Annotated in this window: 117 protein-coding genes, 2 pseudogenes and 1 riboswitch (2 of these 120 running past the window's edge); of the genes and pseudogenes, 56 read left to right on the top strand and 63 right to left on the bottom strand. The window is 65.8% G+C overall.

The annotated features are described in order from the left end of the window. Positions 1–702, bottom strand: the 5' end (the start) of a protein-coding gene (locus tag ACFC4D_RS17260; protein ID WP_376064390.1) for an FAD-dependent oxidoreductase. The gene continues 876 nt to the left of window position 1, outside the view; 702 of the gene's 1,578 nt are visible here — the first part of the coding sequence; its start codon is at positions 700–702; its stop codon lies beyond the left edge, outside the window. A gap of 158 nt (positions 703–860) precedes the next feature. Between ACFC4D_RS17260 and ACFC4D_RS17255 the strand changes: the two genes are divergently transcribed. Continuing rightward, positions 861–1,526, top strand: coding sequence for a TetR/AcrR family transcriptional regulator (locus ACFC4D_RS17255; protein ID WP_376064388.1), 666 nt, complete (start codon positions 861–863; stop codon positions 1,524–1,526). Here ACFC4D_RS17255 and ACFC4D_RS17250 read toward each other — a convergent pair. The 4 genes from ACFC4D_RS17250 to ACFC4D_RS17235 all read right to left on the bottom strand — a co-directional run bounded on the left by ACFC4D_RS17250 (position 1,449) and on the right by ACFC4D_RS17235 (position 5,044). Beyond that, complete coding sequence (locus tag ACFC4D_RS17250) at positions 1,449–1,997, bottom strand: hypothetical protein (RefSeq protein WP_376064386.1); 549 nt, start codon at positions 1,995–1,997, stop codon at positions 1,449–1,451. The genes ACFC4D_RS17255 and ACFC4D_RS17250 overlap by 78 nt on opposite strands. After that, a complete protein-coding gene (locus ACFC4D_RS17245; protein WP_376064384.1) occupies positions 1,994–3,115 on the bottom strand; it encodes a hypothetical protein in 1,122 nt (373 codons plus the stop codon). The genes ACFC4D_RS17250 and ACFC4D_RS17245 overlap by 4 nt, the downstream gene beginning before the upstream one ends. 67 nt (positions 3,116–3,182) lie before the next feature. Continuing rightward, entirely contained in the window at positions 3,183–3,593 is a 411-nt protein-coding gene (locus ACFC4D_RS17240; RefSeq protein ID WP_376064382.1) for a FixH family protein, read from the bottom strand. Beyond that, the gene (locus ACFC4D_RS17235) at positions 3,590–5,044 is read right to left on the bottom strand and encodes a hypothetical protein (protein ID WP_376064380.1); all 1,455 of its coding nucleotides are present in this window, start codon (positions 5,042–5,044) and stop codon (positions 3,590–3,592) included. The genes ACFC4D_RS17240 and ACFC4D_RS17235 overlap by 4 nt, the downstream gene beginning before the upstream one ends. A 334-nt stretch (positions 5,045–5,378) precedes the next feature. Here ACFC4D_RS17235 and ACFC4D_RS17230 point away from each other — a divergent pair, with 334 nt between their 5' ends. After that, positions 5,379–5,564 (top strand): hypothetical protein, encoded by a 186-nt coding sequence (locus ACFC4D_RS17230; RefSeq protein ID WP_364650722.1) that lies wholly within the window; start codon positions 5,379–5,381, stop codon positions 5,562–5,564. A 157-nt stretch (positions 5,565–5,721) separates the two neighbouring features. Here ACFC4D_RS17230 and ACFC4D_RS17225 read toward each other — a convergent pair whose 3' ends face one another. After that, entirely contained in the window at positions 5,722–6,048 is a 327-nt protein-coding gene (locus tag ACFC4D_RS17225; RefSeq protein WP_376064378.1) for a hypothetical protein, read from the bottom strand. Between the two features lie 177 nt (positions 6,049–6,225). Here ACFC4D_RS17225 and ACFC4D_RS17220 point away from each other — a divergent pair, with 177 nt between their 5' ends. Beyond that, positions 6,226–7,569 (top strand): hypothetical protein, encoded by a 1,344-nt coding sequence (locus tag ACFC4D_RS17220; protein ID WP_376064376.1) that lies wholly within the window; start codon positions 6,226–6,228, stop codon positions 7,567–7,569. A gap of 121 nt (positions 7,570–7,690) precedes the next feature. Then, on the top strand, positions 7,691–8,026 hold the full coding sequence (locus ACFC4D_RS17215; RefSeq protein WP_364650713.1) for a hypothetical protein: 336 nt from the start codon (positions 7,691–7,693) through the stop codon (positions 8,024–8,026). Positions 8,027–8,072: 46 nt separating this feature from the next. Here the strand turns inward: ACFC4D_RS17215 and ACFC4D_RS17210 are convergent, their stop codons facing one another. Together ACFC4D_RS17210 and ACFC4D_RS17205 are read right to left on the bottom strand one after the other, a co-directional pair. Then, on the bottom strand, positions 8,073–8,345 hold the full coding sequence (locus tag ACFC4D_RS17210; RefSeq protein WP_376064373.1) for a hypothetical protein: 273 nt from the start codon (positions 8,343–8,345) through the stop codon (positions 8,073–8,075). Further along, on the bottom strand, positions 8,342–8,893 hold the full coding sequence (locus tag ACFC4D_RS17205) for an RNA polymerase sigma factor (RefSeq protein WP_364650707.1): 552 nt from the start codon (positions 8,891–8,893) through the stop codon (positions 8,342–8,344). The genes ACFC4D_RS17210 and ACFC4D_RS17205 overlap by 4 nt, the downstream gene beginning before the upstream one ends. A 207-nt stretch (positions 8,894–9,100) precedes the next feature. Between ACFC4D_RS17205 and ACFC4D_RS17200 the strand changes: the two genes are divergently transcribed. Further along, positions 9,101–9,421: a hypothetical protein gene (locus ACFC4D_RS17200; RefSeq protein ID WP_376064370.1), complete on the top strand. Its 321-nt coding sequence runs from the start codon at positions 9,101–9,103 to the stop codon at positions 9,419–9,421. 73 nt (positions 9,422–9,494) lie between these two features. On the opposite strand, the gene ACFC4D_RS17195 is transcribed toward ACFC4D_RS17200, so the two are convergent. Together ACFC4D_RS17195 and ACFC4D_RS17190 are read right to left on the bottom strand one after the other, a co-directional pair. Continuing rightward, positions 9,495–10,904, bottom strand: a complete 1,410-nt coding sequence (locus ACFC4D_RS17195) for a lipase family protein (protein WP_376064368.1) — start codon at positions 10,902–10,904, stop codon at positions 9,495–9,497. Positions 10,905–10,995: 91 nt separating this feature from the next. Beyond that, positions 10,996–13,068, bottom strand: coding sequence for a CocE/NonD family hydrolase (locus ACFC4D_RS17190; RefSeq protein ID WP_376064365.1), 2,073 nt, complete (start codon positions 13,066–13,068; stop codon positions 10,996–10,998). Between the two features lie 336 nt (positions 13,069–13,404). Between ACFC4D_RS17190 and ACFC4D_RS17185 the strand changes: the two genes are divergently transcribed. Continuing rightward, the gene (locus ACFC4D_RS17185) at positions 13,405–14,463 is read left to right on the top strand and encodes an AraC family transcriptional regulator (RefSeq protein ID WP_376064363.1); all 1,059 of its coding nucleotides are present in this window, start codon (positions 13,405–13,407) and stop codon (positions 14,461–14,463) included. Here ACFC4D_RS17185 and ACFC4D_RS17180 read toward each other — a convergent pair. Further along, positions 14,422–15,429, bottom strand: a complete 1,008-nt coding sequence (locus ACFC4D_RS17180; protein WP_376064361.1) for an AraC family transcriptional regulator — start codon at positions 15,427–15,429, stop codon at positions 14,422–14,424. The two genes, ACFC4D_RS17185 and ACFC4D_RS17180, sit on opposite strands and share 42 nt — an antisense overlap. Positions 15,430–15,935: 506 nt before the next feature. Between ACFC4D_RS17180 and ACFC4D_RS17175 the strand changes: the two genes are divergently transcribed. The 7 genes from ACFC4D_RS17175 to ACFC4D_RS17145 all read left to right on the top strand — a co-directional run bounded on the left by ACFC4D_RS17175 (position 15,936) and on the right by ACFC4D_RS17145 (position 22,726). Further along, the gene (locus ACFC4D_RS17175) at positions 15,936–16,877 is read left to right on the top strand and encodes a LysR family transcriptional regulator (RefSeq protein ID WP_376064360.1); all 942 of its coding nucleotides are present in this window, start codon (positions 15,936–15,938) and stop codon (positions 16,875–16,877) included. Between the two features lie 147 nt (positions 16,878–17,024). Beyond that, entirely contained in the window at positions 17,025–17,912 is an 888-nt protein-coding gene (locus ACFC4D_RS17170) for a hypothetical protein (protein ID WP_376064358.1), read from the top strand. A gap of 115 nt (positions 17,913–18,027) precedes the next feature. After that, on the top strand, positions 18,028–18,513 hold the full coding sequence (locus ACFC4D_RS17165; RefSeq protein WP_376064851.1) for a nuclear transport factor 2 family protein: 486 nt from the start codon (positions 18,028–18,030) through the stop codon (positions 18,511–18,513). Positions 18,514–18,598: 85 nt separating this feature from the next. Further along, positions 18,599–20,005 (top strand): hypothetical protein, encoded by a 1,407-nt coding sequence (locus ACFC4D_RS17160; RefSeq protein WP_376064356.1) that lies wholly within the window; start codon positions 18,599–18,601, stop codon positions 20,003–20,005. A gap of 176 nt (positions 20,006–20,181) precedes the next feature. Beyond that, a complete protein-coding gene (locus ACFC4D_RS17155) occupies positions 20,182–20,967 on the top strand; it encodes a CPBP family intramembrane glutamic endopeptidase (RefSeq protein ID WP_376064353.1) in 786 nt (261 codons plus the stop codon). Between the two features lie 117 nt (positions 20,968–21,084). Continuing rightward, complete coding sequence (locus tag ACFC4D_RS17150; RefSeq protein ID WP_376064351.1) at positions 21,085–22,071, top strand: acyl-CoA thioesterase; 987 nt, start codon at positions 21,085–21,087, stop codon at positions 22,069–22,071. 49 nt (positions 22,072–22,120) lie between these two features. After that, positions 22,121–22,726, top strand: coding sequence for a DNA-binding response regulator (locus ACFC4D_RS17145; protein WP_375958985.1), 606 nt, complete (start codon positions 22,121–22,123; stop codon positions 22,724–22,726). Here ACFC4D_RS17145 and ACFC4D_RS17140 read toward each other — a convergent pair. Continuing rightward, entirely contained in the window at positions 22,695–24,518 is a 1,824-nt protein-coding gene (locus ACFC4D_RS17140; protein ID WP_376064348.1) for a sensor histidine kinase, read from the bottom strand. The genes ACFC4D_RS17145 and ACFC4D_RS17140 overlap by 32 nt on opposite strands. 109 nt (positions 24,519–24,627) lie before the next feature. Between ACFC4D_RS17140 and ACFC4D_RS17135 the strand changes: the two genes are divergently transcribed. Next, positions 24,628–25,755, top strand: coding sequence for an epoxide hydrolase family protein (locus ACFC4D_RS17135; RefSeq protein WP_376064346.1), 1,128 nt, complete (start codon positions 24,628–24,630; stop codon positions 25,753–25,755). Between the two features lie 19 nt (positions 25,756–25,774). On the opposite strand, the gene ACFC4D_RS17130 is transcribed toward ACFC4D_RS17135, so the two are convergent. After that, the gene (locus ACFC4D_RS17130) at positions 25,775–26,404 is read right to left on the bottom strand and encodes a TetR/AcrR family transcriptional regulator (protein ID WP_376064343.1); all 630 of its coding nucleotides are present in this window, start codon (positions 26,402–26,404) and stop codon (positions 25,775–25,777) included. A 174-nt stretch (positions 26,405–26,578) separates the two neighbouring features. On the opposite strand from ACFC4D_RS17130, the gene ACFC4D_RS17125 reads away from it, so the two are divergent. Next, positions 26,579–27,115 (top strand): DUF308 domain-containing protein, encoded by a 537-nt coding sequence (locus tag ACFC4D_RS17125; RefSeq protein WP_376064340.1) that lies wholly within the window; start codon positions 26,579–26,581, stop codon positions 27,113–27,115. Between the two features lie 32 nt (positions 27,116–27,147). Beyond that, positions 27,148–28,014 (top strand): SDR family NAD(P)-dependent oxidoreductase, encoded by an 867-nt coding sequence (locus tag ACFC4D_RS17120; protein WP_376064337.1) that lies wholly within the window; start codon positions 27,148–27,150, stop codon positions 28,012–28,014. 76 nt (positions 28,015–28,090) lie between these two features. Here the strand turns inward: ACFC4D_RS17120 and ACFC4D_RS17115 are convergent, their stop codons facing one another. Continuing rightward, positions 28,091–28,543 (bottom strand): VOC family protein, encoded by a 453-nt coding sequence (locus ACFC4D_RS17115; protein ID WP_375958999.1) that lies wholly within the window; start codon positions 28,541–28,543, stop codon positions 28,091–28,093. A 342-nt stretch (positions 28,544–28,885) separates the two neighbouring features. On the opposite strand from ACFC4D_RS17115, the gene ACFC4D_RS17110 reads away from it, so the two are divergent. Beyond that, positions 28,886–34,969: an amino acid adenylation domain-containing protein gene (locus tag ACFC4D_RS17110; RefSeq protein WP_376064334.1), complete on the top strand. Its 6,084-nt coding sequence runs from the start codon at positions 28,886–28,888 to the stop codon at positions 34,967–34,969. Between the two features lie 59 nt (positions 34,970–35,028). Here the strand turns inward: ACFC4D_RS17110 and ACFC4D_RS17105 are convergent, their stop codons facing one another. Beyond that, on the bottom strand, positions 35,029–35,784 hold the full coding sequence (locus tag ACFC4D_RS17105) for a hypothetical protein (protein ID WP_376064332.1): 756 nt from the start codon (positions 35,782–35,784) through the stop codon (positions 35,029–35,031). Further along, positions 35,781–37,190, bottom strand: a complete 1,410-nt coding sequence (locus ACFC4D_RS17100) for a PQQ-binding-like beta-propeller repeat protein (protein ID WP_376064331.1) — start codon at positions 37,188–37,190, stop codon at positions 35,781–35,783. The genes ACFC4D_RS17105 and ACFC4D_RS17100 overlap by 4 nt, the downstream gene beginning before the upstream one ends. Before the next feature lie 147 nt (positions 37,191–37,337). On the opposite strand from ACFC4D_RS17100, the gene ACFC4D_RS17095 reads away from it, so the two are divergent. Beyond that, positions 37,338–38,474, top strand: a complete 1,137-nt coding sequence (locus ACFC4D_RS17095) for a lipase family protein (RefSeq protein ID WP_376064330.1) — start codon at positions 37,338–37,340, stop codon at positions 38,472–38,474. 42 nt (positions 38,475–38,516) lie between these two features. Here ACFC4D_RS17095 and ACFC4D_RS17090 read toward each other — a convergent pair whose 3' ends face one another. Genes ACFC4D_RS17090 through ACFC4D_RS17080 form a run of 3 tightly spaced genes read right to left on the bottom strand, consistent with a single transcriptional unit; the run spans position 38,517 to position 39,885 of the window. Further along, positions 38,517–38,957, bottom strand: coding sequence for an SRPBCC domain-containing protein (locus ACFC4D_RS17090; protein WP_376064327.1), 441 nt, complete (start codon positions 38,955–38,957; stop codon positions 38,517–38,519). Positions 38,958–38,982: 25 nt separating this feature from the next. Then, positions 38,983–39,402, bottom strand: a complete 420-nt coding sequence (locus ACFC4D_RS17085) for a DUF2871 domain-containing protein (protein ID WP_376064325.1) — start codon at positions 39,400–39,402, stop codon at positions 38,983–38,985. A gap of 48 nt (positions 39,403–39,450) precedes the next feature. Beyond that, on the bottom strand, positions 39,451–39,885 hold the full coding sequence (locus ACFC4D_RS17080; protein WP_376064322.1) for a DUF4267 domain-containing protein: 435 nt from the start codon (positions 39,883–39,885) through the stop codon (positions 39,451–39,453). Positions 39,886–40,047: 162 nt separating this feature from the next. Here ACFC4D_RS17080 and ACFC4D_RS17075 point away from each other — a divergent pair, with 162 nt between their 5' ends. Next, complete coding sequence (locus ACFC4D_RS17075; protein WP_376064321.1) at positions 40,048–40,536, top strand: MarR family winged helix-turn-helix transcriptional regulator; 489 nt, start codon at positions 40,048–40,050, stop codon at positions 40,534–40,536. Between the two features lie 14 nt (positions 40,537–40,550). Beyond that, on the top strand, positions 40,551–40,964 hold the full coding sequence (locus ACFC4D_RS17070) for a DUF4440 domain-containing protein (RefSeq protein WP_376064319.1): 414 nt from the start codon (positions 40,551–40,553) through the stop codon (positions 40,962–40,964). 12 nt (positions 40,965–40,976) lie between these two features. Here ACFC4D_RS17070 and ACFC4D_RS17065 read toward each other — a convergent pair whose 3' ends face one another. From ACFC4D_RS17065 to ACFC4D_RS17050, 4 genes are read right to left on the bottom strand one after another with little or no spacing between them, the layout of a single operon-like run. Continuing rightward, positions 40,977–42,761 (bottom strand): enoyl-CoA hydratase-related protein, encoded by a 1,785-nt coding sequence (locus ACFC4D_RS17065; RefSeq protein ID WP_376064318.1) that lies wholly within the window; start codon positions 42,759–42,761, stop codon positions 40,977–40,979. Next, on the bottom strand, positions 42,758–43,663 hold the full coding sequence (locus ACFC4D_RS17060) for an enoyl-CoA hydratase (RefSeq protein ID WP_376064317.1): 906 nt from the start codon (positions 43,661–43,663) through the stop codon (positions 42,758–42,760). Before ACFC4D_RS17060 ends, ACFC4D_RS17065 begins: the two co-directional genes overlap by 4 nt. Next, positions 43,660–45,138, bottom strand: coding sequence for an AMP-binding protein (locus ACFC4D_RS17055; protein ID WP_376064314.1), 1,479 nt, complete (start codon positions 45,136–45,138; stop codon positions 43,660–43,662). Before ACFC4D_RS17055 ends, ACFC4D_RS17060 begins: the two co-directional genes overlap by 4 nt. Before the next feature lie 9 nt (positions 45,139–45,147). Further along, positions 45,148–46,683 (bottom strand): carboxylesterase/lipase family protein, encoded by a 1,536-nt coding sequence (locus tag ACFC4D_RS17050; RefSeq protein ID WP_376064311.1) that lies wholly within the window; start codon positions 46,681–46,683, stop codon positions 45,148–45,150. 154 nt (positions 46,684–46,837) lie between these two features. On the opposite strand from ACFC4D_RS17050, the gene ACFC4D_RS17045 reads away from it, so the two are divergent. Then, positions 46,838–49,600, top strand: a complete 2,763-nt coding sequence (locus ACFC4D_RS17045) for an AAA family ATPase (protein WP_376064308.1) — start codon at positions 46,838–46,840, stop codon at positions 49,598–49,600. Positions 49,601–49,626: 26 nt separating this feature from the next. Here the strand turns inward: ACFC4D_RS17045 and ACFC4D_RS17040 are convergent, their stop codons facing one another. Further along, a complete protein-coding gene (locus ACFC4D_RS17040; protein ID WP_376064305.1) occupies positions 49,627–50,004 on the bottom strand; it encodes an ArsR/SmtB family transcription factor in 378 nt (125 codons plus the stop codon). 113 nt (positions 50,005–50,117) lie between these two features. Here ACFC4D_RS17040 and ACFC4D_RS17035 point away from each other — a divergent pair, with 113 nt between their 5' ends. Next, positions 50,118–51,362 (top strand): MFS transporter, encoded by a 1,245-nt coding sequence (locus ACFC4D_RS17035; protein ID WP_376064302.1) that lies wholly within the window; start codon positions 50,118–50,120, stop codon positions 51,360–51,362. Between the two features lie 120 nt (positions 51,363–51,482). Here the strand turns inward: ACFC4D_RS17035 and ACFC4D_RS17030 are convergent, their stop codons facing one another. Then, entirely contained in the window at positions 51,483–52,349 is an 867-nt protein-coding gene (locus tag ACFC4D_RS17030; protein WP_376064299.1) for a helix-turn-helix transcriptional regulator, read from the bottom strand. 137 nt (positions 52,350–52,486) lie between these two features. Between ACFC4D_RS17030 and ACFC4D_RS17025 the strand changes: the two genes are divergently transcribed. Next, positions 52,487–53,266 (top strand): NAD(P)H-dependent oxidoreductase, encoded by a 780-nt coding sequence (locus ACFC4D_RS17025; protein WP_376064297.1) that lies wholly within the window; start codon positions 52,487–52,489, stop codon positions 53,264–53,266. 111 nt (positions 53,267–53,377) lie between these two features. Then, the gene (locus tag ACFC4D_RS17020) at positions 53,378–55,762 is read left to right on the top strand and encodes an ATP-binding cassette domain-containing protein (protein WP_376064294.1); all 2,385 of its coding nucleotides are present in this window, start codon (positions 53,378–53,380) and stop codon (positions 55,760–55,762) included. Here ACFC4D_RS17020 and ACFC4D_RS17015 read toward each other — a convergent pair. Then, complete coding sequence (locus tag ACFC4D_RS17015) at positions 55,740–56,015, bottom strand: hypothetical protein (RefSeq protein WP_376064292.1); 276 nt, start codon at positions 56,013–56,015, stop codon at positions 55,740–55,742. The two genes, ACFC4D_RS17020 and ACFC4D_RS17015, sit on opposite strands and share 23 nt — an antisense overlap. 175 nt (positions 56,016–56,190) lie before the next feature. Here ACFC4D_RS17015 and ACFC4D_RS17010 point away from each other — a divergent pair, with 175 nt between their 5' ends. Further along, the gene (locus ACFC4D_RS17010; protein ID WP_376064289.1) at positions 56,191–56,448 is read left to right on the top strand and encodes a hypothetical protein; all 258 of its coding nucleotides are present in this window, start codon (positions 56,191–56,193) and stop codon (positions 56,446–56,448) included. A gap of 12 nt (positions 56,449–56,460) precedes the next feature. Here the strand turns inward: ACFC4D_RS17010 and ACFC4D_RS17005 are convergent, their stop codons facing one another. Together ACFC4D_RS17005 and ACFC4D_RS17000 are read right to left on the bottom strand one after the other, a co-directional pair. Further along, positions 56,461–57,003 carry a hypothetical protein gene (locus tag ACFC4D_RS17005; protein WP_376064286.1) on the bottom strand — a complete coding sequence of 181 codons (543 nt, stop codon included), beginning with the start codon at positions 57,001–57,003 and terminating at the stop codon, positions 56,461–56,463. A gap of 34 nt (positions 57,004–57,037) precedes the next feature. After that, a complete protein-coding gene (locus tag ACFC4D_RS17000) occupies positions 57,038–57,574 on the bottom strand; it encodes a helix-turn-helix domain-containing protein (protein WP_376064283.1) in 537 nt (178 codons plus the stop codon). 62 nt (positions 57,575–57,636) lie between these two features. On the opposite strand from ACFC4D_RS17000, the gene ACFC4D_RS16995 reads away from it, so the two are divergent. Beyond that, entirely contained in the window at positions 57,637–58,467 is an 831-nt protein-coding gene (locus ACFC4D_RS16995; RefSeq protein WP_376064280.1) for an alpha/beta fold hydrolase, read from the top strand. A gap of 2 nt (positions 58,468–58,469) precedes the next feature. Here ACFC4D_RS16995 and ACFC4D_RS16990 read toward each other — a convergent pair whose 3' ends face one another. Further along, positions 58,470–59,435: a helix-turn-helix transcriptional regulator gene (locus ACFC4D_RS16990; protein ID WP_376064278.1), complete on the bottom strand. Its 966-nt coding sequence runs from the start codon at positions 59,433–59,435 to the stop codon at positions 58,470–58,472. A gap of 132 nt (positions 59,436–59,567) precedes the next feature. Between ACFC4D_RS16990 and ACFC4D_RS16985 the strand changes: the two genes are divergently transcribed. Both ACFC4D_RS16985 and ACFC4D_RS16980 read left to right on the top strand, forming a co-directional pair. Continuing rightward, complete coding sequence (locus ACFC4D_RS16985; protein WP_376064276.1) at positions 59,568–59,963, top strand: RidA family protein; 396 nt, start codon at positions 59,568–59,570, stop codon at positions 59,961–59,963. An 86-nt stretch (positions 59,964–60,049) separates the two neighbouring features. Further along, positions 60,050–60,463, top strand: coding sequence for a secondary thiamine-phosphate synthase enzyme YjbQ (locus tag ACFC4D_RS16980; RefSeq protein ID WP_376064274.1), 414 nt, complete (start codon positions 60,050–60,052; stop codon positions 60,461–60,463). 8 nt (positions 60,464–60,471) lie between these two features. On the opposite strand, the gene ACFC4D_RS16975 is transcribed toward ACFC4D_RS16980, so the two are convergent. Next, on the bottom strand, positions 60,472–61,983 hold the full coding sequence (locus tag ACFC4D_RS16975; protein ID WP_376064272.1) for an FAD-dependent monooxygenase: 1,512 nt from the start codon (positions 61,981–61,983) through the stop codon (positions 60,472–60,474). A 176-nt stretch (positions 61,984–62,159) separates the two neighbouring features. Between ACFC4D_RS16975 and ACFC4D_RS16970 the strand changes: the two genes are divergently transcribed. The 5 genes from ACFC4D_RS16970 to ACFC4D_RS16950 all read left to right on the top strand — a co-directional run bounded on the left by ACFC4D_RS16970 (position 62,160) and on the right by ACFC4D_RS16950 (position 64,734). Continuing rightward, on the top strand, positions 62,160–62,792 hold the full coding sequence (locus ACFC4D_RS16970; protein ID WP_376064270.1) for a hypothetical protein: 633 nt from the start codon (positions 62,160–62,162) through the stop codon (positions 62,790–62,792). Between the two features lie 4 nt (positions 62,793–62,796). After that, complete coding sequence (locus tag ACFC4D_RS16965) at positions 62,797–63,363, top strand: TetR/AcrR family transcriptional regulator (protein ID WP_376064269.1); 567 nt, start codon at positions 62,797–62,799, stop codon at positions 63,361–63,363. Between the two features lie 17 nt (positions 63,364–63,380). Beyond that, on the top strand, positions 63,381–63,809 hold the full coding sequence (locus ACFC4D_RS16960) for a nuclear transport factor 2 family protein (protein WP_375959105.1): 429 nt from the start codon (positions 63,381–63,383) through the stop codon (positions 63,807–63,809). 48 nt (positions 63,810–63,857) lie between these two features. Beyond that, positions 63,858–64,166: a hypothetical protein gene (locus tag ACFC4D_RS16955; protein ID WP_376064267.1), complete on the top strand. Its 309-nt coding sequence runs from the start codon at positions 63,858–63,860 to the stop codon at positions 64,164–64,166. A gap of 82 nt (positions 64,167–64,248) precedes the next feature. Continuing rightward, positions 64,249–64,734: a hypothetical protein gene (locus ACFC4D_RS16950; protein ID WP_376064265.1), complete on the top strand. Its 486-nt coding sequence runs from the start codon at positions 64,249–64,251 to the stop codon at positions 64,732–64,734. A gap of 17 nt (positions 64,735–64,751) precedes the next feature. On the opposite strand, the gene ACFC4D_RS16945 is transcribed toward ACFC4D_RS16950, so the two are convergent. The 3 genes from ACFC4D_RS16945 to ACFC4D_RS16935 all read right to left on the bottom strand — a co-directional run bounded on the left by ACFC4D_RS16945 (position 64,752) and on the right by ACFC4D_RS16935 (position 66,325). Further along, complete coding sequence (locus ACFC4D_RS16945; RefSeq protein ID WP_376064262.1) at positions 64,752–65,192, bottom strand: hypothetical protein; 441 nt, start codon at positions 65,190–65,192, stop codon at positions 64,752–64,754. A 97-nt stretch (positions 65,193–65,289) separates the two neighbouring features. Further along, positions 65,290–65,598 carry a hypothetical protein gene (locus ACFC4D_RS16940; protein ID WP_376064261.1) on the bottom strand — a complete coding sequence of 103 codons (309 nt, stop codon included), beginning with the start codon at positions 65,596–65,598 and terminating at the stop codon, positions 65,290–65,292. 37 nt (positions 65,599–65,635) lie between these two features. Continuing rightward, positions 65,636–66,325 carry a DJ-1/PfpI family protein gene (locus tag ACFC4D_RS16935; RefSeq protein WP_376064258.1) on the bottom strand — a complete coding sequence of 230 codons (690 nt, stop codon included), beginning with the start codon at positions 66,323–66,325 and terminating at the stop codon, positions 65,636–65,638. Between the two features lie 206 nt (positions 66,326–66,531). Between ACFC4D_RS16935 and ACFC4D_RS16930 the strand changes: the two genes are divergently transcribed. Together ACFC4D_RS16930 and ACFC4D_RS16925 are read left to right on the top strand one after the other, a co-directional pair. Next, positions 66,532–67,470: a GlxA family transcriptional regulator gene (locus tag ACFC4D_RS16930; protein ID WP_376064256.1), complete on the top strand. Its 939-nt coding sequence runs from the start codon at positions 66,532–66,534 to the stop codon at positions 67,468–67,470. Between the two features lie 158 nt (positions 67,471–67,628). Continuing rightward, positions 67,629–68,096 carry a MarR family winged helix-turn-helix transcriptional regulator gene (locus ACFC4D_RS16925; protein WP_376064253.1) on the top strand — a complete coding sequence of 156 codons (468 nt, stop codon included), beginning with the start codon at positions 67,629–67,631 and terminating at the stop codon, positions 68,094–68,096. Positions 68,097–68,204: 108 nt separating this feature from the next. Here ACFC4D_RS16925 and ACFC4D_RS16920 read toward each other — a convergent pair whose 3' ends face one another. From ACFC4D_RS16920 to prpD, 4 genes are all read right to left on the bottom strand, one after another. Beyond that, a complete protein-coding gene (locus ACFC4D_RS16920; RefSeq protein ID WP_376064250.1) occupies positions 68,205–68,516 on the bottom strand; it encodes a hypothetical protein in 312 nt (103 codons plus the stop codon). Positions 68,517–68,577: 61 nt separating this feature from the next. Next, complete coding sequence (locus tag ACFC4D_RS16915; RefSeq protein ID WP_376064247.1) at positions 68,578–69,702, bottom strand: bifunctional 2-methylcitrate synthase/citrate synthase; 1,125 nt, start codon at positions 69,700–69,702, stop codon at positions 68,578–68,580. After that, complete coding sequence (gene prpB / locus ACFC4D_RS16910; protein ID WP_376064245.1) at positions 69,702–70,616, bottom strand: methylisocitrate lyase; 915 nt, start codon at positions 70,614–70,616, stop codon at positions 69,702–69,704. Before prpB ends, ACFC4D_RS16915 begins: the two co-directional genes overlap by 1 nt. Beyond that, the gene (prpD, locus tag ACFC4D_RS16905) at positions 70,617–72,119 is read right to left on the bottom strand and encodes a 2-methylcitrate dehydratase PrpD (protein WP_376064242.1); all 1,503 of its coding nucleotides are present in this window, start codon (positions 72,117–72,119) and stop codon (positions 70,617–70,619) included. A 317-nt stretch (positions 72,120–72,436) separates the two neighbouring features. Here prpD and ACFC4D_RS16900 point away from each other — a divergent pair, with 317 nt between their 5' ends. After that, complete coding sequence (locus tag ACFC4D_RS16900; RefSeq protein ID WP_376064241.1) at positions 72,437–72,793, top strand: transposase; 357 nt, start codon at positions 72,437–72,439, stop codon at positions 72,791–72,793. A 154-nt stretch (positions 72,794–72,947) separates the two neighbouring features. Here ACFC4D_RS16900 and ACFC4D_RS16895 read toward each other — a convergent pair whose 3' ends face one another. Then, a complete protein-coding gene (locus ACFC4D_RS16895) occupies positions 72,948–73,265 on the bottom strand; it encodes a hypothetical protein (RefSeq protein WP_376064238.1) in 318 nt (105 codons plus the stop codon). Positions 73,266–73,678: 413 nt separating this feature from the next. Here ACFC4D_RS16895 and ACFC4D_RS16890 point away from each other — a divergent pair, with 413 nt between their 5' ends. The 3 genes from ACFC4D_RS16890 (at position 73,679) to ACFC4D_RS16880 (ending at position 75,820) form a co-directional block, all read left to right on the top strand. Then, positions 73,679–73,885 carry a hypothetical protein gene (locus tag ACFC4D_RS16890; RefSeq protein WP_376064237.1) on the top strand — a complete coding sequence of 69 codons (207 nt, stop codon included), beginning with the start codon at positions 73,679–73,681 and terminating at the stop codon, positions 73,883–73,885. Positions 73,886–73,956: 71 nt separating this feature from the next. Then, entirely contained in the window at positions 73,957–74,529 is a 573-nt protein-coding gene (locus ACFC4D_RS16885; RefSeq protein WP_376064235.1) for a TetR/AcrR family transcriptional regulator, read from the top strand. Positions 74,530–74,611: 82 nt separating this feature from the next. After that, positions 74,612–75,820, top strand: coding sequence for a Cmx/CmrA family chloramphenicol efflux MFS transporter (locus tag ACFC4D_RS16880; RefSeq protein ID WP_376064232.1), 1,209 nt, complete (start codon positions 74,612–74,614; stop codon positions 75,818–75,820). On the opposite strand, the gene ACFC4D_RS16875 is transcribed toward ACFC4D_RS16880, so the two are convergent. Continuing rightward, positions 75,821–76,138 (bottom strand): EthD family reductase, encoded by a 318-nt coding sequence (locus ACFC4D_RS16875; RefSeq protein WP_376064229.1) that lies wholly within the window; start codon positions 76,136–76,138, stop codon positions 75,821–75,823. It lies immediately after the preceding gene. Between the two features lie 128 nt (positions 76,139–76,266). On the opposite strand from ACFC4D_RS16875, the gene ACFC4D_RS16870 reads away from it, so the two are divergent. Further along, on the top strand, positions 76,267–77,163 hold the full coding sequence (locus tag ACFC4D_RS16870; protein WP_376064226.1) for a LysR family transcriptional regulator: 897 nt from the start codon (positions 76,267–76,269) through the stop codon (positions 77,161–77,163). A 74-nt stretch (positions 77,164–77,237) separates the two neighbouring features. On the opposite strand, the gene ACFC4D_RS16865 is transcribed toward ACFC4D_RS16870, so the two are convergent. Further along, positions 77,238–77,501: a hypothetical protein gene (locus tag ACFC4D_RS16865; protein ID WP_376064224.1), complete on the bottom strand. Its 264-nt coding sequence runs from the start codon at positions 77,499–77,501 to the stop codon at positions 77,238–77,240. Between the two features lie 119 nt (positions 77,502–77,620). On the opposite strand from ACFC4D_RS16865, the gene ACFC4D_RS16860 reads away from it, so the two are divergent. After that, positions 77,621–78,031 carry a nuclear transport factor 2 family protein gene (locus ACFC4D_RS16860; RefSeq protein WP_376064223.1) on the top strand — a complete coding sequence of 137 codons (411 nt, stop codon included), beginning with the start codon at positions 77,621–77,623 and terminating at the stop codon, positions 78,029–78,031. Between the two features lie 132 nt (positions 78,032–78,163). Here the strand turns inward: ACFC4D_RS16860 and ACFC4D_RS16855 are convergent, their stop codons facing one another. Beyond that, on the bottom strand, positions 78,164–78,781 hold the full coding sequence (locus tag ACFC4D_RS16855) for a TetR/AcrR family transcriptional regulator (RefSeq protein WP_376064221.1): 618 nt from the start codon (positions 78,779–78,781) through the stop codon (positions 78,164–78,166). A gap of 151 nt (positions 78,782–78,932) precedes the next feature. On the opposite strand from ACFC4D_RS16855, the gene ACFC4D_RS16850 reads away from it, so the two are divergent. Further along, a complete protein-coding gene (locus tag ACFC4D_RS16850; protein ID WP_376064218.1) occupies positions 78,933–79,667 on the top strand; it encodes an SDR family NAD(P)-dependent oxidoreductase in 735 nt (244 codons plus the stop codon). 9 nt (positions 79,668–79,676) lie between these two features. Here the strand turns inward: ACFC4D_RS16850 and ACFC4D_RS16845 are convergent, their stop codons facing one another. Together ACFC4D_RS16845 and ACFC4D_RS16840 are read right to left on the bottom strand one after the other, a co-directional pair. Continuing rightward, positions 79,677–80,180 carry a hypothetical protein gene (locus tag ACFC4D_RS16845; protein ID WP_376064875.1) on the bottom strand — a complete coding sequence of 168 codons (504 nt, stop codon included), beginning with the start codon at positions 80,178–80,180 and terminating at the stop codon, positions 79,677–79,679. Continuing rightward, positions 80,111–80,488 (bottom strand): lipase family protein, encoded by a 378-nt coding sequence (locus ACFC4D_RS16840; protein WP_376064215.1) that lies wholly within the window; start codon positions 80,486–80,488, stop codon positions 80,111–80,113. Before ACFC4D_RS16840 ends, ACFC4D_RS16845 begins: the two co-directional genes overlap by 70 nt. Here ACFC4D_RS16840 and ACFC4D_RS16835 point away from each other — a divergent pair. Beyond that, complete coding sequence (locus tag ACFC4D_RS16835; RefSeq protein WP_376064873.1) at positions 80,384–80,779, top strand: hypothetical protein; 396 nt, start codon at positions 80,384–80,386, stop codon at positions 80,777–80,779. The genes ACFC4D_RS16840 and ACFC4D_RS16835 overlap by 105 nt on opposite strands. An 84-nt stretch (positions 80,780–80,863) precedes the next feature. Here ACFC4D_RS16835 and ACFC4D_RS16830 read toward each other — a convergent pair whose 3' ends face one another. Beyond that, positions 80,864–81,334 carry a DUF6301 family protein gene (locus tag ACFC4D_RS16830; RefSeq protein WP_376064214.1) on the bottom strand — a complete coding sequence of 157 codons (471 nt, stop codon included), beginning with the start codon at positions 81,332–81,334 and terminating at the stop codon, positions 80,864–80,866. A gap of 266 nt (positions 81,335–81,600) precedes the next feature. On the opposite strand from ACFC4D_RS16830, the pseudogene ACFC4D_RS16825 reads away from it, so the two are divergent. Then, positions 81,601–81,795: pseudogene (locus ACFC4D_RS16825) on the top strand (transposase); the annotation flags it as partial. A 59-nt stretch (positions 81,796–81,854) separates the two neighbouring features. Here ACFC4D_RS16825 and ACFC4D_RS16820 read toward each other — a convergent pair. The 5 genes from ACFC4D_RS16820 to ACFC4D_RS16800 all read right to left on the bottom strand — a co-directional run bounded on the left by ACFC4D_RS16820 (position 81,855) and on the right by ACFC4D_RS16800 (position 84,937). Continuing rightward, positions 81,855–83,048: an RNA polymerase sigma factor gene (locus ACFC4D_RS16820; protein ID WP_376064211.1), complete on the bottom strand. Its 1,194-nt coding sequence runs from the start codon at positions 83,046–83,048 to the stop codon at positions 81,855–81,857. After that, positions 83,045–83,413 carry a YciI family protein gene (locus tag ACFC4D_RS16815; protein ID WP_376064209.1) on the bottom strand — a complete coding sequence of 123 codons (369 nt, stop codon included), beginning with the start codon at positions 83,411–83,413 and terminating at the stop codon, positions 83,045–83,047. Before ACFC4D_RS16815 ends, ACFC4D_RS16820 begins: the two co-directional genes overlap by 4 nt. 15 nt (positions 83,414–83,428) lie before the next feature. Then, positions 83,429–83,839 (bottom strand): hypothetical protein, encoded by a 411-nt coding sequence (locus tag ACFC4D_RS16810; protein WP_376064208.1) that lies wholly within the window; start codon positions 83,837–83,839, stop codon positions 83,429–83,431. A 118-nt stretch (positions 83,840–83,957) separates the two neighbouring features. Continuing rightward, positions 83,958–84,443 carry a DUF6301 family protein gene (locus ACFC4D_RS16805; RefSeq protein ID WP_376064205.1) on the bottom strand — a complete coding sequence of 162 codons (486 nt, stop codon included), beginning with the start codon at positions 84,441–84,443 and terminating at the stop codon, positions 83,958–83,960. Between the two features lie 71 nt (positions 84,444–84,514). Beyond that, complete coding sequence (locus ACFC4D_RS16800; protein ID WP_376064202.1) at positions 84,515–84,937, bottom strand: winged helix-turn-helix transcriptional regulator; 423 nt, start codon at positions 84,935–84,937, stop codon at positions 84,515–84,517. Positions 84,938–85,096: 159 nt separating this feature from the next. Here ACFC4D_RS16800 and ACFC4D_RS16795 point away from each other — a divergent pair, with 159 nt between their 5' ends. Continuing rightward, positions 85,097–85,735, top strand: a complete 639-nt coding sequence (locus tag ACFC4D_RS16795; protein WP_376064201.1) for an FMN-dependent NADH-azoreductase — start codon at positions 85,097–85,099, stop codon at positions 85,733–85,735. 190 nt (positions 85,736–85,925) lie between these two features. Here the strand turns inward: ACFC4D_RS16795 and ACFC4D_RS16790 are convergent, their stop codons facing one another. After that, positions 85,926–86,633, bottom strand: coding sequence for a hypothetical protein (locus ACFC4D_RS16790; RefSeq protein WP_376064199.1), 708 nt, complete (start codon positions 86,631–86,633; stop codon positions 85,926–85,928). 154 nt (positions 86,634–86,787) lie between these two features. On the opposite strand from ACFC4D_RS16790, the gene ACFC4D_RS16785 reads away from it, so the two are divergent. Then, the gene (locus tag ACFC4D_RS16785; protein WP_376064196.1) at positions 86,788–87,399 is read left to right on the top strand and encodes a TenA family protein; all 612 of its coding nucleotides are present in this window, start codon (positions 86,788–86,790) and stop codon (positions 87,397–87,399) included. Between the two features lie 131 nt (positions 87,400–87,530). Then, positions 87,531–88,025: a hypothetical protein gene (locus tag ACFC4D_RS16780; protein WP_376064194.1), complete on the top strand. Its 495-nt coding sequence runs from the start codon at positions 87,531–87,533 to the stop codon at positions 88,023–88,025. A gap of 163 nt (positions 88,026–88,188) precedes the next feature. On the opposite strand, the gene ACFC4D_RS16775 is transcribed toward ACFC4D_RS16780, so the two are convergent. The 3 genes from ACFC4D_RS16775 to ACFC4D_RS16765 all read right to left on the bottom strand — a co-directional run bounded on the left by ACFC4D_RS16775 (position 88,189) and on the right by ACFC4D_RS16765 (position 91,541). Further along, positions 88,189–88,905 carry a PP2C family protein-serine/threonine phosphatase gene (locus tag ACFC4D_RS16775; protein WP_376064192.1) on the bottom strand — a complete coding sequence of 239 codons (717 nt, stop codon included), beginning with the start codon at positions 88,903–88,905 and terminating at the stop codon, positions 88,189–88,191. Positions 88,906–88,915: 10 nt separating this feature from the next. Beyond that, positions 88,916–90,793 (bottom strand): VWA domain-containing protein, encoded by a 1,878-nt coding sequence (locus ACFC4D_RS16770; protein WP_376064191.1) that lies wholly within the window; start codon positions 90,791–90,793, stop codon positions 88,916–88,918. Positions 90,794–90,947: 154 nt separating this feature from the next. Then, positions 90,948–91,541 carry a hypothetical protein gene (locus ACFC4D_RS16765; RefSeq protein WP_376064189.1) on the bottom strand — a complete coding sequence of 198 codons (594 nt, stop codon included), beginning with the start codon at positions 91,539–91,541 and terminating at the stop codon, positions 90,948–90,950. Positions 91,542–91,759: 218 nt separating this feature from the next. Here ACFC4D_RS16765 and ACFC4D_RS16760 point away from each other — a divergent pair. Beyond that, positions 91,760–91,957 (top strand): annotated as a pseudogene (locus ACFC4D_RS16760) (alpha/beta fold hydrolase); the annotation flags it as partial. Between the two features lie 78 nt (positions 91,958–92,035). On the opposite strand, the gene ACFC4D_RS16755 reads toward ACFC4D_RS16760, so the two are convergent. The 3 genes from ACFC4D_RS16755 to ACFC4D_RS16745 all read right to left on the bottom strand — a co-directional run bounded on the left by ACFC4D_RS16755 (position 92,036) and on the right by ACFC4D_RS16745 (position 94,725). After that, positions 92,036–92,848: an LLM class flavin-dependent oxidoreductase gene (locus ACFC4D_RS16755; protein WP_376064187.1), complete on the bottom strand. Its 813-nt coding sequence runs from the start codon at positions 92,846–92,848 to the stop codon at positions 92,036–92,038. Between the two features lie 82 nt (positions 92,849–92,930). After that, on the bottom strand, positions 92,931–93,833 hold the full coding sequence (locus tag ACFC4D_RS16750; RefSeq protein ID WP_376064185.1) for a hypothetical protein: 903 nt from the start codon (positions 93,831–93,833) through the stop codon (positions 92,931–92,933). Positions 93,834–93,849: 16 nt separating this feature from the next. Then, positions 93,850–94,725, bottom strand: a complete 876-nt coding sequence (locus ACFC4D_RS16745; RefSeq protein WP_376064182.1) for a 3-hydroxyacyl-CoA dehydrogenase family protein — start codon at positions 94,723–94,725, stop codon at positions 93,850–93,852. A gap of 249 nt (positions 94,726–94,974) precedes the next feature. On the opposite strand from ACFC4D_RS16745, the gene ACFC4D_RS16740 reads away from it, so the two are divergent. Then, complete coding sequence (locus ACFC4D_RS16740; protein ID WP_376064180.1) at positions 94,975–96,414, top strand: sugar porter family MFS transporter; 1,440 nt, start codon at positions 94,975–94,977, stop codon at positions 96,412–96,414. 66 nt (positions 96,415–96,480) lie between these two features. Here the strand turns inward: ACFC4D_RS16740 and metE are convergent, their stop codons facing one another. Further along, the gene (gene metE, locus ACFC4D_RS16735) at positions 96,481–98,745 is read right to left on the bottom strand and encodes a 5-methyltetrahydropteroyltriglutamate--homocysteine S-methyltransferase (RefSeq protein ID WP_376064178.1); all 2,265 of its coding nucleotides are present in this window, start codon (positions 98,743–98,745) and stop codon (positions 96,481–96,483) included. A 139-nt stretch (positions 98,746–98,884) separates the two neighbouring features. Continuing rightward, positions 98,885–99,123, bottom strand: a riboswitch (cobalamin riboswitch). Between the two features lie 115 nt (positions 99,124–99,238). Next, the gene (locus ACFC4D_RS16730; protein WP_376064175.1) at positions 99,239–99,943 is read right to left on the bottom strand and encodes a hypothetical protein; all 705 of its coding nucleotides are present in this window, start codon (positions 99,941–99,943) and stop codon (positions 99,239–99,241) included. A gap of 127 nt (positions 99,944–100,070) precedes the next feature. Here ACFC4D_RS16730 and ACFC4D_RS16725 point away from each other — a divergent pair, with 127 nt between their 5' ends. Then, positions 100,071–100,976: a hypothetical protein gene (locus ACFC4D_RS16725; protein ID WP_376064173.1), complete on the top strand. Its 906-nt coding sequence runs from the start codon at positions 100,071–100,073 to the stop codon at positions 100,974–100,976. A gap of 26 nt (positions 100,977–101,002) precedes the next feature. Here the strand turns inward: ACFC4D_RS16725 and ACFC4D_RS16720 are convergent, their stop codons facing one another. Next, positions 101,003–102,004 carry a hypothetical protein gene (locus ACFC4D_RS16720; protein WP_376064171.1) on the bottom strand — a complete coding sequence of 334 codons (1,002 nt, stop codon included), beginning with the start codon at positions 102,002–102,004 and terminating at the stop codon, positions 101,003–101,005. 173 nt (positions 102,005–102,177) lie between these two features. Here ACFC4D_RS16720 and ACFC4D_RS16715 point away from each other — a divergent pair, with 173 nt between their 5' ends. The 3 genes from ACFC4D_RS16715 to ACFC4D_RS16705 all read left to right on the top strand — a co-directional run bounded on the left by ACFC4D_RS16715 (position 102,178) and on the right by ACFC4D_RS16705 (position 103,642). Further along, positions 102,178–102,486: a hypothetical protein gene (locus tag ACFC4D_RS16715; RefSeq protein WP_376064169.1), complete on the top strand. Its 309-nt coding sequence runs from the start codon at positions 102,178–102,180 to the stop codon at positions 102,484–102,486. A 223-nt stretch (positions 102,487–102,709) separates the two neighbouring features. After that, positions 102,710–103,057 (top strand): hypothetical protein, encoded by a 348-nt coding sequence (locus tag ACFC4D_RS16710; RefSeq protein ID WP_376064168.1) that lies wholly within the window; start codon positions 102,710–102,712, stop codon positions 103,055–103,057. A gap of 369 nt (positions 103,058–103,426) precedes the next feature. Continuing rightward, positions 103,427–103,642: a hypothetical protein gene (locus tag ACFC4D_RS16705; protein ID WP_376064166.1), complete on the top strand. Its 216-nt coding sequence runs from the start codon at positions 103,427–103,429 to the stop codon at positions 103,640–103,642. Positions 103,643–104,069: 427 nt separating this feature from the next. Here the strand turns inward: ACFC4D_RS16705 and ACFC4D_RS16700 are convergent, their stop codons facing one another. Beyond that, on the bottom strand, positions 104,070–104,420 hold the full coding sequence (locus tag ACFC4D_RS16700) for a hypothetical protein (RefSeq protein WP_376064164.1): 351 nt from the start codon (positions 104,418–104,420) through the stop codon (positions 104,070–104,072). 336 nt (positions 104,421–104,756) lie between these two features. On the opposite strand from ACFC4D_RS16700, the gene ACFC4D_RS16695 reads away from it, so the two are divergent. Further along, entirely contained in the window at positions 104,757–105,161 is a 405-nt protein-coding gene (locus tag ACFC4D_RS16695; RefSeq protein ID WP_376064161.1) for a PPOX class F420-dependent oxidoreductase, read from the top strand. Positions 105,162–105,442: 281 nt separating this feature from the next. Here the strand turns inward: ACFC4D_RS16695 and ACFC4D_RS16690 are convergent, their stop codons facing one another. Next, on the bottom strand, positions 105,443–105,637 hold the full coding sequence (locus tag ACFC4D_RS16690; RefSeq protein ID WP_376064159.1) for a hypothetical protein: 195 nt from the start codon (positions 105,635–105,637) through the stop codon (positions 105,443–105,445). A gap of 223 nt (positions 105,638–105,860) precedes the next feature. On the opposite strand from ACFC4D_RS16690, the gene ACFC4D_RS16685 reads away from it, so the two are divergent. Next, a complete protein-coding gene (locus ACFC4D_RS16685; protein WP_376064026.1) occupies positions 105,861–106,166 on the top strand; it encodes a hypothetical protein in 306 nt (101 codons plus the stop codon). Positions 106,167–106,313: 147 nt separating this feature from the next. Further along, positions 106,314–106,559 (top strand): hypothetical protein, encoded by a 246-nt coding sequence (locus ACFC4D_RS16680; protein ID WP_376064156.1) that lies wholly within the window; start codon positions 106,314–106,316, stop codon positions 106,557–106,559. Between the two features lie 150 nt (positions 106,560–106,709). On the opposite strand, the gene ACFC4D_RS16675 is transcribed toward ACFC4D_RS16680, so the two are convergent. After that, positions 106,710–107,177 (bottom strand): hypothetical protein, encoded by a 468-nt coding sequence (locus tag ACFC4D_RS16675; protein ID WP_376064154.1) that lies wholly within the window; start codon positions 107,175–107,177, stop codon positions 106,710–106,712. Between the two features lie 717 nt (positions 107,178–107,894). Further along, positions 107,895–108,790 carry the 3' portion of a lipase family protein gene (locus ACFC4D_RS16670; RefSeq protein ID WP_376064152.1) on the bottom strand. Its footprint extends 397 nt past the window's final position, so the window shows 896 of its 1,293 coding nt (coding positions 398–1,293); its start codon lies off the right edge, out of view — the gene reads right to left on this strand; its stop codon occupies positions 107,895–107,897.

The raw sequence follows: 108,790 nt of genomic DNA, 5'->3' as shown, positions 1-108,790 counted from the left end.
TTCGGTGGTGAATACGTGCGGCCGCTCGGGGTTGTGCGGCAGCAGGATGAACATGCCGTGTTCGGTGCGGTACATCCCGACCGGGATGTCACCGAGTCCGGCGACGGCGACCTTGCCGCCGGGCAGGAATTTCAGGTGGTCGCTGGGCGCGATCAGGGCGGAGCGGTCGACGACCGCGTCGGTGACGCCCGGGAATTCGATATTGAGCCCCTTGCGGATTCGGCTGCCGCCGCCGTCGCATCCGACGAGGTATTGCGCGGTGAGGGTCGCCGATGTGCCATCGGGGGCGGTGACGAGCACCTCGACCCGCGTCTCGTTCTGCGTGAACGAGTCCACCTCCCAGCCGCGACGCACCTCGACGCCGAGTTCGGTTGCGCGCTCGGCGAATACGCGTTCGAGGTCGCGCTGGTTGATCGGTAGCGTGTAGACGGGATTGGCCTCACCGAGGATATCGAGCGGCAACGGGAGCCCGGCGTAACCGAAACGCGGGGCAGGCCGCGGCGCACCGCTCCCGCCGCAGCGTTCGTACAGACCGCGTTGATCGAGCAACCGCACGCTCTGGCCGATCAAGCCGTGGGCCTTATCGGACTGATCGGGTTCGGCGCGGCGCTCCAGCACCAGCGGGCGGACACCGGCCAGCGCGAGCTCGCAGGCCAGGAACAGGCCGGTGGGACCGCCACCGACAATGACGACATCGTGCATGACTGACTCTCCCGGGTTCGAGGCGCGACACATCCGCGATCAATGAATGCGAGAGCGCGATCCGCTAGATAAGATACTCACGCGTATCTAATTGCCCTCAGCGTACGACGGCCGATTAAGATACGCAAGCGAATCTAAACGAATGGGGCCGCACGCTGGTGAAACCACAGACGACGACATCGAGCCACGATCCGAACCCGGCCACCCGGCGGCGCGGCGCGGCCCTCGAGAGCGCGATTTTCGAGGCCGCATGGCAGGTGCTGGTCGAATACGGCTACAACGGCTTCACCTTCGAGGCGATCGCGGCGCGCGCGGGAACCAGCCGCCCGGTGCTCTATCGCCGCTGGCCGCAGCGCGAAGATCTGCTGCTGGCCACCCTCGCCCGCAATTGGCCCCCACTCGCAATTCCCGACAGCGGAAGTCTGCGCGCAGACGCCCTCGAGCTACTGCGCACCATCAATCATGGCCGGGCCCGCGCGGCGGTTCTGATGAGAATCCAACTGGCGGACTACTTCCGCGAATCCGGCACCGATTTCAACGATCTGCGCGACCGCCTTCGCCCACCCGGGGAGACGCCGCCCTTCGCGCACATCGTCCAACGCGCGGTCGCCCGCGGCGAACTCCCTTCCGCCGCACGCTCGGAACGCCTGCTGAACCTGCCCTTCGACCTGCTCCGGCACGACATGTTGATGCGTATGGACAAGGTCCCGGACGATGCCATCGTCGAGATCGTCGACGAGCTGTGGCTACCTCTGCTCGACACGCACCAGCCCGGTACGAGTGCGATGCCAGGCATAGGCGAGGAAGGCGATCAAGCCCAGTAGCGGCAGGCTGCTGACGGCCCAGCTCACGCTGAGGGGTGGGCCGGGCTGGGGTAGGACGGCGAGATCGCGGAGTTCGCCTTCGCCGTGGCCGCGGGGACCGTCCAGGGCGAAGCGGAAGGTCCAGGTGCCGTCCTTGTCCAGGGATCGCACGTCCAGGCCCCAGTCCTCGCGTTTGCGCGGGTGGTGCGAGAGGGGTTCCGAGCGGCGCACCTTGCCATTGGGCTGCACGGTGGTGAGCTTGCCGGTCATGCCCTCGGTGCCACCGTCGGGAACGAAGGTGAAGTCCAGCGATTGCATTGCGCGCAAAGGCCATTCGCTGAAGCCGACGGTCAGGTTGTACGGGCCGACGCGGACGTTCTCGGTGTGCACGATATTGACCGGTTGGTAGGCGGCGGCGGTGCCGGTGGTGGCGATGAGCGCGCAGCACAGTGCAAGTACGAAGGCGGCCAAGGGAGCCAGACGGCGGATCATGCGTGCACCTCCGGTGCGGGCGCGGTCAGGCGCAACATCGCGCCGAATCTGTGTCCGAGGAATCCGCCGAGCGCGCCCAAAACGGCTCCGGCGATGGTGGTTCCGGTGACGATGGACGACAGCGGCCAGTGCGCGTCGTAGATGAGCGTGTTCTGCTCGAACGACAGCACGGCGATGATCGCGCCGCCGATCGCACCGGCCAGCAGCGGCAACAGCCGGGCCGGGGCGGTGGTGCGGCGCAGCAGGAGATCGAGCACGATGCCCACCGGGATCAGGCAGAACGGGATCAGCGCCGGGGTGGTCGGGATGCTCCGAATATGTTCGCGCAGTGGCAATCCCACGACATCGGCGTAGGCGCGCGCGGCCCACGGCGCGAACCACCAGAACACGCCCTGAATGGCGGAGGCGAACACCGCCACGCCCGTCGCACCACCGCGCCGGAACGCCGCACCCGCGATCAGCAGCAGAATCGCCATGAACGCGGTGACCGCGACGGTCCAGCGCACGGTGCCCTGGCTCAGTCGCTGCACCGCCAGCGCGGTGACCGTGCTCGAGGTCAGCAGGTGCGCGAGCGAGACCAGCGCGCCGATCTCACCCCAGCGCTGCCCGCGCGCGGCCGCGAACACGATGACCGTGCCCACCGATATGACCGTGCTGGACAGGAAGAGTCCGATATGCGGGGGTGAGTCGATGACCGCGTCGAAGCCGTAGAGGCTGTGCCACCACAGGTCCCACAGTCCGTAGAGCAGGAACGAGGCCGCACCGAGTGCGGCGACCAGATACCCGAGCGGTGCGGTGAAGGTGCGGCCGAACACCCCGATACCTGGTCCGCCCAGTGCGGGGTCCACCTCGCGCCCGGCTCGTCCGGCCGCGGTGGTGTGCAGAATGACCGCGAGGCCGGTGAATCCGGCGACCGCGGCGCTGGCGTAGATGAACAGGTGCGGCAGGGTGAAGAAGGTGTCGGGCCCGACATCGGCGTGCCACTGGATATCCCAGGTGGATCCGATGGCGAAGGTGGCCGTGGCGGCGAACAGGATCGCCGCGGGTATCCAGGGTTTGACGACGAGCGGGGCGGACGCGGTGGCGGTGCGCCCGCCACCGTGTGCGGTGAGGTCCATTGCGGTCTCCTCGAGGTGATCGATCGGCTGCGGAATTGGCTGACTATGAGATCGATTGGCTGAGTGATCAATTGGCGCGAACGGAGAAGGTGGCCGACCCGGGTCCCTGCGGACCGGACAGTTGTACGGTGATCTCCCATTGCCCGGGCATGGGCAGGTTCACCGCGGCGCGATAGTGTCCCGGGCCGGTGGCGGTCGCGATGGCGGTCGGCAGCGCATGACCCATCTGCGGCATGGCAGGTGCCACGATCACCTTCTCCGGTGCGGCAGGATCGCCTTGCGCCGTGCGGATTTCGAGATCGACCGTATTGTCTCCGGTCCGCGCGCCGTCCCCGGCGACACTCAATGCCACCTGATACGGTCCGGCCGCGATACGTGACACCGACGCACCGCCGCCGTCGGGCCACAGCCACCAAACCGATAGCGCGGCAATGACTATGGCGGCCATCGCCGCGACTATCCCCCGGCGCGCGGTCATCGTGGAGCTCCCATCCGGACATCGACGACCGCGGGCAGCGTCAGTACGCCGTAGTCGCGCTCGGCCTGCGCCCAGACCAGATATCGGCCCGGTAGCGCGAATGTGAAGGTGAAATCGACGGTCGGTCCGTACTTCGCGACGGTCTCGTCGGCGGGCTGCGCACCCGCGGGCGGTAGCGGGGCCATGGCGTGTGCGTGCGCCCAGATCGGCGCGGTCGCGGCGGCGCTGCCGGTCGGCGTCCGCTCGGGCAGCGGGCCGACCGCGATGAGATGGCCGACCATGCCGAGCCACAGCTGGAGATCTGCCCCGCCGCCGAATCGTGCGGTGAGCGTTGCGGGTTCGCCCGCCACCGGATCGCTCACGGTGAGCGTCGCACCGGGAGGGAGGGGATCATCGGGCGCGGTCGTTCCGGGTTCTCCGGACACAGTCGGAATTGCGGGTGCGGCAACCGAAGCGTCCAACCTCGCCGCCGCCCTCAGCAATTGCACGCCACCGCCGCGCCGCGCGATCTCGGCGGCGAACGCGTACTCACCGGATTGCCCGCCGCGCAAGGAGATTCGATAGTCGCCGGGCGCGACCCGGATCGGATGGCGATGCCACAGCCGCCCGTCCGGCCCGACCACCATCAGATGCAGCAGTGCGTCATCGTTGACGAGCAGATCGTCCACGGGACGGCCGGTCGCCGAATCGGTCAGCGCCAGGTGGATATCGGCGGGATCGTTCGCCTGCACCGTCATATTCACCGGCGGCCGTGAGTAATTGACTGTTCGCGGCAGGTCCCGCTCGGGAAAGGGATCGCCCACATTGTCCGAGGTGGGATCGAGCAGGCTGCCCGCCGCACGCGGTGCGGGCGCGTAGCCCGACAGCACGGCCCCGGTCACCCCGACCGTGAGCGCGACCAGGAACGCGCCCGCGGGCAGCAGCGTCACCCATCCGCGCCGCGAGATCAACGCGGTGCCCAGAGCCACCAGCAGCATGGCCCCGGCGGTGCAGAAACCTCCGTAAGCCGCACGCTCCCACGGGGTTACCACGCGGGCGTAGACCAGGAACGGAATGCGCGCGGTGCGTTCCCCGTCGAATATCGTCAGTTCCCAGGGTCCGGCGTGATCCACCCGCAGCGTCACCGGATACGGACCCGCCTGATCGGTGAGCTGCACCGTGGCAGATCCGGCGTCACCGGCACGATCGGCGGCGGCCACCCCGAGCGTCAGCGTGCCCGCCGGTGTTCCGGCATGGGTCACGAGATCCACTTGCAGCGGCCCGGGTTCGGCGCGCCGCACGATCACCGTCAACTCCCGGTCGCCGAGCGACTGCGCCACCGTCACATCACCCCCGCTCACCGCGCCATCGGCCCGCGCCGGTCCGGCCCCGAGCACCGACAACAGCCATATCCCCACCACCCCGACGATCAGACCAGCGCCCCGCGGGCGAAATGTCAACGGCAACCGCACTGTTCCGAAGCTACCGAAACGACCACCGGTCTCGAATCCCTCTACAGAGGGATGCCACCCCGAGAAGCCCCCGATGACAGTCGGCGTGTGCGGGGACGCGCGCAACGCGGACTCGCAGCGAAACCGGCATGGCCACAGACGATTACAGCAATTCATCGCCACTCCGGGGACAGACACGCAGAATTTATGCGATACTCGAATCGCACGTGGTATTCCGTGCACGGGGAAAATGCACGCGGGGTCGCTGACCCACAGGCGGCCGTTCAACATGCGCTTTCATATCTTCCGACCCATATCGATACCGGGATCGATTCTCGCAATCAGGAGAGCCGATATGCAGACACCGGCATACACGCGCGGCTATCGCGAGGGCTATCGGGCAGGGTTCAAGGACGGCGACGCCGAACTGCCCAGGGCTTTCACTGCCGCAACACAATTGGCAGGTAATGGCGACTACCGGCAGGGCCAGTGGGACGGATACGACCGAGGTTACGAATCCGCGCTCACCGCGCGCAAGTAGTCCGGCCGCATCCACGCTACGCAAACGTCAGCAGTGTGTAGCGCCCACCTGAAGGAGAGACACGGTGCCACCTCGACCAGCACGGGTGGCACTGTGCCGCAACGCGAACCGCGCGATCGAACTATCCGGAAATTCCGAATAGTTGCACCGGCGATGGTTACCCGGGGATGGTGTCGCCTGGGAAGCCGTGGCAAAGGTGTACCTCGGGGATCAGCATTCCGGCTTGGACGCAGGGATCTTCGGCTATGAGCTTCGTGGCTTCGTCCACCGAGACAGTCATGATCGCGACGCCCGCGACGGTGTCGGAGGCCACCGGGCACAGGACGGCGATTATGCCGTCGGCGCGGAGGGAGACCATGCGGCGCTGGTGTTCGAGTTCTATTGCGTTGGCGCCGTCCATTGTTCGGTTCGGGCCCCAGTGCAGCAGCACCAGACTGTACGGTTTCGCCGTCGCGGCCACGGCTTGAATCTGTTCATCGGTCACCGTTGGTTTCATAAGCCCACATGATGCCCTTGCCACGGAGATATGACCGGGTAACGGCGCGTCGCGAGCGACTTGCCTTGTGCGGGGTCGGATTTCGGGGCGAGCGCTTGACCTGGGCGTGGCGACCGCCGGACGATCGAAGCCCAGCATGGTCGGCGAGGATGAAGCGAGATGCCGATGAGTACATCCAGTTTGAACAGTGGGAATCTGCTGCCCGCGGCGGGGGTGAACAAGGGGTCCGCGGTGGATATGGGTGGATATCTACGGGTTGGGGACTATTTCTTCAAACAGGGCCCGTTGAACGGGTTCTATGCGGTGCTGCAGGCCAACGGGGACTTGCGGTTCTACTTCGCCAAGCCCGGGGCGACCGGGGGCGCGTATGCCGATATCGATCCGGATCAGCCCTACTATTCGGTGGTCGGGGATGCCGGGGCGGCGCATATCGACAAGAGTTGGAAGTTCAATCCGGCGCAGACCAACGGGCAGTACTTCGCCGCCATTCAGAATGATGGCAACTTCGTCATCTATCGGGGCACCGGGCCCTCGGACAACCACGGACCCTGTTGGGCCACCAATACCTGGCAGAAGGGGGCCGGGCCGAAGTACTGGGCGGTGTTCGCGCCGGATGGGAACCTGCAGATCGGTTCGGCTCCGGAGGGGGTGGTTCCGGACAATGGATTCAATCCCGCGTTCATCACGTGGCAGTCGGCGCAGAGCTATCAGGCGCAGCGGGTCACCAGCGGTCACAGTTTGCAAGCCGGGCAATGGATTTCGCGCGGCATCGTATTGCCCTCGGCCAATGGGAAATACGGGATCACGCTGACCGAGACCGGTACGTTCGCGCTGGTGTGCGGCACTCAGCCGGGCAATCCGATCCAGGGTGGGACGCAGCAGTACTGGAGCAACAAGATCGCCAAACCGGCGTTCCCCTGCTTCGCGATCATGCAGACCGATGGCAATCTGTGCGTCTACAAGGGCACCGATCCGGGCCACAATCAGGGCTTGTACTGGGCGATTTCGGGCAAGGCTCGCGCGCAGGGCAGCTACGTGGCCAACCTCGACGACAACGGAACCCTCTCGGTTTTCTCCGGCAACGATCCGAACACCACTGCGGCAGCGCTGTGGAACAACGCCGCACCCGCGAATCCCACCGACAATGTGCTGACCATCGTCTCCGGTAACAACCAGACCGTCCACGGTGGCGGCATCGGCCACGACTGGGTGCCGACGGCGCCGCTATCGGTCAAGTACGGCCAGGGAAATGGCGTGCCCTTCGCGGGCGTCAAAGTCTATTTCTCGCCGTACAACCCGCAGGGCCAGGCGATGCGGATCTCCTTCGACGGCAACTCCGAGCAGGCGTACGCGAACTACACCACCGATAACACCGGCACCGCCACCACGCCGAAGGTCTACGTCTTCATCCTCGACCAGTCCGGCACCACCTTCGATATCCGCGCGGCCATCGGTGACTACAACGGAAACCCACACGTGGACTTCATCATTCACGGACTGGACCCGTAACGGCCGCGAGGCCGAAGTCCAGCCCGGACTGTGCATGTGCACGGTCTCGGCGTAATCGCCGCACCTGCGGGTCGTCCGCGGCTCACGATCGGTGCACTGCCGGAAAACTCAGGAGTGCACCATGATTCGCAGGATCGCGGCCGCGGCGGCCATCAGCGCCGCACTCATCGGAACCGGAGCCGGACTCGCGCAGGCCGAAACCCCCACGCCCGAACCGGTTGCCGCGGGCCAGACGCAGGCGCTGGTCGGTGAGCAGGTCGGCACCGTGGTGGGGACCGTGGTCGGGGTGGGCGTGGGCGCGGTGCTGGGCGGCGCGTTCGCCTGTGCGGTCACCGCGCCCGTCTGCCCGGTCGGCACCATCGTCGGGGTCGGGATCGGCGGCGTGGTGGGCGGAGCCATCGGAGCCACCGTCGGCGCGAGCGCTGGTGCGGCCCTCGGGGCACAGATCCCGGCCTGACCCGGCGCCGAACGCCTTTCACCGTCGGTTCCCTACACGCCGCCGCTCACCGGATGACCAGACTGCATGAGTCGCCGGTGCAGTCTCGACGCAGGCGACCGCCGGAGATCGTCTGCGCCAAGCCGATCAGCCAGCACATCGGGCAGCCGCGCAGGGCCACCAGCCCGACCGGCAGCAGCAGGAGCGCGCCGAAACCGAGAATCGGTGTCAGCGCGAGTGATCCGATAAGCGAGCCGAATCCGATGAGGCCGCGCACCAGGTGTGCCGAGAGGGATCGGCTGGCGAAGGACGGCTCGCCCGACCGGACCGGAGCGCTCATCGCGGTGCCTCCGCACTCGGGAAATCGAGTGCGGAGCGCACTGCTGCGCGCGCCCGATGCAACCGGGATTTCATTGCCGCCGTGCTCAATCCGACCGCATCGGCGACCGTGCCGCCCGGCAATCCCTGCACATCGCGCATGATCAGCACCCGGCGTTGATCGGGCGGCAATGCCGCGATGGCGGCTGCCACCCGCTCCACCTCGAGCCGAGCCAGCACATCGTCCTCGGCCGAGGAGACGCACAACTCGACCTCGGGTTCACCGCGCCGCGCCAGATCCGCCACCCGCCGCAGACATTCATTGCGCACGATCCGGAACATCCACGAGGCCAGCGCTCCCGTCGCCCGCAGGGTTCCGATTTTGCGGTACAGCACGATCAACGCTTCCTGCGCCGCGTCCTCGGCATCCTGACTACTCGCGCACAGCGAGAACGCGAACCGCCGCACATGGGGATGCGCCCCCGACACCAGTGCCGCGATCGACGCCTCATCCCCTTCCCGGGCGGCCGCGACCACCTGCTCCCCCGGCCATGCGCCGTACCTAGCCACGCGCCCGCCTCCTTCGCACCAACACCACGCAACTACACACCGATACGGCCGCGATCACCACGGCGACAATCCCTATGGTCATGAGATCCCTTCCTCGATGCGCGCCCGGGTGGACGCACACCCATAAGAGCGCTCAACGACCGAAAGGATTCACCATTGGGAGCCCCTGCCCCCGAGCCCCGGATCCGACTTCGATAGGGTCATCCCATGACATTCGTATTGCGTTCTGCCGCAAGTGCTCTCGCGATCACCGCGGTATCCTTCGCTGCTCCAATGGCATCGGCCCTGCCCACCGGCTCATTCGGAGCGGGCGACGGCCGCCAGGTCGTGATCGTCGACAACACCCTGGAGCTGAGCGATCTCAACTCCTGTTGGGCCAGCGGATTCCCCCGTGACATCCGCTTCGACAACCGCAGCTCCCGCAACCTGCTGGTCTTCGGCACCAAGGACTGCACCGGCGACCCGATCGCCACCGTCCCCGGAGGCACCTCGGGCACCTACTGGGGTTGGTCGGCCGTCGGAGCCTAGCCCGACAACGTTCACACGGCCCCCGGCATCTGCTGCCGGGGGCCGCGCTCGTCGGAGGCGACGTTGCCGAAAGCTATTGGCCGAGGGACTGACTCAGTAGTACTCGTGCCAGGCCCTGGGTGAATGCGGGGAGTTGGGTGGACCAGGAGCCGTCGGTGAAGGTGGAGGGGACGGTGGTGGTTTGGCAGGTGGGTGGGTTCGGGTTGTCGGAGTTCATGGCGCGGTCCAGCCAGGTGAAGGAGCCGCCGACGCTGGTGAGGGCTTCGATGCTGTGGTCGCTGATGAGGTCGGGGAGGTCGTCGCGGACATAACTCACTGACGCACCGGCCGCGCAGTAGCGGGCGACCAGGGCATCGACCTTCGCTATCGGGCTTACCTCGTCGTTCACGGCGTTCACGATGTACATCGGTGTGGTGGGGGTGGCGGTGCCGCGGGCTCGGTCGGCGATGGTCGCGTGGATCACCGGGTCCGAGAGCACTTGATCCAGTGGCACGGTCAGCAGGTCCGAGGCATTGATGAAGAGGTTCTTCGAGACTGTGGCAGAGACGCATTCGCGACCGGCTGCCGCGAGGATCGCGCGGGCTCCCGGCTTCAGGTAGCGGTCGAGGGCGGCGGAGAATTCCGGGGAGTCATACATGACTGCGGCTACTCCGACGGCGATCAGGCCGCCCGAGATGCGGCCGCTGACCGATCGCATTGCCGCGGCGAGGTCCGGAATCGGCGCGCCGAGTACGGCACCCACGATATTGAGTTCCGGGGCGTAGGACGGGTGTAGCTCTGCGGCCCAGCTGGTTCCGATGCCGCCGCCGGAGTATCCGGTCAGCGCGGTGCGGGTGGCGGCACCGTCGAGGCCGAGGGGGCTGAAGTTCTCGGCGGCTCGAATCCCGTCCAGCACGGTGTATCCCATGACGCGGGGTGTGAGGAAGCGGTTGTCGATGCCACCCGGGTCGGGAATCGATACCGTCCAGCCGCGATCCAGCGCGATCGCGGCCTCGAGCGCTTCGCTCGGTGGCGGGGAGGCGAGATCCCCGGCTGTCATGGCATACGACGGCATGCAGGTGCGCTGGATGGAGTCGTAGGCCGCCTGCACCGAAAGCAATCGAGCAGGGCCGGAACGGGTTTCGGGACTCAGCACGGTGGTGACCGCGGCGTACGGGTTGCCGTCGGCGTCGGTGGTGCGATACAGCAGCTGCCAGGCGTTCACCGCCAGCGGCAGCGACGGGAGCGCGGCGGCGCGGACCGGGCGGCTGGCGAGAATGGTTCCGGGCGTAGCGGATTCATAGCCCGCGGGTGGATCGTAGAAGGTGTCGGCCGGAGCGGACTGTGCTGCAACGGGATCGGGTGCGTCGTCGGCCGAGGCGGCCGGAAGCCCGGCCAGCACGCAGGTTCCGGTCAACGCCAGAGCGCCGGTGAGCGCGGACAACCGCAGCAGGGCTGAAACATGGTGCCGTGGGCGCGCATCGGTGATGTGGTGAGTGGTCATCATTCTTCCGGGTGATTCGAGCACGGACGAAAGCCCTCGACGCCGCGCATACCCCACGCGATGCGCGGTGCCGAGGAGGTGGTGGGGGCCGTTACGGGATATCGGCGCTGAGCGGGATATTCACCCAGCTGGGCTCGGCCGGATCCAGGCGCAGATGCTGCGGCGCGAGCTTACTGTCGACCAGAATCGGCATGGGCGGCAAGCCCTTCGGGAAATTGCCGGCGTAGACGTCCAAGCGCAGGCGATGCCCGGGTTGCAGGACCGCGTCGGTGGGGTCGATCGCGATATCGAGGACGAGCGGTTCGCCCGGTGTCACGGTTTGGCGCTTGTCGACGTCGAGGTAGTAGACGGGCCGGGTGTAATCGCCGTTGTCCGTTCTGCTGCTGCGGGATTCGTCGATCTGACGCAGCGAGGCGACCAGCTGACCCGAGCTGATCTCGCGTGAACGACCGTCCGGGGACACGTCATTCACGGTGACGACCCAGTAGCCGTCGGGTTGATCGAGCACCGTGTTCAGATGCGCGCTGATGGCCCCGGAGATGACCGTCGGTTCGGCGACCGGGCCGCTGGTGAAGCTCAAGCCGTTGTTCTCCCAGATCCGCGAGTCCTCACCGCAGGCCATGACGATGGACGGGACGCCCGCCAGAATGCGCGCGGTATCGCGGGAGCACACGCCGAGAATTCCGGGCGCGACGGTCAGATCATTGACCGCGCTCTGTCGCGGGCTGCTCGAAAGTCCTCCGTCGTACAGCGAATTCGCGGTGCCGGTGCGCTGATCGTCGAGATACATACGGCGGTAACCATTTCCGGCCTGCGGATAGGTGTCCGAGGAGATCCATCCCCCACCCTGCTGCATCAGCGTGAGCGGACTGTATCGGTCGATCCCGTTGTCGATTCCCTTGAGCCACTTGTCGAACCACGCGCGCTGGAGCACATCCAGGCGCGGCGGCATCCCTGGATCGCCGAATCCCTTGATACCCGCACCCGCGTGAAAGCCCTCGCCGACGACAAGTTTCTTGCGGTCCGCGGCCTGCGGTATGGCCCGATAGGTGTCGGTCGGTGTGCTGCCGAACAGATCCCACCAACCGCTGACCATGAAGCTCGGTGCGGTGACATTCTGGCTGTCGGCCTTCAGCCCCCGGCGCACGTCGGACTCCGGGTCGAACAGATCGCGGGTCTTGGGCATGAGCTGGCCGGTATTCATCGCGGTGAACGCGTTGGCGACCACATCCACCATCGTCAACGGGTCGGCGAGCCTGTCCTGCAACCACTTCAGCTGCTGCTCCGGATCGAACTTAACCGCAATGACCGACTCCACATCGGGCGCGAATTTGGCCAGGTTCACCACCATCGGCCAGAACGCGGCGAACCCGAATCCGACCGCGCCGCCCGGTGCCACGATGTCATCGACGAGGTCCCCGCTGCCGATATAGGTGAAGACCGCCTTGATCGCCGGATTGCCGCGATCGGCCGAGCGCAGGGCCGCGATACCGGTCGCCGACGTGCCCTTGACCCCGACACTGCCGTCGCTCCACGGCTGCTTGGTGATCCAGTCGATCACCTCGGCGGCGTCCTGCCGCTCCTTGTCCCCGAACATCTGCCACTTGCCCTGGGACGTCCCGGTACCGCGAATGTCCACGTGCACCATGTTGTATCCGGCTTTGACCAGGTCATAGTTGTGCAGAAAAGTCTGCAAAGCACCCGACCGCAGCTGCTGGCTCAGATCGGTGAGTCCCTCGAGCCCGGATCCGGCGGGCGCGCCGATCGATCCGATCCACGGCAGCAGCACATTCTCCACCCCGGGCACCTGCAACAGCACCGAGGCCAGGTTGATCGCGATCTTGCTGTAGGTCTCGAATTCCACGATCGTCGGCAGTTTGGCGTCCACCGGCTGCCCGGTGTTCCCGGGCCGGGTGACATCGAGTTTGATCACCGTTCCGTCGCTCAGGGTGACCGGCTCGGCCAGGTCCGGGAAGATCTGCGCGTACGGTTGCGGGCCGTCGACCGCGGCGGTCCACGCGGCGGCGTACTGCCCGCCGTCAATCCCGGTGAATTCGGGATCGGCGGCCGAGATCGGCTGGACGAACAGGGTCACCGCGGCGATGCCGATGACCGCCACGCTCGCTTTTCGAGCGAACAATCTTGCCCCCACCCTCGATTTCATATCGCTCCACATTCATTCGAGTCATCCGAAACGTCAATGTTTTTCAGAGTTCGGACGCATTAGCCGATTACGAGTTACCAGCGGGTAGGGACTGTAATGCGGCCCACATCGGCCGGGCAACCTGCACATATCCCATTCCCCCGCCGAAACCCCAGCTCAGAGCGATGTACATGGCCTTTTATCCCACGGCGACAATATTTTTCGCCGTGTCGGTGGCAGAATATGTTAATTGCATTGGGAGTTCACGGCCGCAGCCCGCGATATTGCGGTGAATCGACGCTCTGCATTAACGTCCGTAGTCGCGAATAACCGACATCGGGAAAGGCGAGCCATCACATGGTGACAACGGCACGAGCCGCCGGCCTGCGGGACTATCCGGCATTGGCCGATGAGTTGGGCGGCGATGGCGCGGCCCTGCTCGGCCGTTTCGGCATCACCGTCGCCGCGGTCACCAACGACGAGGCGATCATCCCCGCCGAATCGATCGGGTGGGCGCTCGAAGCCGCTGCGACAGAACTGAATTGCCCCGACTTCGGCCTGCGACTGGCCGCCCGGCAGGACATCGACGTGCTGGGACCGCTGGCGGTCGCGGTGGCCAACGCCGCCACCGTCGGCGACGCGCTGGAATTCGCCTCCCGCTTCGTGTTCACGCATAACGGCGGTATCTCCGTCGGCTTGATCGAGGATCCGGAAGGCGAGCCCGAGGCCATCGGGTTGGAATACCGCGATACCGCCGCCGCGACCGGCTTCGCACAGGGCGCGGGATTGTCGGCGGGCACGATTCACAAGGTCCTGCGGCAGGTGGCGGGTGAGGACTACGGTCTGCTCTCGATCCATCTGCCGCATCCGCCGGTGGCACCGAAGTCGCTCTACATCGAATACTTCGGCGCGCCAGTGGTTTTCGACTCGCCGTACGTCGTCTTCCGGATACCCGCCGAGATGCTCGCCCGCCCCATCGCGGGCAGCAACCACACCCTGCGCACCATCTCGGTCGACTACCTGAACAGGAACTTCTCCGATCAGGATCACACCATGAGCGCCCGCGTCCGCGTCGCGATCGAACAGCTGATCACCACCGCCAAACCCGATATCGCGACCGTGGCCCGCATGCTGATCATGCATGAGCGCACCCTGCAACGCGCCCTCGCCGCCGAGGGCACCACCTTCAACGATGTCCTCGACGGCACCCGCCGCGACACCGTCTACCGCCTGCTGCGCGAGACCGATCTGCCGATGAGCCAGATCACCGCGCTCGCCGGCCTACGCGAACAATCCGCGTTGACCCGGGTGGTGCGCCGCTGGTTCGGCGTCACACCCCAGCAGATCCGCAATTCCGCTCGGGCACAACATGGTTCATCGGCCGGGATCCGCGTTCAACCGGTCTCGCGCGAATAGCCGCGCGCCGATATCGCGCACCACTCCCCCGCGGAATTGGCTCGGCGTGGCATCGAAACGTCGGCGGAAAGCCTTGTTGAAACTGCTGGCCGAACCGAACCCCAGGTCCGAGGCGATATCGGCGATACTGCACCGCTGGTAGGCCGGACTGCGCAGGCGCTCGCACGCCACGTGCAGGCGTTCTTCTCGAATGACTTCGCTCGGCGTGGTGCCAATGGCGTTGAACGCCAATTGAATCTGCCGCAGCGACCAGCCGAGCGCGGTGGCGACGCGCGCGCCGGTGAGGTCCGGATCGCCGACGTGGGCGCGAATGTACCGGCGGGCGGCCGCCTGCACATCCGCGAGCGGGGTGGCCGAGGTCGCCGGATCGCCGAGGATCTGCATGCACAGCAGATCCACCAAACGTTCGGAGACGCTGTCGAATTCGCGATCGGTGAGGGTGGTGCACTCGGTGTACAGGCCACCGATCAGGGCGGCGGTCACGCCCCCGAGCCCGGTGGTGAGATCGAGTGGGCCGGGCGGCGGCGCGACGCGATTGAGGCGATGCCGCACCTGTTCGCGCGGAATGTTGATGATCACCCCGCGCGTGGCCTCGGACATGGACAGTGCGAAGGGCTGATCGATGGCCACCAGCAGCATCGATGCCGGGGTGAGGATTCCGTGCCCATCGTCGGACCCGAAGGCCAGCTGCCCGGTGAACGGAATAATCAGCCGATAGTTGTCATCGGGATCGGCACGGATGAGTTTGCGGGTGCGCAGGTAGGTGACGGCATCGGATTCCCACCCGATCAACTGATAGGAATCGGTGCGCCGCAGTTGGGTACTGCCCTGGAAATCGGTGCGACTGGGAAACCGGTAGCCGAGTCGGCATTGATACATATTGATCACGTGCGCCCAATAGTCCGCGCGCTCACGTGGATCCACGGCACTCGTCGTGGCCGAGTCGGCAATAGCCACTGTGTTCATCGGTACCGTCTTTCGGTTCGGCGACCATCGGTGCCTGATCGTCAATCCAATTCGAGGTCAGAGTTTACGACCGAACCCGCGCGGGCCGCAGCCCGGCCACGATCGCCGGTTCCGCGCTCTGCGCATTCGGACAATGGCCGTGCGTTCGGGGACAAGCGGGCACGCACGGCCGATCGATACCGTGCGAACAGCCAACTCCCGGATCGACGGGCGCTGACGATATCGACCCGTTCAACCGGACGCGGACGGGTAGCAAGGAGTTCACATGCGCGCAATCGCGATCGGCGACGACGAACCGGCCGCAGGTGCCGACCCACTTATGTTGCCCTGCAACAAAATAGACCGAATGTGGGAATCCGATGAGCTCTCCGACCCGCGTATCGACCCGATGCCCGTACGGGCCGAAATGCGATTCGTCCTCGTCCCAGGGGCGGCGCGTTTCGGTTTCATCTCATCGCTGTGGGGCTGACCCCGGTTCATTCACCACCTCCGATCGCACCGGGAGCATGGCCATCGAGCGGTACGAAATAGAAACGTTTCTGGCGCTGGCGGAGGAATTGCATTTCCGGCGGGCCTCCGAACGTTTGGGGTTGTCCACCGGCCGGGTCAGTCAGACGGTCAAACGCCTCGAACGTCGTGTCGGCGCACCGCTGTTCGATCGCACCAGCCGCCAAGTGGCACTCACCGCCACCGGACAGCGGCTCCGCGACGACTTGCAGCCAGCCTACGAGAGCGTGCAACGGGCGGTGGCGCGGGCGATCGAATTCGGCCGTGGCATCACCTGCACCCTGCAAATCGGATACTCCGCGCCGTGGGTGGCCGATCTGCTCGGGGCTGCCACCGAAACGTTCCGGATGCACCGTCCCGACTGCGACATCACGATTCACGAAGTGCAGGTGGGGAATCCGCTCGGCGGACTCCGCTCGGGCGATCTCGATCTGCAGATCAGCGAATTCCCGGTCCACGAAACGGGTCTCGCGATCGGGCCGGTGGTCCTGACCGAGCCGCGCGCGCTCATGGTCCCGGCGCGGCATCCGTTCGCACACCGGGACACCGTGTCGCTGGAGGATCTCGCCGATGTCCCGCTGATATCGATTCACGGTGCGGTGCCGGGGTATTGGCTCGACGCCCATCTGCCTCTGCACACACCGTCCGGGCGACCGATTCCGCAGGGGCCGACCGCCACCTATTGGACCGAGATCCCGACCCTGGTCGCGGCGGGTCGTGGTGTCTCGCCGGTGGCAGCGTGCGGCCGCCTCTACCACTCCCGTCCCGGCATCGCCTTCGTGCCGTTTCGGGATGCTCCGCCGATCGAGTACGGCCTGATCCGGTCGATCGGCAGGGATTCGGCCCCGCTGCGCGCGTTCATCACAACGCTCCTCGAAGTGGCTGCGGCGCAACGGGAGAACGGCACGGGCGACTCGAGGGCATTGGGGTTCGGTCCCTGAGCGATTGTGCTGCAGCCTTATTCCATAGTCCTGTGGCCCCGATGTGCGTACCCTGAGCTCGATCACACTCGAGAACCTGGGGTGACAATGAACTCGGGCCACCACTCCGCCGTCCGGCGCCCGACGGATCCGGGACCGGTGAACCGAATGGTGGACCGGATCGGGGCATTCGCCGTCCTCGCCATCGCTATCGGACTTTTCGCCATCGGGATCGGGGTGGCGAATCTGAGTTCCGATCCCGATGGGGCGGCCACGGCCCTCCAGGTCGCCGGAGCGATCCTGTTCAGCGCGGTCGCGATCATCATCGCGATCTGGAATTTCGATGCCTGGCAGGTCCGCCGCGAACGCGCGATGGCCGCCGAGACAAGCGAATCCGAGCCGGCCGGGAGCTCCGCGGTCGCGGTGCCCGCCATGCTCGGCGATGTGCGGCTGCATTCCACCGTGGAACTCGCGTTGCGCTCCGCCGCCGCCCAGACCGCTCCGCGACCACTCGATACCCAGGTCCTGTTCCTCACGCTCATGCGAGCGGACTCCTCCGGCCAGTGGTATCGCCTCTGGCTGCATACCGGTGGCGCACGCAGGATCACCGCTCGACCGGCGCAGGATCCGACGAACTACACCGCGGCCACCTGGCAGGGATACCCGCTCACCTTTGCCACTGCTCGATCGCTCGATATCGCCGCCAGGTTGTCGCGCCGCTACGACATCTGGCCGCTCACCGTCGGCATGCTCGCCATCGCCCTCATCGCCGACCCGGCTTCCGGAGCGGTACGCGCACTCGGCCCGAATGCCGACCGCCGTGCCATCCTCGATGTACTTCAGACCGACGTGCTCGGGGTCGAGCTCACCGATCTGACCCTCGTCCTCGCGGCCGTGCTGCACGAGACCCCCGCGCCACCGGCGGAGATCACGCACGGATCGAACCCCGGTGTGGTGCAACGCATTCCTGTTCTCCAGCGGCGATACCCGGTGTTGGTGGCGTGCCTCGGGCTGATAGGCGTGGCCGCAGTGGTGCTGGGCAGTGTTGTCGGGTGACATCGCGTTCGGGGGTTGCCGCGGACGGCCGTATCCGGTCGCAGCTCGGTGGTATCCGCACCGGGGCGATAGCGTCACGAGCGTGAGTGACGATGGGACAACCGAAGTCGAGCAGTTGCGTGAGCGGGTGGCGCGGATCGAAGCCGTCGAGGCGATCAAGGCGCTCAAGCATCGGTACTGGCGCGCGTGCGATGCCAAGAATCCGCGGGCTTTCCGCGACTGCTTCATCGCCGAGGGCGCGTCGATCGATTTCGGAACGCTGGGCCGATTCGATGATGCCGACGGGATCGTGAAGATCTTCGAATCCATTGCGCTGCACCAGGTTGACGGGAAGCCGGTGATACTCGATATGCATCACGGCATGCTGCCCGACATCACCCTCACCTCCGCGACGTCCGCGAACGGCGTCTGGACGCTACGGTTCCGGCAGGTCAATCTGATCGACAGAACCGAGAGCGTTTCCGCGGGCGAATACGACGACGAGTATGTCATCGAGAACGGCGCGTGGAAGATGTCCAAATCCCACTTCCGGACTTTCTGGACGATTACCCGGCCGCTCACGCCGGACACGGTCATCACCGTCGCGAACGACGGTCCCTGAGCGATCGGGTCGCATCGACGCAGCGGCCGGGCCGTGCTGCCCACCACTGGGAAGCGACGGTATGGCAGGTAGAAACACTGCGGTGATGCGTTTTCGGACCACGACCGCCGCCGACTCCGGGCATGCCGAATTCACGGTGATCGTGCGAGAGCCGGTGCCCGACACCGCCACGGTGCGGTCCATACTGGATTGGTTGCGCGACGCGGTTCTCGGTGGGCAGTGGATCGAACCGCGGCAGGTGTTCAGCATCGCCGGTCGGATGGTGCGGGTCATCGCGCGCGAGGATGGCACCCTCGGGCTCGAGGAAGAGGTCACGCCCGGGGTGTGGTCCGAACAGGTCGACGAGATCATCACCGATCTGCATCATCAGGAGACCGTCTGCGCCAGACTCGAATTGGCGATGTTCGACGGCAGTGTCGCCGGAACGGATATGGTGGCGCTCCGTCCATGCGTGCGTACCACGGGTTCACTCGGGTTCCGCCGACATGGGGGCACCCCGGATCAAGGCATGTCGGGCTGGTTCCTGGTCTGCCTGGACGAGCATGACCATGAGCCGGTGGGTTACTCCTCGCTCCGACATGTGTTGGCGGAGTGGCCGTATCTACGTCAGTTCCTGGCGCTGCCGCCGGACACCACCGTCGTCCTGGAACCGTCGGTCATATTGGCGGGTAGCGTCTTGGCCACCGTAGTGCGCGACGGCGTGGACATCACTCACGGCGGTATCTGGTTCGGGCCGCAAAGAGCACCGTTGTCCATGGCGCGGGCACGGCGCGGGCTCGGGAGTTTCGGAGATGGGCTGACCCGCACCATGATCGGTGAGCAGCTGGGACTACCCGATGTGGTCGCCCGGGTCGCTCTGACCTCGACGGAAGAATCCGGGGCGTGGTGGGTGGCGTGGGCGCTCGACGACATTCAGGACGCGATCGCCGACGGCACCCGATTCACCGCCGGGCAGACCGTGCGGTCCGGCTGGCGCACATTGCGGTTGGTCGAACGGCCCGATGGGCTACTGGGTCTCGAGGAACGCGTCACCGGCGACCACTGGGTGGAACAGATCGATCAGACGCTGCGCGAATCGTGGACACAGCGGCAGGTGGCCGCGGGACTGGGCCTGGAGGCCGGTATCGACTTTCCGGCCGACACCCAGGTCGCTGCCGTCGCGGACTGCGTCGATGAGACGGTGTCCGCGCTCACCCTCTCGCGCGATTCTCTTGACGACGCGATGCATTCGGGCTGGACGGTGACCTGCGCACGTTCGCATGAACATGGCGCCCTGCGAACCCGCACCCTATGGGACCTGGTCGAGTCACTGCCCTTCCTCACCGCGTTCCTGGCGCTGCCCGCACCGATATCGGTGCGGATCGACACCGCACGCGGCACCGACCCCACCGCCATCCGTGCACGAGTCCTGTTGTGGGACAGGGAGCTTCTGCCCGAACCCGGTTCCTACACCGCCGAGCTCCTGGGTACCGAGGACTTATTGGAAGCGTAAGGGTGTGAAATCCGCAGTCCGGCGAGACCGCCATGGCCCGAGGGTGTCCGGACTGCGCTGCGGCGGTGCGCAGCGGGTGTCGTGCCTATCCCAGAGCCGTCGCGCGCTCATCCCACGCGTGGCGCGCTGGTGCGAAATGTCCGGTCTCAGGGGGTGATCGCGACTAGTTTCAGCTGATGAGCGCGTCGCATACGCAGACCTCGGCCATCGGCACCGGCCGGGGTTTGTCCTACCCCATGTTTGCCGTCGTCGTCATCGTCTATCTCGCCCTCATTCAGGGCGGCGGGCTTCTCATGAAGCACCTCACCGGCGAGGACGATTTCCTGTCCACCCGGGCGGTGTTCTACTGCATGATCATTCCGCTCGGTGTGGCGTTGGCGTTCACGTACGGGGTGATCGGCTATCTCGGCTGGCTGCGGCCGGTGCTGCACGATGACCGGCCGACGCAATCGTGGGTGCGCGTGGTGCCGATCGTGTTCCTGGTCGCCATCGCCGGGGGCATCGCCTACAGCGCGCTCTCGCAGAAGGGGTGGCTGTATGTCGTTGTGCTGCTTATCGCCACGCAGTTCGTGGGATGGGGTGAGGAGGGGATGTTCCGCGGTATCGGGGTGGTGATGCTGCGCGAGCACGGGCTCACCGAAGGCCGGGTCGCGCTCTGGTCGAGCGTGATCTTCGGCGCGGTGCACCTGACCAATGCCATCAGTCACGGCGCTTCGGCGCTGCCGCAGGCGATCATGGTCAGCCTCGCGGGGTACTTCTTCTACCTGATCCGGCGGGTTACGCGCGGCAATGCGGCGAACTCGATCATCCACGGGCTCTTCGATTTCACGCTGCTGTCCGGGACCGCGATCCTGGCCGAGCAAACCTTCTACGCCGGCACCCTGCTGCCGATCCTGGTCTACCCGTTGCTCGCGATCATCCTGCTGATCAAGCGCCGCCACATCGAACCGGCCGTCAGCTGAGCCGACCGCCTGGGAATACCGCTACTCGCCCGTAAACCCGGCCAGGCCCTATCGTGCTGCGGGACAACGCGGTCGAGCAAGCGCGTACGCGACAGGTGCTACCGAACGGATCCGACGGTGACCAGCTCAATCCATCGACTTCTCGTCAAACCCGACGATGCGGGCATTGCCGGGCCCGTCGACGGCGGCCGTCTGCTGGAGTGGATCGACAAGGTCGGCTATGCGGCGGCCGCGCAGTGGAGCGGGCGGTACTGCGTGACCGCCTATGTCGGCAATATCCATCTCGACCGTCCGATCGCGGTGGGCGAACTGGTTGAGCTGCATGCGAATCTGGTGCATACCGGGCGCACCAGCATGCACATTCTGGTGACGGTCTACTCGACCGATCCGACCCGGGCCAAGCCGATCCAGACCACGCAATGCCTGATGATCTTCGTCGCGATGGACGACCACCGCCACGCCGTCGAAGTCCCGCAATGGGTTCCGACGACCATCCTCGAACAGCAGCGCAGTCGCCAAGCGCGCGAACGCGTCTCGGTGCGCCGCCGGATCGAGGAGGCGATGAGCGCCGAGCGGTACACGAGCGCGGGCACCGCACCCGACGCCACCCTGCGCTTCCTGGCGGCGCCCTCGGATATCAACTGGGGTGGCCGGGTGCACGGCGGGCGGACCATGGGCTGGATCGACGAGGCCGCCTACGTCTGCGGCGCTGGTTGGGCCGGACAGCACGTGATCACGTCGTATTTCGGCGGTATCCGCTTCTACCGCCCGATCGCCATCGGTCATGTGGTCGAGGTGACCGCGCGGCTGATCCACACCGGCCCGCGCAGTATGCATATGAGCGTGCACGTCACCTCCACCGATACCTTCTCCGATCAACCCGTGCTCGCCGCCCACGGACTCGCCGTCGTCGTGGCGCTGGGCGAGGACGGAAAAGCCCGGCCGATCCGCCCCTGGGAACCGGTGTCCGGTGAAGACCGGGCACTCGACGAACACGCCCGGCAATTGATCGAATTCCGCGCCGAAGCCACACCTTTCACACTGGCGGGAGCCGTGCCCCCGGACGCCGAACCCAGCTATCTGCGCGTACCGGTTCTCTCTTAGCCCTGTGCCCTGCGGAATCTCCGCGAACGCGGTCGGGAATGATGCAACGGTGATTCGTGTATTGGTGGCCGAGGACATGCGCATCCTGCGGGAGGCGCTGATCGGTTTGCTGTCCCTCGAGCAGGACATCGAGGTGGTGGCCGGGGTGGAAACCGGAGACGCGGTTGTCCCCGCGGTGCTGGCACACCGGCCCGACGTGGCGATACTCGATATCGAATTGCCCGGGATCGACGGGTTGGAAGCCGCGGCGCTGCTGCGCGATCGGGTGCCCTCGTGCCGGGTGCTCATCCTCACCGGCGTGGGCCGACCCGGCAATCTGCGCCGGGGTATCGCCGCGCAGGTGGCCGGATTCATGTTGAAAGATGCCCGCCCTCAGGAACTCATCGACGCGATCCGCACGGTGGCGGGCGGTGGACGGGTGCTGGATCCGCAGCTCGCGTACGCGACGCTCGATGTGGCCGACAGTCCGTTGACCGAACGCGAGACCGATGTGCTGCGCGAACTGGCCACCGGTGCGTCACCGCGCGAGGTCGCGGCCACTTTGCATCTGGGCTATGGGACGGTACGGAACTATTTGGCCGCCGCGGTGACCAAACTCGATGCCCGCAATCGCGTGGACGCGATCAAACTCGCGACAGCCGCGGGTTGGCTGTGACCGGTTCGGCCGCCGACTCCATCACCCGAGGGAGCGTGGCGGTGAGCGTGAACAGGCCCGAATCCCGTTCTGTCACAAGGACTCCTCCGGAATCGCTGAGCCGGGAAGACATATTCGACAGGCCGGTGCCCTGACGTTCGGGCACTTCCTTGCCGAGTGGCACGCGATTATTCGTGACAACCAGCCGCATCGAATTCGCATCGACGATCACGTGGATCGACGCCCGATCCGCTTCGGAATGACGCACGATATTGGTCACCGCCTCCCGCAGGACGATGGCCAGGACTCGACTGTCCGGCGGGGCGGGGGCAACGTCCACATTCACCTCGGCCCCCGTTGCCTCCAGAACCGAACGGGCGGTGGCGATCTCCTCGGCCAGGGACAGCTCGGCGGGTCCGCGGGTGATCGATCGGACTTCCTGTAGCGCCTGGTCGGCCAGCTGTGCCAGCTCGAGTAAGGCTTCGGCGGGATCCTCCGGGCGGCGCGCCGCCAGTTCGGCTTTGAGGGTGATCGCCGACAGGGTCTGCCCGAGCAGGTCGTGGACATCGCGGGCCATGCGAAGCCGTTCGGCGACAACAGCCATCCGAAGCGCCTGCGCCCTGGTCCGATACAGCTCCCGATTCACCTCCGGGATGCGGCACAGCACATAGACGTAAACGGCCGCCACCACCGAGGTCACGCTCCAATAGATGCGCCACCCGAAATGAATGCCGTGCCACTGGAACGTCCACGCGGCCACCAGCGTGCAAGCCACGATCAACGCCCACGCCCAGGCCGTCCGGATTCGAACCACCACCGCACCGAACATCAGGAAGAACGGTGCGATCGTCGACGCCGCGGGCCACGACGGGAGCACCAGCGCGAGCACGACGATCACCGCGTGCAGTGCGAGCGTCCAGCGCCAAGCCCTGGGTTCGGCATCGGATTCCCGGGGTGCTCCGTGATGCAGTTGGAGCGCGCCCGAGACGATCATCAGTGCGGTGATCAGTGCGAAACCGCGCCAATCGACATGGAGCTGGGTGAGATTGGCCAAGGGCATCGCACTGCAATTGAGCAGTAGGAACAGCAGAAACCACCAGGCGAACCGAGCCTGCGAGGGCTGCTGCGCGGTATCTGCGGGCGCGGGTATCGCGGCGCGCTGCGCGTCCGCGACCGATCGAACGGTACCGAGCGCCGATCTGCTCGACTCGGCGATTCGAATCAGATCCGCGCGGCCGGGTGCCCGCCGGATCTCCCGAATGATCGCACCGAGTTCCGCGCCGAGGGTCTGATGCAACCGTGCCGCCGTGTCCAGCTGTTCGGTGGTCACGGCCATGGCGGCCACTCGCGCGCGTTCACGAGCCGTGCGCTCCAACTGCCGGACCAGATATACCGCCGCGAAGAAGGTGAAACCCACATTGAGATCGACGACGGTGGTGGTGACCGCGGAAAACGCACTGTCCAGCAATAGATTCCACGTGGTCTCGGCGATCAACACCGCACTGAACAACGGCCAGGCCAGATACGGCCGCAGCGTGAGCACGATGCCCGCCCCGAGCAGACCCGCGACCGGCCCCCACACCGTGCCGAGCCACGGGTAGGGCGCGAACACCAATACCGCCTGCACACACAGCAATAGCTTGGGATGCCAGCGCCCGATGCTGATCAGCCCTTGCAGCACGACGATCGCCACCAGGACAGCGGACCCGACGAGGGTGAATCGCGATGCCCCACTGATCAGTTCGCCGATCCGAGCCACCAGTTGCCCAGCGAGCATGACCGCGACAAGTATCCATCCGGGCTGTCGGCCCACCGCTCGCCTCCAGAACCAGCCGTAACCATCGCGCAGGAATGTGCATTTTGCACCCGCATTGCTGCACCGGACACTGCCGCCGAGCACCTGCTCGGCGAACACTACTCATATGACCGAAATTCAGCCATTCAAGATCGATATCCCGCAGTCCGACCTCGATGACCTGCGTGACCGCCTGCGCCGTACCCGATGGACCGGCGAGGTTCCCGGCCAGGAATGGACCCGAGGCGTGCCGCTGGACTACCTCCAGCAGCTCGCCCGCTACTGGGCGGACGAGTACGACTGGCGCGCCGAGGAGGCCGCACTGAACGAACTACCCCAGTTCACCACCGAGATCGAGGGCGAGACACTTCATTTCGCACACGTGCGCTCGGACAATCCCAATGCCCTACCGCTATTGCTGCTGCACGACTGGCCCGCCTCGTTCATGATCTTCCGCGAGGTCGTCGCACCGCTGTCGCAGGACTTTCACCTCGTCATCCCCAGCATTCCGGGCATCGCGTTCTCCGGTCCGCTGAACAGCACCGGCTGGCACGCGGGCAAGATTGCCGGAGCGTTCGTCGAACTCATGTCACGTCTGGGATATGAGCGCTATGGCGTGCAGGGTCAGGGCGGCGGTGCCTGGGACGCGGTGGAAATGGGCCGGCAGTCTCCGGAAAACGTTGTCGGCGTTCATGTCAACGGTCATGTCACCTTCCCGCTCGGGCAGGACGGTGAGATGGACGGCCTGACCGAGGACGAGATGCGCCGCCTAGGCAAGCTGCAGCATTTCCGCGACGACATGATGGGCTTCGCCATCCAGCAGTCCACCCGCCCGCAGACCCTGGCCTACGGATTGCACGATTCCCCGGTCGGTCAGCTCGCGTGGATCGTGGAGAAGTTCCGTGAATGGACCGACCCCGCCACCGAACTGCCCGAGGACGCGGTGGGCCGGGACAACCTCCTGACCAATGTCAGCCTGTACTGGTTCACCGGCACCGCCGGATCCTCAGCCGGGCTGTACTACGAGAACGGGCACAACCCGGACGCCTGGACGCCCCGGCCGACCGGAACCGTACCGACCGGTGTCGCATTGGCCCCCACCGATATCACCATTCGCCGCTTCGCCGAACGCGATGCGCCGGTGACCCATTGGACCGAACTCGCGCGCGGCGGCAACTTCCTGCCTATGGAGCAACCGGACCTGTTCGTCGCGGACGTGCGCACGTTCTTCCGCGGTCTCGGCGCGATCGAATGAGGCCGGGGCGGTCCGGTGATCAGATCCGCTGACCGCTCGACTCCGGCGCAGTGGCCAGGGCGAGGATGCCGTGAATGAGGTTGTCCAGGCTGCGGCGAGCTTGCTCGTCGTCGTCGAGGACCAGGTATTGCAGCAGGATGCCGTCGATGCCCGAGACCGCGAGGTGGGCGAGGTCTCGCACCGGTGTCCGGGGTGTCTCGCCCGCGCGTGCGCAGGCGTCGCGGATGAGGGTTTCGGTGGCTTCGAGGTAGTACTCGTAGAGTGCGCGGCCCAGGTGGGCGGCCTGGGGGGTGCGCATGGCGTACAGGGTCAATTCGTATTGCACGCGTTGGGTTCCCGGGTCGCTCCGGATTCCCTGCCAGTAGGTGCGGGCCAGGTGGTAGAGCGCGTCGGCCAGTCCGATGGGTGCGTCCCCGGCCTGCGGGGTGCTGGCTTCGAGAGCCCGCTTTCCCTCCTCCAGCAGTGCCTCCAGGACCGCCGCCAGCACTTCGTCCTTGCCCGCGAACACATAGTGCAGGGTCGCCAATGACAGCCCCGCCTCCCCGGCGATCGCGCGGGTGGTGGTTCCGGCGACGCCGTCGCGGGCGATGACCGCGGTTGCCGCCTCGACGATCTGCGCGCGGCGGACCGCGGCGGGCACGTGGGCCATACCGTCCTTCCAAGATGTGATCGATCGACTTGATCAGTTGAACAACTTGGACTATATCAGCTGGTCCTCGCGCTTCCAGTGGCTCACACAGGCAGTAGGTTCCAAGTTGGTCATTTGACTTAGTCGATCGATTGACTTAATACTTGTGCTGTACCGAGACGACGGGAGGAAGCAATGAACACATCGCGGCGCATGATCCGCGCCTTCGTCGTCGAAGGTATGGCGGCTCTCGGGCTCGGGATGATCGCGATGCTGTCCACGGACGACACCGCGATCACCGTGCTCGCGCTGACCGCGGGCTACCTCATGCTCGACGGAATCGCCGCCCTGCTGGCCGGATTGGGAGCCGACCACGGCGCACTGCGTGAGGAATCGTGGACGGTCCCGGCGACGTTCGGTATCCGGATATTCGGAATCGGCGTGGGGCTCAACGCATTACTGCGGCCCAACACCACGGTGTGGACCTCGCTGGAGTGGATGGGCTGCTGGCTCATCATTCGCGGCGCGGTCGACATCATCGCCGCGATCACGCCCTATCCCACCCGGGGACTGCGATTCCTGACCCATGTCCCGGCCCGCATCCGGCGCGTTCGGATCGGTTCGATCAATCGGCCGATCACGAATACCGCTGTCCGCGGACGGAACCGGTCGATTGCCCCCGCAATCGGCAGGACCCGCGTCCCGATACGCCGATATCACGCCCGCGGCTGACGAAGTACACATCGAGTGAATGGAAGACGGTCATGAATACTCGCGTACAGCACAATGATTCGACTCAGGTCCAGCTGCCCGCCGCCACCGCCGCATATTGGGCGGACCGCCATGTGGTCATTACCGGCGGCAGCAGTGGAATCGGCCTCGCCGTCACCGAATTGGCGCTCGGCGCGGGGGCGAAGGTCAGCGTGCTCGCCCTCGACGATCCCGCCATGTCCGCACTCGCCGCCCGCACCGGCGACTTCGACGGCAGGCTCGCGACCTTCACCGCGAACGTCACCTCGCCCGACCAGATCCGCACCGCACTGCACGGCGCGCGCTCCCAGCACGGCCCCATCGGCGCAGTCATCGCCTGCGCCGGAATCGCCAAACCCGGCTACTTCACCGAACTCTCGGAATCCGATTTCCGAAACCATATGGAAGTCAACTACTTCGGCACCCTGACCCCCATCCGCGAAGCCCTCCCTGACCTGCTCACCGCCGACCGGGCCAGCATCACCGCCATCTCCTCGGCCGCCGGTTTCCTCAGCCTCATCGGCTACAGCGCTTACAGCCCAAGCAAATTCGCCGTCCGCGCCGCCGCCGAGGCCCTGCGCCAAGAACTCAAGCCCAAGGGCATCACCGTCACCGTCGTCTACCCGCCCGACGTCGACACCCCCCAACTCGCCGCCGAAGCCGCCACCAAACCCCGAGAACTCTCCGCCCTCTCCTCCGGCACCCCCATGACCGCCCCCGCCGTAGCCCGCGCCCTCCTCATCGGCGCAGCCTCCGGCAAACCCACCGTCCTCCCCAACCTCGCCACCCGCATCCTGCGCCGAATCACCACCACCGCACCAGAACTCACCGCCCACTACGTCGACTGGATCATCGCCCGCATCCAACGCGGCCGGCGCTGAACGAGGACCCCGGATTACCCCCGATATGCCGATCGCGGGCCCAATTGGGCCCGCGATCGAATGGGATGGATATCGGTCAGTAGCTCGCGGCTACGTCGAGGATCCAGGTGACGCCGAAGCGGTCGGTCAGCATGCCGAAGGCTGGGGCCCACTGGGCCGGGCCGAATTCTTCGACGATCTTCGCGCCGTCGGAGAGTTTGGCCCAGAGGGCCGCGACCTCATCGACGGTTTCGCCGCGCAGTGAGACGAAGAATGGGGAGTTTGTCAGGGTTGTTCCGTTTTCACGGCGGGTCCACGAGGGCTCGGGGGCATCGGTTTGTCCGGGGACGTCGTAGGCCATGATGGCGAAGCCGTTCTCGGCTACGACCTGGCCGAATACGACGTTGTCCGCGCCGGGCACTTCCTTGGGCATACCGAAGTCCGCGTAACTCGCCACGGTGAGCTGACCACCGAACACCTGCTGGTAGAAGCTCAGCGCGGCGCGCGCCTCGCCGGTGAAGTTGAGATGGGTGACGGCGGCGACGGTCATGGGCACTCCTAGATCGAGGTTCCTCCGGAGGAATTCCGGATGCTTCCGATCGTGTCAGGAGTACAGGACAGTTTCTGGCCTCTACTTCGCGCCGATACATAACGTTCCCAGCAACGTCCCGCCAGCATCCGAAACCGGGCAGAACCGTTCGCGGAGGTGAGGTTGGCGGGCGAGCAGTTCGGTCAAGCGTCCATTTCTCTGCTGTGGCAAGGTGATCCGGGCGGTCGTAGCATCATCCCAGCATTCGACCCGAACGGCAGGACACCTATGCGCGACGGCAGCCATGTTTCTTCTTCACGTTCGACTCGGCGTCGACGCGGGAGCGGGACTGGTGGCCGGGGGTTGGCGGCATTGCTGGCGGCGGCGGTGGAGCGGAATCCCGATGGGGTCGCGGTGGTCGCCGATGGTGTGGAGCTCACTTATCGGGAGTTGGATGCGCGAACCAATAGGATGGCGCGCTGGCTGATTCAAGCCGGGGTGGGGCCCGAGGATCGGGTGGGGGTGGCGCTGTCGCGGTCGGTGGAATCGATCGCGGCGGTGTGGGCGGTTACGAAGGCGGGGGCGGCGTTCGTACCGTTGGATCCGGGGTATCCGCGCGCGCGGATCGAGTATCAACTCGCGGACAGCGGATGTGTGGTGGGGCTGACCGATCGCGGTCATCGGGAGGATCTGCCCGATACCGTTCGGTGGCTGGAACTCGATGATCCACGGGTGCGCACGGCGGTCTCGAGCGAATCACCGGCACCGATCTCCTACCTCGACCGCGCTGCGGCGCTGCGGGTTTCGAATACGGCGTATGTGATCTACACGTCCGGGTCGACGGGCGTGCCCAAGGGCGTCGAGGTCACCCACACCGGGTTGGCGGCGTTGTGCGCCGAGCTCCAGACGACCTTGGCAACCACCTCGGCGTCGCGATGCCTGCACTTCGCTTCACCGAGTTTCGACGCGTCGGTACTCGAACTGCTGCTCGCAGTCGGTGCGGGCGCGACGATGGTCATCGCCCCGCCCTCGCTCATCGGCGGCGGTGAACTGGCGGAATTCCTGTACCGGCAACGGGTTTCGCACGCCTTCTTGACGCCGTCGGTGCTGGCGACCGTGCAACCGGACGGGCTCGATGCACTCGGCACGATCGTGGTGGGCGGTGAGGCGTGTCCCGCGTCGCTGGTCATGCGCTGGGCCTGTGGTCCGCGACGGGTGCACAATGCGTACGGGCCGACGGAGACCACCGTCGCGGCCAGCCTCAGTGGTCCTTTGCTTCCCGATGCCCCCGTATCGATCGGTGGCCCGGTGCAAGGAGTGGGGCACCTCATCCTCGACAATCGACTGCGGGCGGTCGCGAACGGCTCGGTCGGCGAGTTGTATGTCACAGGACCGGGTTTGGCGCGCGGGTACATCGGTCAGTCCGCGCTGACCGCGGCGCGATTCGTCGCCGATCCGCAGGGGGCGGGCGCGCGGTTGTACCGCACCGGGGATTTGGTGCGCCGCAGCGATGGCGGCGAGTTGGAGTATCTCGGCCGGATCGACCATCAAGTCAATGTTCGCGGCCTACGCATCGAACTCGGGGAAATAGACGCCGCGCTATCCGGGCTGGCGGGCGTGGCGAGTGCGGTGACCGTGGACCGCGAAACCGCTACCGGCGATACCGAATTGGTGTCGTTCGTGCTGGCCGACGCCGACGCGGCACCGGATTCGACGGACCTGCTGGCACGGTTGGCGGCCCGACTACCGGGCTATATGGTGCCCAATTCCGTTGTGGTGGTGCCGGAGTTCCCGCTCACCGAGGCGGGCAAGGTCGATCGGAACGCACTGCGAACGCTGCCGGTGCGACGCGAAGGTCAGCGGCGGGTGACCGGTGCCGGAGAAGACCTCGTCGCCGAGGTATTCGCCCAGGTGCTCGGTGTCGAACGACTCGGGGCCGAGAGTGATTTCTTTGCCGCGGGCGGCAATTCGCTGCTGGTGACGCAGGCGGCGGCGCGGTTGAGCGAGATCTGGAAGGTGCGGATTCCACCGCAACTGCTGTTCGATCATCCGACCGTCGCCACACTGACCAAGGCCATTCGGTCCCAGCGGTTCGACACCGCGCGTCCGGCACTGCTGGCGGGATTGCGACCGGACCGAATTCCATTGTCGCCGAATCAGCTTCGATTCTGGCTGCGCAATCAGTTCGACACCGCCACCGCGGTGGACAATATCGGTTTCGCGTTGCGGCTCACCGGCCTCGATGTCGACGCGCTGCGCGGAGCGTTGCGCGATGTGATCACCCGGCACGAGGCACTGCGGACCCGCTATCCGGCCGATGCCGATGGGCCGTACCAGCAGATCGTGGACGCGGACGCGGTGATGGACGGGTTCGCGGTCCAAGATGTCGCCGAGGACGAGCTCTCCGCCAAGGTGCACAGCGTGATTCGCGAAGGGTTCGACGTCACCGCTCAGGTGCCGTTGCGCATGCGGCTGCTGCGCACCCCGACCGAACAGGTGCTGGTCTGCGCGGTGCACCATATCTGCGCCGACGGCTCGTCGATGGCACCGCTGGCCCAGGATATGGGCCTGGCGTACGCGGCCCGCTGCGGTGGCACCGCCCCATCGTGGCGGCCGGTGGCGGTGCAGTACGCCGACTACGCGCTGTGGCAGCAGGCACTGCTCGGGTCACGCGATGACTCCGAATCACTGCTGGCACAGCAGCTTCAATACTGGACCGAGGAACTGCGCGGGCTGCCGGACCAGCTCGATCTGCCGACCGACCGGAGGCGGCCCGCGATCGCCTCACTGCGCGGCGCGACGCTCGATCAACTGCTCCCCGCGACCGTCCACGAGCAGTTGCTGGCTTTCGCGCGGGCACGCCACGCGAGCGTGTTCATGGTGATGCGGACCGCGCTGGCGGTACTGCTGGCCCGGCTGTCCGGCACCCAGGACATCGCGATCGGCGTGCCGATGACCAATCGCGCCGAACCCGCCCTGGCGGGTGTGGTCGGAATGTTCGTCAATACCACCGTCTCTCGCACCCGGGTGGACGCAGCGGAGAGTTTCGACGCACTGCTGGCACGCACCAGAGATCGCGATCTGGCCAATTTCGCGCACTCGGATGTGCCGTTCGAACATGTCGTGGACGCGGTCGATCCGGTGCGATCGCCGGGGCGGCATCCGCTGTACCAGATCGGATTCGCGTTCCAGAACTTCACGCCCGCCGACTTGGAGATGACCGCGACGGATATGTCGGTGTTCGAAATCGAAGCCGATACGGTCAAGACCGATATGCATATCGGCGTGATCGATACCCGCGACGCCGAGGGCGCACTCGGACCCATCGCGCTGCGATTCGGTTACAGCACAGACCTTTTCGATCGATCCACGGTGCAGGGCTTCATCGACGCGTACACCCGGCTGCTGGAGTCCATCCTGGCCGATCCGCGCACCGCGGTGGGCGATCTCGCGATGGTCGATGGCCGCGAGGTGGCGCGCGGGGACGATGTGGCGGTCGCACGCGAGCATCTCACCGCCGCGATTGCCCGGCAGGTGGCCGAGCGCCCCGACGCGGTGGCCGTGGTCGGTGCGGACGAATCCCTCACCTTCGCCGAGCTGTACGAGCGCGCCACCCGGCGCGCACGGTGGCTGATCGCACAGGGTATCGGTCCGGAATCCCTTGTCGCGGTGGCGATGCGCCGATCGGTCGAGCAGGTCATCACGCTGTACGCGGTCGCGGAGGCGGGCGCGGCGTGGGTGCCGATCGATCCCGATCATCCGGCCGAGCGCATCGGATACATCCTCGATTCCGCTGCGCCACAGTGTGTTCTGACCACCACCGGCGACGGGTTCACCCTCGGTAGCCCGCATACCGTCGATACCGTTGACCTCGCAGGGTATTCCGCCGGACCCGTACGTGATGATGAGCGGACCACACCGCTGCGGGGCGATCACCCCTCCTATGTCATCTTCACCTCCGGATCGACCGGTAAGCCCAAGGGCGTGGTCGTCACCCACGCCGCGATCGTCAATCAGCTCGAGTGGATGCGTACTCGCTACGACGTGCGCGCACGGGATATCTACCTGCACAAGACCGCCGCGACCTTCGATGTCTCGCTGTGGGGGTATTTCCTGCCGCTGGGGGCCGGTGCGCGACTGGTGCTGGCCGGGCCGGACGAGCATCGGGACCCGCGGGCCATCTGCCGGTTGATCGCGGAACACGGTGCGACACTGACCGATTTCGTGCCGACCATGCTGACCCTGGTGGCCCGCGCGGCGACATCCGCGGATCTGGCGACCTTGCGCGCGGTGTTCGTCATCGGCGAGGCGCTCGCTCCGGAGACGGCGCAGGCGTTCGCGGAGGTCACCGCGGCCGAGCTGCACAACCTGTATGGACCGACCGAGGCCGCGGTCAGCATTACCGAACACCAGGTGGCCGAGGCGGATCGGCGTGCGGGAATCATGCCGATCGGGGTGCCCGCATGGAATTCGCAGTGCGGTGTGCTCGATTCCCGATTGCATCGGCTTTTTCCGGGTGTGGCCGGTGAGCTCGTGCTGGCGGGCGATCAACTCGCACGCGGTTATCATCGTGCGCCCGGACTCACCGCTTCGCGATTCGTCGCCAGCCCGTTCGGGCCGCCGGGATCGCGGATGTATCGCAGCGGCGATCTGGCGCGATCTCGGCCCGATGGTGTGCTGGAGTACCTGGGCCGCACGGACTTTCAGGTCAAGGTGCGCGGACATCGCATCGAACTCGGTGAGATCGAATCCGCACTGCTCGATGATCCCGCCGTTGCACAGGCCGTGGTCACCGTGCGCCGGGACGGCCAGGACGATCGGCTGATCGGCTATGTGGTGCCGCGGGCGGGGACCACCGTCCAGCCGAAGGAACTGCGGCACAACGTATCCGGGCTACTGCCGGGATATATGGTTCCGGCGGCGGTGATGGTGCTCGAGTCGCTGCCGGTGAACACCAGCGGCAAGGTCGATCGGGCCGCATTGCCCGCGCCGGTGTTCGCCGCCGAGGTCGTCATCGCACCGAGCACCCCGCTGGAGATCGCGATCGCGCGAGTCTTCGCGGAGGTGCTGGAGGTTTCCGATGTCGGTTCGGCCTCGGACTTCTTCGAGCTCGGCGGCTCGTCGCTGCTGATATTCGTGCTGCACCAACGTCTTTCGGAGCGGCTGGACTGCGATGTCCCGATGTCCGCGATCCTGGCCGCACCGACCGTGGCGGGTCTGGCGGGGTATGTGAGCGGACTTCGCAGGCCGCTCCCCGCGTTCACGCCGGAGACCGATGCGGTTCTCGCCCCGGCGATCTCGCTCGCGGGATGTGCGCTGGCACGGCGTAGCGCGGACAACATCCTGCTCACCGGTGCGACGGGATTCCTCGGCGCACATCTGCTGCACGAATTGCTGACCAGCACCCGCGCGCGGGTCTGGTGCCTGGTGCGCACCCACGGCGACGATGATCCACTCGATCGAATCCTGCTGGCCATGGCACGATTTCGGCTGCCGACCGACGGCGTCACCGACCGGGTGACGGCCGTACGCGGTGATCTGGCCGCACCGCGACTGGGCCTGGACGCCGGGCAGTTCGATCTGCTCGCCGACCGGATCGACGTCATCTATCACAATGGCGCGAAGGTCAACCACGTCGATCCATATGAGCGGCTGCGCGCGGCGAATGTCGAAGGCACGCGCTCGGTGCTCGAATTGGCCACCACCGCACGGGTGAAGGCCGTGCACTACATCTCCACCCTCGGCGCGGCGATCCCGGCGGGCACGGTCCCCGAGGTCGTCGGCGAGAACGATCGGCTGCGCGCGGACCAACTTCAGTCCAATGGCTATCTGACCTCGAAATGGGTTGGTGAGGAACTGATTCGCCAAGCCGGTGCGCGCGGGGTGCCGGTGAGCATTCATCGGCCGGGAACGATCTGCGGTGACACCCGTACCGGTGTCAACAATCCCGATGACGCCCTCTGGAATATGGTGCGCGCCGCCGCGGTGCTCGGTGTCACGCCTGAGGTAGGCGATGCCACGGTTTCGCTGGTTCCCGTCGACTACGTCGTGCGCGCGATCGTCGCACTCGGCTCGAATCCGCGCACCGAGACCGTCTACCACCAGGTCAATCACACACCCGTCGAGGTGCGCGAGATCCTGGAATGCCTGCGCGAACACGGCTATCCGGTACACGAACGGTCGATGGATTTCGTACTGGCCGAACTGAACCGGCAATCGGTGACCCGCTCCGCCACGGGCGATGACTCCCTCGCCCGTGCGTCGGTGCTGGCGTCCACCTTCGGAGATCTCGCCGGGCACACCCGATGGGATGACACACATACGCGAGAGGCACTGCACGAGAAGGGCATTCATTGCCCGGTCATCGATCGAGAGGTGCTGAACCGGTATCTCGAACAGTTCACGGCATCGGGATTCCTGCCCGCGCTGACGGTCGGAGCACACTGAATCACCCCCCCGGCCGTGCGCCCCGCAATCAGCGGCGCGCACGGCCGGGGGAAGGAACGCTAGGTGACGGGTTCTGCTCCCCAGCGCGCCATTCGACGCGCTGCGGTTCCGATCAGCGCCGCTTCGATCCGCGCGTGGAGCGCCGCGAATTCCGGCTCGAATCGCACGTGCACATACAACTCCGCGTCGCCGGAGGGCCGCAGGACGGACACGTGACCACCCATGGCCGGTATCAGGAACGTACTCGCGTCCGCACCGGACGCCTCCTCCGCGACATGCATTTCCAAGTCCGAAATCGCGTCCCGCACCCGATCCAGCTCACCACCCGCCCAGTTCTCGTAGCAGCTCTGCCGGGTCCAGGAAGCGAACCACAGCACCTCACTGGCCACCACGAGGCGTCCCGAGGTGCAGAACCAGCGCACGGCGTCGGAGTACGAGGTGCCCACATCGATCGCCTCATCCGAATGACGCGGCAGCATCACAAGACCCCGCCCCGGGACCAGTGCCAGTTGGTCGCCATCGGATGAACCGCCCACCGGTACGGCGTCCGCGAAATCAGCCTGCCCCAGTTCCGGGTGCTTCCAGAACCAGTACTCCGCCCACATCTCTCGCATGCCGTCGAGACTGTCCAGAATGCGCGTCGGCCCCCAGACATCGAAAGCGTTGCAGACACTGCCCTGGCCGTAAGTCGCCATGAAGTCGGCGTATCCGAGCGGCATCGGCATGCCCAGGCGCTGTTCGAGGGCCGAGACAGCCGCGGCGTCAACTGGTTCGAGGCTGCTCGAAACGACGATCAGATCTAGTGACATGCTCACACGCCGTATCCGGTGAAGTCCTGGGCGGTCGTGGTCACCATACGACCGCCCAGCGCCTGCACCTGAGCGCGAGCTCGAGGATCGCCGCTGGGCGGCAACAACATTGACCACACCGTCGAACCGTCGGCAGCGTCGATCGCCTGCACCGTGACACTGTCGGTCAGGATGAGATGGGTGGCGTCTGTGATGCCGTCGTACCTGGTGAATTTGGTGGCGTGTTCGAACGGCGAGGGCCGCTGCCACACTCGATGACCGTCGGCGAGATCGAGGCCGGAAAGCGTTGTGCCATCGAGTGATCGCACGAGCACGCAATCGCGCACCACGCCCTCGATCGCGCTCGAGCGTCCGACATAGTCGTCGATGCCGATCTCGGGGTTGGTCCACAGGATTGCGCCGGTCGTCCGGTCGTAGGCGCTTTCGCCCGTCATGATCGGCAGCGGCGCAGCGGTAGCGACCGGGTACCACTCGAGTAGGAAGCTGGCGTTGGCGACCTCGGTGATCCGATGGCCGTCGCGACCGAGCAACGCGACCTTTCCCGCGGTGCCGCTGCGATCGATCACCTGCGAGGCGATCATGCCGCCGTTGAAGACGTAACTGACCGGTCCGGTGAAAAGTGGTTCGCCAGTTCGCAAGTCATGGACCCGGACATTGCCGTCCCGTCCGTACCGGAAGTAATCCGGCGCGTTGATGATGGGGATGACCGGGTCGCCGGGAACGATGGTCGGGAAGCTCTTGCGCCAGCTCGCGGCGATATCGGAGAGGGTTCCCCGAGTGAACACGGCGGTCTGCAGATCAGCGGTACGACCGGCCACCGTAACGACACCGTCGCGAGCATCGACGTGCTCGACCTCGAAATCGGTGGTGGCGTCGGTGCGGACCGCGCCCGTCGCGCTGTCGATGATCAGGACCCGATGGGTGTCCCAGCAGGTCAGCAGATCCTGGAATACCCGTTCGCCGCAGCTGGCGATCGTACCGGCATCGATTGTCCAGCGCGGCTTTCCGGTTTCGGGGTCGATCCCGTGCAGTCGCACCGAATCGACCGGCTGTCCGGCTCCACCGTTCGCACTGGCGGGCACCGCGGTGGCCGCCACGATCGTGGTCCCGGCATCCATCGGCGCGCCGTATCCGTAATAGCTGCCCAGGCCGTGCGGGGCGGACAGCAGCACCGCACCGGGCTCGTCGGACAGGTCGGCGGCACGCACCGTCCACAGCGGCCTGGGCGCGGAGTCGAGCGTGGACGCGATGCGAAACTTGCCGCCCACCACCGGGGTCGCCTGCGGGGACTGCCGGGGCGATCGGACCACCCACGCGAAGGTCGCAACGCCCGCCACCACGGCCACGACCAGTACCGCGATCCAGATTCGGTACCTGTTCGGACCTGTGAACCACGATGCGGGCGAGTTCATGCGGTAGTCCCCCTCGAAGTGTCGATTCGGACACCAGTCCAAATGCGCGTCCTCGCAAGGTATCAGCTACCGCCGAAGCGGTCCGCCGCGCCCGATTTCCCACCGGTGGCACTGGCGTAGGCGATTCGGGAACTACGGTTGTCGACCATGTTCGCACTGTCGTTGCGCAAGGCGGCCTGCGTCGTCGCCGTTTCCTGCCTCTCGCTCTCGGCCGCCCTGGCCAGCCCTGCGGCCACCGCCGAGAACGCGGGCTTCGGTCAGGTATCCGGTCTCGGCGTGCTCGATCCGGCTTGGTCATTCCCGGCGGCCGCCGCCGCGATCGAGCTTCGATACACGACAACGAATCAGTACGCGCAGATCGCACCCGCCTCGGCGGGACTGTACGTACCGCCCGGGCTGCCTCCGGCGGGCGGCTGGCCGCTGGTGGTCTGGGCGCACGGCACGGTGGGGATCGCCGATGCGTGCGCTCCCTCGCGCCAACCCCAATCAGAGCGCAACCGCACCTATTTCAACGAGATCCTGAACAACGGCTATGCCGTGCTGGCTCCGGACTACCAGGGGCTGGGGACCGGCGGCGGGTTCAGCTACTACAACACCATCGTCGAAGGCCGTTCCATCCTGGACGCGGTAGCCGCGATCCGCACGACTCCAGTTCCGCTGTCACACAATTGGGTCGTCATCGGACAATCCGAGGGCTCGCACGCCGCGCTCAGCGCGGTCTCGCTCTACGATCCCGCCGGACGGGCGGCAGGGCTGAACGGCGCGGTCGTCACCGGCCTGCGCGCCAACACCGGACCGAGCCTGCGCACGATGTTCCAGCGCTCCTCCACCGGGTCCGCCAACCAAATCGCTTACGCCGCCTACTATCTGGCGGCGATGCAGCAGTTGTATCCGGATCGGGTGACGCCGTTTCTGTCCGACTTCGGCCGCGACTATGTGGCACAGGCGAATTCGACCTGCCTGGCGAATCTCACCGCCGCGGCGCAGGGGCGACGCCCGGCGGCGCTGGTCACCGACCCGGACTCCCCTACACCGACCTTCGAAGCCGATATCGCCGCCCTGGCGGGCTTCCGAACCGATGACTTCCCGATCGATGTCTCCATCGGCTACGGCACCGCCGATATCGACGTACCCCCCACCTACACAGAGGAATTCGGCCAGCAATTGCAGCGCAGCAACCCCGGCATCACGGTCGGCGTCACCCAATATCCGGGCAAGGATCACAGCGGAGCGTTCCTTGCATCCTTGCCCGATGCACTGCGGTTTCTGCGAGCCCATTTCTGAAGCGACAACCTGTGCCCGGCAGCCGATGGCAAACGCGCGATATCAGGCCCGCTGGTTTGCGGCCTCGGCTTCGGCAAGGGCCTTCAAGGCCGCGAGCACGGGGCTCTCCCCCTCGTCGTCGCCCTCAACACCGTCGGTCTCGCGGGGATCTTCCTGCGTGATCGTCAATTCCGTTGCGCCCGCGTCGTCTTCGAGCGCGTACCCCATGGTGAAGTAATTCTCCGGCTTGTCCTCGAGCTCCGGGCGGGGCGCGAACAGCGAATACCGCAGCCGCGCGGGGGAATCGACCAGTAGCACGGTGCCCCACTGCTCGAACGTGGTTCCATCCCATTCGGTGGTGAACCTGATCGGCGAACCGATCGACCAGTCGGTGCTCAGGACGCTGCCGTACTGCCATTGCCTGACATATTCGGGATCGGTCAGCACCGCCCACACGATCTCTCGGGGTGCTTCGATACGAACCTTGGACGTGACTGTGCACATGGCGGGACTGTAGCAATCCCCACCGTCAATTCCGGGCGTGCTGGCGTGCGGTGATCGCCTGGTGGACGCTGAGGAAGAACAGCACGAATCCGATCGTCAGCAAGATGTGCGCGCCGCCGGCCAGGTGCGACAGCAATTCGTACTTGCTGTCACCGCGGACTGTCCTTGCGCCGATGACGGTCATGCACGCCACCATCCATAGGACGCCCGCGTTGTAGAGGATGAAGAACCAGCGGTAAGCGCGGGTATCGGACAGGGCGAGTTGGTGTTCGAGCACCAGAACGATCAGGAAGAACAGTGTTCCCAACGCCAGCAGGTGGGTGTGGACCACGGCGAGTTCGGTCTTTCCGGTGAAGTCGTGGGATTTGGTGAGTTCGCGGTAGAACAGGCCGGACAGCAGTCCCAGCACGGTGTAGCCGACGGCGGCCCAATAGAGCTGTTTCATCGAGTCCTCGTTCGTGAAATATATTGCGGTCGTTCAGGTCTGCCGATGTCAGGCGGGCTGCGCGGCGGGTTCCCGGCCGGCGAGAGACTGGTCCTCGGGCGCGTTGCTGGTTTCGCGCAGAATCAGCAGGCCGGTGACTGCGATCAGCGCTGCGGTCAAACCGTGGACGCCGAACGCGGTGGCCGTGGAGCCGTCGTGAGCCAGGACATTGACCATGTCGCCGATCGGGGCGGCGGCCGTCATCAGCAAGACCCAACCCAGGGCGCGGCGTTGGCCGGTGAGCAGCAGGATGCCTGTGCCCAGGCCCATCGCGAGTTCGCGGCAGCCTTTCACGATGAGGAATCCGCCGCCGTCGGCGGGGATCTCGGGCAGCCCGAAGCCTTGGGCAGCCGCCTCGGGGGTCAGCACGAACGAGATCGCGAGATAGAAGGTGAACAGAACGACGGCGGCGGCCAGGACGGTGTTGATGGTTGTGCGCGACATGGTGGTTCTCCAGTGACGTTGTGGCGGTGAGCCGTTGTCCGACAGGGCATTCGGCGCCCTAGCGATGAAATCTAGCGGCGCTAGATTGTCACAGTAAATGACAATCCGATTAGTTGTCAATCATGTTCGATGGCAGTCATGTTGGATTGCTAAAGTGAGGCCATGGTGAACCGGCCGTTGGACTCGCGTGGGGTGTTTCTGCTGTCGCAGATCGGTCATCACGTGGCATATCGGTTCACCGAACAGCTGTCCCGATTGGATCTGGATCCCGCTCACTTCGCGGTCCTGGGTCACCTGGCAGCCGAGGATGGCCGCAGTCAGCAAGAACTCGCGGATCTGCTTCGGGTGCACCGCAATGCGATGGTCGGACTGGTCGACGAGCTGCAGGAACGCGCACTGGTGACCCGGCGCCCGCATCCGGACGACCGGCGCGCGCACGCGGTGCATCTCACCGATCACGCCCGCGAGATGCTCGAGGCGGTCCAATCCGAGGCCGACGCACTGGAATCGGAAATCCTCGCACCACTCGACGAGAGCGAGCGAAGCCTGCTCATCCCCCTCCTGCATCGCATCGCCGCACACGCGGACCTTCCGGCCGGAATCCACCCCGGCCTGCAAAGACGGCGTCGCGCCCGCCGAAACGCGCAGTGAACTCGGCTCGCATCATGGAACTCCCGGCCTCCGAACCCGATCGCCACACCGCAGCCGACCTGCTCGGTGTCCTCGCCGAGCTGGAATGCCGGGAGCCGATCTTCCACCATCCCGAATTCGGCACGTCGCGTGAAGACTTCGAGCGGGCCACGGCACCGGACTTTTGGGAGACAGGTGCATCGGGACAGCGATACAGTAGGGAATTCGTGTGGGCCACCCTCGAACAGCGACGGCTCGCCGCCGAGCCCGGCGCCGAGGAGGATTCGTGGCAGACCAGCGATTTCCTACTGCGTGAAATCGCCTCGGACACTTATCTACTCACCTACACCCTGCAACAAGATGATCGGCTCACCCGGCGCCTGACGGTCTGGCAGCGCGCCGCGAATGACTGGACGATCCTGTATCACCAGGGGACGGTGGTCGGGTAGGCTTCCCCGCCCTCATAGCCCGCGATCTCGCGAGGCTCTCGCTGCGCACGTGACCGCGCCCAGCGATTCCGGGGGTGTGAAACGGAGGCCGTGGTCCAGGGCCAGTTGCCTCGCACGGTCGGCGAACCCCGCTGGGCCACCGGTGTAGCTGTCGGCGAATCGGAGGGCACCGCCGGTCCAGCGCGGGAAACCGGCCCCGAGAACGGATCCGAGATTCGCTTCCGCCGCCGAGGCGACGGTGCCGTCATCCAGGCAGCGGATCGCCTCGAGCGCGACGCGGAAAAGCAGGCGGTCGGTGAGATCGGCAAGGGACACTTGCGGTTTCGGGGGCCGGGTGATCTGTGCGGGCGGCGGGGTGGACGGCACCACCGCTAGCGTGAAGCCGCCCACCCGGGCGGCCTGTGTGATCGACTCCGCCGATATGCCCTCGGCCAGCATCTGTTGGCCCTCATCGACGATCTGCGCGATGAGCCGGGCGATATACGGGCCGGTGACGACGATCGGGGTCCATCCCAGGGCCTCGGCCAGATCACAGAGCATCCGCGGGTCGATGTCGGCCGCGGCTCGGCCGACATCGATTTCGAGCACCGCAGGGCCGCCGGCCGAGATCGGGATCCGCAGGTGCGCCCGATGGGGTTCCTTCGCTGGGCCGGTCAACAGGGCGTCGGCGGTCAGGTACGAGACCGAGCCGGGATCGGTCGACTCCCCCGCGTGACCAGCGCCGCCGCGTGCATCGATCACCAGGCGCGCGACCGCGTCATCAACGGGCCCGGCCGCGAACCGCCGCACGGTGAAACCCTGTGTGGCCAGCAGCTTCTCGATCCGCGCCGCAGCGACGGTGTCGCCGAGAACGGCAACTTCGCCAGAGGTGACCCGAGGCTGACCGGCGAGCCGGGGCCGCAGGCTACGCACCTCGCGCGGGTCGAAGAACGTCAGGTGGATCATGTTCTTGGCGACGGTCCCGGTCGAGACGCGCTCGGCGTGGTGATCCTCGATCGCGCACGCGGTGTCGAAATCGAACAGCGCCCCTTCCGCCGCCGCGGCGGTGATGTGGTGCGGTGCGGTATACGGTGCGCCGCCGGTGTATCGGCGCACCAGGGCCGCGAGTTCGACCGCGGTGACCGCGTCGCCGGGAATCCGATGTCCGGGCCGATCCCAGGGCTGGGTGGCATCCGGGTTCGCGTGTATCCACCGAATCGCTTGTGGGAGTAGTCGCTCAGTCGCACCGACGAGTTGATCGATCAGTCCGCGCGCCAGCGCCTGCCGGGGTGTGAAGCGCGTCCCCGGCAGCAGGACATCCTCGAGTGCGGCCCGCACGCCCAGCCGTCGCACCGTGCGGACGATGCCGCCACCGGCGGGCAGCAGGCCCAATGTCACCTCGGGCAGGCCCAATTCGATGTCGACGGCGTCGACCACGATGCGATGGTGTGTGGCCAGCGCCAACTCCAATCCGCCGCCCAGCGCCGCCCCCGCGATCGCGCTGACCACGGGCCGGCCGAGCTGTTCGAGGCGGCGCAGTTGGGTCTTGGCGAGCAGTCCCGGTCGTTCCGCACCCGGTTCGCTTGGCAGGTCCCGGATTTCGCGCAGATCCCCTCCGGCGAAGAACGTCTGCTTCGCCGAGGTGATCACCACACCGGTCACCGCGTCGTGTTCGCGGTAAAGCCGATCGACGGTGTCGGACAGTGCGGCGGCGAAGGCGGTATTCATCGTATTGGCCGAGCGCAGTGGATCGTCGAGCGTGAGCAGCACGATGCCGTCGGCTCGGCGATCCCAGCGAATCGGACTGTAGGCGGTCATCGCCCGCCGACCGTGTCCTTCGTCGCGACCGTCATCGGCGGCGCGGCCTGCCAGTCACCGACCCCGTCGGCTTCGGTGGCGTAGGCCGCGCCACCGCCGTGCAATTCGGCCCAGTGCGCGTGCAACACGTGGTGTAGGGAGAACACCGAGGTCAGCGCGGTGCGAAAGCCCTGGGCGTCCACCGACTGGTTCACCGATTCCTTGACCATCAGCGAGGCCATCGACGGCAGCGCGGCTACTCGGCCCGCGAACTCCAGTGTGCGCGCGGGGAGTTGATCGGCCGGGAAGATCTTGTTGATCATGCCGAGGCGATACGCCTCCTCCGCATCGATCGCGTCACCGGTGAGCAGCAGCTCCTTGGCCTTGCGCGGGCCGAATTCCCATGGGTGCGCGAAGTATTCGACTCCGGCGCCGCCGAGCCGGGGCCCAACCGGATCGGCGAATCGGGTGCCCTCGGCGGCGATGACCAGATCGCAGGCCCACATCAGCATGAGCCCGGCCGCGTACACCCCGCCCTGCACCTCGGCGATGGTGATCTTGCGCAGATCCCGCCAGCGCAGCGTGTTCTGGAAGAAGTAGTGCCACTCCTGAATCATCCTGCGCTCCACCGATTCCCGAGTGCCGCCATTACCGGCGAAGGATCGATGACCGGTGGACCCGGGCAGCATCTCGGCCAGTGCCTCGGGCGATCCCAGATCGTGGCCGGAGGAGAACACCGCGCCCGCCCCGGCCAGAATCACCACCCGCACCCGATCATCGGTTTCGGCACGGCGGAAGGCCTCGTCGAGTTCGACCAGCAGACCGCGATGCTGCGCGTTTCGAGTCTGCGGGCGGTCCAACACAATTCGGACGATGGTGCCGTCCGCATGCGATTCATAGCGCAGGAACGCGTAGTCGCTCATCGGCTGAGCCTTTCTTGTTCGGCGTCGCGCAACGCGGCGCGGCGCACCTTGCCCGCGTCGTTGGCGAGCGGTTCTGATACGAAGCGGTAGGTAGCGGGCTGCTTGTATCGGGCCAAGCGCCCGGAGACGAAAGTGCGCAGGCTCTGCTCGTCGAGGTCCGCGTTCGCGGAGTGCACCAGGGCGTGCACGCGCTGGCCGAGATCCTCATCGGACAGACCGACCACCACGCAGGACAGCACGTCGGGATGTTCGATGATCGCGGCTTCGACCTCAGCGGGATAGACATTCGCGCCGCCGCGCAGAATCAGATCGGTGCGCCGATCCGCGAGGTAGAGGTAGCCGTCGGCGTCGAGGTGCCCGATATCGCCGATCACCTCCCAGCCGTCCGCGTACTCGAGGGCCTGCGCGCCGCGGTAGTGGTAGGTGGGCGCGGTGCCCGCGGGGCGGCGCACCGCGAGCGAACCGACCTCACCGACGGGCACCGGTCGCCCCTCGGCGTCGACGATCCTGATCTCACCCACCACCGGGCGGCCCACCGAGCCGCGATGCTCGAGCCACTCCGCGCCGGAGATCACCGTGACCACCTGGGCCTCGGTCGCGCCGTAGTTCTCGTAGAGCCGGTCGGGGCCGACGAGTTCGATCCAGCGCTGTTTGAGCCACGGTGGGCATGGAGCGGCCGAATGCCACACTGTCCGCAGGGAACTCAGGTCGTAGGCCGCAGGGTCAGCCTCGATCACTCGCAGCATGCGCAGCATCATGGTCGGGACCAGGTTGACGAATTCGACGCGGTGCGCGCGGATCGCCTCGAGTGCCGCGGCGGCGTCGAACCGCACCATGACCACCAGGTGGTGCCCCAGTAGCGCGCCGATCATCGCGGCGGCAAACGGTCCATTGTGATAGAGGGGACCGGGGATGAGCTGAACCTGATTGTGCCACAACCGGAATATCGACCCGGCCGCCTCGGGATCGAACTCACCGGAGTTCCCCGCCACGATGAGTTTGGGCCGTCCGGTGCTGCCGCCGGAGGTAGGCGCTTTCCACGAAGGCGACACGCGCGATGGCAGCGCGGAATCGTCCAGATTCGGGTTGGGCTGGAATCCCCTTGGCACCGTGGGTATTCCGGGCGGTAGCGCGGCGGACAGCTCCTCGGGGAAGCCGACCAGCAGCGCGGGTACGGCCAGTTCGAGAACCTGGGTGAGCTCGCGCGGTGCGAGCCCGGCCGCGACCGGCTGCGGGACCGCCCCCAATTTCCAGACCGCGAAACAGGTCTCGAAGAATTCGATGCCGTTGGGCAGGCCGATGCTGACGAAATCACCCTGGCGCACCCCGAGCGCGGCATAGGCGCGGGCGAGTCGGTTGGCCCGGGATTCGAGCTCGGCGCGCGTGATGGTCCGCTCGCCGCAGGTGACGGCGGGGCGGGTGGGTTCGAGGGTCGCGAGCACGGTGAGCTGATCACCGATGGGCAGCACGGTCATCGCCGCCCCCTACGCGTGCGACCGTGCGGGGACCCACAGCGCCAACTCCGCGGGGTCCGGATCGTGGATGAGGGTCGCGGTGTCAGCGAAGTCCATCAGCGCCTGGTGCGCGAGGTCGTAGCGCGGCCATGCGGGCAAACTGTCATGACGGGGATTTCCGGTACTGACGAACGACACCCAGGTGCGATGCAGATCGTCCGCCACACGCTGGGGCGGATTGGGGCCGGTGAAGGATTCGGCCTTGGGCACATCGAGCGCATCGAAGGCGAAGGGTTGCTCGACCGTATGCCCGGCACCGATGGTGCCATCGAAAGCCGTTGACTGCCACGAGAATCGATAGAAGTACGTGGACGGTGAGCGCAGCGCGGACGCGCGGGCCAGGAGGGTGGACGGGGCGCGATAGATCCGATCGGTTTCCAGGGCGGCCAGCAATTGCCCGGGATCCGCGTCCGGGCGGGTGGACCGGTACAGCTCCAGCACCTCGGCGCCGCGCCCGGGCAGCACGCCCTCGAAATGCGCTGTGACGGCGGCGGTGTCGAGGGTGATCAGGCCGACGCCGAGCACCAGGCGGAACTCCTCCCGGTTGTATCCGATGAGCAGATCAACCCCGCCATGGCCGGGTCTGGCGATCGTGTCGACCGGAGTGGAGGGCAGGAACTCACCGCCCACCGCAGGCTGGAAGGGGTTGCCGCTGCGCGCTATCTCCGCCCCGAACCGATCGACGTCGCGGGTGGCGACGACCTCGTCGAAGAGGTCACGCTGAATGCCGATCACCCGTTCGGGGTCGGCGTCACGCAGAGCGCGCAAGGCCTCGAGATCGCCGAAGGTCAGCCCGGCCCGCCGATAGACCTCGCGGGCGGAGAGCTGCGCGGAAGCCGGTGACAGCAGCGGGTCGGGATAGCCGCTCTGAATGATGGCCCGCGCGAACAGGTTCCGCGCCGAGGGAACGGCCAGCAGCGCGCCGACCGCGGTGCCGCCCGCCGAGTTGCCCGCGATGGTGACCGCGTCCGGGTCGCCACCGAACGCGCGGATATTGTCCCGGACCCAGCGCAGTGCCGCGATCTGGTCGGCGGTGCCGAAGTTACCCGAGGCGGGATCCTCGTCGGTCCAGAGATACCCGTCGATGCCGAGCCGGTAGTTGATCGACACCTGGACCACACCGTGCCGTGCGAATGATCCCTTGTCGACCAGCGGGCTGCCGGTGCCGCCGCCGAACAGGAATCCGCCGCCGTGAATCCAGACCAGGACCGGCAGCCCGGCGGCTCCGAGATCGGGGGTCCAGACATTGAGGGTCAGGCAGTCTTCGCCGGTGGGGCCGTCGGGGGAAAACAGCTCGCCCAGACTGCCCGGGGGCCGGTGTTGCGGTGCGGCGACCCCGAATTCGGCGGCGTCGCGTTCACCGTCCCACGGCTCGGGAGGCACCGGCGCGCGATAGCGCAGCGGGCCCACCGGCGCGGCGGCGTACGGCACTCCGCGAAAGACGTACACACCGTCCTGCACTACACCTTTGACCAGACCGTACGTGGTCGACGCGACTGTCCGCATGCCCAATTCCCATCGTCGATGATGCGTTGACGCTGTTCAGCCTGCGATGTCGGCGATTGCGGGGACAGTGGGGAATACCCTCGCGATAATGCGCGATACTCGGAATTCGCCCGGCGACGACGGCGGGTGAGCACGCACGCGGAAAGGGCTGCCGATGATCGATATCGATCGGTACGCGGTACCGACCACTCCGCTGCTGGGCCGTGACGGCGATATGGCGCGGGTGCGTTCGGCACTCGATGGCTCGGCGCGGGTGGTGCTGATCCGGGGCGAGGCGGGGATCGGCAAATCACGGGTGCTGACGGGGATGTGCGAGCGGCTCACCGCCGAGGGCTGGAATGTGGTGCGGTTGGGGGCCGATGAACTCGATCGCCCGATCGCCTATTCGGGTTTGCGCGCCGCGCTGGCCGGCCACGCCGATCCGGCCCTGGAATGCGGGGCGCTGACGGGCTCGCTGGTGCGGTTGCTCGACGTCGCCACGGCGGCCCCCGTGGCCGCGATCACCGCGACCGCACGCGTGCTGTTCGGCGAGCTGACCGAGGTGACGCCGGTGCTGTTGGCGGTCGATGATCTGGAGTTGCTGGACGCGGACACGCTGGCACTGGTGACGGTGCTGCTGCGCCAACCGGCGACGAATCCGCTTGTGCTGCTGGGCAATCTGCGGACCGTGTCGTTCTCGCACGCGAGCGAGCTGCCCACCGTACTGCACTGGAGTCGCGAGCGCGGGCAGCTGCGGGAGATCGAGCTCGGTCCGATGGGCGATGCGGCGATCGGCGAATTGGTCACGGCCGCAACGCTGCCCGGCGGAATCGACCCCGCCGCCGCGGTCGCGACCGTCGCGGCACGCAGCGGCGGGAATCCGCTCTTCGCGCTCCAGGCGCTGGTCGATATCAGCGAATTCGGCATCGGCGGCTCGACCGCGCCGGTCGCGGCCGTCGCCGCCGACGATCGGCGGCGGGCCTTCCTGGACCGGGTGCTGCGCGTGGACCACGAGGCACGGCTGCTGGCGCGCGCGGTGGCGCTGATGGGCATGGTGACCCCGACTCGTATGGGAGTGGTCGCCGCCATGACCGGATTGGAGCCGAGGCGGGCGGCGCTGGCTTTCGACGCGCTGATCGAGCGGCGAATCCTGGTGTGCGGCAGCGAAGGTGGCTACCGAGTCGTCCACCAGTTCGTCAGGGATGTGCTGTGCGGGGAGATCGGTCCCGCGCAGCGCTGGCACTGGCAGCGGCTGATCGTCGAGCATCTCTACACGCTGCCGCAGTCCCCGGAGACCGATCTCGAGATCGCCGCCGCGTTGCATGAAATCGCCGAGGTCGGGGACGATCGCGCCATCGAGGTGCTCACCCGAGCCGCGGTACAGGCCGGTGCGACCGCGCCCCGGGCGGCGGTACCGCTGTTCGAGCGGGCAGCGGCCCTTACCCGGCCCGGCGATCCGCGCGCGGCGCGGCTGCGATCGCGATTGGCGGGGGCGCTTTTGCTGGCGGGTCGTCCGCAGGAGGCCGCGACCGTGGCCCGAACGGTGTTGCCCGCGACCGAATCCGGTGCGGAGCGTGCGCGTTTGGTGACGCTGACGGTGGACGCACTGGTGTTGACCGGAGCCCTGGACGAGGCCGCCGATCTGATCGACGCCGCGGTCGCGGCACCCGATGCGGGCGCGCGGCTGCTGGCCAAGGCCGCGCATATCCATGCGGTAACAGACCGCCCGGCCGAGCCGCTGGTAACCGCGGCCGAACAGTCGATCGCGACCGAGCCTATCCCGGAACAGATTGCGGCCCTGGGCCATTTGATTCGCGCTCGGGTCATGCAATCGGACTTCGGTGCACTGCCGGAGCTGTGGCGGCGGTTGGCGGACGCCGCGCGAACCGCCCCCGCGGCCGCTCGGCTCGGCGCCACCACCGTGACCGCGGCGACGCAGGCCGCGGCGGGATACACCGAGGCGGCATCGGCGACCATCGCCCAAGCCCAGAGCCTGGCCACCACGGCGTGTGTGGTGCTCTATCGCGAGGATCTGACCACGGCGACGGTGTACAACGCACTGCACCTTGGCGATTGGGCCTCGGCGCTGTCCATAGCCGGGGAAGCCACCGCCGATCTCGAGGACACCCCCACGCATCGCGATACCCTGACCGCTCTCACCGTCGAGATACTTGCCCAGCGCGGTGAATTCGCCGCGGCCGAGCGGGCGCTGGCGGACCCGCTGTCCACGGACCGGCACGCGATCGCCTTGCGGGAGTGGGCGCGCGCGGCACTGCACTGGCTCTCGGGCGATGTCCGTGGCGCCCGGCAAACCCTTGTCGCCCAACTGGATTCGTCTGCGACTCCGCGCTGGCGGCGCAGTCAACTACTCGCACGGCTGGCCGCCGTCGAGACCGACGCCGGGGCTCGCGAGCGCGGGGCGCGGCTCGCGGCCGACCTGCTCGCCGAAGGTGAGCAGATTCTGGACCGGCCGACCCTGGTGCTGTCGCGACTGGTGCACGGGTGGGCGAACGCCGATCCCGAGGCCGTGGCCGACGGCGTCCGGCTCGCCGACGCATACCGCCTCGAGCTGCTGCGCGGCCAGGGGCGGCTATGGCTGGCGGAGCTCGACGCCGACGCCGAACCACATCTGATGGAGGCGGCGCGGATCTTCGGTGCGCTCTCGGCCGCGCCGTGGCGGCGGCGCACCGTGGTGGAGCTGCGCCGCCGGGGTATCGCCATTCCGCGGGCGCGCACCGGTGCGCGGACCACGCTCACCGAGACCGAAGCGCAGATCGCCCGTCTCGTCCAGCAGGGGCGACGCAACCGGGAGATCGCCGAGTCGGTATTCCTGAGCGTGAAGACCATCGAGCGATACCTCACCCGAATATACGAAAAGACCGGCACCACAAGCCGTTTCGAACTCGCTCGCGCCGTCGACGGCGGACTCCTGGACTAACGCCGGACACCGACGCACCGAGCCGGTCAGTCCGCGGGCCGCCATGCCGCGACCAGAGCGAGCAGACCCGGGAATCGCGTCTCCAGGTCGTCGACGCGCACCTGGCTGCGGCGTTCCAGCCCGTACTGCCGCTGCCGGGTAACGCCCGCTTCGCGCAGCGCCTTGAAGTGGTGGGTGAGTGAGGATTTCGGGCGGTCGATGCCGAACCAGCCGCAGGGGTGGTCGTACTGCTCGGAGTCCAGCAGCAGTTTTCGCACGATAAACAGTCGCAGCGGATCACTGAGCGCGCCCATGACGGTTTCCAGGCACAGTTCGTCGATGCCGGGTTCGGGTAGCGGTTCGGGTGCCGCGACCGGTTCCGGGGGGAGCGTGAACTGCGGCGCGGGGCGCACCTTGGTCACCATCGGCGAAATCCTCACTATCGATTCCAGTACGAGTTTGATCGTACTACATGCTATGTTCGACTCCATTCGTACTAGTACGAGTTGATTCGTACTATGAGTGTGAGGTAGTGAAAATGGTTGCGACACAACCCCGGTCGGCGGATGCGCCGACATCACCCGGTATCGGCAACCCGCCGCGACCGGCGCCCAAGTGGTGGATCTGGCTGGCCGCGTGGCCGGTGACCGCCGTCTTCATCCTCTCGAACGCCGCGACACCGCTGTATGTGCTGTGGCAGCGGGACTTCGGGTTCTCCAAGGGGACGATGACCGTGGTGTTCGCGTGCTACATCGCCGGATTGCTCGGATCCCTGCTGGTATCCGGTGTCGCCTCTGATCGGCTGGGCCGCAAAGCGGTACTTGTCCCGGCGCTGGTCCTCGCGGCCACCGCATGTCTGATCTTCGCGACCGCGAACGATGTGCTGGCGCTGATAATCGCCCGGCTGCTCACCGGTATCGCGGTCGGCGCGGCGGTCTCGGCGGGCATGGCCGCGGTCACCGATGTCGCCGGAGCCGAGCGTAAGCACCTGGGTGCGCTATTCGCTTCCACCGCAATGGTTCTGGGCGCAGGCGTCGGACCACTGCTGTCGGGTGTGTTGTCCGAGAACGCACCCGCCCCGACGGTGACCGTCTTCCTGGTCGAAATCGCCTTGCTGGCTACGGCTTTCATCACCGTGCTGCGCATGCCGATCGGGCGACCGGAGCATAGGGGTACGGGGTCATGGGTCCGGATGCCCCGGGTTCCCATAGCCAACCGCCGCCAGCTCCTGCTCGGCATCGCGGTCTTCGCTCCCGGCATCACCGCGACATCGTTCGTGCTGTCGCTCGGTCCCGCGCTGCTGTCCGGGCTGCTCGGCACCGCCAGCCGAATCCTTGCCGGCGCCATGGCATTCGCGATGTTCCTCACCGCCACGGCGGTCCAGTTCGCGGCCCGCTCGCTGCCCCGCTCGGCGATCATGGCGACGTCCGCCGCCGCGACCGCCGTGGCCATGCTGAGCTTGACGGTCGCCGTACACGGTTCATCGGCGAACTATCTGATCGCGGCGGCCCTGCTCGCCGGGGCGGGCCAGGGTTTGGGCCAACTCGGCGGGTTGTCCCTGCTCAACCACGCGGTACCTGCCGCTCGACTGGCAGAAGCCAACGCGGCGTTCAATATTGGCGGCTACATCCCCGCCGGGCTACTGCCGGTCAGCGCCGGATATCTGAGCGATGCCGTGGGCCTGTCGGCGGGTGCGACTACCTTCGCCCTCACCCTGCTGGCGCTGTCCCTGGTCGCGGCCGCGACGATCCGGAGCAATCGCCCCGCCATCTCCCCCACGTGAAGATCGTCAAATGCTGCGTGATACAAAACCCCTGTACCACAGTATGTTTCGATACCGAATCGCTCCGTCGAAGACGTGTCGCTGAACTGGCGCAAGCACCTTCGACTAGGACGCGGGAAGTCATGGTGTGCGGTTGTCGGTTGACTCGCGGATGCGAGCGTTCATCGTGGGGTGCGCGTCAGCGCTGTTCGCACCCAAGCTCGCGAGCAGGCGTATCCCGTCCTCGGCGGCGCTACCGGGGACCGCGGACAGCACCAGCAGCTCCATGCCTTCGTCCGGCAGTGCGAAGTTCTCCTGGTGCAGTTCCAGCAGTCCGACCAGGGGATGCCGGTATGCCTTGCGGCCGTGGGTGCGGGCACGCACGTCCGCGCGCGCCCACAGACGACGGAAACGCTCACTGCCCATGGACAATTCGCCGATGAGCGAGGCCAGACCGGGGTCCTCGGGGTATCGACCGGCGGCCAGACGAAGGTGTCCGACCACGTCCAGAGTGCAGTTGTCCCAGTCCGCGTACAGGCCGCGCTCGGATTCGTCGAGGAAGATGTGCCGGGCGGTGTTCAGGCCCGGCATCGCACGGCCGAACAGCAAGCCCGCGAGGCGGTTTCCCGCGAGCACGTCCAGGCGGTGGTCCATGATCAGCGCCGGTGCGCCGACGACCAGGTCGAGCACACGCAACACCTCCGGCCGGACCCGACCGCCCGGCGTCCTGGCGCGGCGGCGGCGCTGCCGCGCCAGCCGGTACAGGTGCCCGCGTTCGGTCTCATCCAGACCCAGGACGCGGGCAAGCGCGTCGAGGACCTGTTCCGACGGTTGCGTCGCACGCCCCTGCTCCAAGCGCACGTAGTAATCGACGCTGACTCCGGATAGATGCGCGACCTCTTCGCGGCGAAGCCCTTCGACTCGGCGGTACCTATCGGTCGGGATCCCGGCGTCCACTGGATCGACCCGGGCCCGCCGGGTCCGCAGGAAACCTGCCAAGTCGTCCATTGCCCCAGTATGGCCGGGGCGGCACCGGCGAAGGTGGCCCTGCGATTACCAGGAAGTCCCGTCCGACGGAAAAGGCGTCTCTGAACAGCCGACACCACGGCGTCCAGGATCGAAGGCACCGATCCGAAGGAGTTCTTATGAAGACGCTGATCGTCTATGCCCACCCGGAGCCGAAGTCGCTCAACAGCTCGCTGAAGGACCTCGCGGTTGCGACATTGCGGGAGGTGGGGCACGAGGTGCGGGTGAGCGATCTGTACGCAATGAACTGGAAGGCGGTTGTCGACGCCCAGGACTACGGCCCCCACGCCTCGAATCCACTGCAAGTCGCGGTGGACTCGGGGCGGGCGTTCGACGCCGGGTCGCTCACCCCGGACGTGCGCGGCGAACAGGAGAAACTGCTGTGGGCCGACACCATCATCTTCCAGTTCCCGCTCTGGTGGTACACGATGCCTGCGATCCTCAAAGGCTGGGTGGACCGGGTATTCACCTATCACTTCGCCTACGGCGTCGGTGAGCACAACGACGTCCAATACGGAGAGCGCTTCGGCGAAGGCACCCTCGCGGGCCGCAAGGCGCTGCTGTCGGTGACCGCCGGAGGTCCGGAGTCGCATTACGCCGCGCGCGGGATCAACGGTCCCATCGACGATTTGTTGTTCCCGATCCAGCACGGAATCCTCTACTACCCGGGCATCGAGGTGTTGCCGCCGTTCGTGCTGTACGGCACCGACCGCACGACCGACGCAGACTACCCGGACATCGCCAAGGCATGGCGGCAGCGCCTGCTCACCCTGGAGTCGACCGAGCCGATCGCGTTCCGGCGACAGAACTTCGGCGATTACGAAATTCCCTCGTTGCAACTGAAACAGGGGCTCGAGCGCGCGGGCCGGGCGGGATTCGGTTTACACGTGCGCGGCTAGCCGGACCGGGGCTGCCGCGAGAAGCTCGTCGTACTGCTGGCGAGCGGTACCGAACCCCGCGACGGAGTGCCGATCACGCGCGCCGGACCGAGCTGGGTAGCGTGGGTTGTCATGAGGTCGCCCGAGGTCGATCCGTATGTCCGGGTACGCGGTGCGCGCGTGCACAATCTGCGCGGGGTGGATGTGGTGCTGCCGCGCGATGCGCTGGTGGCGTTCACCGGGGTCTCCGGGTCGGGGAAGTCGTCGCTGGCGTTCGGCACGCTGTACGCCGATTCGCAGCGGCGGTATCTGGAATCGGTAGCGCCCTATGCGCGGCGGCTGTTGCAGCAAGTCGAGACGCCCGATGTCGACGAGGTGACAGGGCTGCCGCCCGCTGTGGCGTTGGGGCAGCGGCGGGCGGTGCCGTCGTCGCGGTCGAGCGTGGGCACCGTGACGGCCATGTCGAACTATCTGCGGATGCTGCTGTCGCGGGCGGGACAGTATCCGGAAGGGGCGGCGCATCTGGATTCGAATGCGTTCTCGCCCAACACCGTTGAGGGAGCGTGCCCCCAGTGTCACGGGATGGGCACGCTGTACGAGGCGACCGAGAAGTCGATGGTTCCGGATCCCGCGCTGAGCATTCGGGACGGCGCGGTCGCGTCCTGGCCGGGGGCCTGGCATGGGAAGAATCTGCGGGACATCCTCGCGACGCTCGGGTACGACATCGATATTCCATGGCGCGATCTGCCTGCCGAGGCTCGGCAGTGGATCCTGTTCACCGAGGAACGACCGGTGGTGACGGTGCGCCCCCAGCGTGAAGCCGGGCGCATTCAGCGATCCTATGAAGGCATCTACACCAGCGCGAAAGACCTTGTACTGCGCGCTTTCTCCGAATCCAAGAGCGAGGCGCGGCGTAAGAGCGCGGCGCAGTTCCTGACGACGCGTACCTGCCCGCTGTGCCATGGGGAACGGCTGCGGCCCGAGGCGCTGGCGGTGACGTTTGCCGGTCGCACCATCACCGAATTGGCTAGCCTGCCGCTGGCCGAGCTGGCGGAGGTCCTACGACCGCACGCCTCGGGCGACGATGCGGCGGCTGTGCTGAGCCGGGACCTGATCGCCCGCATCGAGGTGCCGGTTGAACTCGGGCTCGGCTATCTGAGCATGTCACGCGAAAGCCCGACCCTGTCCGGCGGCGAACTCCAGCGCCTGCGGCTCGGAACTCAGTTGCGCTCAGGGCTGTTCGGTGTGGTCTATGTGCTCGACGAACCCTCGGCTGGACTGCATCCGGCCGACACCGCAGCACTGACCTCGGTGCTGATGCGCCTGCGCGACTCGGGCAACAGCGTCTTTCTGGTCGAACACGATATGGACGTGGTGCGCCAGGCGGACTGGATCGTCGACGTGGGTCCGGGGGCGGGAACCGCTGGCGGGCACGTGCTCTACAGCGGACCGCTGGACGCACTGCACAAAGTCCAGGACTCAGCCACTCGGCGCTATCTGTTCCCGGATTCGGCTGAACCCCAGCACATCCCACGCAAGCCCGCCGGTGCGCTGAAACTGCGCAATCTCACCGAACACAATCTGCATGCGCTCGATGTCGAGCTGCCGCTGGGCGTCCTCACTGTCATCACCGGCGTCTCCGGTTCCGGCAAATCGACGCTCCTGCATGCGATTTCGAGGCAGGCTACCTCCGAGTCGGGCATCGACCGGGTCGTGGAAGTCGATCAGCAGCCGATCGGCCGCACACCCCGCTCGAACCTGGCCACCTACACGGGCCTGTTCGACACGGTCCGAAAGCTGTTCGCCGCCACCCCTGCAGCCAAACAACGCCGCTACGGCGCAGGCCGATTCTCCTTCAATGTCGCGGGCGGCCGCTGCGAAACCTGCCAGGGCGAAGGCTATGTCACCGTCGAACTCCTCTTCCTCCCCAGCACCTACACCCCCTGCCCCACCTGCCACGGCGCCCGCTACAACCCCGAAACCCTCGAAATCACCTACCGCGACAACAATATCGCCGAGGTCCTCGACCTCACCGTCGACGAAGCCACCGACTTCCTCTCCGACACCCCCGCCGCCCACCGCGCCCTGACCACCTTGCAACAGGTGGGCCTCGGCTACCTCCGCCTCGGCCAGCCCGCCACCGAACTCTCCGGCGGCGAAGCCCAACGCGTCAAACTCGCCTCCGAACTCCAACGCACCAAACGCGCCGCCACCCTCTACCTACTCGACGAACCCACCACCGGCCTCCACCCCGCCGACACCGAAGTCCTCGTCCGCCAACTACATTCACTGGTCGACGCAGGCGCGACGGTCATCATCGCCGAACACGACATGACCGTAGCCGCCCAATCCGACCACGTCGTCGACTTGGGCCCCGGCGGCGGCCAAGACGGTGGCCAAGTAGTCGCCCAAGGCACCCCACCGAAAGTCGCACGCTCAGCGCGCAGCCGAACCGCCCCCTACCTATCAGCAGCCCTAGCGCAGCGCGCCCCGATCACAACGCCCTCCCAAGCTTGAACGCCCCCGCCTCACCCGCACGCAACATCCAAACCCGTTCGGGCATATCAGTCCCCGCAGCCGTCCGATACGACTCAACCCGCAACGCCCCGGCCCCACCCACATCCGTGAGCACCTCACCCCGCGCCACCGACCCATCCGAGAACGCAATCTGGTACTCATCTGCATCCCGGTTGGGCCGCAATTCCAGCCCAGCGAACAGATGCGAATATCCAACCTCGATACGCCCCGCCACCCCGATGTCATCGCCCATAACCGCAGCGTATGACGCCGCAACGGCCGGAACTCCCTGCGACACTCACGAAGTCGCAACCGATCGAGGGTGAGGTGAAACAACCCTCGGGTAATCCCCGGCAGTCCAATAGAATTCCCGATGCGCACATCGACGGGCGTACAGCTCTATCGGTACGAGCAGTGGGAGTACACCGATGACTTATCCACTCGACCCCACCACCCTGAATGAAGTGAACGACCTGTTGGGTCGCTTGAACTTCACCGACCTCGAAGTCGAGTTGCCCCTCGAGCTGGGACAGGATGCCGATCCCGCACTCGAGCCGCGCACTGTGCAGATGTCCGACGATATGGATCGTCGTGTCGCTGCTCGCGCGGTCAAGCTCGGGCTGTCGAAGTCCGCGTACATCCGCTCTCTCGTCAAACGCGACCTCGCTCAACCGCGCAGCGCCTGACTTCCGGTGCGCTCAGCCGTACCAGCCTTCGGGTGGGGGAACAGCATGCTCCCAGGTCTTTTCGAACTCCGCCGCGGTGATTTCGTAGGCCGCCAGGTCTGGGTCCCACAGGTCGATGGGCGGGTTCAGGGGGAAGTCGTCGAGGCCGGTTCGGACCGATTCTCCGCTGTCGCGGACCTCCACCTGGCGGGTGCGGTAGCCGTCGATGATCTCGGTGAAGTAGTGGGCTGCCGCAAGGTCATCCTCATCCCAGCGTTGGCGGGTGTACAGCACGGCTCGGTCGGCCAGCGCTCCGAAGCCGGGGCGGGTACGCTGGGCGTCTCGTTGTTCACGAAGATCCTGTAGGCCCGGCGGGCTGGGCTCATCGATGTCGACCTCGGTCAGATCGCGCGTGAACGCCTCCGAGAATCGTGTCGTGTCCTCGATAACCTTTGTCTCCGCGAATGTTTCAGCGATCTCGCGGGCCGAGCGGGCGTGAATCCACCACCATAGGCCGCCCATTCCGTAGTCATGGCACACCAGGAAACGGCGCTTGGGGATCTCGTCGGCGGTCACGGCCACCGAGCATAGGTCGACATGGCGAATGCCTTCAGTTCGGCACCGGTGGTTCCTCTGCCGGGAACAGGATCGGGCTGATCAAGTACGGTCGTCGGCCCGGCTCGGGTTCGTTGGTGGCAAGTGGGGCCACGATGTCGCGGAAACCGGTGAGCATGGTGTCGAGTTCGTCGGGGGTGAGCCAGAGGGTGCCCTGGCGGTAGCCGACCGAGTCGGCGATCGGGTTTGCGTCGGGGCGGTCGAGGTAGGCATTGAATTCGGCGATCAGGACGGCCATGGCGGCGGCGAATCCTTGGCGGTGGTCGTCGACGGTCATCGGGGTGTCGGAGGGGACGGTGGGGCGGTCGGGGCGTAGGCGGTATGAGCGCTCGACGGCGCCGCGCACGCGGCGCTCATCGCCGATTTCGAGCATGCCGCCCTCGGTGAGCAGACCGAGGTGCCGATAGACGCTGGTTCGGGGCACATCGGGCAGGCGCTCGCACAGCTCGCCCGCGGTGCGCAATCGGCCGCCGGCCAGGGCGTGGATGAGGCGCAATCGCACCGGATGCAGCAGCAGCTCTGTCGGGTCCATATCGCAACTATCCCATTCCTGGTACCTTTCCCAAAGTTGGGATCGATTGGGAGGAAGCCGCCATGCGGGATACGCCTGGGCGTCGAATGACTGTGCACGGCAACGACATCTACTTCGAAGAGGCCGGGAGCGGGGGAACGTGGGTGGTGTTCGAGTCCGGCGCGGGGGCTGGGCGCACCCTCTGGGATCGGGTCGTGCCGCTATTGCGGAACGACGCGCGCACCGTCGCTTACGACCGAGCGGGACGCGGCCGCAGCGCCGCCCCTGCCGCACCTCAAAGCATCGACGATATGGCCGCCACCCTGGTGGCGCTGGTCGAGGCGCTCGCACCGGACCGGCTGATTCTGGTGGGGCACAGTATGGGCGGGCTGATCGTGCGCCGCGCCGCGGAAACGCTGTCCCCGGCGGGGCTCGTCCTGCTCGACCCGACACCGGAAAACGCTCCCACGTACGACAATTGGGCTCCGACCGCCAAGAAGACGGATCGCATCCTCGCCGTACAGCAGGCGCTGAGCCACTACCCACCGCTCATGCGACTGCTGACCCGCTCCTACGGACGCAAATTCCCCGCCGACACCTACGCCACCATGCTGTCGGAGGATTTCACCCCCGCCGACCTCGCCCGCACCCGGCATGAGATCGCGGCCGTCGCGGCGGCGATCGGCGAATTCCGCAGCCGCCCACCACAACCCCCGAAATCCGGCATCACCGTCCTGTCCTCGACCAGCGCCGCGCGCTATCAGGCCCGCAATCTCGACACCCTGCGCGAGTATCAGCGCCGATACGCCGAACAGGTCGGCGCGCATTTCGAGGATGCCGCCTGCCAGCACATCATCCCCGCCGAACAACCCGAGCAGGTCGCGGCCGCGATTGTCCGACTGGTGAATTCGTAGCGTCAACGCCCGTATCGTGCGGCAACAGCCAGAGCCCGTTCGCGCAGCGCGGTACGGAGTTCATCAGGGCTCAGGACCTCCACGGCGGTATCGAGTTGCCAGATCGCCCAAATCGCATGTCGCAGATCCTCGAATGTCACGTCGAGACGAACCCAGTCCTCTGGTTCGGGGTGCTCCGCGCGGACACTGCGGGTGGCGTTCAGCAGCTCTTCTCGACGGGTGGACTTGACTCTGATCAGGACCGGGATGTGGTCCTCGGAGAGGAAGCGTGCGCTTCGGTCGGCCCAGATCCGGTCGAGGTCCACCTGGGCGGGGCGCTCCGCGGGCTCGGAAAGCTTCTCCGCGAACAACATTCGCGACAACCGATAGGTGCGATCCTCCCCGGACTTCGTCGCCAGCAGGTACGTGCGGTCTCGGACGGTGACGAGTCCGAGTGGATCGACGGTGTGCCAGCGCGGCGTCTTGTCGGGTGCGGCGTACTCGAAGCGGAGTTTGTGTCCGGCGAGTACCGCATGCCGCACCTCGTCCATCACCCCGGTCGCCACTTGCTCTGTGCCTGCTCGCCGCGAGAGCAGATCGGTCTCCGGCTCGACCAGGAACCGCTTGGCGGCATCGTCAAGGGTGGCCCGGTGGCCTTCGGGTAGCGCGTCGACCACCTTGCGCATCGCCGAGGCGAGGGCAGAGCTGAGCCCGAAAGCCTTTTCGCCCCGGCCCGATCCGGCGGTGAGCAAGGCGAGAGCCTCATGGTGGTTCAGTCCGGTCAATTCGGTGCGAAAGCCGGGAAGCAGCGAGAAGCCGCCGTGCCGACCGCGGTCGGCGTAGACCGGCACGCCCGCCGTGGACAGCGCGTCGATATCGCGCAGCACGGTGCGAACGGACACTTCCAGCTCGGTGGCCAGCTGGTCCGCGGTCATCCGGCCGCGCTGGCGCAATAGCAATACCAGCGAGACCAACCTATCGGCGCGCACAGCTTCGATTCTCTCCGGAAAACATGACACAGGATGTCATGTATCGCTGGAAATCTCTTCTCTCGAGCGTCGACGACGGTGGCCATCGGGCCCCGGGCGCTCGAGCGCTCGAGCGCAACGATTGGAGTGGCAATGGAACGCACGGCAGTCAACCCGGTGACCTGGTCGCAGGAGATGGGCTTCAACCAGGGCGAGATCGTTTCCGGAGAGTCACGGACGCTGTACATCTCGGGGCAGACCGCGATGAGCAAGGACGGCCGCCCCGAGCACGAGGGCGATATGGCGGCACAGCTCGAAATGGCCGTGGAGAACCTCGAAGCCGTGCTCAGCGAAGCGGGTATGTCGCTCGCGAACCTCGTTCGGCTGAACGTCTACACCACCGATGTGGACGCACTGTTCCCGCACTACGGGGTGCTCGCCGCGCGGCTCGGAGCCGCGGGTGTGGCCCCGACGACCACCATGCTGGGGGTGACGCGCCTGGCGATCCCCGGCCAGCTGGTCGAGCTCGAAGGCACCGCCGTCGCCTGAGCCACGGCACCCTTCTCCGAATTCGAGGAGGACGGCCGCTCCGTATCCCCGGAGCGGCCGGGCGCCGACGGTGCACAATCGAACCCATGCAGAGCACCCTGATCGATGTGAAGACCGGCCGGTCCGAGGTCGTGCACGATCTCACCTCGCAATGCACGGCCTACCTGCGCGAAACCGCCGCCGACCGCGATGGTCTGCTGCACGTGTTCGTTCCGCACGCCACCGCCGGAATCGCCCTGATCGAACTCGGCGCGGGCAGCGACCACGATCTGCTCGCGGCCCTGCGGGACCTACTGCCCGCCGATGACCGCTGGCGCCACGCCCACGGCTCCCCCGGCCACGGCCGCTCGCACGTCATGCCCGCACTCATCGCCCCGTACGCGAGCATTCCGGTGCTGGGTGGCGAAATGGCTTTGGGCACATGGCAATCGGTTGCCCTCGTCGACCTCAATATCGACAACCCCGTCCGGCACGTACGCCTGTCGTTCCTGGCCGGGTGACCCTGGGTTCACGATTCCGCGGTGCCGAACCAGCGGGTGGCCGCGCGCTCGAACGCGGCCGGGTCGATGTCACCTTCGCCGATCCAGGCGACGATGCCGTCGGGGCGGATCAGCACGGCGGCCAAGCCGAGGTCGTTTCGCACCCGAGCGGCCGAGTATCGAATCCTGTTGCGCCAGTGAGACACCGAATCTTCCAGTTGGTGATCGCCGCTGAAATCCAGTGCGACACCGAGACCGTCGTGCATCAGCTCGGCGAGGCGGGTGCCGTCAGCGAGTCGGAAGTCCGGGGCGCTGCGTCCGATCAGCGGGTGCGCGTCGTCGAGGTCGTATCGGGTCGACAGACCCGCGATCGTCTCGAAGACGTAGGTCGATCCGTCGCGGGTCGCGATGAGGTCGCGGATCACGGCCTGAATCGCCTTGCCATAGGAATCCGGCCGCATGGCTGTCACCTGCGCCCGAGACCAGTCGAGTACGTGCGCGCCGATCGGATGACGCTCACGCGTATAGGTGTCGAGGAGTCCCTCGGACGCGTCACCGCGCACGGTCGCCGCGAGCTTCCACCCCAGGTTCATCGCATCGCCCAAACCGGTATTGAGGCCCTGTCCACCGAGCGGTGAGTGGATATGGGCGGCATCGCCCGCGAGCAGGATCCGCCCGCGCCGATAGGTGCTCGCCTGCATCGCCCGATCGGTGAAGGTCGAGGCGTAGTGAACTTCGTTCAGGGTGACCGCGGTGCCCGATACCCGGCGCAATACCGTTTGCAGCTCATCGAGTGTGGGCTGGCGCGCTCGGTCGAACGCACCACCGTCGAAGTCCATCATGCTGATGAGCCCATCGGGCCGCAGCAGATACATCCCCGTCGGAGTCAGCGTGAATCCGGATCTCAGCTCATGCGGTTCGGCGATCGAGGCGAGCACGCTGTAGCCGGTGAATTGTGGTTCGGTACCGACGAATTCGAATCCGGCGAGCTTGCGGACCACACTGCGACCGCCGTCGCAGCCCACTGCCCACCGCGCCCGGAACTCACGATCCCCGCTGCGCACGCTGACGCCCCGGTTGTGCTGGGCAATGCCCGAAACCGGGACACCATAGCGAACCTGAACGCCGAGTTCGCTCGCCCGCTCGGACAGCACCGTCTCGATGGCGTCCAGGCTGCTCATCATGGAATCCGGTGCGGGACTGGGCAATCGATACGGCAGGGCATCGAAGTCGATATTCGCCGGATTGATCCCCATGCCCGCGAAATGGCCGGCGAATCGCACCCTCGATGGTTCGTCGGCATCGAAACCTGCAGGCAGACCCGACGCCTTGCGCACCGCGGACAGCAGGCCCCGGCGGTCGAAAGCCCCGATCGAGGTGGAGAACAGGCCCCGATTCCCGAGCGGTTCGGCCCGCCACGGGGAGTGCGGCGCGCTCTCACGCTCGAGCACCAGAACCGAGCATCCCGCCAGGCCCAGCTCACAACCGAGGAAAAGGCCGACCGGCCCCGCGCCGACGATCACAACATCGAATTCGCTCATGGATCAAGCCTTTTCGACTCCCCTTGCATCGCTCTGACATGCGGCTTGCGACGCGATTGCGCGACGCCCGACCACACGCGCCTTCGGTGTGCGTGGTCGGGCCGGTAGGGCTTGCGCGCTGAAGTTAAGTATATTAACTTCTAGTTAGTCGCATTAACCAACCGGGAGTTGCCCTCATGTCCACCGCCGTCGCTCACCGCCACCACGTTCTGACCTCTCTCCCCGCCGTTGTCGGCATCGCCTACTCCGCGTCCTGGATAGCCGGACTCGCGGTTGGCGCGCCCGCCCCGGTCTTCGCCGATTCCGGCAGCGATATCGTGCGCGAATTGTCCGGGCACGGCACCGCTTTCACCACGCAGTTCCTGTTGACCGAAGGGCTGCCCGCGATCGGGTTGGCGGTTGTTTCGGTGGCGCTGGCACGATCGGCGCGCTCGCCGTTGGTCGCTCGACTCGCGGCGGTGAGCGGTATTGCGGCAGCGGTGATTTCGTTCACGCAGTTCCTGCTCGGTGTGGCGCTGGCGGGTACCGGATCACCTGACACCGCGCATCTGCTGTTCGAGCTGGTGAGCCGGTTCGACGGGGTGAAGATGTTCCTGCTGGCGGGGCTCGGGGTCGCGGCGGTGCTCAGCGGGTTGTTGCCGCGTTGGTTGCGCTACACCGCCATTGCCATGGCGGTGGCGATCGTGGCATCGGGGATCGGGTATCTGTTCCTGATTCAGTCACTGGCTACTCTTGCCTACGTGTCCGGACCCCTGCTGCTCGTTTTCGTCACCGGTACCGGTGTGGCCCTGAGCCGGAAGGACCGGTAACCCGGTGCCGCGCGCTGGACTCACACCCGAGCGAATCATCGCCGAAGCCGCGCTCGTCGCGGACGAGGTGGGCCTGGAACGGCTCACCTTGGCGGCGGTGGCGCAGCGCTGCGGCGTCTCCCTGCCAGGTCTGTACAAACACATCGACAACCTCGAGGCCGTGCGCCGTGAGCTGGCGGTGCGGTCGGTCGGCGAGTTGGCCACCGTGCTGGCCGATGCCACCGCGGGGCTGTCCGGTCGCGATGCGCTGCGCGCGATCTGCACGGCCTATCGCGAGTACGCCCGCAGCCATCCGGGCCGCTACACCGCGGGCATTGTCGCGCCTGCCACCGACGATGACGCCTACATCCACACCGCCACTCGCGCTTACCAAGTCCTCACCTCGGCACTGCGCGGCTATCACCTGTCCGACACCGACCTCATCCACGCCGTACGGATGGTTCGCATCCTCTGCCACGGCATCGTCACCTTGGAATCCGCCGGAGGCTTCGGCCTCCCCGAATCGGTCGATGAGACCTTCGAGCGCCTGCAAGACGCTCTGCACACCGAATTCCGCGCCATGGCGCACTGAACAGATCGAGATATGTTGTGACCGAACAAAACCCGAAGATCGCCGCCATCAACGCCTTCTTCGCCGCCTACGCCGAATACGACCTGGACGGCATGCGCGCGGTGCTGACCGACGATATCGCCTGGACCATTCCCGGCCATCATGCCCTCTCCGGCACCAAGCACGGTATCGACGAGGTCGTCGCGTTCTTCAATGAATTGTCCAGGGCGGGAATGAAAGCCGAGACCTTCTTCCTCGAAGCCAACGACGAATACGTGGTCGACATCCACCGCGGCTACTCCACCGCGGGCGAGGGCGGGGTCGACACCATCTGGGCGCTGGTGTGGCACTTCAACTCCGACGGCAAGGTCGATCGCGTGGTGAACCTGTCCGGTGATCAACATCAGATGGACAACTACATCTGGCAGAACTACACCCTCGCTCCGCTGCCCACCCGCCTGGGCTGACAGACCATAGAAGTACCGTCGCCCGGAATGGGCGACGGTACGCGGAGAATGGGTGCGGGCACGACAAGATGTGGCGCACAGGGACACCCAGGTGCTGGAGCTGCGCGTCGAGCAAGCGATCGGGTCATCCTCGACGGTCCCGACACGGTCGCGCAGGCTGCAGACGACCTGGTCCGGCAATTGAGCCGGTTGCTGCAGCGTGTCCGCAGTTATGCGCAGTCCCACGCAGACTCGGCTTCAGATCTATCAACGCGGGCGGTTGCCTCCGAGACCGAGGGCGGGACGTTCCTGATCTTTCGGCAGAAGTTCCTCGAGGTCGCCCGCACCGCACTCGATGAGATCATCGACCTCGGCTGACGGGGAGCGAGAAGCTCGAGGAGATCAATCAGCTCGAGTCCAAGTCTGTGCCGGTGACAGGCGGTTCCGCAGAATCGGGGTCATGAGGCGAGCAATTATCGGTGGTGGGATCGCGGTCGGGGTCGGCGTGGGGATCATGGCGCTCGGGGCGGGAAATGCCGCCGCGGAGTCGTTCTCACCCGATTACTCGCAGGTGGCCAATGGGCAGGGATACGACCGAAGTCAGTTGTTGACCCCGGGGTTCTCGCCGGTTCAAGTGCCGGAGGTAGCGGTGGAGAACGCACCGGGAGCGACCACCGTTGTGGCGCATCCGTTCATCGCGCCATGGGTACACGAGGTGGTTCCGGTTCCGGCGGGCACGGCGGTGGAGTTGCGCGGGGCCGCGCGAGTCCAGATTCCCAATGCCGGTGGTGGCGTGGGACAGTCGCTGGTGATCAACCCCAACGGGCACTGCGTGTTCTCGGGCCCGGGAGCCGAACCGACGGCGCTGGATGCGACGGCGCTTGCGCCCGTTCGGGTGGATACCCCGTACTTCGATCTGGTGATCGAGCCGACGCTCTACCGATGATGGCGAGTGCGCGGTCGCTACCGCGCGCCGGGCCGCACGATCATCAGCACAACCACCACCGCCCACAGCAGGTTGTAGATCCCGGCCAGCATGCCCAGCGTCCGCAGGCGTTGCCCGTCGTCGGGCTTGTTCAGCGCCTCGCGCTGGATGGGATGGATGAACGCCGCGAGCAGAACACCTGCGGAGAACGTGAGCGCCATCGCCAGGGTGATCCAGATTTCGCCCGATCGGCCCTGTAGGAAGGCCAGGATGATGCCCACGACGGGAACGATCAACGCCAGCATCGCGTAGCGACCGGTGATGCGGTGAAACGCGTTCGCCACGTTGATATTTCGCTCTTCTGATCCATTGGCGCCGGCCAGTGGCGCATAGCGCGGGAACAGGCTCGCGGCGACGGCGGACCCTCCGACGAAGATGATCCCGGCCAGCACGTGTATCGACAGCAGCGCTTTCTGCATCGCTTCCCTTCCACCCTTCAGTTCGACTGAAGCATAGCGATAAGTGACAGTCTGACTGTCAGTTGTGTTCATGGTCACCGCCGACCGCGCGCGCCCCCTATGAAGGCTGCGTGCGCCGCTGTCCGATGACTTTCGAGGCGGGCAGGCGTCCGGCTCTTGCTGTGCCGCTGAGGTTTTCGCCCTCAATGATTACCGCGAAGGCCAGGTTCAAGCGCATGGGTTTCGTCACCGCCTGTTTCCAGGTGAGTTGGTCACCGTTGAGGGCGAGATCGCGCAGTGGGACCCGCTCGCCCGCGCCCTGGGCGGTTCCGGACAGCAGATCGCTTTCTTGGTGGAGTTCGACTTCGGCTTTGATTTTGCCGATCGGAGTCGAGATGGTCAGGTCCCAGGTGCCTTCGACTGGCATAGGTCATTTCCTCACAAGTGTTGAGATCAACGATGTTTCAGAGGGCTGCGGGCTCGGGACCGCGGCGGCTCCACACGGTGCCGCGGCGCTCATGTGCGAAGAGTTTTTCGACCGCGTGCGCGATCCGCGGGCCGACTTCGCGTTCGAGCAGGTAGAGACCCAGGTCGAGTCCGGAGGTGACGCCCGCGCCGGTCACCAGGTCGCCGTCATCGACGACGCGCGCGTCGACGGCGTGCACACCGGTGGCGTCGAGCATGTCCAGACCCAGGTGGTGGGTTGTGGCGTAACGGTTTTCGAGCAATCCGGCCATGGCGAGGACCAATGACCCGCCGCATACCGCCGCGACGGTCACTTCGGGGTTCGCCATCGCGGCCGCCAGCAGTGCGGGCAATTCGGTGGTCAGGGTGCGGCCCAGGAGCACCGGGATGAACTCGTCCTGGCGCCATTCACCCTCTCCCACAGCCTGATCGGGAACTTCCCCCGGTTCTCCGACACGACCCGACGCACCCGGGATCAGAATCACCCCGGCACGGTCCGGGTCCAGCGTAGCGGTGGCACGTAACGCCAATCCCCCTGTGCCACTGATCACTTCACGCGAACCTTCGGCTGAGACCAGTTCAACGCTCACCGTGCCCGCCGATGCGGTGCCGCCCGCGTACAGCACTTCGTACGGGGCGATGACGTCGAGCGGGTCGAAGCCGTCGAACAGGACGATCTGAACGTGCATAGGTTGCTCTCCTCGAGGTGACTCCCCCGGTCCGCGCCGGGTCGCCCCAGACGCTATTGCGTCGCCGTCCACGCCCCCAGTGGCAATAGCGACACATATCAACGGATTAGTGACAGACAAGTCTTCGTGGATCTGACCGGCAAGAATTGCCATCCGCAGCATGGCGTCAGCGCTGACCGATCGAGGCGATCGGGTACGTTCCTGCCATGCACACCGTCGCTGTTCTCGCGGTGGATCACGTGATCCCCTTCGATCTGTCCACGCCGATCGAGGTCTTCACCCGCACGCGACTGCCCGACGGCCGCCCCGGCTACCGAGTTCGCGTCTGCGCCGAGCAGCCGGAGATCGACGCGGGCGCGTTCACCGTGCATGCGCCGTGGGGACTGGACGGACTCGCGAGCGCGGACACGATTTTCATCCCCGGCACCTCCGAGCCCGCCATCACCCTCTCGCCGCTGGTCATCGAGGTACTGCTCGCCGCGGCCCGGGCGGGCACCAGAATCGCCTCGATCTGTACCGGAGCGTTCGCATTGGCGAGCACCGGACTCCTGGATGGCCTGCGCGCCACCACGCATTGGGTCGCGGCGGCCTCATTGGCCACAGCGTACCCACGGGTCGAGGTCGACCCCGAGGTCCTCTACGTCGACAACGGCCAGTTCCTCACCTCGGCCGGTGCGGCGGCGGGCTTGGACCTGTGCCTGCACATGATCCGCCGCGATTACGGTTCGGCCGTCGCAGCGGACGCGGCACGCTTGTCGGTGATGCCCCTCGAACGCGAAGGCGGACAAGCACAATTCATCGTGCACGACTTCGCGCCGACACCGAGCGGTTCAGCCCTGGAACCGATACTGGCCTGGTTACACGAGAATCTGCACGCCGAACTGTCCCTCGCAGACATCGCGTCCCACGCGGGACTGAGCACCCGAACCCTCATCCGCCGATTCCGCGAACAAACCGGCACCACCCCGCTGCAATGGCTGCACCACGCCAGAATCCAACGCGCACAACATCTTCTCGAATCGACCCAGCATTCGGTCGAACGCATCGGCGCACAGGTCGGTTTCGGTTCACCGACCGCCTTCCGCGAACGCTTCAAGCGAACCACCGGCGTGAGCCCGAACAGCTACCGCCGCTCTTTCAGCTGATATTTGGCTCACCCGAGCGCTCCATCGATGCCGCCGCTGGTCTAACCATACGTTCGACACGATCGGCCGACGTTCGGCGCAGCGGCCGCGGGTGGTTATCTAGGTGTACCGATACCAATGCGTCCCCGTCGGCGCAGCACGACGAACGGAGACCGATCTTGTCGCTACCCTCCCGGTCCGACCAGCGCCCGGACCCCGGGACCGAACCCGGCGGCACCGCACTGCTGCTGGTCATCGTGGGCCGCCGGTTGCGGGAGCGCCTGGACGAATCGCTCGCAGATATCGGAATCACCATGCGCCACTTCAGCGCCCTGGGCCATCTCGCCCACCGCAGCGACCTGTCCTACAGCGATCTGGCCCGCCGCTCGGGCGTGACCACCCAGAGCATGCGCGCGACCGCCGCCCACCTCGAGGAGCTCGGGGCGGTGGCCGCCGTCGCCGGAGGCAAGGGCCAACGGGCTCGGCTCGAACTCACCCAGGCCGGGCACGAACTGCTTCAACAGGCCAAACAACTCACCGCCGCAGCCGAAGCCGACGCGTTCGAACGCCTCGACCTCGACACCCGCGCCGCCCTGAGCCGCGCCCTGCCCGCGATCATGACGCAGCTCGCCGCAATCTCCGCGTGAGTGTGATCAACGTCGGGCAGACCCCGGGTTTCAGCATTCCCACGCGTCGACTGGACAGCGAATCATAGTTAACGGCAACCAGTTTGGAGCGTTGCTGCGGCCAGGCGCTCACCCAGGTAGTCGAGCATCACGGGAAGTTCGGCGATCGCCGCCTGTGCGTGCCAGGCGTACATCGGGAACCGACTCATCAGCACAGTCGAGGTAGTCCACCGGTACATCGAAGAACTGCGCCAGCCGCGCCAGGACAGCGTGTGACGGACAGAGACGCAGTCCATCTCTGAGATGGGCCAAATACACCGGCGACATCGGCCATTCAGTACCGGACAGGCGGGAGGCGAGTTCCTGGTCGGTCAGCGCGTGGCCGTTGTCGCGTTCCCATTTCGCGTACAGAACGTTCAGCCGATCCGCCAGCACACTCACGATCCGATTCACCAGCCCCGGCGATACGGCTCGAACGTGTCGGATCGACTGTCGTACCTTGTCAGGCCACGACGGAACGCTGTGGCACACCGATATATTCGCTCAGTGGCCGGATCAGGGCGTTGGATTCGCCCTGTTCGATGATGTGGGCTGTCCAGCCCGTGATGCGGCTCATCACGAAGATGGGCGTGAACACCTCGATATCGAAACCGAGCAGGTAATACGCTGGGCCGGTGGGGAAGTCGAGGTTCGGCTTGATGCCGGTGGCCTCGACCATGGTGCGCTCGAGGATCTCGTACATGGCCACCCACTGCTGTCCGCCGGTGGCGGCGGCGATGTCCAGGAAGGCCTTCTTCATGGTCGGCACCCGGGAGTCACCGTTCTTGTAGACCCGGTGGCCGAAACCCATCACCTTTTCCTTCTTGGACAGCTTGTTGCGCATCCACGCCTCGGCCAGCGCCGGATCGCCGATCTCGATCATGTCGTGCATGACCGCCTCGTTCGCGCCGCCGTGCAGCGGGCCCTTGAGCGCGCCGATGGCGGCGGTGACCGCGCTATAGATATCGGACAGCGTGGAGGTGACCACGCGCGCGGCGAAGGTGGAGGCGTTGAAACTGTGCTCCGCGTACAGGATCAGCGATACCTCGAACGCCTTGACCAGCTCCGGGGCGGGGACCTTCCCGAAGCACATGTTCAGGAAGTTCTCCGCGAAACCCAGATGCGAATGCGGGGCAATGGGATCCAGGCCGTGGCGGCGGCGGTGATCGGCGGCCACGATGGTGGGCAGCACCGCCATCATGCGAAGAGCCTTGGCGCGGTTGGCCTTCGGCGAATTGTCATCCTCGGCGGGATCTTCCGCGCCCAGGTAGCTGATCGCGGTACGCACCACATCCATCGGATGGCAGTTCTCGGGCAGCTTGGTCACCAGCGATAGCAGGGAACGATCCGCGCGCCGGGATGCGCGTTCCTGCTGCAGGAACTGCGCCAACTGGGTGTCATTGGGCAGTTCGCCGTACCACAGCAGGTAGGCGACCTGTTCGAAACTGCAGTTGGCGGCCAGATCCTGGACCGCGTAACCACGGTAGGTCAGGGAGTTGGTCTCGGGCACGACCTTGGAGATGGCGGTGGTGTCGACGACAACGCCGGCGAGACCCTTGTAGATGGCCGGTACCGTGGTATCCGTCATCACTGATTCCTTCCCAGAGTGAAATTGAAGATGTCGGAATCGAATTCGTTGTAGCGCTCGTACTTCAGCAACTCGTACAGGCGGCTGCGGTGCTGCATGCGGTCGAGCAATTCGGCCTGGGTTCCGCTGGCGAAGATCTCGCGCAGTCCGGTCTCGGCGGCGTACATGGCCAGGCGCAGCGTGGTCACCGGGTAGATGACCGCGTTGTAGCCGATCTTCTCCAGCGTGGCCGCCGCGATCAGCTCGGACTTGCCGAACTCGGTCATGTTGGCCAGCAAGGGAATCGAGACCGCGGCGCGGAACTTCTCGAAATCGGCTTCGGTATTGAGCGCCTCGGTGAAGATCAGGTCCGCGCCCGCGTCGGCGTAGGCCTTGGCGCGTTCGATGGCCGCGTCGATGCCCTCGATCCCGGCCGCGTCGGTGCGGGCGCAGATGATGAAGTTCGGGTCGCGGCGCGCGGCAACGGCCGCGCCGAGGCGTCGCAGCATATCCTCAACCGGCACAACGGCTTTGCCGTCGAGATGCCCGCAACGCTTGGGATTGACCTGGTCTTCCAGGTGCATGCCCGCGATCCCGGCGTCCTCCATCACCGTAACCGTGCGGGCCGCGCTCATGGGTTCACCGAAACCGGTATCGGCGTCGATGAGCACCGGCAGATCGGTGACCCGCGCGATCTGCTGTCCGCGTCCGGACACCTCGGTCAAGGTGGTCAGGCCGATATCGGGCAAACCGAGATCAGCCGAGAGCACCGCGCCCGAGGCATAGACGCCCTCGAACCCGATCTCCTGAATCAGCTTGGCCACCAGGGGATTGAACGCACCGGGCAGACGCTGAATCCTGCCCGAGTTCAGCCCCGCCTTGAATGCGAGGCGCTTATCGGCAGCCGAGGCGCTTGCGGCAAGTAGTCCTGTCATTTAGAACAGCCCCTTCGGGGACTTGGGCGCGCGGGCGAGCACATCGGCCGAGACGGTGAAGGTGAGCTGGGACAGCTCCCCCGCGGACAGTTCGCCCGCGCGCTGTGCCACCTCGAGGAAACGATCCTGTTCGGCGGATTCGATGACGCCCTCGGCCAGAGTGCGGAACTTGGCGATGTACTGGTCGCGGGCAAAAGGCTTGGCGCCCAGCGGATGTGCGTCGGCGACTGCGAGCTCGTCGACGATGACCTCACCGCTCTTGAGGGTGACCTCGGCGCGCGCGCCGAAAGCCTTCTCGTTCGGATCGGTCGAGTGGTAGCGCCGGGTCCATTCGGCGTCCTCGGCGGTGACGATCTTGTTCCACAGCTCGATGGTGTCCGGGCGCTGCGCGCGCTCGGGGGCGTAGGACCGCTCGTGATGCCAGGTGCCGTCCTGCAGCGCGACCGCGAAGATGTACATGATCGAGTGGTCGAGGGTTTCGCGAGAAGCCTTGGGGTCGAACTTCTGCGGGTCGTTCGAGCCGGTGCCGATCACATAGTGGGTGTGGTGGCTGGTGTGCAGCACGACCGAGGCGATCTGGCTCAGGTCACCGATGCGCTCGCGCAGCCGGAACGCCAGATCGATCGGGGCCTGGCTCTGGTATTCGGCGGAGTGTTCCTTGGTGTAGGTGTCCAGGATGCCGCGCTTGGGCTCACCCGGACCGGGCAGCGGCACCGAGTATTCGGCGTTCGGGCCGCCCAGCAGCCAGGCGATCACGCCGTCCTCACCCTCCCAGATGGGCGAGGGCGCGCCTTCGCCGCGCATGGCGCGGTCCACGGCCTCCACGGCCATCTTGCCCGCGAAAGCCGGGGCGTAGGCCTTCCAGCTGGAGATCTCGCCCTTGCGGGATTGGCGGGTGGCGGTCGTGGTGTGCAGGGCCTGTCCGACGGCCTGGTAGATGGTCTCGGTGTCCAGTCCGAGCAGGGTGCCGATGCCGGCAGCGGCAGACGGGCCGAGGTGTGCGACGTGGTCGATCTTGTGCTCGTGCAGGCAGATCGCGCGCACCAGGTCGACCTGGATCTCGTAACCCGTTGCCAGACCGCGAATCAGGTCGCGGCCATTGCGCCCGGCGTGCTGGGCCACCGCGAGGATGGCGGGAATGTTGTCACCCGGGTGCGAGTACTCCGCGGCCAGGAAGGTGTCGTGGAAGTCCAACTCGCGCACCGCGACTCCATTGGCCCACGCCGCCCACTCGGGCGAGTACGAGCCGTCGACGCCGAGAACCGTTGCGCCGGGCTGATACGGGTGGCTCAACGCCTGGGCGCGAGCGTTGGCGACCGGGCGGCGGGTGATGGACGCGGCGGCGACGGCGGCATTGTCGATGATCCGGTTGACGATCATCTCTTCGGTCTCCGAGCCGACCTCCACGGCGTCCGCGGCAACCTCGGCGATCCGCCAGGCAAGGTGCTCTTCGCGCGGGAAGGTCTCGGCGGAGCGGTGGGTGCGAACGAGATGATTCTTCACGGTCAGAGTCCTCCAGGGATTTGTTTTCACCGATGCATTTCGCACGCTACGCAGCGCCGCAACCGGCGCATATCCCTCGCAAATGCCGATTTTTGCGGACGCGAAGTTGTGAAATTGTGAAGGTTGTGGGCACGGCATTGATAGATCGACCGCCTGGAGAAGGTCTATGCGGGGGCGCGCTTGCGTACGCTGCGGGAACAGCGTGGGCTCTCCCAGGCTGCAATGACCAAGGAACTCCAGCCCTGGGCGGCCTACTGCGCGTGGGAGGTGCGCCGCGGACCGATTCGGCGAAGTAGGAGCCTGACCAGACGTATTGCGTGCCAGCGGCGTCCGAGGTGGGTATCGACCTCGGACTGACCACATTCGCGGTGTTATCGAATGGGAAACGGATCGATTCCCCGAGGTTTTTTCGCCGGGCGGAACGTCAACTCGCCAAAGCGCAGAATCACTTTTCACGCAAGCGGAAAGGTTCGGCCAACCGAGCACGAGCCAGGATCAAGGTGGCGCGGGCACATGCGAAAGTGGCTGATGCGCGGCGGGATTGGACACACGCACACCATGGCGATAGTTCGCGAAAACCAAGCGATCTATATCGAGGACTTGTGCGTGAAGGCACTGGCCTTCCGCTGCATCTGGCCGAGGAGGACGTCAAATCAATCAGCTGGAACAGCTGATGAGCCGGGCGGCAAGGTCTGCGAACGTACCGGCGCCGACGTGCCGTCCCTCAACTGGGCCGCCCGATTCGCTTGGACGACAACAGCTCTCAGAACATTCCCTACATCACGACGTCGGCGTCCTGAATTGCACCGGCTGTTGGCGGGCTCGCCGTCAGCCCGCGTCGTGGGTGTGCAGCCACATGAGGTGCTCGGCCAACTTCTCCAGTGTGTCCACTTCCGTTGGCGCGCAGAGATAGTACTTGTGCTCGTACTCCTCGATATCGCCCGCTCCGGGCTCGCGGTCTCCCAGGTCGAGGCCGATCGGATATAGCTCCGCGAACCGGGTGATGTCGAATGGCTCCCGGGTCCCCGCCGTACGTGCGGCGGCGATCTCGGCCCGTCGGCGCGCCTGCCACTCCTGTCCGTGCTGCCGCAACTCCGCCAAGGTCTGCTCCGCGGACTTCGGCGTGAACTCCCCGTCAATGCTCATGCTGCTCTTTACCATCGCGATGACCGCTACGTCGAGTACTGCTGCCGAGGTGCACGCGTGGGCGTGGACCGAGGGCCTCAAATCGAGTCAGATAGATTCGGTCCGTTGACCTTTCGGCAATTCGACCTTGCTTGTCGGCGCGCGGTCATGTCACTTGAACCGAGTACATTTGCTGCCGCACGCGTGTTCGGCGCGATGTCTGTGAGTTAGGGAGTTGCTTTGGTACGGAACGTTTTCCGCGCGGGGGTGCTGGCGGCGACGCTGGTGTCATTGGGGATCAGCGGAGCGCAAACGGGTTTCGCGGCGAATTCTGGCAGTGGATCGACCCCGGAACCGCCACTGGTCACACTCAAGCCGGGTGGTGTCATCCACGTCGATGCCCCCGCCGACGGCTCGGCTGGAACTGCAAGGGCATGAGCCTGCTGCCGCCCGTCACCCAGTCGGCCAGGGTCAGCAATAAGCCGATATCGACGGGCTCCGCGATGCTGGACGCCACACCGTCGGTGGCATCGGTGGACCTCCAGTTCCCGCCCAGCGCGACGGTGCTGTGGGAATGCAGTACTCCGGGTTCCGGTAACCGGACCATCAAATCCGAGGGCATCCTGCAAACCCTGCCCTAGGTCCTCGAGGGTCCGTCACTGCCCACACAGTATTGAGACGATCAGTCCAAAACTGTGATAGCGTTTCCCTCATGGCGCGACCGAGGAACTTCGACGAGGATCGAGCGGTCGAGGCGGCGATGCGGACGTTCTGGGCGTCCGGCTACGAAGCCACCTCGACCGCCGACCTGTGCGCGGCAACCGGGTTGGGACGCAGCAGCATCTACAACACCTTCAACTCCAAGAACGCGTTGTTCGAGAAGGCGCTGCGCCGCTATATGGATGAGAAGAACGCGCCGGTGCTGGACCTCATGAACGATGACGCGCCGGTGCGGGACAAGATGCGGGCGCTGCTGTGGCGGGTGATCGACCAGCAGCTCGAGGAACCGCCGGGCTGCCTGGTGGTGAACTCGATGGTGGAACTCGCGCCACACGACCCGCAGATCGCGCGCTCGCTGCGGCGCGACCTGGATGTGCGGGTACAGACTCTGCGCGCGGCCTTCGAATCCGGTCGCCGCCGGAAAGAGATTGCCGCCGAACGTGATTCGCTCGGGTTGGCACACTTCATGATCGCCACGATCAGCGGGATGCAGGTGGCCGCGCGAGGCGGAGCCGACCGGGCGACCTTGGAATCCATCGCCACCAACGCACTCAACGCGTTCTGACGTGACCTGAATCGGATGCGCGGGTCCACGCGTGTCCTAGTTATGGACTGATCGATCTAAAACTGATGGGGAAGTGATCGCCATGCCATTGGCCATCTATGTGCTCGGATTCGCGATATTCGCGCAGGGCACATCGGAATTCATGCTTTCCGGGCTGTTGCCCGCGATGGCACACGATCTGGGTGTCTCCATACCCGATGCGGGACTGCTGATCTCCGCCTATGCCATCGGCATGGTCATCGGCGCGCCCATTCTCGCGATGGCGACGCTGCGCTGGCCCAAACGCCGTGCCCTGCTGACCTTTCTGGCCGTATTCATCGCCGCCCATGTGGTGGGCGCGGTGGCCACCGGGTACTCACTGCTGTTCGCCACGCGAGTGATCGGCGCGATCGTCTGCGCCGGATTCTTCGGCGTCGCCGCCGTGACCGCGGTCAACCTCGTCGGCGCGCATCGGGCCGGGCGGGCGCTGTCGATCGTGATCGGCGGGATCACGGTGTCGACGGTGCTCGGCGTCCCGCTCGGCACCGTGATCGGCCAGCATCTCGGCTGGCGCGCCGCATTCTGGACCGTGGCCGTACTGGCCGCCGTGGCCGCACTCGGTGTCGCGGTCAGCCTGCGCACCACCCCGAGCCGATCGGGCGGCGAAACCCCCGGAACCGTAACGAGATTCACCGACGAACTGCGCAGCCTCGCCGATCCCGGGCTCTGGATCGTGTACGGCACCAGCGCACTGATCTTCAGTTCGATGATGGCGTCGTTCAGCTACCTCGGCGCCATGCTCACCACCGATACCGGTCTGGATGCGAGCTGGGTTCCGATGGTGCTGGCGCTGTTCGGCGTCGGCTCGCTGATCGGAATCACCCTCGGCGGCCGGGTCGCCGACACCCACCCGTTCCCGACCCTGTACATCGGCGCGACCGGGGCTCTGCTCGCCTCGATCGGCATCGCGGTGTTCGCGAGCCATCCGATTCCGGTGATCGTGCTCGTGTTCCTGATGGGAATGTTCGGACTGGCGACCAATCCGGCGATCAATGTCCGGGTGTACGCGCATCTGGGAGAGGTGCGCACGCTCGGCGGCGCACTGGTGACCTCGGCCTTCAATGTGGGGAACACGGCCGCGCCCTGGCTCGCCGGGTTGGCCGTCGCCGCCGGATTCGGCTACCCGTCCACCGCCTGGGTGGGCGCGGGCATGGCCACGGTCGGACTGCTCACCGTGGCCGCCGGACACCTGCGCAGCCGCCGCCCGACCCCGACTCCGGCGGCATCGGCCGAACCCGTCATGGTCAGCTGATCACTGTCCGTCGATGCCGTCCTGCGTCGGATAGTCGATGACGACCACACCGCCGGTGGCGTAGTTGGCGACATCGGCGGACGCGCGCTGCCCCTGCGGTGACGCCTGCGCGGCGGCCAAGGCGGCGTCGTCGGCGAAGTCGGCTTCGAACACCGCGAAATACGGCGATTCTCCCCGGGACGCTGTCACATCGAAGCTGTAGCGGCACGCGAGCAGGCCGGGCATCTCCCGCACCAGCGGAAGGTGCTTGGTCACGTAGTAGTCCCGGAAATGGTCCGGATCGGTGGGCTCGGGATACAGGACCAGCAGCCTATGCATGAGTGCCTCCTGTTACTACCGCGGTCGGTCGAATCGTCATATGTGCAGGTTAGGGCTTGATACGCGGTCGAGGGAAAGACCGGGACGCGATAGAGTCAGAACGGATCGTTATCAATCGAGGGAGGCACGTGGCGCCGGATACGGTGAGCCTGCGGTACTTTCTGGTACTGGCGCAGGAATTGAATTTCACCCGCGCGGCCGCACGGATCGGTATCGCACAGCCCGCACTCAGTGCCCGGATGCGCCGACTGGAAGCCGAACTCGGCACTCCCCTGCTGATTCGCGACACACGCAGCGTCGTATTGACCACGGCCGGTGCGGCTTTGGCGGAATCCGCGCCCCCCGCGCTGGCGGCGCTGGACCGGGCGTGGGACACCGCCCGCAATGCCGGGGCAGGTGAACTGGGCACTCTACGCATCGGATACAGTCTCAGCACGGGGGCCGAAACGGCACCCGCGTTGGTGAACAGGCTCATTCACAGCAGCCCAGGGCTGGAGGTCGGCGCGGTGCCGATGGCGACGCCGGAGATCTCCCCCGCGGTGGCCGACGGCCGCATCGACGTGGGGATCACCCGTGGTGAACAGCCGGGTCGTGGCGTACGCCGGTTCCCGCTACGCCGTCTGCGGGTCGGAGTCCAACTGGCACAGCATCATCCGCTGGCCGAGCACCCGGAGATCGACATCGCCGCGGCGGCCGAGTACCCGCTGCGACTCCCCGACCGCACGGCCAACCCCGTGGTCCACGATCAGCTGTCCGCGCTGTTCCGCGACATGAACCCCCGATTCCAGACGCCCGCAGTCTCTTTCGACATGTCGCAGCGCGACCTACGCGACGGCCTCACCCTCGCCCCGTGCGGTGAAGCCGCGATCGCGGTGGTGCCGGCCGGTATCACGTGGCGACCGCTGCGAAACGCACCCGCCATGACGATCCACCTGGTCCTCCCACGCGAGCAGTCACCACTACACCGCCGCATCCGTGCCGTCGCCAAAACCCTTGCGCACGAATTGAACTGGCTGCTCGACTGATCCCGCGAGACACCCGACATCGGTGTCGCCGCGATGGCACCCGATATCGAGTGCCATCCCGACGACCCGGATCATCAGCGCGCGGAACCACTTTCAAGGAATTCACGTATGAAGCAGAGCGGGCAGATGGGGTCGAACGGCCTGGTGATCTGAGTCGACACGGTGGTCGACGGCACCACCGGAAGTTCATTCGGCGCGGCCGCCGCGAGCGCGGGTTGCAGCGCGAGCGTGACAGCAAACGCGCCGCCGACAATGACATTCAGCATGGGACGGTACATAAGTTCCTCCACGTTGATGCGATGAATCGTGAGGTTAACAAGACCCGCCGCCATGGTCATGCCCCCAATTCCAACCGGAATCAGGCCCTACGCTGATAGCAACCCGCAGATACTTAGGGCAGATACTCAGACATTCGCCCGATAGCGCCGCGTCGTGCGCGATACCTACGTTCGTGGACATGACCGAAACCCTGATTGCCGACCGACTCGAAATCTCCGACCTGTTCAGCCGTTTCGGGCGGCTGCTCGATGAGCACCATTGGGAGGCCGCCGACGCGGTCTTCGCGAAGGACATCGCCGTTTCCTCACCACGAGCGGGAAAGCTGACGGGAATCGACCAGGTAATCGGCTACATTCGCCAATCGGTAGTCGAGGGAGAACATACCCAGCACATCACCACCGACCTGCAGGTCGACATCGACGGTGACCGGGCATCCGCCTCAGCGAACTCGCAGGTCTACTTCTACCGCGACGGCCAAGCCCCCCACCAGACAAGTGGCCTGCGATTGGAAGCCAGCGTCGTCCGCACACCAGCCGGCTGGCGATTGAACGAAACCCGCACCATCCTCGCCTGGGTCCGCAAGGAATGACGCACGCTGCGGGTGCAACACAATCCGATAGGCAGCCTGGTACGGCTCGGGAATGTGCCTGCGAATCAACGCATACAGGCCGGGCTCACTCATATCCGCATCGAATCCGATTCCACCGACAACCAATTCAACTCAGCACTCCTCAACTGCTCCCGGTTGTGCTGCGGGGAGGGCATTTTCGATGAGGATCGTGGCGATGGCGGCGGCGGTCGGGAGGGTCTCGATGTCGAGTGCTCGGGTGCGGGCCGAGGCGCCGTCGAGGAGTAGGGCCAATTGTTCGCCGAGTTGGTCGGGGTCGGTGGCGCCTGCCTGGCGGGCGGTTTCGGCGAAGCGGGCGGCGACGGATGTCTTGTAGTCGTGTGCGCGTCGGCGGGCGGGGTGGTCGGGGTCGGTGATCTCGACGGCGGCCGCGATGAACGGGCACAGCGGAGTGAGCTCCTGCGGGGGTACCTGCTGTGGCTTGTCGAACGCGGCGAGTAGACGTTCGCGGGGGGTGAGGTCGGGGCGGTCGAAGACGTCGGGCATGGTGTCGGGATCGTGCCGGCGCAGGTACTCGGTGACGAGCTCGTCCTTGCCGGAGAAGTGCTGGTATGCGGTGCGTTTCGACACTTGGGCGACCGTGCAGAGCTGATCCATACCGGTGTTGTTGATGCCCTGCTCACGGAACAGTCGACGTGACGCGTCGAGGATCCGTTCGCGCGCGCCCCTGCCGCGACGTTGGCCGCGGGGGCCCTTCTCCAACTCGGTCACCAGTCGATACTACCGCGTGGGTAATGGTCGGTGTACTTAGCTTGCGCGTCGGCCGATGGGCCGTTACGTTAAGTAAACCCAACCGTGTACATAGTTGGTTTTCTACAGGTAGAAGCGTTGATTTGTGCCTACGCGCAATGAAGGAGTGATCATGGGCAAGCTCGACGGCAAGGTCGCGGTAATCACGGGCGGATCCAGCGGCATGGCATTGGCGAGCGCCGAACTGTTCGTCGCGGAGGGCGCGTACGTCTACCTCACCGGTCGGCGAAAGCAAGCGTTGGACGAGGCCGTGGAGCGGATCGGGCGCAACGTGACCGGCGTGCAGGGTGATGCTTCCGATTTGGCTGACTTGGATCGCCTGTTCGAGACGGTCGAACGAGAGCACGGCAGCATCGACGTGCTGTTCGCCAGCGCCGGCACGGCCGAGGCAGCCAGGCTCGGCGAGATCACCGAAGCGCAATTCGACAACACATTCGGGCTGAACACGCGCGGCACCCTGTTCACCGTTCAGAAAGCGTTGCCGCTGTTCAACGACGGCGGATCGATCCTCATGACCGGGTCGATCGCCTCGGTCAAGGGCTGGCCCGACTACAGCGTCTACGCGGCCAGCAAGGCCGCACTGCACGCACTGGCCCGCGTGTGGTTGTACGAGTTGAAGGACAGGCGAATCCGGGTCAATGTGCTGAGTCCGGGCCAGATCGCCACGCCGATCCAGGAGCAGCTGTTCGACGCCGAGACCAAGGCGCGGTTCGAAGCCTTGATTCCGCGGGGGAAGATGGGTCGGCCCGAGGAAATCGCCTCGGTCGCACTGTTCCTCGCCTCGGACGACTCATCGTTCGTCAACGGCATGGAACTGGCCGTCGACGGCGGCACCTCCGCGATCTGAGATCACTCCTCAGTCGTCTGCCGCCACGATCAGGACGAGGACGTGATCGCCTTCGTCGATCGCGACGATCTCATGAAATCCGTCGACACCGACAACTTCACCCCAGTCGTGCTGCGCATCCGGCCGAAGGTCGGGCAGTTGAAACAACATCGGCGACTCCAGCAACGGGAACACCCGAGTGTCCAACTCGGCCTGGACTTCTGGTGACACCGGAACTCCGGCGTTGTTCGCCCAGTCCTGCAACAGTTTTCGTGCAGACAAGGAGGTGATCGGCTCGAACGTGGCCGCCGAGATGTGCTCGACCCGGTAGGGCCCGTGCAGCAGATGGGTGCCCTGCCCGGCGAATTCGGTCGCGAAGGTGTCCCGGTAGCGAGGATGCGCGATCAACGCTGACAACAGCTCGGATACCAGTCGCGCCGAGCCGAACCTGAACGTCTCGAGTCTCACCCAGTGATATGTGGCGCGATCCAAGAGGATGGACCGTTCATGTTCGAAGGTAAGCAGACCGTCCATGCCGGAAGCTTGGCACGGTTTGCGAGCCCGGTGTGGGAGGCATGAATGCCGCCCACATTTCGGCGATGCAGGGCCGCAGGCAACGCACTGATCGCGAGACTGGCGTGTTCGCTCAAGTGGTCCCGTGTATAGGTCACCGGTGCTCCCGATGCGCACCACTGTGCCACCGTCCGGTCGACCGGTGCGATGGCGACGATCTCGTCGTGCACAGCGTGAAACAGGAAGAGCGGCAGGGTCGAGTCGCGGGTCCGATTGGGGTGCTGTACGACGAATTGAACCTCCTGCGCGCGGATTTGGAAGCGGAACATCGCAAGCCAACCCCTGCGGAGATCGAGCGAGTCAGATCGATCTATTCGCAAGCCTCCGTGCTGTGGGAGGAACGTCAGAGGGCAACCAGCGGAGGCGTTTTCCGTATCCCGACGCCGGATGTCCGGTCAGCCAGTGGTACGCAGGAACCGCGAGATCGGTTTCGGAAAGCCTTCGCCGGCAGTGGTTTTCACGTCCTCGTCGTTGACTGCTGCACCGAGCGGCAGAGGCTGTTGCGGGTGGCCACCACCGCATACCGGCGGCACTCGCTCATCGACAAAATCGTGCACTGACGGCGGCCGAGCGATGCTCAGCCCGTAGATCTTTCGCGAGATAGTCGATGGGCTTCGTGGCCCGGCGGGCATCGCGGAGTTCGCTCAATCCCGGTAGTCGATACCGTAGAACCCGTCCGGTCTGACCAACCGCAAATGGATCGATCGCCAGGTCATGGACAGCCCGACAGTCATGTTCGGCCTGTCCCAGAACGCGGTCGCTTCGCGGCCGGGTTCGTAGCGGCTGTGTTCGCCGAGGACTGTGGCGAGTGCTATGCGTAGTTCTTCGAAGATCGGTGTGATCCACTCGGTGAGGCCGGGTGTATCGATGTCGGCGACGTCCGTGACACAGGTCGAGATCAGATTCATTTTTCGGGGGTTGCCATACATGCTGGCCTCAGGGCGACCGACGTGGAGCGTTGTCCGGAGGTCTGCACTCTTCGACGGCATTTTGCTGACGATTTCCCAGCCGGTGGCGTCGCACAGCTGGTGGAGTCCGTCTGGGTTGTTCCAGTTCCAGTTGGGTGTGGTTGCCAGGCGTGCGATTTCGCACGCGCCGTCGATGTCGACCCGCATGGGGTGGATGCTACTTTTCGAGAAAAGCGACCGCTGGTCCCGCCGATATTTGCGGAGGTAGGGGGGCTCGGTGAGGTGCGTCAGTCTCTAGGGAGCGGATTTTCGGACGGGTTCCAACCGAAATCGCCCCGGAACGTCGAAGGCCCGCAATCACAACAGGCGGCAGAAATCCCTGGGATGCCCAGACGTTCTCAGATCTCGACGAGGGTCAGTCCAGCATGGATAGAGCCGCAGATCATCGACAACACCCCGAACACGGTCTCGCCACGAAGGAGCAGCGTTGCTGGTGGCACAAACAAGGCAATGTTCTTGCGGCGCTGCCGAAGTCGGCGTATCCGGGCGCGCTCGCGGCGATGCAGGAGATCTCCAACGCCGAGGACGCCGACATGGCCCGCACGACGATCGAGGCGTTCGAGCGGGACTACGGCGCGAAGTTCTCAAAGCCGTGGCGAACCCTTGTCCGCGCCGCTTTCTCGACCGCGGCTGAGAACTGCTCGGGTCGAGGTACATATCCATTCGGTCATGATTCGAGGCGCGCTGCCTTCGTGAGGAGATAGCGACGCTCGGGTTCGCTCAGTGTCCTGTGTGCTGCCGAACGGTACTGCACGGCAGCCAGTTTCAGATCGCCTGCGAGTTCGGCGAGATGCGCTTCGACTGCGGCGAAACGATGATGCTCGGCAAGGATCCGGTCGGTCCGCAGTTGCTCGAGCAACGTGAGCCCGGTGGGCACCCCACGTGCCATCGCCAGGGCGACAACACGATTCAGCGTCACCATCGGATTGTCCGACATCTGGTCGAGCAAGGTGTAGAGCGCGAGAATCTGCTCCCAGTCGGTCGCGGCCGGTGTCGGCGCCTCGTCATGGACTGCCGCGATCGCTGCCTGAATCTGGTAGGGACCGGGCTTGTTTCGTGACATCGCGGCAGTTACCAGCGCAACACCTTCGGCGATCTGCGCGCGGTCCCACAACGTCCGGTCCTGCTCGGCCATCGGAATCAGCATGCCACCAGGCCCGGTCCGCGCGGCACGGCGGGCGTCGGTCAGCAGCATCAGCGCGAGCAGGCCGGCGACTTCGCCGTCGCCGGGCAGGCTGCGGTGCAGCATCCGGGCGAGTCTGACGGCCTCGGTGGACAATTCGACCCGCGCCAGCACCGGCCCCGAGGTGCTCGTGTAGCCCTCGTTGAAGATCAGGTACAGCACCTGCAGTACGGCGTCGAGGCGTTCGGCGTGCTCGGCGGGCATCGCGAACGGCACGCCGGACTGCTTGATCGTCTTCTTGGCGCGGCTGATCCGCTGCCCCATCGTCGCTTCGGGCGCGAACAGCGCGCGGGCGATCTCTCCGGTCGTGAGGCCGCCGACCGCGCGCAGGGTGAGCGCGATCTGACCGGTGCGCGGCAACGCGGGATGGCAGCACATGAACAGCAGGATCAACGAATCATCCTGTGCCGAAACGGGTCCGGACGGTGCAACCGGCACTTCCTCCCGCTCGCGGCGGGCCTGCTCGCTGCGCAGCAGGTCGATCAATTTCCGCGAGGCCACCCGGATCAGCCAGGTGCGTGGTTCGTCCGGCAACGGGGGCCACTGTGTCGTCGCCGCGAGCATGGCCTCCTGGACCGCGTCCTCGGCAAGGTCGAAGTGCCCGTACCGACGGACGAGCGCACCGAGGACCTGCGGCGCCAGGTCGCGCAGCAGGTCCTCGATCTCGCGAGCGATCACAGATCGCCCGGCGGGCCGTCGGGTAGTGGCCGGACCTCGATCGTGTCGCCGATGTTGTCGGCGACTCGTGCGGCGATTGCCATCGCGCGGTCGTGGGAGTCGACGTCGATGACCGAGAAGCTCGCAAGGACCTCCTTCACCTCGGCGTACGGCCCGTCGCTGGCGACCGGTCCCGAAGCGGACTTCCGCACGGTCCGGGTCAACGACGGATCGGCAAGCCCCATCGTCGTGACCAGCTCGCCGGACTCGGTCAGCTCGGCACCGAGCTCCTCGTAGAACTTGCACATCGCGGCGAACTCGGGACTCGAGTAGTCGACCGACGCCCAGTCCGCGGTGTTGGTGTAGGCCAGCAGGATGTACTTCACGGCTCCATCCTCTCGCTATGCAGTGACACGTGTCATCGTGGCCTCATAACCGCCACCGGGCCACACCCACGCGCCGGACAGCGTGTTGCCGTCGGCGCTGAACGTGGTCCGGCAGTACGCCGGCGAGCCCTTACGGCCACCCCAGATCGTCAGCACGTCGCCGTCGAGTTCGTACTCGTAGTCGAGCGTTTCGCCGTCGCTCGAGTAGAAGCGTGAGGTGACCGCCTCACTCGTCTCACCGCCGAACGGTCGTTCGTGGCCGATGACTTCGAGTCCGGAGACGTGGTGCCCGTCGTGTTTCATGTCTACGCGCTGGGACAGGAAGGCGCGGCCGTCGAGCCACGCGTAGGTCGTGGTGCCGTCGGCGCCGCCGGACACCCGCCAGGTGCCGACGAGACGGTCGAGGTCGGAGATCGAGGTACTCATGACGAGAGTTCCTTTCGGTTGATGGTTCCTTCGCCGGTACCACGGAGCCAGCGGACAGTTTTCGACATTCGATCGTCGAACCGTGATCTTGGACTTCTTACGAACGATTCGCCCCAACTCAGTACGCTGCGAAGTCGTCCGGGGTGTCGATCCATTCCTGGTAGGCGGGGTTGACCAGGTAGAGGTTGATGTAGCCGCGCAGTACATAGAGCCGGAGCACCAGATTGTTGCGGTCCCAGCGCGCCTTTGGTTCCGGTCCTCGTTGAATGGTGTGTGGCGGGCCCAGCACGGTTTCCAGGCGGGCCACCAGCGTGTCGTATTCGCCGCGCAGCAGCTGCATTGCCGCACCGTCGTTCGCATTGACCTGGTCGGTGACGACCATGATCAGCTCACCGATACCGCCCTGGTCCCAGGCGCGCCAGTACGCCTGGGACTGCGCCGCCGAGAGATCGGTGCGGAGAGTCGCCGTACGCTTGGTTCGGCTGACAACCCCTGTCCACCCGAGTGCGTCGCACAGGGGAATGAGGTCCTCCTCGGTCCAGCTCCAGTCGAATGATGCTGCGACGGTAGCGATGTGCTCGACTTTCTCAGTTTCGACCAACATGAGCTCTTTCGGTTGTGCGATAGGTCAAGTGCGTTGCCCTGAAAGTCGAAGCGTTCGGCCAACCGCAGCTGTTACGACCTCGAACGCGCCCGTGAACGCGGGGCGGCGGCAAGGGCACGATTGATCTGGATCTCGTCGTGGTGGTCGGCGGCCCAGCTGATGAGCTGCATGACGATCTCGTGCAATCCCACCCCGAGCGGGGCGAGGGCGTATTCCACTCGGGGCGGCACTTCGGCGTAGGCGGCCCGAGTGATCAGGCCGTCCTGCCGCAGTTGTTGCAGGGTGTGGGTGAGCATGCGCTGGGAGATGCCGGGGATCTGACGCTGCAGGTCGGTGTAGCGCAGGGGACCGTCCTGGAGCACCGCGACGATCAGCATGCTCCATTTGTCGCCGACCCGGTCGAGCACCTGCCGGATGAAGACCATGTGGTCGGCCGGAATTCCCGCGCACGGCCCGCTCGCGGCCGCCATCTCGATCTCCGTGTTGTCCTGCATGGCACCCATCCCGCTCCGTCACGCACACCGAGGTGCCTTTTGTACCGCCTCCAATACTGGCGCATTATGGCGCTACGAACAAATCGTATGAATTGCAGGTAGGGATATGTGGATGGAGATCTGCAGACCCTCGCAGTCCGTCCCCGGAAAGGCACACCCATGACACATCTGCTGCACATCGACTCGTCCTCGCTCGGTGCGGGATCCGTCTCCCGCGAAGTCGCGCAGTCCTTTCTCGACCGGTGGCAGGGCACCGTCGTCCATCGCGATCTCGCCACCACCCCCGTGCCGCACCTGAGCGCCGCGGGCATCACCGCCCGCCTCACCGACCCCGCCCAGTACACCCCCGAGCAGGCCACGGCCGCCGCGATACAGGACCAGTTGATCGAGGAATTCCTCGATGCGAGCGCGTACCTGTTCACCGTGCCGATGTACAACCTCACGATGCCGTCGGCATTCAAGGCATGGCTGGATCAGATCATCGTCGTCGACCGCACCCTGAATATCACCGGCGACTCACCCGTCGCGGGCCGTCCCGCCGTGTTGATCTCCGCGCGCGGCGGCGGTTATGGCCCCGGCACCCCGAACGAAGGACTCGACTTCGTAGTGCCCACGCTCGAGGCCGTGCTCGGACGCCTCCTGGGACTGGAGGTGATCACGGTGCTCCCCGAGCTCACCATGGCTCCCCACACTCCGGCACTGACCCCACTACTGGCCCTGCACGAGGCTTCCATGGCCGACGCCCACGAACGAGCGCGCGGCCTCGCCACAACCGTCACCCCGTCCCGCGCCGCATAACGACCCCACCGGAACAATCTCGATGACGCACCTGCTTGTACCCGAGCCTCTGCTGACGACGGCCGTATGCCGCTCTGCCCGTTGATCCTTCGATGTCTCGCGCTGATCGGTCCGGTCAGCGCGAGATATCGGCCTGTGTGGAAGTCGGCTTCGATCGTGTCAGCGGTGGCGATGCACTACCCGTCGCGCATTACAGGTCGCCGCCCTGTGCCGCCAATTGCTTTACCGCAGTGATCATTTCGGAGAAGAACTCCTCCGGCAACACGCGCCACATCCACGCGCTGCCCAGGCTCGACGGAAGTCGATGTGCGACATCAGCGACGAGACTGTATCCGTAGCTTTCGGGGCATTCCCCCGGCAGCCCGAGTCCGACCGCCAGCCAGGGCATGAGCTCTCCGAGCTCGAGATACTCCCACCACGGCGCGTCGTCCCAGCCGCGCTTGTTCTGCACCACCTCTTCGAAATGCCATGCTCTCGAACACAATCGGCGGATCGCGTGCGCAACACGATCATCGATGTCAGCGCGTTCGGTATCGATCGCCGCATGCGCTTGACCGATGTGGTTGAAGACCGAACCGAACGTATTGCTGCCGCTGGACAACACTTCACTCACCGATGGCCGCCGCTGGTCCAGCGATAACCAGCCCTGAACCCCAGCCAGCCGCAACGGTTCGGCAACGGTCCACAATCCATGGAGACCGAGCGGCCACTCCAAACTCTCGTTCGAACCCGAGACCTCGAGGAGCGGTCCCAGCGCCTCGTCACGCCATTCCAAAGACGCTGTACGAGCAAGCGCGCGAACTACCGCGACTTGCTCGTCGGTAATCGGCGCATCCAGCTGTTCGACGGTGAGCGGCCCGAACTCCCGACACCATCCACGCAGTATCGCCTGCCGCAACCGTTCCCCCGCCCGCCACACGGCCAACGGTTCACTCGCGGCCACCACCAGCCGGTACGCCTGATCCCATCGATCCCGGTCTCTCACAAGACCATTGTCTACAGCGGCAGAGGTGTGGCTAGGGAGCTGGCGGCGATGTGCGACGCTGTCGCGTATGAGTCTTGCAGTACATCTGGAGCAGCTCGGCCGACCGCTGGTCGAGGAGCAACTGGCGCATCCGACCGTGGTGGGGATCGCGAAGGGGGATCTCGCCGAGCCGGTGTTCCGGTCCTGGTTGGAACAGGATTATCTGTTTCTGCTCGACTATGTGCGGGTCTTTTCTCGCCTTGCTTGGCAGGCGCCGGCCGCTCACCTCGGCGATCTGGTCGACCTTGCGCACGCTACTTTCCACGACGAGCTCACGCTGCATCGCAGTCTGGCCGCGGAGTTCGGTGCTGATCTCGACGGGGCGGTCAAGGGCGATCCGTGCGTGAAATACACTGCGTTCCTGTTGGATTCGGCCGCGAACTACGCTGACGGACTGGCTGCGCTCTACCCCTGCATGTGGGGCTATTCGACGCTCGGGGCCATCCTCGCACAGAATCCGCCGGCCGATCCGCGCTATCGGCGCTGGATCGACACCTATGCCGACCCGGGCTTCGCGGCGCTCACCGCCCGCTGCGCTCAGATGCTCGACGAAGCGGGCGGTGATAACGCGGAGGAGCTGTTCCTGACCGGCATGCGCCACGAAATCGCATTCTGGGATGTGCCGTTCAGCCACGAGTGAACCGGTAGGTCATCTCGGTGAGCGCGCCGACCGCGATCCGCGCGATCCCGGCGGCCGGGCGTTGGCCAGCCCCTGAAACTGAGGGCTCAGGAAGGCATAACACCATTCGTGCCCGGAACGAAACATAAGGCATGACCCTGAAAAACGTTTCCCTGCAACAGTTCACGTTCCGCACGGGTGTGGCCGCGGCGGCGATGGTGACCCTGTGGAGCGGGTTCGCCGGCACTGCCGGAGCCGATTCCAACGATCAGGTCGCCCAATTCACCCCGACCCTCACACGGGTTCCGGGTTCCAACTGCGCCGCGATACTCGCCGCCGAGACCGTCCCGCAGCCGCAGTCCGGCACGTTCGGCGTTCGGGTGAAGATCACCCAGACCGGGGATTCCTGCGGGGCCTACTACCTCACCGTGCACTGGAAGAACGTCGGCACCGGCCTGACCAGCGGACAATCGCAACGCGTCGAAGGCACCTCGGTGGTCGGCCTGCCGGACAACGTCATCACCGGCATGGGCATGGGACCGGGCGCGGGCAAGGTGGAGGCGTGGATCGACACGTACTCCGAGGTCTACCCGCAGAACAAGGATCTGGAGCACATCGCGGGCCGCACGACGTTCACCCTGGGCTGAGCCGAGACCGGTCATCGGTCCACATCTCTACAACGAATATTCTTGTGGCCCAGTCATATTCACCCGTTTTGACTGACAGTCGCGAACATCCGCATACGCGGAGACCCGCCTGGCACGTAGGCCACTACCGGTTCCTCCATGCCGACCCGTCCGGTCGACATGTTCAATCGACACGAATCACGATGGCGGAGGCGTTGTCCTTTCCGCCCGCTGTCTCGCACGCAGCCAGTAGGGCGGATACGACGGCGCGCGGCGGTGTATCGCGACCGAGGAAGGTTCGCAGATCGTCGTAGCCGACCTGTTCGGATACACCGTCGGTGCACAGCAGGTATCGGTCGCCGGGTTTCATTGTCACGCTGAACACATCGGGTTCGGGCGCGGAACCGTGGCCGATGTATCGGGTGAGTTGATATCGGGCCGCGGCGGCCTGTGGCGAGTCGAATGGGTACCAACCGTGCACGGCTCCCAGCCAGGCCATCGTGTGGTCGGTGGTCAGCAGTTCGAGTATCCCGGCACGCAACCGATACACGCGGGAGTCACCGATCTGAACCAGCCAGCAACCCTGTTGTGCGGCAACCATAGCCGTGAGAGTGCATCCCGCGAGGGTCCGCAGTTCACGGCCGACGCGGCTCACCCGCGCATGAGCTGCCGCCACCGCCTCACGCAGTACATCCGGTCCCGGCTCCGCCACACGCGTGGCGAAGTCGGCGAAGGTATCCACTGCGATCCGCCCCGCGGCCGCACTGCCCGGCCCGTCCCCCATCCCGTCGGCGACCACTGCGAGCAGAGGTCGCTCGACGAGATAGGTGACGTCGAAATTCGCCGAGTAGCGGTTGCCGGTGTCGCTGCCCACCGCGGTTTCGATGTCGAGACCATCCACAGCGTGAAGACTAGCCGCGGCGACGGCGAATCAGCAGAACCGCGGTGAGCGCTCCGATCAGGACGACCGCGGCGGCGGCCATGGCGATCAGGATCGGTCCGCGCAGCCCTTCGTCGGACGAGGACACATCAGCAGGGGCGGCCTGGGTACCGGCTGTGCCCTTCGAACCGTCGCCTGTCACCGATCCTGTTGCGCCGCTTGCGTATTTCGGTCCGGGCTCGGGGGCTCCCGCCAGCGACAGATCCAGCCGGATCGGGACCGCCCGCTCGTCACCCGCCTCGACCGGCGAACCGAGCTTGACCGCGATGTAGTACCAGCCCGCGACGGCTTGGCGGGTCACCGCGGAGGTGCTGGAATCGCGGTTGGCGTAGCGGATCGGCACCGTCGCGATCGACTTATCCGAATTCGGCAGGGAGACATCGGTTCCCGTGTACACGTGGGTGTCCGAAGCGACTTGCGCGGCGACCGGTGAGTACAGCACGGTCGCGATATTGGAGGTGGCCTTGGTGCCGGTGCCGCCGTTGGCGGCGAAGTTCACCCGGTACGCCAGCCCTTGACCCCAGTCCGCCTTGACTCGATAGAAGACGTATTCACCCGGCCGCAGCGTATCGGTGTAGCGGCCCGCGCCGCCCAGTGTGGCCGCCGAGGCCAGCGATCCGCCTCCGGTGACCGGCAGCTCCGCACCGCCCGGATCGGTGAACGCCGTGGCGATCTCGCTCGCGGCGGGGCCGCGATCGGTGACGCCGGGTTCGACACCGATCATCATTTCCAGCGGCACCCGCTGCGGCAGGCCATTGGAGACCTTGTCCCAGTCCAGCTGGAAGTAGTAACGGCCCGCGCCGTGACAGGTACCGCTACCGGCCGCGCCCTGCACCGCGCCCCGGAAGGTGAGGCTCACTGCCAGGGTCACACCGTCGCTGGAATGCGATGCCTGACCGTATTCGAATACGTTGCAGTCCTTACCATCTCGATCGAACACCCGGATATTCATGGTGTTGAAGTCATCGGCGACGTTGATGTCCGGCAGCCGCGGGAACGACACGACACCGCTGAAGTAGGCGGTGCCGTCGGCGGGCACATCCACTCCGTAGTACCGCTTCTCGTGCTGGCCGACGGTGTCCAGATAGTGACCCTGGGTCGCGACCGGAGCCGTCCGATAGTCGTTCGTGCCGGTGATCGGCGTGCCCGAGGCCGCGTAATTGCGCAGGGCCGCACCGGTGACACGGGGCAGAATCCGTTCCAGTGCGGCGCCGTCCGCGGCATCGGCGTACGTGCCGCCGGTCACCTGTGCCATACAGCTGAGCTGGGCGCGCGCCTTCTCATCGACCGCGAACCCGATCGAGTGCACGATCAGGTCGAGGCCCTGCTGCTTCAATTCCCTTGCCACATCGCAGGGTTCGGGCGGTGCGCAGGTGTCGTCACCGTCGGAGACCAGCACGATCGATCGCGGGCCCGAGCTCGGTAGCGCTTCGGCGGCCTTGCGCAGCGACACACCCATCGGTGTCCAGCCCCGGGCCTGAATGCCGTCCACGGCACCGGTCAGCGAGCCGCGATCCAGGGTGTCGGGACGCTGCAGCACCTGCACGTCGCGGCACCCGGCCGCCTTGTCCGCCTCGGCGTTACCGGTGCCGGTGCCGTAAACCGCCAGTCCCACCTTCGATTCGGCGGGAGCGGAACCGACGAAGCCGCGCACGGCGCGCTTGGCCGAATCCATCATGGTGCCACCGACATCGGGGCGCTGCATGGATCCGGACGCGTCCAGGATCAGCATGGTGGGGGCGTACTGCGGCGAATCGGGACTCCCCTGCGCGGCCGCCGGCAGCAGCGACGGCAGTAGCGCGACCGCGGCGGCCGCGAACAGCGCGGTCAGTCTGGTCGTTGTCGACATGATCCTCTTCGGTATTCGGTGATTCGTGCCCTCCGAAAATACCGACCAGACAGTCACCTTCGCATAGCCGAGAAGCGCGCCAGCATACGCGAGCGTCCAAAACGCCACCGCGACCTCGCAATTCACCCGCGACGGCGCACTTGCGTCACTCCGCTCAACCCGCAGGAGGCGTCGGTACGACCTGCAGACCGTCGACGAAGGTATCGATATCGGATTTATAGCGGTCTCGATCGGCCGCCGGGGCGTCGACCCTCATTTTGATCGGGTACACCATTTCCCCTGCGCGATAATCGAAATCGAGGAACTCGCGGTAGAGATCGACGCTGCGGGTATCGGACGCGGGCAGAATTCCACCGAACCGGTTGCCACCCCCGCCGCACACCTGGACGGATTCGTTTCGCCACTGCTTCCAGTCGCCGGCCATTGCGGAGACCACGCTTATGTTGGCGCTGCGCGGAGCGGACACCCCGAGAGTGATGGTCGCGCTGCCCGTCCGGCCCGCCGGCCAAGCCACCAGACGCAGCACCGAATCATCCCCCTCCACCGGCTTTGCCTGCCAATCCTCGAGCTTCGGAAGCTGAAGCGTGAACGGCACATCCAACCGCACTTCGGTGCTGATGACAGATCCGTTGGCCGCGGCGGCGGCACAGGAGGTGCGAATCGGCGGCGCGGAAGCACTCTCCGAAGAATCCGACCCCGAGTCCCCGCACGCGGTCACACCCGCTGCCACAACACCGAACAAAATCAAATGGCGAATCCTCATCACGGCCGCCAGCCTATCGGGCCGCTACGACACCGATATCCCCGATCGGTTGTTCAATGAGCCGCTTTGGAGCATCGAGGTGGGCAATTGTGCCTATCCATTTGACATAGCCCACTGCACATATTCTCCGATTCAACAACGGGTCGTGTTGCCGATGATCGAGATCGCCTCGACCCGTAGACCTCGCCATCGCCGGCTACGACATGACCCCCGACAAGGTTGCCGCCCTCACCGCACCCGCGCTCGTGCTGCACGGCACCGCGGACGAGGCGGTGCCGTACGCCGCAGCGGTACGACTGACCGAGACGCTGCCCGACGCTCGCCTCATCACCTACGAAGGAGCCGGTCACAACTATCCCGTCGACGTCGGCGCCCGCGCCAACACCGACGTGCTGACATTCCTGGCCGATCGAACCCGGCAGCTCGAAGGACCTGAGCGCGGTCCGCCGACCCTGCCTCGCCGGACTCCCGGCCCCGGTTCATCGGCCGAGACCGATCAACCGGGCCGCCGCGTCGCGGATCACCGCCGACGCTTGGGCTCGCGTGCTGATCTCGGGTATCTGCACCAGCCACCAGGTAGCTCCGGCGGCGCGGTATGCATCGGGATCCCGGTCGGCGGCACCGGCGACGGCGATCTCGAATCCGTCCAAGCTGCCACGGAATTCGCCGATGAGCTCCAGCATCGCGACCAGGTCGGGCGGGGACGCCTCGGGGCAGCACCCGTCGAATCGCGCCGCTCGGCGCAGCGGTGCCCGGTTCAGCGACTGCGTCGCGACCCAGACCGGGATCCTGGGAACCTGCAGTGGACGCGGTAGGAAACTCAACCCGTCCACCTGGAAGTGCGGTCCGTGGTGATCGACCACCGCGCCACTCCACAGCGCGGTGATCACCTCGAGGCTTTCGTCGAGCAGCCGGGCCCGCGCCCGGGCATCGGGCTCCTCCCCGAGCGCGGTGAGCTCACCGCCGGTGTTCGACCCCAATCCGACGCCCAGCACGAACCTGCCGCCGCTGAGCTGGTCCAGCGCGACGGATTGTCGCGCCACGTCGTGCGGACGCCGCCGCGATAACGGCGTCACCCGCGGCCCGAACCGCACCGTGCGGGTGGCGGCGGCGATCGCGGCCAGGGCGATCCACGCATCGCACACCGGCAACCCCGGCCGCTGCGGTCGAATCACGTGGTCCCACAGGAAGACTCCATCGAAACCCGATGCCTCGGCCTCGGCCGCGAGGTCGGCCAGCACCCTCGGATCGGCCAGCTCCCCGAACGGCGGCAGATACACCCCTAGGCGCATCAGCCCAGCGTATTACGCGATCATCGATTGCCCGGTGACCCTGCCGACGAGTTGCCGTGTTCGATGCGGCGGTCTCGCCGGTCTACCCCAGATCGGCCAATGCCAGTCCGGTCAGCGGGCCGCCGGGGCGGGCGATCACCTCGTCGGTGCCGTCGGACAGATCGACCAGCCGGATCGATCCACCCAAATCGCTGACGTAGAAACGAGATTCGCTGACAGCCGCGACGCCGATTGCTTCGCGGTATCCACTCGACAGGATCTGTGGCGGCCCGGGGGCGGGCTGTACGGTGGCCCGGTTGAGGGTGTTGCCTTCCGGGGCCTTGCCGCGGTCGGTCCACACCAGCGTCCCGTCATCGAGCAGTTCCAGATCGATCGGCTCGGGCAGGTCCTGCCACAGCAGTTCGATATCGCCCCGGTGGCGCGGGGACGCACCGGTCGGCAATTTCAGTGGGGCCCGGAAGATTCGGCCGTCACCGGCCTTCGATGCGCCCTTCTGGGTCCAGTACAGGAGCCTGCGGTCCAGATCGAGGCAGATGCCGACGGGCCAATTACGCACTACCTCAGCATCTTCGGGGCCTTCGCCGGTAACCACCAGCGCATGCAGATCGCCGCCGTCGAGGTCGCAGGTGAGCACCTGCATTCCTTCGCGGTCGCACCAGTAGAGCCTGCCCGCGGCGAAGTCGGCGGTGAGCTGCTTGCCGGTGGTGAACCCGCCGGCCGGAACGATCGTCGTGCGCTGCTCGCCGGCGAAGTCGACGCGTTCGATCTTGCCGTTGCGCCGGAAGAACGGTGGCTCGCCCCCGGGTTCGGGGCGGGTGTCGGGTGCGCCCATGCTGGTCCAGTAGATGTGGCCGCGCCCCTGATCGACCACGATGCCGTCGGGCGTCGCGTCCAGGCCCTCGACCAGGGTGCGCACCCGGCTGCCGTCCAGCGAAATGGCGTGCATCGCACGTGCTTTCAAATCCAGTGCGAGCAGTTCGGTCATGAGGTCGCCCTCCGGCTCAGCTCTGCTTCGGCTCGGGGTAGTCGTCGTAGAAGCCCGCGCCCGTTTTCACCCCGAGCTTGCCCTGGTCGATGTACTTGCGCAGCAGGATGCGCGGGCCTTCGGGCAGATTCGGATTCTCCTGGGCGTAATGCTCCTCGATATCGAGCACGACATCGAGACCGACCTGATCCATCATTCGGAACGGCCCGGCCTTGGTGCCGAAATTCATCGCGAACATCGCGTCGACGTCCTCGGGAACCGACACGCCTTCGTAGACCACCTCGAGCGATTCCCGTTTCAGCGCCGCCCAGATGCGGTTGAAGATGAATCCGGTGCTTTCCCGGCGGCAATGGAACGGATGCAGTCCGTACTCGGGAAAAGTGCGCAGCACGAAATCGATGATCTCGGGCGCGGTGTTCCCATCGGACATGACATCGAGCGCGGTCGCCGCAGGCGGCATATAGAAGTGCGTGTTGAGCATGCGATCGTTGGTTTTCAGTCCCTCGGTGAACAAACGGCTCGCATACGACGAGGAATTCGAGGCGATGATCGCATCGGCGGCACAATCGGTCTCCAATTGCGCGAAGATCGCCTTCTTCAATTCCAGTTTCTCCGGCACCGCCTCGACCACCAGCCACGCATTGGCCACGGCATCGGCCTGATCCGGCACGTAGGTGACCGTTCCCGGGGTGCCGCCGTCGACTTTCGCTGCCACCGTGGGCAATTCGGCCATGGCATAGGCGACGGCCTGCTCACCCTGTTCGGTATTCGGGTCGGTGATGTGGGCTTGGCCGCCCCGGGTGGCGAACATCAGGGCGATCCGGCGTCCGAGCGTGCCCGCGCCGACGACAGCGACCGGACGGTTACGGTAATTCTGCGGAATCGGGGTCACGAATGGCTCCTTCGGTCCGGGCGAACACGAGGGTGACACCGGCACCCGAGTCTATTGATTCCGTCACGGCCAATCGTGCGCACGGCAACGGAGTTATCGAATCGCAAACCGATTGGCGCTGGATCCGGCGGTATGTCCCCGATGATGGTCATTGTGAACTGAGCCGAGCTCTCGACCAGCCCATTCTCGATCGGCGCAGCGTTTCCACCCAACCTTCAGCAGTGGCCGGCAGGTGACGGGAGCGACGTTATGCAGGGATTCTCTCGGGATACGGGAGTTCACGGTTCGCTCGAGCACATACCCGCGGACGGGAAACGCAAGGTCGTGTTGTGGGCGACGATCATCGCGGTCGGCGGTTTCCTTTTCGGCTACGACACCGGTGTCGTCTCCGGAGCCCTGCTGTTCATCAGCGCGGAATTCGATTTGAACTCGGTGCAGCAGGGCAGCATCGTCAGCGTGCTGCTGATCGGCGCGATGGCCGGAGCCATGTCGGCGGGCCGCATCGCGGACCGGCTGGGTCGACGAAACGCGCTGGCGGTCGAGAGCGCGGTGTTCATCCTGGGCACCCTGCTCGCGGTTGCGGCCCACCACTATTGGGTCCTGCTACTCGCGCGGGTCGTGCTGGGGCTGGCGGTGGGCGCGGCCTCGGCGACGGTGCCGGTGTACCTGTCGGAAATATCTCCCGCCGAGATCAGGGGCCGGATCCTGAGCATGAACCAGCTCTTGATCACCGTGGGCATCGTGGTGTCCTACCTGGTCGATCTGGCCTTCGCCGGTAGCGGGAATTGGCGCGCCATGTTCGCGGTCGGGCTCATCCCGGCGGTGGTGCTGTGCCTGGGCACCTTGTTCGTGGTCCCCGAGTCCTATATGTGGCTGCTCGCGCACGGGCGGGTCGATCAGGCCCGGGGGCTGGTCGCCGGTGTGGCGGGCACCGAGGCGGCCGATCGTCTGGTGGAGCGCTTCCGGCGCAGCGAACAGCAGCATGGATCGGGGCGGCGCGAGCCCGCGGGTCTGCGATCGCTGCTGGCGCCGCGGGTGCGCCCGGCGTTGATCGTCGGGGTCACGATGGCCGCGATTCAGCAGTTCGGCGGGATCAACACCATCATCTATTTCGCACCGACCATCATCGCGCAAACCGGTCTGACGGCATCGAATTCGATCTTCTACTCGGTCTTCATCGGCGTGGTGAACCTGGCCATGACGGTGGTCTCGATGAGCACCGTCGATCGCTTCGGGCGTCGGCCGGTGCTGATCGTCTCGCTGCTGGGCATGCTGCTCACCGTGTCGCTGCTGGGTCTGAGCTTCATCGCCGAGATGAGTCCGACACTGTCGCTGGTCTTCATGGTGCTCTACATCGCGTGCTTCGCGGGCGGGTTGGGTCCGGTGTTCTGGGTGCTCGTCGGTGAGGTCTTCCCGCCCCGATTGCGCGCCCAGGGCTCCAGCGCCGCGACCACGGTCAACTGGTTCTCCAATTTCGTTGTCAGCCAAGCATTCCTGCCGCTGGCCACGGTCCTCGGGCAGGGCCAGACCTTCCTGATCTTCGGTGTCATCTGCCTGCTGGGCCTGATGTTCGTCACCCGGTTCGTGCCCGAGACCAAGAATCGCAGCTACGACGCGATCGACGCCTCGCTGCACAAACGCTTCGAACACGGCCACCACACCGAGCCCGCGGTGCGTTCGACCGGGTGACCGACCGGCCGGGGTGTTCCACGCGGGAGAACACCCCGGCCGTTCGTCAGTGCGGCGCCGGGACTATCAGCGCAGCGCCTTGGCCGCCGCGACCAGGTTGCGCAGCGATGCGGTCACCTCATCGGTGCGACGGGTTTTGAGACCGCAGTCTGGATTGACCCAGAGTCGTTCGGCGGGAACGGCTTTGAGAGCCAGGGCGAGCGACTTCTCGATTTCCTCGGTACCGGGCACGCGCGGGGAGTGGATGTCGTAGACACCCGGTCCCACACCGAGATCGAAACCGGCCGCGTTGAGGTCGTCCAGGACCTCCATATGCGAGCGGGCGGCCTCGATGGAGGTGACGTCGGCGTCCAGGCCCGCGATAGCGCCGATGACCTCACCGAACTCCGAATAGCACAGGTGCGTGTGGATTTGGGTGGTGTCCGCGACGCCGGCGGTCGAGAGGCGGAACGCGTCCACCGCCCACTCCAGGTACGCGGCCTGATCGGCTTTGCGCAGCGGGAGCAGCTCGCGCAGGGCGGGCTCGTCGACCTGGATGATGCCGATGCCGGCGCTCTCCAGATCGACGGTCTCGTCACGGATCGCGAGTGCGATCTGGCGGGCGGTATCGGCCAGCGGCTGATCGTCGCGAATGAACGACCAGGCCAGGATGGTGACCGGACCCGTCAGCATGCCCTTGACCGGCTTGCTGGTCAGGGACTGTGCGTAGGTGATCCACTGCACGGTCATCACCTCCGGGCGCACCACATCGCCGTACACGATCGGCGGGCGCACGCAGCGGGTGCCGTAGGACTGCACCCAGCCGTTGATCGTGGCGGCGAACCCGTCGAGCTGTTCGGCGAAGTACTGCACCATGTCGTTGCGCTCGGGCTCACCGTGCACCAGCACGTCGAGTCCGATTTCCTCTTGCAGCGCAATGACTTCGGCGATCTCGGCGCGCATGCGGGCGTCGTATTCGGCGGCGTCGATCTCGCCCTTGCGCAGCTCGGCGCGGGCGATCCGGATGCGGCTGGTCTGCGGGTAGGAGCCGATGGTGGTGGTCGGCAGCAGCGGCAGGTTCAGCCGCTCCTGCTGCACCGTGCGGCGTTCGTCGGCCGGGGTGCGGCTGATCGCGTCCGCGTCCAGACCAGCCAGGCGTTCGCGCACCGACTCGACCCGCAGGCGCGGATCGGCCTTGCGGTCCGCCACGGCGGTGCGCGCGACCGCGAGTGCCTCGGCGACCGCGGTCTCGCCGTCGGTGAGAGCTGTTGCCAGCACGCGGATTTCGGCGATCTTCTCTTCGCCGAACGCCAGCCAGCTGCGCAGCCGGTCATCCAGATCGGTCTCGGGTGCGAGGCTGTACGGCACGTGCAGCAGCGAGCAGGAGCTCGACACGGCAACGCTCACACCGGCTTCGCGCAGACCGGTCAGGCGCGGCAGCGCGTGATCGGGATCCACCCGCCAGATGTTGTGGCCGTCGACCACGCCCGCCACGATCAGCTTGTTCGTGATCGACTGCGCCGCAGCCACATCCGCGTCACCACCGGCGACCAGATCGAGCGCGATGCCCTCGATGCCGGTCTCGGCGAGCGCGGGCAGCGCCTCCCCCACTCGCCCGAAGTAGGTGGCCACCAGGATCGAGGGCCGCGAACTCGCCTGCGACAGTTGCTGATAGGTGTCGCGCACCGCGGCCAGCTCGGCGGCGGACAGGTCGGTGACCAGGCTCGGCTCATCGATCTGCACCCAGGTCGCGCCCGCCTCGGCCAGCTGGGTGAGCAGTCGCTCGTACAGCGGCAGCAGGCTCGGCAGCAGGTCGAGCAGATCACTGCCGTCGACCGATTTGGCGAGCTTGAGGAAGGTGATCGGCCCGACCACCACCGGCCGTGCCGGAACACCCAGCGCCAGTGCCTCTTTCAGCTCGGCCAGCGGCTTGTCCGGATGCAGCGAGAACTGCGTCGCCGCCGACAACTCCGGCACCAGGTAGTGGTAGTTGGTGTCGAACCACTTGGTCATTTCCAGCGGCGCGACCTCGGCGTTGCCGCGCGCGGCAGCGAAATAACGGTCCAGTTCATCGGCGATACCCGATACCCGCTCGGGCAGTGCGCCCAGCAGGACCGCGGTATCGAGGACCTGGTCGTAGTACGAGAACGTGCCGACCGGAACCGAATCCAGCCCGGCATCACGGGCGGCGGTGAGCGCGGTGGTGCGCAGGTTCCGGGCGACCTCGTGCAGGGCGGCGGCGTCGCTGCGCCCGGCCCAGTACGCTTCGATCGCCTTCTTGAGCTCCCGGTTCGGACCGATACGCGGTAGCCCCAGCACTGTTGCGGTGAAGGTGTTTTCAGGGTTCGACATCGAATGAACTCCATGGTTCAGCAGCCAGTGACCGCCACCCATAACGAGCGCACACCCAGCGAGCCCACAGCAGCATCGTTCCCGTGCCCGGGTCCACTCGGCGCAACGCCCAATCCACGAGGCGACGACCGCCGGATACGGCGTATCCGGCACAGCGGGCAGGTCTTCGGACTCGTGGGCATCGACCCCGATGGGGTCGGCCCCGACGCTCGAGGCCCGGGGCTGGTCCTACTGACCGTCGCTTCCCAGGCATACTTCCGGCGCCCAGTGCGAATGACGGCTGTCGTTCCCACTCACCGCTGCGGGACAGTCCCGGATTCTCACCGGGTTCCCTCTCGCCCACCGGCGCGCGAACGCACCGTCGGGCTTCGACGCCATCGGGTTGGGGTCAGGGGCTCCTCGACTCCACCTCCGGCGAACCAGCTGCGGAGGCGAATATAGCGAAAACCAATGGCATAGCGAAAGGCGGGGGGTCATTCGATCGCACGGAAACTCACATCTGCGCGGCATAGGCGGGAAACCGTTCGCGCACCGCGGCATCGAACGCGGACGCATCCTCGAGACTGTCCCACCGGTGGAACCGATCCCGCTGGAGGTACCACCGCATCAGCTCCGCCGCATCGCGCACCCGGCCGTCCAGTACACAGAGCAGAACCGTTCCGCGCAGCAGCGTCGGATCGGGGTTGGTGTCCCACGGCGCGATGGTCGGTTCGCGTGCTGGCTCGAGCAGCGCGGCGAACGTGGACCGTTCGGCGAGCCACTCGCGCACGGGACCGCGCACGCACTCCATGTACTGCGCCACCGCCCCTTCGAGCTGGCCGTCGGCATCGATCGCCATCACGAGCGGCTTCGGCGAACCATCCAACATATCGAAGCGCCCGCGATTGATATCGCCGTGACTGAGCCCATCGCCGGGCAACTCACGCATGACCTCCGCGACAGCGGGCGATCCGATTCGCACGGTGCCTTCCAGACGAAGTCCCCCGTCACGGTGGCGCTCGATGTGCGCATCGACAGTCGAGGTCAGCCTCGGAATGGACTCGCTTGTGGGACCGAAGTGGATCTGTGTCCAGAGCAGCTTCCCGGTGGCGGGCCACCGCTGCGGCGGCGCGCACACCGCAAAGCTTTCAGCGTCCATGGCCTTGGTCAGCCGAGTGATGAGCTGCTTGGTCCATTGAGCCTGGTTACGCGCACCCACAACTACTCCCCTACCCGCACCTGGCTGTCAGCGTCGTAACCTACACCGGCCCAACGACACTCAGCGGTCCGCGCGGCGAATGCGATCATAGTGACCGACAACCGAGTTCGCGGGTGACGGGGTGGGGATGAGCAGTCAGGAGTGGGACACCTTCGCGATGAATCTCGCTGGGGTGTTGACTCGAAGTCTGTCGTGCACGGTGATGAACCTGTCGGCGGGTACGAGGTCTCTAGGGATCACCAAGGATGACGATGGTGTGAGCCTGTGCCTGGGTGAGGATCTCGGCGCATCGAGACAGGAGCGACTGCGCCAAACCGGTTGGGCCAGATCGGATTCCGACAAACTGTGGTGGTATCGGATCCGGGACACAGGTTTCGCGGCCTGCCGCGATATCGCATGTGCCGCAATCGATGTACTGCGATTGGTGCTGGAATTCGCCTCACCCGACAGTGTTCGGGCCGAGGGGTGGGTCGATGCACCCACTGACATACCGGTACCCCTCGGCCAGCTGCGCGCGAGCGCGCCGACTCCGATCGATGACGACGTAGCGGCGCTGCTGGCCATCGCCGAAATTCTGCTGGCCGACTACCCGTGGCTCGTCGCCACTGTTCGGTACAGATTGACCGATCCCGACGAGAGCCACGACCTGGGTCTCTGGCGAGGATTGCTCAGCGTTTTGGGCGAACCATTCTTCGGCGGACTCGGGGTAATCGCACAATGCGACTGGAAGCAGGAGCGGAACCAAGTGCGAGACATGTTGCGGCGCTTACCCTCCCATCCAGAGGCACTGTCGTGGGACTGGTACCCCGACTTTCTCGCCTCAACCGCGGACTGGGATTCCGGTGATATCACCGAAGCCTTGCTCGCTCGCGTCGGCACGTATTGCGGCCCGCTCGGGTTCGCGCTGGTGTCGCTCGAGACCGAAAGTGACTACTATGCAGTCACTTTCATTCCTCTCGATCAGATGGATCGGCTCACAGCGCTCACGACCATAGCCGGCCATCGAGTGCGGGCATTGCCACTGTCTCGATAGCTGGTCGCCGCCCGAAAGGCGAGTGTTCACTGTGGTCCGCGTGGTACGCCCAGTTCCGCATCGAGGTAGGTCAGGGTCGGGTCATCGGTGAGGGCTTCTGCGGTGAAGGTGAGCTCGCGCGGGTCGGTCACATCGAAGACGTCGCGAAAGGTGGCGACCGTGCGCGGCACGAGCAGGCGCAGGGTGGAATCCCGCAACGTTCGTACGGGCGCGGCATTCCACATCGGGTATTCGGTGCCCTCGCCTTCGAGTGGGCCCCATTCCCAGCCGAGTTCGCTCATCTGCTGCCGCAACTGCGCGCGGTCACGAGACGACGTGGGTCCCACCAGCGCGATGGTGTGAACGCTGAACTGGTTGATGAACTCGACGACGGTGTAGTCAGGATCGTCGGTGGGCGCGTGCAATCTCAGGATTGCCCCGTAGGGCAGGGTGTTGATCGCCCACTCCAGCCGTTCGGCGAAATCGTCCCAGCTCGTGCAGGTTTCGGTCGCGTTGCGGTGGGTCGGGCGATCCGGAGCCACCGCGGTCAGCTCCTTCGTGATCCCGTAGAGGGCGGCCTCGGGACCGTCGTCGTTCGCGACGGTGTAGCGAAGCCGTTGCGGTGAGGCACCCCAGCCCTCGCGGAAGATTTCCACCAGCGCGGCCGCGACCTCCTTACGAAATCTCTCGATGTCGGTCCACGCGGTCGAGACTTCGCACACCGCCGGGTCATCCGGGTCCTCGAACACCGCGAAGGGGCCCCACATGGGTCCGTCATCGGCGCGGATAACCTCTCCGGTGGTCAGATACAGCGTCCCGACATTGGTCGTGCGATGCGTTCGGAGGACCTCGACCAAACGCCGTCGCTCGTCCGGCTCATCGGGGAGCGGAACAATGACCGAGATTCCACCGTTGTCGCGGAACAACACTCGATACCCGGTCTCGATATCCCGGATCTGCAGCAGCGCACCCTCGTGCTCCCCGGGAGGGTACGGATACAGGTACAACGGCAACTCCTCCAGCAGTTGCTCCCAGTTGTGATCGACCATGTTTCCCCCACGACTCCTCGGTAACCGAACTCTTCGATCACCGACAACCTAACGATGCCGACCGACACATCGGCTCGCCGGCAACCACTTCCGATCGCATCGCATAGCACGGAGCGGCCCGCGTCGGCTACCGTGTGGCCGGCGGTCGGTCCAGATATGAAGGGGGACAATTCATGGGCTCGTTGGTGGCGCGAAAGGTCGCTGCATTGTTGAGCGTGGCAGCGGTCTTCGGATTGGTGGGACTCGGCATCGGAATCAACATGCTGGCCGGCTCCGAGGTCAAATGCAACGGTGTGGTCATGCATGACGGTGGAAAACCCTGTGGCACAGCACAACTCGACCGCGCGACCAAACGCGATGAGGACGTCGAGAAGGCGTGGAAGGCAGTCGCGGCGGGATTGGGCGCGACAGTGGTGTGCGGTGGGGCCGCAATAGCCTTGGCCGTGTACTCGATTCGGCGCGATCGACTGCCGGCACGCTGATCTCCCGCTGGTCTTCCTACCCAGCGGAGAACAATAATGAGTGCCATTGCGCGACTGCTGGATCAGCTGGTTCTGCTGTCGCCCGCCGACATCCAGGACTGGCTGCGGGCGCACGCACCGTCGTCGACTGAATCGAACTGGCTCGGACTCGCTGAAGTCGCGGGACACGAAGCGATGCGCATCGCGGACAACACCGCTCTCGACTGGGCTCGTCTCGATCACGGTGCGCGAACTGATCGCCGAGACGACCGGCGACGAATCCTATCGGCAGAATCAGATTCGCAATGCCATGAACTTGCGTGTGGAAATGATCAACAAATTCGGCCCCGCTATCGCCGATCCGGTGCGCGACAGAGACTGCGTGTACCGATGGTTTCTCGATCGCCACTCCGGTCAACTCGCGCGCGCAACTTCCGATTCTTCGCACTGGCAGAGTTTGTCGATTGACCGGATCGGTGAGCTACGACGAATCAAGAACGAACTCAATGTGCTTCGGAATCTTCGACACCGCAGTGAACCCGAGGCAGCCGCATTGCACGGTTGGATGGAGATCTGGCCACGACTGCCCTGAGGATCGGCCTGTGCGGCTAGGGGTTGTCGGGCTACCAGCCGGGCGAAGCTTGCTCACCCGCACTCGGCGATCGGGCTACGGGCAGCGGGCGGATTCGTCGGTGTGGCCGACGCCGATCCGGCAGCGAAATAACAGAGTGAGAATCTTTGCGGCGGTGGAGATCACAACACCAAGACGAGTTCGCATACTGACGTCCTATCTTGCGGCAGGGCCGCATCACGCCGCGGTCCGAACAGTATCCAGGTGCACTCGGCCGAGACACCCCGGAAACCGTTGCTATCGGAGCTGGCCGATCCAGAGCGCGGGACGCGGCATTCGCCTAAATTCGCGCGCGATACTGCTGAACCTCGCCCTGGGTATGGTCGACGGGTGTTCAAGGTCGAAATGAGACGACGGTTCGACGCTCGTCAGGGCCTCTCATCGCCGGTCTGGCGAGAGTCCGGCCGCACACCAGTCGCCGTCGTCAGCGTGATGATGCGGGTCGGTTTCGCGTTCTCCGACACCCAGCTCGACGACAACGGGCGGTTCGTCGACACCGACACTCTCGAACACCCTCGACACCTACGCCGACCGTCTTGCCTGTGATCCGTGGACACAGCTGTTCGATCATCGCCCCACCTTCGAGCACGTCGCCAGGTGGCTGTATCAGGAGCTGGCGCAACACATTCCACTACTGACACACGTATCGCTCGACAATGAGTCGTTGGGCGTCACAACCACCTACCACGCAGATCAGGCAGCGACCTTCTGACGCGTACAGGGTGTGGCCCGTTCCTCAGCACGCGCCACAGCTGCTTCGAATCGCCCACTCCGCGCCAGCTCGATGTGTTCGACCCACTACTGCTTGGCCGGTCGAAACAGATGTGTAAGCGGCAGTAGCGGGCGTTTGCGAATACCCCGGGGCCGAGCGGCAGGTCGGCGGTGCACGCGTCACAGCGGAGTGGCTGGTCGAGCCGCGTGGGTCGCGGTAGGTCAGGTCAGAACACCGGGTGATGAAGTGCCCAGCCAGCCTTCATTTCAGGCCGGGCCCGTCGTCGATACGGAAGTCGCTCGTAGTCATCGGTCCGAATGTCTCCGGCCCACTGAACATAGAGACAGGGACGTACCAGAGGTTGCTGTCGCCAAGGCCGCGCGCAACGGGCGCGAGCTCTCCCGCGACGTACCGCGCGATAGGGGAGCCCGATTCGTCAACGACGGTAATTGTTGCGGGAATTGCTGTCCCGCCGGTGAGAGTCAGAGTGGCTCCTTTGGCACCAGCGGTGAGGGTGAGCGTGCCCGGCTTTGGCTCAGCAGCATCGCCGACGACGTCGAGGGTGATCCCTGTGCCTTCTGGTTGGTCGTCTCGGGGTGCCTTCTCAGTCATGTTGCTGCCCTTCAATTTCGTTGGGACGGCCAGTGCCACGCATCGGCCCAAAGGATCCCACGGAACGCCATCAGCCACGCCCGATTGGTCGTTGCTCCCGCTTCCCAGTCCGGGACGGCATACCGGCGGGAACCCGCGATCAGCGGCATGTGAGTATGTCGCGAACTGCAACCGTTCACTTGCTGAATCACCGCTAGGCAGTGTCCCCGAGGGGCTGCGCCACATGTACGACCAGCGTGATCGAGCGGCTGCCCGGGTCCCACGACGCGGGATGGGGAATACAGTTCGTACCGCCGGGTTGGAAGAGATCGACTGGACAGCCCGACAGGAGACCAGATGACGACCGCGGCCGAGATCATCCCCGAGGAGCTTCGGGATCTGCTGCAACGACCCTTGTTCGCCAACCTCGCGACCGTGCGCGAGGATGGCGGCCCGCAGGTCAACCCGATGTGGTTCTCGTGGGACGGTGAATTCATTCGCTTCACGCACACCAGCTTTCGTCGCAAGTATCGCAACATCAAGGCGACCCCGGCCGTGGCGATCTCAATCATCGACCCCGAGAACCCTTACCGGTACCTCGAGGTGCGCGGCATCGTCGAGCGCATCGACCCGGACCCCACGGGCGCGTTCTTCCGAGAGCTGAACCAGCGATACAACGGCCCGTTCGGCCCGGCGCACCCGAAGGATGCGCCCGACCGTGTCATCTTCGTCGTCCGGCCCACCGCCGTCGGCAAGCGCTGAGTCGCACCCTCGGGCTAGCCGGTGCCGATGAACCGCTCATCGGCATGATGGTGCGTTGGGAAGCTGCTGTCGGCCAGCCGGTTTGGACAGCCGACCGACGTGCGGGTCGCGGCATGAGCGTGCGATCGCCAACAGCCGTGATGCGTTCGACCCGTCGATCTTCCGCAGACCCGCGCTGGCCGTTCCGGACCACGGGTCGCGGTAACCGAGGGTGTTGGACAACGACAGCCCGACTCCACCTATCTGGAGTCGGGCTGTTCAGCGCTGGGGCGTGACGCTGCCTATTCGGTCAGGCCTTGGATCTCGGTCGGGACCAGGGGTTTGATGTCGGGCTGCTCAGTGTCCTCAGACACCGGCACAGCGTAGAAGTCCTCGGTCGGGATAGTTGCGGACACGGTGACCTGTTTGTCGAGCGGTTCTGCCATCGGAGCCTCGATTTCATTCTCGGACTTACGGGATGGGATGGCGCTTGCCACACCATTATCTCTGACCTGAGTTCGTGGGCCGCACGTTCGGGCGAAGGGCTCGACACTAGGTCATCGGCAATATCCTGGGTTGCCGACGCCGAGATGCCCTCTGTCCGTTGATCTTCTGCCGATCCGCGCAGGCCACATCGGGCCGCGCGGGTTGCGGCAGATTAGTGCGTTCAGGGCCCGGCTCCGGTTGATCGTGGTGGATCTCGACGTCGAAGATGGCTTGATGCAGGGCATACGCTTCGTACGGCGGGTGGACGGATTGACCTACGAGTTCGTGCGGGACGGGGACGCGCACGGTTTCCCGTCGTACAGGCGAGTCGACCTGGACATACGGTGTGCGCGCCTTCCCGACTTCGGGTGGGCGGTGTGCACGGCAGAGGGGGCCGTAGCGAGTCGTCCGTTCGATGATGCCGGGCTGGGCGACCTTCCGCCCGAAGGAGTCTGGGTGAGCTTCAAAGGCGATCGCTCATACGTCTACGACCTGGTCAACCCAGCCGCTTCCGAGGCATCGGACTCCGAACTCGCGTAGAGCGGCGCGCCCCGAACTGTCCACCGACGCTCGGTGTCAGTCCGCTCAACTCCAATCCGAACAGCCATATCAGCGGCATGTTAGTGCGTCCGACTGATCTTGTAACCTCATCAAAAAGACCGGCCATGCCACAGGAGGAGCATTTCGGTGAGTACGGCTATTCTCCGGCAAGTAACGCATATTTCGGACGGTGAGTATCTCCTCGTCTTCGATCAAGACGGCTCCGACTTAAAGATCGTGTGCAATATCGATATCCGAGGAGGCGTACCATCGGCGGCTTTTGATCCCGCCGATCTGGTGACATTCGGGCATCTGGGCGACACGCGACCGATTGTAGCCGTTGTTTTAGCTCTGAAGCGTGCGCGCGATAGCTCTGCTGATTCCGATAGGTAACCCGATCAGTAGACATCAGGACCGGTGTGGAGTGGCTGGATGATCCACTGCCCGTTGATCTTCCGAGGTCCGACATTGTCCGTTCCGAACCGCGCGGGATGCGGCAGTTCCGGACGTTCTCGCCGACGGCCACGCCACGAAGTAGACGTCCTACTCGTCGTCGGTTCCATCACGCTCAGTGCGCTGGAAGCTCTCGGCGATCCGCCGGAGGTACTCGCCATACTCGGGTGAATCCAGTTCGTAGGCTTGCTGATTCCAGCGGTGAGCGCTCCATCGGTCGTCGATCTCGGCCTGATGGATCGCCCGGAGCACCGCGGGCCGATAGATCAGAGCCACTCGCCAATCGCCGAGGTATCGAGCCTGGATATGGGCGGTGACGTACTGGCGGCGGTGAGCCGTGCCGACCACGGTCACCACCTCATGACCCTTCCCCGCGAAACCGCCGATCACATGAAGCTTCGCACCAGCCGGGAAGATCTTGTGGCTGCGCAGTTCAGCGTTGGGACCGGACTCCTTGTACGGGTAAGGCAACAACGACGCGACCACACACCACTCGGGCCGAACAGCATCATCGCTCACGGCATCAAGATATCGGCCCACCTGGCAGATCGCGGGCATTGATCCTCAGCACCCGGCCGCAGCCTGTCCGGCGTGAATACCCTTGTAGCGGCATGTCCGGGCGTTCCGCTGTCGCCGGATCGGCCTGTCCCGTTGATCTTCGCCTCGCTCGTGCTGGCTGTTTCGGCCGCGCGGCATCCGCGCGGAAATTTTCGCAGGGTGGAGTCCAGAGCGGTGAACTCCTAGCCAATGATGGGGGCTACCGACTTTCGGGTTGGTCCGGTGCGGGGTCGACCGCTCCGTCGTCTGTCTGCCGGCCGGAGGGGATATTGGATTTCAAGCGGAAATTAGGGTCCAGGAGGTCGTTGAGGCCGAGGCTGCCGAGGCCGGAGCTGACATCTGCGGGGGGCTTGCGGCGCGCGGGTTCTGTCGCCTGTTTCGAGCTCTCTGACACGGGGTCCTGCTCAGTCATGAAAACTCCTCAGTAGCCGCAAGAAGATCAATAACAGTACTGAGAATATGTGATCGGCCAGGTGCGCGACGTGCTTCAACGAAGGCGCGCACATCGGCAGTAGCGGACACCGGAACGGCCCGAGTCGCCTCGGGCCGTTGATCTTTCGAGGGTCCGCGATGGCCGTTTCGGTCCGCGCGCCACGCGGCTACTTAGAGAATGGTGGTAGGGCCGGATCGATCGAGCCCGTCCGTCAACCGCACCCCTCGAAGCCTGCCGAGATCTTGACGCAAGACACAGTGATGGGTCGTCGCGGCGCCATCGGCTTACATGGACGGCACCGTACTCGTCGAGCAGCCAGCCGGTGCGGGCCGGCCCGCCATGCGGTCGTCGATCCAGCGCAGGACTGAGGGGGTCCCGGTGACCGCGAGGCTGACGTGGTCGCTCAATTGGTCTCGTATATAGGTGATTTGCGCCCCCGCCGCGCACCACTGTGCCACCGCCTGATCGCTCACCGCGATGTCGACGATTTCGTCGTGCACGGCGTGATAGTGGAGCATCGGCGTGGTCGGTACTACCGGGCCGAAGTCGAGATCGGCGAACGAGGGCTGTACCTCCTCGAGCAGTTGCGAGAAGGGGATCGTCAGGTAGTCGTCCATGCGCAGAAACGGATGCTGGCCCACGTTCGACGTAGCGCATTTGCTGTCACCCGCAGCCATCAGGGCCTGCCCGGCGGGCGTCAGATACTTGTCGAAAACGGCCGCCAGACGCGGATCGGCGCGCATCATGCCGGGCAGGATCGCCGGCATGAAACCGGAGAACGGACCGGAATCCAGCACCTTCAGATAGCTGCCGAAGTCCGTTCGCCAACCACCGAGGACGGCCCCGACCAGGCGTAGTTCGGGCGCGTAGATCGGTTGCATCTGCGCAGCCGAACTGGTGCCGAGAGACCCGCCGGAGTAGCCCATCGCGGCGACCGGAGTATCGGTGCCGGGCAGGCCGAGTGGCTCGAAACGCTCGGCTGCGCGCACTCCGTCGAGTGTGAGGTAGCCCGGCTGTCTCGCGGCGATCAGCGTCCCCTTCGGCCCCTCCCAGTCGGGGACGGAAATCGCGTGACCCGTCGACAGCATCTGCTCGATCGGTATGAGATCCAGGCTGGAGTCGTACTTGTTGACGACCGGCGCGCCCTGCCGCAGCACGAACGAGGGAGCGCACTGTGGAG

It is taken from the genome of Nocardia sp. NPDC056000 (assembly GCF_042269265.1).
Taxonomy (GTDB): domain Bacteria; phylum Actinomycetota; class Actinomycetes; order Mycobacteriales; family Mycobacteriaceae; genus Nocardia.
Note: the sequence above shows the minus strand (reverse complement) of the source record. Positions and strands in the feature narration are given on the sequence as shown.

What these genes read in the sequence shown, in the direction of transcription:
- ACFC4D_RS17090 (WP_376064327.1), bottom strand. Translation starts at nt 38,957, where the DNA reads ATGTGCACAGTCACGTCCAAGGTTCGTATCGAAGCACCCCGAGAGATC.
- ACFC4D_RS17100 (WP_376064331.1), bottom strand. Translation starts at nt 37,190, where the DNA reads ATGAACTCGCCCGCATCGTGGTTCACAGGTCCGAACAGGTACCGAATC.
- ACFC4D_RS16935 (WP_376064258.1), bottom strand. Translation starts at nt 66,325, where the DNA reads ATGCACGTTCAGATCGTCCTGTTCGACGGCTTCGACCCGCTCGACGTC.
- ACFC4D_RS17135 (WP_376064346.1), top strand. Translation starts at nt 24,628, where the DNA reads ATGACCGAAATTCAGCCATTCAAGATCGATATCCCGCAGTCCGACCTC.
- ACFC4D_RS17215 (WP_364650713.1), top strand. Translation starts at nt 7,691, where the DNA reads ATGATTCGCAGGATCGCGGCCGCGGCGGCCATCAGCGCCGCACTCATC.
- prpB (WP_376064245.1), bottom strand. Translation starts at nt 70,616, where the DNA reads ATGACAGGACTACTTGCCGCAAGCGCCTCGGCTGCCGATAAGCGCCTC.
- ACFC4D_RS16860 (WP_376064223.1), top strand. Translation starts at nt 77,621, where the DNA reads ATGACCGAAACCCTGATTGCCGACCGACTCGAAATCTCCGACCTGTTC.
- ACFC4D_RS16955 (WP_376064267.1), top strand. Translation starts at nt 63,858, where the DNA reads ATGGGTGCGGGCACGACAAGATGTGGCGCACAGGGACACCCAGGTGCT.
- ACFC4D_RS17060 (WP_376064317.1), bottom strand. Translation starts at nt 43,663, where the DNA reads ATGAGCGACTACGCGTTCCTGCGCTATGAATCGCATGCGGACGGCACC.
- ACFC4D_RS17195 (WP_376064368.1), bottom strand. Translation starts at nt 10,904, where the DNA reads ATGACCACTCACCACATCACCGATGCGCGCCCACGGCACCATGTTTCA.
- ACFC4D_RS17230 (WP_364650722.1), top strand. Translation starts at nt 5,379, where the DNA reads ATGCAGACACCGGCATACACGCGCGGCTATCGCGAGGGCTATCGGGCA.
- ACFC4D_RS17250 (WP_376064386.1), bottom strand. Translation starts at nt 1,997, where the DNA reads ATGATCCGCCGTCTGGCTCCCTTGGCCGCCTTCGTACTTGCACTGTGC.
- ACFC4D_RS16875 (WP_376064229.1), bottom strand. Translation starts at nt 76,138, where the DNA reads ATGCATAGGCTGCTGGTCCTGTATCCCGAGCCCACCGATCCGGACCAT.
- ACFC4D_RS17050 (WP_376064311.1), bottom strand. Translation starts at nt 46,683, where the DNA reads ATGCGGACAGTCGCGTCGACCACGTACGGTCTGGTCAAAGGTGTAGTG.
- ACFC4D_RS17055 (WP_376064314.1), bottom strand. Translation starts at nt 45,138, where the DNA reads ATGACCGTGCTGCCCATCGGTGATCAGCTCACCGTGCTCGCGACCCTC.
- ACFC4D_RS16850 (WP_376064218.1), top strand. Translation starts at nt 78,933, where the DNA reads ATGGGCAAGCTCGACGGCAAGGTCGCGGTAATCACGGGCGGATCCAGC.
- ACFC4D_RS17170 (WP_376064358.1), top strand. Translation starts at nt 17,025, where the DNA reads ATGGTGGACCGGATCGGGGCATTCGCCGTCCTCGCCATCGCTATCGGA.
- ACFC4D_RS16830 (WP_376064214.1), bottom strand. Translation starts at nt 81,334, where the DNA reads ATGCGGGTCGACATCGACGGCGCGTGCGAAATCGCACGCCTGGCAACC.
- ACFC4D_RS16890 (WP_376064237.1), top strand. Translation starts at nt 73,679, where the DNA reads ATGAGCCTGCTGCCGCCCGTCACCCAGTCGGCCAGGGTCAGCAATAAG.
- ACFC4D_RS17155 (WP_376064353.1), top strand. Translation starts at nt 20,182, where the DNA reads ATGAGCGCGTCGCATACGCAGACCTCGGCCATCGGCACCGGCCGGGGT.
- ACFC4D_RS16685 (WP_376064026.1), top strand. Translation starts at nt 105,861, where the DNA reads ATGCAGGGCATACGCTTCGTACGGCGGGTGGACGGATTGACCTACGAG.
- ACFC4D_RS17035 (WP_376064302.1), top strand. Translation starts at nt 50,118, where the DNA reads ATGGTTGCGACACAACCCCGGTCGGCGGATGCGCCGACATCACCCGGT.
- ACFC4D_RS17240 (WP_376064382.1), bottom strand. Translation starts at nt 3,593, where the DNA reads ATGACCGCGCGCCGGGGGATAGTCGCGGCGATGGCCGCCATAGTCATT.
- ACFC4D_RS17120 (WP_376064337.1), top strand. Translation starts at nt 27,148, where the DNA reads ATGAATACTCGCGTACAGCACAATGATTCGACTCAGGTCCAGCTGCCC.
- ACFC4D_RS16675 (WP_376064154.1), bottom strand. Translation starts at nt 107,177, where the DNA reads ATGCCCGCGATCTGCCAGGTGGGCCGATATCTTGATGCCGTGAGCGAT.
- ACFC4D_RS16915 (WP_376064247.1), bottom strand. Translation starts at nt 69,702, where the DNA reads ATGACGGATACCACGGTACCGGCCATCTACAAGGGTCTCGCCGGCGTT.
- ACFC4D_RS17045 (WP_376064308.1), top strand. Translation starts at nt 46,838, where the DNA reads ATGATCGATATCGATCGGTACGCGGTACCGACCACTCCGCTGCTGGGC.
- ACFC4D_RS16720 (WP_376064171.1), bottom strand. Translation starts at nt 102,004, where the DNA reads ATGGTCGATCACAACTGGGAGCAACTGCTGGAGGAGTTGCCGTTGTAC.
- ACFC4D_RS17220 (WP_376064376.1), top strand. Translation starts at nt 6,226, where the DNA reads ATGAGTACATCCAGTTTGAACAGTGGGAATCTGCTGCCCGCGGCGGGG.
- ACFC4D_RS17070 (WP_376064319.1), top strand. Translation starts at nt 40,551, where the DNA reads ATGGAACTCCCGGCCTCCGAACCCGATCGCCACACCGCAGCCGACCTG.
- ACFC4D_RS17185 (WP_376064363.1), top strand. Translation starts at nt 13,405, where the DNA reads ATGGTGACAACGGCACGAGCCGCCGGCCTGCGGGACTATCCGGCATTG.
- ACFC4D_RS16930 (WP_376064256.1), top strand. Translation starts at nt 66,532, where the DNA reads ATGCACACCGTCGCTGTTCTCGCGGTGGATCACGTGATCCCCTTCGAT.
- ACFC4D_RS17085 (WP_376064325.1), bottom strand. Translation starts at nt 39,402, where the DNA reads ATGAAACAGCTCTATTGGGCCGCCGTCGGCTACACCGTGCTGGGACTG.
- ACFC4D_RS16945 (WP_376064262.1), bottom strand. Translation starts at nt 65,192, where the DNA reads ATGCAGAAAGCGCTGCTGTCGATACACGTGCTGGCCGGGATCATCTTC.
- ACFC4D_RS16885 (WP_376064235.1), top strand. Translation starts at nt 73,957, where the DNA reads ATGGCGCGACCGAGGAACTTCGACGAGGATCGAGCGGTCGAGGCGGCG.
- ACFC4D_RS16880 (WP_376064232.1), top strand. Translation starts at nt 74,612, where the DNA reads ATGCCATTGGCCATCTATGTGCTCGGATTCGCGATATTCGCGCAGGGC.
- ACFC4D_RS17020 (WP_376064294.1), top strand. Translation starts at nt 53,378, where the DNA reads ATGAGGTCGCCCGAGGTCGATCCGTATGTCCGGGTACGCGGTGCGCGC.
- ACFC4D_RS16980 (WP_376064274.1), top strand. Translation starts at nt 60,050, where the DNA reads ATGCAGAGCACCCTGATCGATGTGAAGACCGGCCGGTCCGAGGTCGTG.
- ACFC4D_RS16810 (WP_376064208.1), bottom strand. Translation starts at nt 83,839, where the DNA reads ATGAGTACCTCGATCTCCGACCTCGACCGTCTCGTCGGCACCTGGCGG.
- ACFC4D_RS17065 (WP_376064318.1), bottom strand. Translation starts at nt 42,761, where the DNA reads ATGACCGCCTACAGTCCGATTCGCTGGGATCGCCGAGCCGACGGCATC.
- ACFC4D_RS17000 (WP_376064283.1), bottom strand. Translation starts at nt 57,574, where the DNA reads ATGGACCCGACAGAGCTGCTGCTGCATCCGGTGCGATTGCGCCTCATC.
- ACFC4D_RS17040 (WP_376064305.1), bottom strand. Translation starts at nt 50,004, where the DNA reads ATGGTGACCAAGGTGCGCCCCGCGCCGCAGTTCACGCTCCCCCCGGAA.
- ACFC4D_RS16840 (WP_376064215.1), bottom strand. Translation starts at nt 80,488, where the DNA reads ATGTTCCGCTTCCAAATCCGCGCGCAGGAGGTTCAATTCGTCGTACAG.
- ACFC4D_RS17010 (WP_376064289.1), top strand. Translation starts at nt 56,191, where the DNA reads ATGACTTATCCACTCGACCCCACCACCCTGAATGAAGTGAACGACCTG.
- ACFC4D_RS17130 (WP_376064343.1), bottom strand. Translation starts at nt 26,404, where the DNA reads ATGGCCCACGTGCCCGCCGCGGTCCGCCGCGCGCAGATCGTCGAGGCG.
- ACFC4D_RS17015 (WP_376064292.1), bottom strand. Translation starts at nt 56,015, where the DNA reads ATGGGCGATGACATCGGGGTGGCGGGGCGTATCGAGGTTGGATATTCG.
- ACFC4D_RS16845 (WP_376064875.1), bottom strand. Translation starts at nt 80,180, where the DNA reads ATGGACGGTCTGCTTACCTTCGAACATGAACGGTCCATCCTCTTGGAT.
- ACFC4D_RS16795 (WP_376064201.1), top strand. Translation starts at nt 85,097, where the DNA reads ATGACACATCTGCTGCACATCGACTCGTCCTCGCTCGGTGCGGGATCC.
- ACFC4D_RS16970 (WP_376064270.1), top strand. Translation starts at nt 62,160, where the DNA reads ATGTCCACCGCCGTCGCTCACCGCCACCACGTTCTGACCTCTCTCCCC.
- ACFC4D_RS17115 (WP_375958999.1), bottom strand. Translation starts at nt 28,543, where the DNA reads ATGACCGTCGCCGCCGTCACCCATCTCAACTTCACCGGCGAGGCGCGC.
- ACFC4D_RS17025 (WP_376064297.1), top strand. Translation starts at nt 52,487, where the DNA reads ATGAAGACGCTGATCGTCTATGCCCACCCGGAGCCGAAGTCGCTCAAC.
- ACFC4D_RS16940 (WP_376064261.1), bottom strand. Translation starts at nt 65,598, where the DNA reads ATGCCAGTCGAAGGCACCTGGGACCTGACCATCTCGACTCCGATCGGC.
- ACFC4D_RS17190 (WP_376064365.1), bottom strand. Translation starts at nt 13,068, where the DNA reads ATGAAATCGAGGGTGGGGGCAAGATTGTTCGCTCGAAAAGCGAGCGTG.
- ACFC4D_RS17125 (WP_376064340.1), top strand. Translation starts at nt 26,579, where the DNA reads ATGAACACATCGCGGCGCATGATCCGCGCCTTCGTCGTCGAAGGTATG.
- ACFC4D_RS16985 (WP_376064276.1), top strand. Translation starts at nt 59,568, where the DNA reads ATGGAACGCACGGCAGTCAACCCGGTGACCTGGTCGCAGGAGATGGGC.
- ACFC4D_RS17175 (WP_376064360.1), top strand. Translation starts at nt 15,936, where the DNA reads ATGGCCATCGAGCGGTACGAAATAGAAACGTTTCTGGCGCTGGCGGAG.
- ACFC4D_RS17080 (WP_376064322.1), bottom strand. Translation starts at nt 39,885, where the DNA reads ATGTCGCGCACAACCATCAACACCGTCCTGGCCGCCGCCGTCGTTCTG.
- ACFC4D_RS16780 (WP_376064194.1), top strand. Translation starts at nt 87,531, where the DNA reads ATGACCCTGAAAAACGTTTCCCTGCAACAGTTCACGTTCCGCACGGGT.
- ACFC4D_RS17075 (WP_376064321.1), top strand. Translation starts at nt 40,048, where the DNA reads ATGGTGAACCGGCCGTTGGACTCGCGTGGGGTGTTTCTGCTGTCGCAG.
- ACFC4D_RS16950 (WP_376064265.1), top strand. Translation starts at nt 64,249, where the DNA reads ATGAGGCGAGCAATTATCGGTGGTGGGATCGCGGTCGGGGTCGGCGTG.
- ACFC4D_RS16800 (WP_376064202.1), bottom strand. Translation starts at nt 84,937, where the DNA reads ATGCAGGACAACACGGAGATCGAGATGGCGGCCGCGAGCGGGCCGTGC.
- ACFC4D_RS16895 (WP_376064238.1), bottom strand. Translation starts at nt 73,265, where the DNA reads ATGAGCATTGACGGGGAGTTCACGCCGAAGTCCGCGGAGCAGACCTTG.
- ACFC4D_RS17030 (WP_376064299.1), bottom strand. Translation starts at nt 52,349, where the DNA reads ATGGACGACTTGGCAGGTTTCCTGCGGACCCGGCGGGCCCGGGTCGAT.
- ACFC4D_RS17200 (WP_376064370.1), top strand. Translation starts at nt 9,101, where the DNA reads ATGACATTCGTATTGCGTTCTGCCGCAAGTGCTCTCGCGATCACCGCG.
- ACFC4D_RS16995 (WP_376064280.1), top strand. Translation starts at nt 57,637, where the DNA reads ATGCGGGATACGCCTGGGCGTCGAATGACTGTGCACGGCAACGACATC.
- ACFC4D_RS17245 (WP_376064384.1), bottom strand. Translation starts at nt 3,115, where the DNA reads ATGGACCTCACCGCACACGGTGGCGGGCGCACCGCCACCGCGTCCGCC.
- ACFC4D_RS16695 (WP_376064161.1), top strand. Translation starts at nt 104,757, where the DNA reads ATGACGACCGCGGCCGAGATCATCCCCGAGGAGCTTCGGGATCTGCTG.
- ACFC4D_RS17095 (WP_376064330.1), top strand. Translation starts at nt 37,338, where the DNA reads ATGTTCGCACTGTCGTTGCGCAAGGCGGCCTGCGTCGTCGCCGTTTCC.
- ACFC4D_RS16975 (WP_376064272.1), bottom strand. Translation starts at nt 61,983, where the DNA reads ATGAGCGAATTCGATGTTGTGATCGTCGGCGCGGGGCCGGTCGGCCTT.
- ACFC4D_RS16865 (WP_376064224.1), bottom strand. Translation starts at nt 77,501, where the DNA reads ATGACCATGGCGGCGGGTCTTGTTAACCTCACGATTCATCGCATCAAC.
- ACFC4D_RS16700 (WP_376064164.1), bottom strand. Translation starts at nt 104,420, where the DNA reads ATGACTGAGAAGGCACCCCGAGACGACCAACCAGAAGGCACAGGGATC.
- ACFC4D_RS16740 (WP_376064180.1), top strand. Translation starts at nt 94,975, where the DNA reads ATGCAGGGATTCTCTCGGGATACGGGAGTTCACGGTTCGCTCGAGCAC.
- metE (WP_376064178.1), bottom strand. Translation starts at nt 98,745, where the DNA reads ATGTCGAACCCTGAAAACACCTTCACCGCAACAGTGCTGGGGCTACCG.
- ACFC4D_RS16755 (WP_376064187.1), bottom strand. Translation starts at nt 92,848, where the DNA reads ATGCGCCTAGGGGTGTATCTGCCGCCGTTCGGGGAGCTGGCCGATCCG.
- ACFC4D_RS16805 (WP_376064205.1), bottom strand. Translation starts at nt 84,443, where the DNA reads ATGTTGGTCGAAACTGAGAAAGTCGAGCACATCGCTACCGTCGCAGCA.
- ACFC4D_RS16715 (WP_376064169.1), top strand. Translation starts at nt 102,178, where the DNA reads ATGGGCTCGTTGGTGGCGCGAAAGGTCGCTGCATTGTTGAGCGTGGCA.
- ACFC4D_RS16770 (WP_376064191.1), bottom strand. Translation starts at nt 90,793, where the DNA reads ATGTCGACAACGACCAGACTGACCGCGCTGTTCGCGGCCGCCGCGGTC.
- ACFC4D_RS17210 (WP_376064373.1), bottom strand. Translation starts at nt 8,345, where the DNA reads ATGAGCGCTCCGGTCCGGTCGGGCGAGCCGTCCTTCGCCAGCCGATCC.
- ACFC4D_RS16725 (WP_376064173.1), top strand. Translation starts at nt 100,071, where the DNA reads ATGAGCAGTCAGGAGTGGGACACCTTCGCGATGAATCTCGCTGGGGTG.
- ACFC4D_RS17180 (WP_376064361.1), bottom strand. Translation starts at nt 15,429, where the DNA reads ATGAACACAGTGGCTATTGCCGACTCGGCCACGACGAGTGCCGTGGAT.
- ACFC4D_RS16785 (WP_376064196.1), top strand. Translation starts at nt 86,788, where the DNA reads ATGAGTCTTGCAGTACATCTGGAGCAGCTCGGCCGACCGCTGGTCGAG.
- ACFC4D_RS17160 (WP_376064356.1), top strand. Translation starts at nt 18,599, where the DNA reads ATGCGTTTTCGGACCACGACCGCCGCCGACTCCGGGCATGCCGAATTC.
- ACFC4D_RS16750 (WP_376064185.1), bottom strand. Translation starts at nt 93,833, where the DNA reads ATGACCGAACTGCTCGCACTGGATTTGAAAGCACGTGCGATGCACGCC.